General features: G+C 71.9%; 84 protein-coding genes, 1 pseudogene and 2 riboswitches (1 of these 87 running past the window's edge). Of the genes and pseudogenes, 26 read left to right on the top strand and 59 right to left on the bottom strand.

Annotated features, from left to right (window positions below; genetic code table 11):
* A protein-coding gene (locus tag ACIBMZ_RS22575) for an amino acid adenylation domain-containing protein (protein ID WP_396696816.1) crosses the window boundary here: on the top strand, positions 1 to 7,637 show its 3' portion. The gene continues 4,432 nt to the left of window position 1, outside the view; the window shows 7,637 of its 12,069 coding nt (coding positions 4,433-12,069); the start codon falls outside the window, past its left edge; it ends in the stop codon at positions 7,635 to 7,637.
* Here the strand turns inward: ACIBMZ_RS22575 and ACIBMZ_RS22570 are convergent.
* From ACIBMZ_RS22570 to ACIBMZ_RS22465, 22 genes are all read right to left on the bottom strand, one after another.
* Positions 7,583 to 8,566, bottom strand: coding sequence for a DMT family transporter (locus ACIBMZ_RS22570; RefSeq protein WP_396696814.1), 984 nt, complete (start codon positions 8,564 to 8,566; stop codon positions 7,583 to 7,585). The two genes, ACIBMZ_RS22575 and ACIBMZ_RS22570, sit on opposite strands and share 55 nt — an antisense overlap.
* A 69-nt stretch (positions 8,567 to 8,635) precedes the next feature.
* Positions 8,636 to 9,334: a 2-phospho-L-lactate guanylyltransferase gene (gene cofC / locus ACIBMZ_RS22565; protein ID WP_396696812.1), complete on the bottom strand. Its 699-nt coding sequence runs from the start codon at positions 9,332 to 9,334 to the stop codon at positions 8,636 to 8,638.
* On the bottom strand, positions 9,331 to 10,161 hold the full coding sequence (locus ACIBMZ_RS22560) for a carbon-nitrogen hydrolase family protein (protein WP_396696810.1): 831 nt from the start codon (positions 10,159 to 10,161) through the stop codon (positions 9,331 to 9,333). Before ACIBMZ_RS22560 ends, cofC begins: the two co-directional genes overlap by 4 nt.
* Positions 10,158 to 10,853, bottom strand: coding sequence for an NADPH-dependent F420 reductase (gene npdG / locus ACIBMZ_RS22555; RefSeq protein WP_396696808.1), 696 nt, complete (start codon positions 10,851 to 10,853; stop codon positions 10,158 to 10,160). Before npdG ends, ACIBMZ_RS22560 begins: the two co-directional genes overlap by 4 nt.
* A gap of 4 nt (positions 10,854 to 10,857) precedes the next feature.
* Positions 10,858 to 11,865 (bottom strand): LLM class flavin-dependent oxidoreductase, encoded by a 1,008-nt coding sequence (locus tag ACIBMZ_RS22550; protein WP_396696806.1) that lies wholly within the window; start codon positions 11,863 to 11,865, stop codon positions 10,858 to 10,860.
* 42 nt (positions 11,866 to 11,907) lie between these two features.
* Positions 11,908 to 13,323 carry a dihydropyrimidinase gene (gene hydA, locus ACIBMZ_RS22545; RefSeq protein ID WP_396696804.1) on the bottom strand — a complete coding sequence of 472 codons (1,416 nt, stop codon included), beginning with the start codon at positions 13,321 to 13,323 and terminating at the stop codon, positions 11,908 to 11,910.
* Positions 13,324 to 13,370: 47 nt separating this feature from the next.
* Complete coding sequence (locus ACIBMZ_RS22540; protein ID WP_396696802.1) at positions 13,371 to 14,732, bottom strand: aminotransferase class III-fold pyridoxal phosphate-dependent enzyme; 1,362 nt, start codon at positions 14,730 to 14,732, stop codon at positions 13,371 to 13,373.
* 30 nt (positions 14,733 to 14,762) lie between these two features.
* Positions 14,763 to 15,326 (bottom strand): amino acid synthesis family protein, encoded by a 564-nt coding sequence (locus ACIBMZ_RS22535; protein WP_199489138.1) that lies wholly within the window; start codon positions 15,324 to 15,326, stop codon positions 14,763 to 14,765.
* A gap of 106 nt (positions 15,327 to 15,432) precedes the next feature.
* Positions 15,433 to 16,314 (bottom strand): nitrilase family protein, encoded by an 882-nt coding sequence (locus ACIBMZ_RS22530; RefSeq protein ID WP_396696800.1) that lies wholly within the window; start codon positions 16,312 to 16,314, stop codon positions 15,433 to 15,435.
* Positions 16,308 to 17,792 carry an NAD-dependent succinate-semialdehyde dehydrogenase gene (locus ACIBMZ_RS22525; protein ID WP_396696798.1) on the bottom strand — a complete coding sequence of 495 codons (1,485 nt, stop codon included), beginning with the start codon at positions 17,790 to 17,792 and terminating at the stop codon, positions 16,308 to 16,310. The genes ACIBMZ_RS22530 and ACIBMZ_RS22525 overlap by 7 nt, the downstream gene beginning before the upstream one ends.
* A gap of 51 nt (positions 17,793 to 17,843) precedes the next feature.
* Positions 17,844 to 18,635, bottom strand: a complete 792-nt coding sequence (locus ACIBMZ_RS22520) for an IclR family transcriptional regulator (protein ID WP_161594958.1) — start codon at positions 18,633 to 18,635, stop codon at positions 17,844 to 17,846.
* 112 nt (positions 18,636 to 18,747) lie between these two features.
* Entirely contained in the window at positions 18,748 to 19,926 is a 1,179-nt protein-coding gene (locus tag ACIBMZ_RS22515; protein WP_396696795.1) for an ABC transporter substrate-binding protein, read from the bottom strand.
* A gap of 21 nt (positions 19,927 to 19,947) precedes the next feature.
* Positions 19,948 to 20,769, bottom strand: coding sequence for an ABC transporter permease (locus tag ACIBMZ_RS22510; protein WP_396696793.1), 822 nt, complete (start codon positions 20,767 to 20,769; stop codon positions 19,948 to 19,950).
* A complete protein-coding gene (locus ACIBMZ_RS22505) occupies positions 20,766 to 21,557 on the bottom strand; it encodes an ABC transporter ATP-binding protein (RefSeq protein WP_396696791.1) in 792 nt (263 codons plus the stop codon). The genes ACIBMZ_RS22510 and ACIBMZ_RS22505 overlap by 4 nt, the downstream gene beginning before the upstream one ends.
* A 38-nt stretch (positions 21,558 to 21,595) precedes the next feature.
* Positions 21,596 to 22,552, bottom strand: a complete 957-nt coding sequence (locus ACIBMZ_RS22500) for an ABC transporter permease (protein WP_396696789.1) — start codon at positions 22,550 to 22,552, stop codon at positions 21,596 to 21,598.
* 376 nt (positions 22,553 to 22,928) lie between these two features.
* Complete coding sequence (locus ACIBMZ_RS22495; RefSeq protein ID WP_396696787.1) at positions 22,929 to 23,840, bottom strand: ECF transporter S component; 912 nt, start codon at positions 23,838 to 23,840, stop codon at positions 22,929 to 22,931.
* Entirely contained in the window at positions 23,840 to 25,468 is a 1,629-nt protein-coding gene (locus ACIBMZ_RS22490; RefSeq protein WP_396696785.1) for an ABC transporter ATP-binding protein, read from the bottom strand. Before ACIBMZ_RS22490 ends, ACIBMZ_RS22495 begins: the two co-directional genes overlap by 1 nt.
* Complete coding sequence (locus tag ACIBMZ_RS22485) at positions 25,465 to 26,709, bottom strand: CbiQ family ECF transporter T component (RefSeq protein WP_396696783.1); 1,245 nt, start codon at positions 26,707 to 26,709, stop codon at positions 25,465 to 25,467. The genes ACIBMZ_RS22490 and ACIBMZ_RS22485 overlap by 4 nt, the downstream gene beginning before the upstream one ends.
* Complete coding sequence (locus ACIBMZ_RS22480; RefSeq protein WP_396696781.1) at positions 26,702 to 27,646, bottom strand: hypothetical protein; 945 nt, start codon at positions 27,644 to 27,646, stop codon at positions 26,702 to 26,704. The genes ACIBMZ_RS22485 and ACIBMZ_RS22480 overlap by 8 nt, the downstream gene beginning before the upstream one ends.
* The gene (locus ACIBMZ_RS22475; protein WP_396696779.1) at positions 27,643 to 29,103 is read right to left on the bottom strand and encodes a cell wall anchor protein; all 1,461 of its coding nucleotides are present in this window, start codon (positions 29,101 to 29,103) and stop codon (positions 27,643 to 27,645) included. The genes ACIBMZ_RS22480 and ACIBMZ_RS22475 overlap by 4 nt, the downstream gene beginning before the upstream one ends.
* A gap of 149 nt (positions 29,104 to 29,252) precedes the next feature.
* Positions 29,253 to 29,322: riboswitch (cobalamin riboswitch) on the bottom strand.
* A gap of 127 nt (positions 29,323 to 29,449) precedes the next feature.
* A complete protein-coding gene (locus ACIBMZ_RS22470) occupies positions 29,450 to 29,938 on the bottom strand; it encodes a hypothetical protein (protein WP_396696777.1) in 489 nt (162 codons plus the stop codon).
* Between the two features lie 41 nt (positions 29,939 to 29,979).
* The gene (locus ACIBMZ_RS22465) at positions 29,980 to 31,035 is read right to left on the bottom strand and encodes a peptidase (protein ID WP_396696775.1); all 1,056 of its coding nucleotides are present in this window, start codon (positions 31,033 to 31,035) and stop codon (positions 29,980 to 29,982) included.
* Between the two features lie 98 nt (positions 31,036 to 31,133).
* Positions 31,134 to 31,263, bottom strand: a riboswitch (cobalamin riboswitch).
* Positions 31,264 to 31,366: 103 nt separating this feature from the next.
* On the opposite strand from ACIBMZ_RS22465, the gene ACIBMZ_RS22460 reads away from it, so the two are divergent.
* Both ACIBMZ_RS22460 and ACIBMZ_RS22455 read left to right on the top strand, forming a co-directional pair.
* Positions 31,367 to 31,906 carry a DUF4240 domain-containing protein gene (locus ACIBMZ_RS22460; RefSeq protein WP_396696773.1) on the top strand — a complete coding sequence of 180 codons (540 nt, stop codon included), beginning with the start codon at positions 31,367 to 31,369 and terminating at the stop codon, positions 31,904 to 31,906.
* 375 nt (positions 31,907 to 32,281) lie between these two features.
* Positions 32,282 to 33,574, top strand: coding sequence for a hypothetical protein (locus ACIBMZ_RS22455; protein ID WP_396696771.1), 1,293 nt, complete (start codon positions 32,282 to 32,284; stop codon positions 33,572 to 33,574).
* Between the two features lie 96 nt (positions 33,575 to 33,670).
* Here ACIBMZ_RS22455 and ACIBMZ_RS22450 read toward each other — a convergent pair whose 3' ends face one another.
* Both ACIBMZ_RS22450 and ACIBMZ_RS22445 read right to left on the bottom strand, forming a co-directional pair.
* Entirely contained in the window at positions 33,671 to 34,339 is a 669-nt protein-coding gene (locus tag ACIBMZ_RS22450; RefSeq protein ID WP_396696769.1) for a Crp/Fnr family transcriptional regulator, read from the bottom strand.
* Between the two features lie 481 nt (positions 34,340 to 34,820).
* Entirely contained in the window at positions 34,821 to 35,744 is a 924-nt protein-coding gene (locus tag ACIBMZ_RS22445) for a CDP-diacylglycerol diphosphatase (RefSeq protein ID WP_396696767.1), read from the bottom strand.
* Between the two features lie 246 nt (positions 35,745 to 35,990).
* On the opposite strand from ACIBMZ_RS22445, the gene sodN reads away from it, so the two are divergent.
* Complete coding sequence (gene sodN, locus ACIBMZ_RS22440) at positions 35,991 to 36,395, top strand: superoxide dismutase, Ni (protein ID WP_396696765.1); 405 nt, start codon at positions 35,991 to 35,993, stop codon at positions 36,393 to 36,395.
* A gap of 91 nt (positions 36,396 to 36,486) precedes the next feature.
* Here sodN and ACIBMZ_RS22435 read toward each other — a convergent pair whose 3' ends face one another.
* The 6 genes from ACIBMZ_RS22435 to ACIBMZ_RS22410 form a co-directional block, all read right to left on the bottom strand.
* The gene (locus ACIBMZ_RS22435) at positions 36,487 to 38,880 is read right to left on the bottom strand and encodes an RICIN domain-containing protein (RefSeq protein WP_396696763.1); all 2,394 of its coding nucleotides are present in this window, start codon (positions 38,878 to 38,880) and stop codon (positions 36,487 to 36,489) included.
* Between the two features lie 70 nt (positions 38,881 to 38,950).
* On the bottom strand, positions 38,951 to 39,802 hold the full coding sequence (locus ACIBMZ_RS22430) for a sugar phosphate isomerase/epimerase family protein (RefSeq protein ID WP_396696761.1): 852 nt from the start codon (positions 39,800 to 39,802) through the stop codon (positions 38,951 to 38,953).
* Positions 39,803 to 39,808: 6 nt separating this feature from the next.
* On the bottom strand, positions 39,809 to 40,993 hold the full coding sequence (locus ACIBMZ_RS22425; RefSeq protein ID WP_396696759.1) for a substrate-binding domain-containing protein: 1,185 nt from the start codon (positions 40,991 to 40,993) through the stop codon (positions 39,809 to 39,811).
* A 10-nt stretch (positions 40,994 to 41,003) separates the two neighbouring features.
* Positions 41,004 to 41,987, bottom strand: a complete 984-nt coding sequence (locus ACIBMZ_RS22420; protein WP_396696757.1) for an ABC transporter permease — start codon at positions 41,985 to 41,987, stop codon at positions 41,004 to 41,006.
* Positions 41,984 to 42,958, bottom strand: coding sequence for an ABC transporter permease (locus tag ACIBMZ_RS22415; protein ID WP_396696755.1), 975 nt, complete (start codon positions 42,956 to 42,958; stop codon positions 41,984 to 41,986). The genes ACIBMZ_RS22420 and ACIBMZ_RS22415 overlap by 4 nt, the downstream gene beginning before the upstream one ends.
* A complete protein-coding gene (locus tag ACIBMZ_RS22410) occupies positions 42,955 to 44,466 on the bottom strand; it encodes a sugar ABC transporter ATP-binding protein (RefSeq protein WP_396696753.1) in 1,512 nt (503 codons plus the stop codon). The genes ACIBMZ_RS22415 and ACIBMZ_RS22410 overlap by 4 nt, the downstream gene beginning before the upstream one ends.
* Positions 44,467 to 44,903: 437 nt before the next feature.
* Between ACIBMZ_RS22410 and ACIBMZ_RS22405 the strand changes: the two genes are divergently transcribed.
* The gene (locus ACIBMZ_RS22405) at positions 44,904 to 48,449 is read left to right on the top strand and encodes a ThuA domain-containing protein (RefSeq protein WP_396696751.1); all 3,546 of its coding nucleotides are present in this window, start codon (positions 44,904 to 44,906) and stop codon (positions 48,447 to 48,449) included.
* 189 nt (positions 48,450 to 48,638) lie between these two features.
* Here ACIBMZ_RS22405 and ACIBMZ_RS22400 read toward each other — a convergent pair whose 3' ends face one another.
* Genes ACIBMZ_RS22400 through ACIBMZ_RS22385 form a run of 4 tightly spaced genes read right to left on the bottom strand, consistent with a single transcriptional unit; the run spans position 48,639 to position 52,959 of the window.
* Positions 48,639 to 49,895: a mandelate racemase/muconate lactonizing enzyme family protein gene (locus ACIBMZ_RS22400; protein WP_396696749.1), complete on the bottom strand. Its 1,257-nt coding sequence runs from the start codon at positions 49,893 to 49,895 to the stop codon at positions 48,639 to 48,641.
* 1 nt (position 49,896) lies between these two features.
* Positions 49,897 to 50,724: a carbohydrate ABC transporter permease gene (locus ACIBMZ_RS22395; protein WP_396696747.1), complete on the bottom strand. Its 828-nt coding sequence runs from the start codon at positions 50,722 to 50,724 to the stop codon at positions 49,897 to 49,899.
* On the bottom strand, positions 50,724 to 51,689 hold the full coding sequence (locus ACIBMZ_RS22390) for a carbohydrate ABC transporter permease (RefSeq protein ID WP_396696745.1): 966 nt from the start codon (positions 51,687 to 51,689) through the stop codon (positions 50,724 to 50,726). Before ACIBMZ_RS22390 ends, ACIBMZ_RS22395 begins: the two co-directional genes overlap by 1 nt.
* A gap of 4 nt (positions 51,690 to 51,693) precedes the next feature.
* On the bottom strand, positions 51,694 to 52,959 hold the full coding sequence (locus ACIBMZ_RS22385; protein WP_396696743.1) for an ABC transporter substrate-binding protein: 1,266 nt from the start codon (positions 52,957 to 52,959) through the stop codon (positions 51,694 to 51,696).
* A gap of 147 nt (positions 52,960 to 53,106) precedes the next feature.
* On the opposite strand from ACIBMZ_RS22385, the gene ACIBMZ_RS22380 reads away from it, so the two are divergent.
* Entirely contained in the window at positions 53,107 to 53,877 is a 771-nt protein-coding gene (locus ACIBMZ_RS22380; RefSeq protein WP_396696741.1) for a FadR/GntR family transcriptional regulator, read from the top strand.
* Positions 53,878 to 53,962: 85 nt separating this feature from the next.
* Here the strand turns inward: ACIBMZ_RS22380 and ACIBMZ_RS22375 are convergent, their stop codons facing one another.
* Positions 53,963 to 55,348, bottom strand: a complete 1,386-nt coding sequence (locus ACIBMZ_RS22375; RefSeq protein WP_396696739.1) for an RICIN domain-containing protein — start codon at positions 55,346 to 55,348, stop codon at positions 53,963 to 53,965.
* A 309-nt stretch (positions 55,349 to 55,657) separates the two neighbouring features.
* On the opposite strand from ACIBMZ_RS22375, the gene ACIBMZ_RS22370 reads away from it, so the two are divergent.
* Positions 55,658 to 56,119: a GNAT family N-acetyltransferase gene (locus tag ACIBMZ_RS22370; RefSeq protein ID WP_396696737.1), complete on the top strand. Its 462-nt coding sequence runs from the start codon at positions 55,658 to 55,660 to the stop codon at positions 56,117 to 56,119.
* Positions 56,120 to 56,200: 81 nt separating this feature from the next.
* Here the strand turns inward: ACIBMZ_RS22370 and ACIBMZ_RS22365 are convergent, their stop codons facing one another.
* From ACIBMZ_RS22365 to ACIBMZ_RS22340, 6 genes are all read right to left on the bottom strand, one after another.
* Positions 56,201 to 57,391, bottom strand: coding sequence for a helix-turn-helix domain-containing protein (locus ACIBMZ_RS22365; protein ID WP_396696735.1), 1,191 nt, complete (start codon positions 57,389 to 57,391; stop codon positions 56,201 to 56,203).
* The gene (locus ACIBMZ_RS22360; protein WP_254876825.1) at positions 57,381 to 57,539 is read right to left on the bottom strand and encodes a hypothetical protein; all 159 of its coding nucleotides are present in this window, start codon (positions 57,537 to 57,539) and stop codon (positions 57,381 to 57,383) included. Before ACIBMZ_RS22360 ends, ACIBMZ_RS22365 begins: the two co-directional genes overlap by 11 nt.
* A 187-nt stretch (positions 57,540 to 57,726) precedes the next feature.
* A complete protein-coding gene (locus ACIBMZ_RS22355; protein WP_396696930.1) occupies positions 57,727 to 58,872 on the bottom strand; it encodes a helix-turn-helix domain-containing protein in 1,146 nt (381 codons plus the stop codon).
* 738 nt (positions 58,873 to 59,610) lie between these two features.
* The gene (locus tag ACIBMZ_RS22350; protein ID WP_396696733.1) at positions 59,611 to 59,826 is read right to left on the bottom strand and encodes a hypothetical protein; all 216 of its coding nucleotides are present in this window, start codon (positions 59,824 to 59,826) and stop codon (positions 59,611 to 59,613) included.
* Between the two features lie 200 nt (positions 59,827 to 60,026).
* On the bottom strand, positions 60,027 to 66,566 hold the full coding sequence (locus ACIBMZ_RS22345; protein WP_396696731.1) for an RHS repeat-associated core domain-containing protein: 6,540 nt from the start codon (positions 66,564 to 66,566) through the stop codon (positions 60,027 to 60,029).
* 280 nt (positions 66,567 to 66,846) lie between these two features.
* Positions 66,847 to 70,416 carry a LamG domain-containing protein gene (locus ACIBMZ_RS22340; RefSeq protein ID WP_396696729.1) on the bottom strand — a complete coding sequence of 1,190 codons (3,570 nt, stop codon included), beginning with the start codon at positions 70,414 to 70,416 and terminating at the stop codon, positions 66,847 to 66,849.
* 606 nt (positions 70,417 to 71,022) lie between these two features.
* Between ACIBMZ_RS22340 and ACIBMZ_RS22335 the strand changes: the two genes are divergently transcribed.
* Genes ACIBMZ_RS22335 through ACIBMZ_RS22285 form a run of 11 tightly spaced genes read left to right on the top strand, consistent with a single transcriptional unit; the run spans position 71,023 to position 82,751 of the window.
* Entirely contained in the window at positions 71,023 to 72,321 is a 1,299-nt protein-coding gene (locus tag ACIBMZ_RS22335) for an ATP-grasp domain-containing protein (RefSeq protein ID WP_396696728.1), read from the top strand.
* Positions 72,318 to 73,145: a Rossmann-like domain-containing protein gene (locus tag ACIBMZ_RS22330; RefSeq protein WP_396696726.1), complete on the top strand. Its 828-nt coding sequence runs from the start codon at positions 72,318 to 72,320 to the stop codon at positions 73,143 to 73,145. Before ACIBMZ_RS22335 ends, ACIBMZ_RS22330 begins: the two co-directional genes overlap by 4 nt.
* A complete protein-coding gene (locus tag ACIBMZ_RS22325; RefSeq protein WP_396696724.1) occupies positions 73,142 to 74,197 on the top strand; it encodes a PLP-dependent cysteine synthase family protein in 1,056 nt (351 codons plus the stop codon). The genes ACIBMZ_RS22330 and ACIBMZ_RS22325 overlap by 4 nt, the downstream gene beginning before the upstream one ends.
* Entirely contained in the window at positions 74,194 to 75,222 is a 1,029-nt protein-coding gene (locus ACIBMZ_RS22320) for a dipeptide epimerase (RefSeq protein ID WP_396696722.1), read from the top strand. Before ACIBMZ_RS22325 ends, ACIBMZ_RS22320 begins: the two co-directional genes overlap by 4 nt.
* A complete protein-coding gene (locus ACIBMZ_RS22315) occupies positions 75,219 to 76,511 on the top strand; it encodes an MFS transporter (RefSeq protein WP_396696720.1) in 1,293 nt (430 codons plus the stop codon). Before ACIBMZ_RS22320 ends, ACIBMZ_RS22315 begins: the two co-directional genes overlap by 4 nt.
* A 29-nt stretch (positions 76,512 to 76,540) precedes the next feature.
* Positions 76,541 to 78,088, top strand: coding sequence for an ABC transporter substrate-binding protein (locus tag ACIBMZ_RS22310; protein ID WP_396696718.1), 1,548 nt, complete (start codon positions 76,541 to 76,543; stop codon positions 78,086 to 78,088).
* Positions 78,085 to 79,029: an ABC transporter permease gene (locus tag ACIBMZ_RS22305; RefSeq protein ID WP_396696716.1), complete on the top strand. Its 945-nt coding sequence runs from the start codon at positions 78,085 to 78,087 to the stop codon at positions 79,027 to 79,029. Before ACIBMZ_RS22310 ends, ACIBMZ_RS22305 begins: the two co-directional genes overlap by 4 nt.
* Entirely contained in the window at positions 79,026 to 79,859 is an 834-nt protein-coding gene (locus ACIBMZ_RS22300; protein ID WP_396696714.1) for an ABC transporter permease subunit, read from the top strand. Before ACIBMZ_RS22305 ends, ACIBMZ_RS22300 begins: the two co-directional genes overlap by 4 nt.
* Positions 79,856 to 81,436, top strand: a complete 1,581-nt coding sequence (locus ACIBMZ_RS22295) for an ABC transporter ATP-binding protein (RefSeq protein WP_396696712.1) — start codon at positions 79,856 to 79,858, stop codon at positions 81,434 to 81,436. The genes ACIBMZ_RS22300 and ACIBMZ_RS22295 overlap by 4 nt, the downstream gene beginning before the upstream one ends.
* Positions 81,433 to 82,056 carry a GNAT family N-acetyltransferase gene (locus ACIBMZ_RS22290; RefSeq protein ID WP_396696710.1) on the top strand — a complete coding sequence of 208 codons (624 nt, stop codon included), beginning with the start codon at positions 81,433 to 81,435 and terminating at the stop codon, positions 82,054 to 82,056. The genes ACIBMZ_RS22295 and ACIBMZ_RS22290 overlap by 4 nt, the downstream gene beginning before the upstream one ends.
* Positions 82,057 to 82,106: 50 nt before the next feature.
* Positions 82,107 to 82,751 carry a helix-turn-helix domain-containing protein gene (locus ACIBMZ_RS22285; protein WP_396696708.1) on the top strand — a complete coding sequence of 215 codons (645 nt, stop codon included), beginning with the start codon at positions 82,107 to 82,109 and terminating at the stop codon, positions 82,749 to 82,751.
* A 54-nt stretch (positions 82,752 to 82,805) separates the two neighbouring features.
* On the opposite strand, the gene ACIBMZ_RS22280 is transcribed toward ACIBMZ_RS22285, so the two are convergent.
* Genes ACIBMZ_RS22280 through ACIBMZ_RS22220 form a run of 13 tightly spaced genes read right to left on the bottom strand, consistent with a single transcriptional unit; the run spans position 82,806 to position 98,906 of the window.
* Positions 82,806 to 83,900 (bottom strand): alpha/beta hydrolase family protein, encoded by a 1,095-nt coding sequence (locus ACIBMZ_RS22280; protein WP_396696706.1) that lies wholly within the window; start codon positions 83,898 to 83,900, stop codon positions 82,806 to 82,808.
* A gap of 11 nt (positions 83,901 to 83,911) precedes the next feature.
* A complete protein-coding gene (locus tag ACIBMZ_RS22275; protein WP_396696704.1) occupies positions 83,912 to 84,910 on the bottom strand; it encodes an LLM class flavin-dependent oxidoreductase in 999 nt (332 codons plus the stop codon).
* Positions 84,910 to 85,239 (bottom strand): TIGR04076 family protein, encoded by a 330-nt coding sequence (locus tag ACIBMZ_RS22270; RefSeq protein ID WP_396696702.1) that lies wholly within the window; start codon positions 85,237 to 85,239, stop codon positions 84,910 to 84,912. Before ACIBMZ_RS22270 ends, ACIBMZ_RS22275 begins: the two co-directional genes overlap by 1 nt.
* Entirely contained in the window at positions 85,236 to 86,240 is a 1,005-nt protein-coding gene (locus ACIBMZ_RS22265) for a zinc-binding dehydrogenase (protein ID WP_396696928.1), read from the bottom strand. Before ACIBMZ_RS22265 ends, ACIBMZ_RS22270 begins: the two co-directional genes overlap by 4 nt.
* Complete coding sequence (locus ACIBMZ_RS22260; RefSeq protein ID WP_396696700.1) at positions 86,240 to 86,650, bottom strand: nuclear transport factor 2 family protein; 411 nt, start codon at positions 86,648 to 86,650, stop codon at positions 86,240 to 86,242. The genes ACIBMZ_RS22265 and ACIBMZ_RS22260 overlap by 1 nt, the downstream gene beginning before the upstream one ends.
* A complete protein-coding gene (locus tag ACIBMZ_RS22255; protein WP_396696698.1) occupies positions 86,647 to 87,894 on the bottom strand; it encodes an amidohydrolase family protein in 1,248 nt (415 codons plus the stop codon). The genes ACIBMZ_RS22260 and ACIBMZ_RS22255 overlap by 4 nt, the downstream gene beginning before the upstream one ends.
* Positions 87,891 to 89,576: a hydantoinase B/oxoprolinase family protein gene (locus ACIBMZ_RS22250; protein WP_396696696.1), complete on the bottom strand. Its 1,686-nt coding sequence runs from the start codon at positions 89,574 to 89,576 to the stop codon at positions 87,891 to 87,893. The genes ACIBMZ_RS22255 and ACIBMZ_RS22250 overlap by 4 nt, the downstream gene beginning before the upstream one ends.
* Positions 89,569 to 91,257, bottom strand: coding sequence for a hydantoinase B/oxoprolinase family protein (locus ACIBMZ_RS22245; RefSeq protein ID WP_396696694.1), 1,689 nt, complete (start codon positions 91,255 to 91,257; stop codon positions 89,569 to 89,571). The genes ACIBMZ_RS22250 and ACIBMZ_RS22245 overlap by 8 nt, the downstream gene beginning before the upstream one ends.
* The gene (locus tag ACIBMZ_RS22240; RefSeq protein ID WP_396696692.1) at positions 91,254 to 93,305 is read right to left on the bottom strand and encodes a hydantoinase/oxoprolinase family protein; all 2,052 of its coding nucleotides are present in this window, start codon (positions 93,303 to 93,305) and stop codon (positions 91,254 to 91,256) included. Before ACIBMZ_RS22240 ends, ACIBMZ_RS22245 begins: the two co-directional genes overlap by 4 nt.
* The gene (locus tag ACIBMZ_RS22235) at positions 93,302 to 95,335 is read right to left on the bottom strand and encodes a dipeptide ABC transporter ATP-binding protein (RefSeq protein ID WP_396696690.1); all 2,034 of its coding nucleotides are present in this window, start codon (positions 95,333 to 95,335) and stop codon (positions 93,302 to 93,304) included. Before ACIBMZ_RS22235 ends, ACIBMZ_RS22240 begins: the two co-directional genes overlap by 4 nt.
* Before the next feature lie 2 nt (positions 95,336 to 95,337).
* Positions 95,338 to 96,222 (bottom strand): ABC transporter permease, encoded by an 885-nt coding sequence (locus tag ACIBMZ_RS22230; protein ID WP_396696688.1) that lies wholly within the window; start codon positions 96,220 to 96,222, stop codon positions 95,338 to 95,340.
* Positions 96,222 to 97,232, bottom strand: a complete 1,011-nt coding sequence (locus ACIBMZ_RS22225; protein WP_396696686.1) for an ABC transporter permease — start codon at positions 97,230 to 97,232, stop codon at positions 96,222 to 96,224. The genes ACIBMZ_RS22230 and ACIBMZ_RS22225 overlap by 1 nt, the downstream gene beginning before the upstream one ends.
* 18 nt (positions 97,233 to 97,250) lie before the next feature.
* A complete protein-coding gene (locus ACIBMZ_RS22220) occupies positions 97,251 to 98,906 on the bottom strand; it encodes an ABC transporter substrate-binding protein (protein WP_396696684.1) in 1,656 nt (551 codons plus the stop codon).
* A gap of 312 nt (positions 98,907 to 99,218) precedes the next feature.
* On the opposite strand from ACIBMZ_RS22220, the gene ACIBMZ_RS22215 reads away from it, so the two are divergent.
* The gene (locus tag ACIBMZ_RS22215) at positions 99,219 to 100,334 is read left to right on the top strand and encodes an alkene reductase (protein WP_396696682.1); all 1,116 of its coding nucleotides are present in this window, start codon (positions 99,219 to 99,221) and stop codon (positions 100,332 to 100,334) included.
* Positions 100,304 to 100,609 (top strand): antibiotic biosynthesis monooxygenase, encoded by a 306-nt coding sequence (locus ACIBMZ_RS22210; RefSeq protein WP_131054866.1) that lies wholly within the window; start codon positions 100,304 to 100,306, stop codon positions 100,607 to 100,609. The genes ACIBMZ_RS22215 and ACIBMZ_RS22210 overlap by 31 nt, the downstream gene beginning before the upstream one ends.
* Positions 100,610 to 100,662: 53 nt before the next feature.
* On the opposite strand, the pseudogene ACIBMZ_RS22205 reads toward ACIBMZ_RS22210, so the two are convergent.
* Together ACIBMZ_RS22205 and ACIBMZ_RS22200 are read right to left on the bottom strand one after the other, a co-directional pair.
* Positions 100,663 to 101,448: pseudogene (locus ACIBMZ_RS22205) on the bottom strand (SDR family NAD(P)-dependent oxidoreductase); the annotation flags it as partial.
* A 26-nt stretch (positions 101,449 to 101,474) separates the two neighbouring features.
* Positions 101,475 to 102,395: a zinc-binding dehydrogenase gene (locus ACIBMZ_RS22200; RefSeq protein ID WP_396696679.1), complete on the bottom strand. Its 921-nt coding sequence runs from the start codon at positions 102,393 to 102,395 to the stop codon at positions 101,475 to 101,477.
* A gap of 198 nt (positions 102,396 to 102,593) precedes the next feature.
* Here ACIBMZ_RS22200 and ACIBMZ_RS22195 point away from each other — a divergent pair, with 198 nt between their 5' ends.
* Complete coding sequence (locus tag ACIBMZ_RS22195; protein ID WP_396696677.1) at positions 102,594 to 103,976, top strand: BTAD domain-containing putative transcriptional regulator; 1,383 nt, start codon at positions 102,594 to 102,596, stop codon at positions 103,974 to 103,976.
* Here the strand turns inward: ACIBMZ_RS22195 and ACIBMZ_RS22190 are convergent.
* The 3 genes from ACIBMZ_RS22190 to ACIBMZ_RS22180 all read right to left on the bottom strand — a co-directional run bounded on the left by ACIBMZ_RS22190 (position 103,953) and on the right by ACIBMZ_RS22180 (position 108,125).
* The gene (locus ACIBMZ_RS22190) at positions 103,953 to 105,566 is read right to left on the bottom strand and encodes an FAD-dependent oxidoreductase (RefSeq protein WP_396696675.1); all 1,614 of its coding nucleotides are present in this window, start codon (positions 105,564 to 105,566) and stop codon (positions 103,953 to 103,955) included. The two genes, ACIBMZ_RS22195 and ACIBMZ_RS22190, sit on opposite strands and share 24 nt — an antisense overlap.
* The gene (locus ACIBMZ_RS22185) at positions 105,563 to 106,540 is read right to left on the bottom strand and encodes a zinc-binding alcohol dehydrogenase family protein (protein ID WP_396696673.1); all 978 of its coding nucleotides are present in this window, start codon (positions 106,538 to 106,540) and stop codon (positions 105,563 to 105,565) included. The genes ACIBMZ_RS22190 and ACIBMZ_RS22185 overlap by 4 nt, the downstream gene beginning before the upstream one ends.
* Before the next feature lie 94 nt (positions 106,541 to 106,634).
* Positions 106,635 to 108,125, bottom strand: a complete 1,491-nt coding sequence (locus ACIBMZ_RS22180; protein ID WP_396696671.1) for a DHA2 family efflux MFS transporter permease subunit — start codon at positions 108,123 to 108,125, stop codon at positions 106,635 to 106,637.
* Between the two features lie 198 nt (positions 108,126 to 108,323).
* Between ACIBMZ_RS22180 and ACIBMZ_RS22175 the strand changes: the two genes are divergently transcribed.
* From ACIBMZ_RS22175 to ACIBMZ_RS22155, 5 genes are all read left to right on the top strand, one after another.
* On the top strand, positions 108,324 to 108,782 hold the full coding sequence (locus ACIBMZ_RS22175) for a MarR family winged helix-turn-helix transcriptional regulator (protein WP_396696669.1): 459 nt from the start codon (positions 108,324 to 108,326) through the stop codon (positions 108,780 to 108,782).
* 16 nt (positions 108,783 to 108,798) lie between these two features.
* Positions 108,799 to 109,830, top strand: coding sequence for an LLM class flavin-dependent oxidoreductase (locus ACIBMZ_RS22170; RefSeq protein WP_396696667.1), 1,032 nt, complete (start codon positions 108,799 to 108,801; stop codon positions 109,828 to 109,830).
* Between the two features lie 77 nt (positions 109,831 to 109,907).
* Positions 109,908 to 112,997: an AfsR/SARP family transcriptional regulator gene (locus ACIBMZ_RS22165; protein WP_396696665.1), complete on the top strand. Its 3,090-nt coding sequence runs from the start codon at positions 109,908 to 109,910 to the stop codon at positions 112,995 to 112,997.
* A gap of 41 nt (positions 112,998 to 113,038) precedes the next feature.
* Positions 113,039 to 114,202, top strand: a complete 1,164-nt coding sequence (locus ACIBMZ_RS22160) for an amidohydrolase family protein (RefSeq protein WP_396696663.1) — start codon at positions 113,039 to 113,041, stop codon at positions 114,200 to 114,202.
* Between the two features lie 84 nt (positions 114,203 to 114,286).
* Complete coding sequence (locus ACIBMZ_RS22155; RefSeq protein ID WP_396696661.1) at positions 114,287 to 115,237, top strand: aromatase/cyclase; 951 nt, start codon at positions 114,287 to 114,289, stop codon at positions 115,235 to 115,237.
* Positions 115,238 to 115,343: the final 106 nt, after the last annotated feature.

Raw genomic sequence — 115,343 nt, 5'->3', positions numbered from 1 at the left:
GCGGACCGGCCCGGCGGGTACGGCTGCGCGGCCCGGGGGTGGGCGGCCCGTTCGCCGACGACCTGGCCGCCGCGTTCACCGCCGACGGGATCGAGGTCCACGTCGACCCGTACCGGGTCGACGCGGCTCCGGACGACGACACTCCTGGGATCACCGTGCTGCTCGCCGGGGCGGCGGTGGACACGCCGGACGTGGCCGCGCTCGACGCCGCCGTCACCGGGCAGGTACGCGCCGTCCGCGCCCTGATCGACGAGGGGGCCGACCGGCCGGGCCGACTGCTGGTGGTCACCGAGGACGTGCACGTCACCGGCGCGGCGGCGGAACGGGGACGCCCGGTGCAGGCAGTGCTCGCCGGGCTGGTCACCGCGCTCGCCGACGAGCGTCCCGGCCTGCTCGTGCACACCGTGGACCTGTCCTCCTCGGACGGTACGGCAGCGCGCGTCGACGCCGTCCGTCACGAGTTGTCCGCCCTCGCCACGGACCCGCCCGCCACCGGTACGCCGACCGACCCGAGCATGCCGCCGGGCCCGCGCACGCCGAACGGGGTGGCCTGGCGCGGCGGACGCCGACTAGGCCGGTTCCTCGACCCGGCGGGCGGAGAGGCCGTGCTCGACCCGGTGTCGACCGCCGACCGGGCCGACGGACCGGCCGGGCCCGTCGCGGCGGGTGCCGTGCACGTGATCGTCGGTGGGGCCGGTGGGGTGGGTGCGGCGCTGGCCCGGTCCCTGGCCCGCCGGGAGCAGCCGACGTTACTGCTGGCGGGTCGGTCGGACCACGCACCGGCCGCCCTGCTAGCCGAACTGTCCGCGCTCGGCGCGACGGCGACGTACCACCGGTGTGACGTGACCGTGCCCGCCGACGTGGACGCCCTGCTCTCGGCGCTGCCCCGGGTGGACACGGTGTTCCACGCCGCCGGCATCGTCCGGGTCGGCACCCTGCGCGCCAAGTCCGTCCAGGACACCCTCGCCGTGCTGGGCCCGAAGGTGCGCGGCACCTACCTGCTCGCCGAGGCGCTGCGGCGACACGGTCACGACCGGTCGGCGCTGGTCGGGTTCTCGTCGGTCAGCGCGGTGCTGCCCGGCCTGGCCGGCGCGATCAGCGACTACGCCGCCGCCAACCGGTTCCTCGACGCGTTCGCCGCCGCGCACCGGGCCACCGGCCGCCCCGTCCAGGCGGTCGGCTTCGCCGCGATCAGCGATACCGGCATGGCCGCCCGCAGCGGCGGTGTCGGCACTGCCGCCGGGGCGATGCCGGTCGACGAGGCGCTGCGTGCCCTGGCGCTCGCCCGTCGTGTCGACGCCGCACACGTCGTCGTCGCATCCTCGCAGGAGCGTTCGGTCACCGCGCCGACGGTCAGCGTCCCGGCGGTCAGCGTCCCGGCCGGGGTCGCCGTCGCCACCGTCGCTGTCGAGACCGCCACTGTCGTCGGCCCGCCGCACGGACCGGACGGTGTGGACGGTGGGCCGGGTCGGGACGAGGTGGCCCGGGTGCTGCGGCGGCTGCTCGCCGAGCCGCTGCACCGGCAGCCCGACGAGATCGCCGACGACACCTCGTTCCTCGCCCTCGGCCTGGACTCGCTGGCCGCGGTGGACCTGGTCAAGCGGCTGGAGGAAGAGATCGGCCGGGAACTGCCGGTCACGTTGTTCTTCGAGTACACCACCGTCGCCGACCTGGCCGCCCACCTCACCGGGGTACGTGGCACCGAGGCGGTTCCGCCGGTGACGCGTACCGCGCCGACCGGGGAGCGGACGCCGGTCGAGGGTGGGCCGTTCCCGCTGACCGCCGTGCAGCGGGCGTTCCACGTCAACGAACGGCTCCACCCGACCGTGGCCAGCTTCGCCTTCGTCCAGCAGACCGTCACCGGTCCCCTGGACGCCGCGCTGCTCGGGCAGGCGCTGGCTAGGCTGGAGGCGCGGCACCCGATGCTGCGGGTGCGGTTCACGGCCGGTCCGGGGACGCCCCGCCAGGTCGTGCCGCCCGTATCGGTTCCGGCGGCTCCGTACCCGGACTGGTACACGGTGCGGTCGCTCACCGAGCCGCTGGCCGAGGTACGGGCGCGGCTGTGCAACACCCCGGTCGACCTGACCCGGCAGCCGCCGCTGCGGGCGGTCCTGGTCCGGGAGGCACCGGACCGGGCCCACCTGCTGCTGGTGCTGCACCACGCCGCCGGGGACGGGTTCAGCCTGAACCTGCTCAGCGAGGAACTGTGGGCCGACTACACCGCCCTGGCCCACGGCCGTACGCCGGTGCACCGACCGTCGGCGCCCGGGTTCGACGCGTACGCGCACGAGGTGGCCGTGCCGACGTCGGCGGACCTGGCGTACTGGCGGGACCTGCTGGCCGACGGCACGACGCTGCGGCTGCCGTTCGACGGCGACCCGGACGCGCCGCCCGGCCCACCGCTGCTGACGGTGCCGGGTGAGCTGGAGCCGGCGCTCGTGGCGGCGTTGCGGGACCAGGCCGCCGAGGCCGGCGTGTCGCTGTTCCACCTGCTGCTGGCCGGGTACGTGCGGTGCCTGGCCCGGTGGGGAGGGCAGCGACGCGTGCCGGTGACGGTGGCGCGGGCCGGTCGGGACGCGCGACTGGCCGGCATCGACCGGATCGTCGGGCCGTTCGCCGACACCCTGCCCCTGGTCCTCGACGTGGATCCCGGCGAGCCGGTCGGACAGCTCGCCGACCGGCTCCGGGTGGCCTGGTCGGCGGCGCAGCGGCACGGCTCGGTGAGCAGCCTCGACCTGGCCCGGCTGCTCGACCGGCCCGGCGCGGGGCCGCGTACCGCCAGCCCCGCCGGGTTCAGCTTCGCCCGGTTCCCGGTCACCCTCGACCCGGACTGTCCGGTCGCCGTGACGCCGACGGCGGCCGGTTCCGGCTCCGCCGCCACCCGGCTGAGCCTGCTCTGCTGGGAGTCCGGTGACGGACTCGGACTGTCCTGGAACTTCCCGCGTCGACTGTTCACCCCGGTGACCGTGGCCCGGCTCGCCGCCGAGCACCGGGACGAACTCGTCGCGATCGCCACCGGCAGACCGCGGCCGTCCACTGTGGGGACGGCGACCGCGTCGGACGTGACCGCCCGGATCCGGGCGGTCTGTCGGCGTGCCCCGGACGCGGTGGCGGTGACGACCGGCGCGCGGGCCATGACCTACCGGACGCTGGACCGAGACGCCGACCGGGTGGCCGCGCTGCTCGCCCGGCACGGGGTACGCCCCGGCGACCGGGTCGGCCTGCTCACCGCGCCCGGCCCGCAGACGGTGGTCGGAGTGGTCGGCATCCTGCGGGCCGGTGCCGCCTGGGTGCCGTTGGACGCGACCCACCCACCGACCCGCCTCGCCGACCACCTGGTCCGGGCCGGAGCCGGAGTGCTGCTGCACGACCACGACTCGGCCGCCACCGCGACCCGCCTCGACGGTGCCGCACGACCGGTCCCCTTCGACCCGGGCACCACCGACGCCACGCTCGACGTCCCGTCGGTGCCCGAGGCGACGGCGGACCAGACCGCGTACGTGATCTTCACGTCGGGGTCGACCGGGCGACCCAAGGGCGTACCGGTCAGCCACCGGTCGATGCGTACCTATCTCGACTGGGCCGTGGCCGCCTTCGACTACCGGCCCGGTGACCGGCTCGCCCAGACGGCGTCGAGCTGCTTCGACGCCTCCGTCCGGCAGATCCTGGCCCCGTTGCTGGTCGGGGCCACCGTGGTCACCTTCACCCGCGCCCAGCTCCGCGATCCGCAGGCGTTGCTGTCCCGGATCGCGGCAGACCGGATCACGGTGTGGAGTTCGGTCCCCACCCTGTGGGAGCGGATCCTGCGCGCCGCCGAGGAACACGTCCGTCGGCACGGCGAGGCACCCGACCTGGCCGCGTTGCGGTGGGTGCACGTGGGCGGCGAGGAGTTGTCGCCGGTGGCGGTCCGGCGCTGGTTCGACCTGTTCGGCGACGCCCGGATCACCAACCTGTACGGACCGACCGAGGCCACCATCAACGCCACCTGGCACCTGATCGACGCCCGTCCCGACGACACGGTCCGTCGGCTGCCGATCGGTCGCCCGGTCGGCGGGGCGGTGGTCCGCGTCGTCGACCCGGACGGCCGGGTCTGCCCGCCCGGCGTGGCCGGTGAGCTGTATCTCGGCGGTACCGGCCTCACCACCGGCTACCTCGGCGAGCCGGAGCTGACCGAGGCGGCGTTCGTGGTCCACGACGGCGAGCGGTTCTATCGCAGTGGCGACCGGGGTCGGCTCGCCCCGGACGGTGCCCTGGAGTTCCTGGGTCGCCTCGACGACCAGATCAAGATCCACGGTCACCGGGTGGAGCCGGGCGAGATCGAGGCGGTGCTGCGCACCCACCCGGAGGTCGCCTCCGCGACCGTGCTGCACCGAGCCGACCCGCATCCCCGGCTGCACGCGTTCGTGCTGCCCGCGCCGCAGACCAACCCCACCACGGCCGCGTTGCGCGCCCACCTGGCCGCCCACCTCCCGGCGCACATGGTGCCCGCGCGTCTGCACCTGCTGGACGGCCTGCCGATGACCGCCACCGGCAAGGTCGACCGCGAATCCCTGGCGGCACTGGCCGCCGCCAGCCACACACCCGCTCCGGCCGCCGACTTCCCCGCACCCGCTCCGGCGGACGTCGACAGCCTCACCGCGCCGGATGCCGACGCAACGGGGCCTGCCCGGGTCACCGCCCCGCCGGAACGCCGCGCACCAGCAACCGGCATCACCGGTCCGGCAGGCACCGAGGCGGAGCTGGCCCGGATCTGGGCCGGGCTGCTGGACGTGCCGGTGGTCGGCCCGGACGACGATTTCTTCGCCCTCGGCGGCGACTCCATCCTGGCCCTGGAGGTCTTCGCCCGACTCCAGGAGCGCAGCGCGGTCACGGCAAGCCCGACGCTCATCTACGAGCACCGGACCCCGGCCGCCCTGGCCGCCGCGCTCGACGCCGGTACGGATCCGCACACCGGTGCTCGGGTCACGATGGACGTCGACGTCACGTCGGAACCGACGATCGACAGTGGATCGTCGATCGGCACCGCACCGCAGGCGGACGCCACCGCGCCGTTTCCGGTGACCGCCGCGCAGCGCGGCTTCCTGCTCGCCGACGCCGTCACGCCCGGCGCCGGCACCGCCTGGCTGGCCCGGCTGCGGTTGCGCGGTCCGCTGCGCCGGGACGCCTTCCAGCGCGCGGTGGACGTGCTGGTCGCCCGGCACCCGATGCTGCGGACCGTCTTCCCGGCCGGGGCCCGGCCACCGGTGCAGCAGGAACTGCCCGTCGCGATGCGGCTGCCGGTGGCGTACGAGCACCCGACCGGCCCGGCCGACCTGGCCGACCGGGTGGCCGAGGAACGTCGCCGACGGTTCGAGCCGTGGGCCTGGCCCCTGCTGCGGCTGCGCCTGCTGCGGGTCGCGCCGGACGACCACGTGCTGCTGGTGCACGCCCACCACCTGATCGGTGACGGCTACAGCGCCGCGCTGCTGGGCCACGAACTGCTGGCCGCCTATCACGCCGACGGGACGGCCGATCCGCTGCCGCCGCTGCGGGCCGGTTTCCGCGACTACGTGCGGCTGCTGTCGGCGCGGGCCGCCGCCGCACCGGACCCGGACGCGTACGCCTGGTGGTCGCAACGGTTCGGGTCCGCGTACCGGCCGCCGGTGCTGCGGGCGGACACCGATCGGCCGCAGGACGGCACCGGCGACCCGACGCCCCCGGTCCGCGCGTTCACGCTCGACGCCACGGTGGTGGCCGGGCTGCGCCGACTCGCCGCCGATGCGTCGACCACCCTGTACGCGCCGGTGCTGACCGCGTACCACCGGGTGCTGGCCCGGCTCACCGGTCAGGACGACCTGGTCCTCGGGCTGGCCGTGACCGGACGTGACCATCCGCTGCCGGACCTGCACCGGATCTTCGGTCCGTGTGCGGCGATGCTGCCGCTGCGCCTGACCGGCACCGACGCCTTCCCGGTCCACCTGGCCCGGGTCGCGGCCGAGGTCACCGCCGCCCGGCAGCACGCCGACCCACCGTCGATCGCGGCGGCCGTGCCCGCCGGTCGGCCCGACGGCGCACCGACCGGTGCCCAGTTCTTCTTCAGCTTCCTGGACTTCGACGCGCTCCGGCCCGCCGCCCCGCCGACGGGGACGTTTTTGTCGGAGCGGCCCGCCGCCCTGCCGCCGGAGACACTCGGTCCGGACCGGCTCGACCTCTGCTGGGACGAGGACACCGAACTCGCCCCGCCGCCGCTCGGCACCGACCTGTTCCTGACCGCCCGGCCGGTGGCCGACGGCCTGCGGGTCACCCTGCGCGGCTCCCCCACGGCGATGAGCGCCACCGACCTGGACCACCTCGCCGACCGGCTCCGCGCCGACCTGGGCACGGCCGCCACCGGACCGACCGCGGAGCCGACCAAGCGCACCGAGCCGACCGGGCCAGCCGAGCCGACGACGGACGCGGCGGCGTCGACCCGGCCGCAGCCTGGCGCGGCGGCGATCGACCCGCCAACGACGGAGGCGGGACGGTCGGCCGCGTTGAGCGCCGCCATCGTCGGGTATCTGCCCTCCCCCGCGCAGCTCGCCGTGATCGCCGGGCTGCCCGCCGACAGCCTGCCCCGGGAACAGCTTCGTGAGCTGCTCTTTCCCGGTGGTGGGCCCCGACTGTTGGAGGAGTTGTCCACCCCGCTGGGCACCTCCGGCTTCGTCTGCCTGCCGCGTTTCGCCGACGAGCTGACCTCCGCCGGGGACCGGCTCGCCACCGAGGCCGCCGTCGCGGTCGACCTCGCCGCCGGCCTCGGGGCGACCTGTGTCTCCCTCGCCGGCCTGATCCCCGCCCACACCGGGTACGGCGTCGGGGTGCTGCGGCACACGAGGACCGCCACGGCGGTCACCACGGGTCACGCGGCCACGGTCGTCTCGGTGGTCCTCACCGTCGAGGCGGCGTTGGCGGCGACCGGACGGAGCCTGGCCGGACGGACCGTCGCCGTGGTCGGTCTCGGTTCGATCGGGTTCTCCTCACTGCGGCTGCTGCTGGCCCGCGCGCCCCGTCCACCGGCCCGACTGCTCCTCTGCGACCTGCCGGCGACCGCGCCCCGGCTGGCCGACCAGGTGGAGCGGCTGCGCGCCGACGGGCTCACCGCCGCCGTCGAGATCTGCCCCACCACCCCGGCGGTGCCCGACCCCGCGTACGCCGCCGACCTGATCATCGGGGCCACCAGCGCGGCCACCGAACCACTCGACGTCGACCGGTTGCGCCCCGGCACGATCGTGGTGGACGACTCCTTCCCGCACGCGCTGGATCCCGGCCGGGCGCTGGCCCGGATGCGACGCGACCGCGACGTGCTGGTGGTCGGCGGCGGACTGCTGCACGTGGGGCGGACCACCCATACGGTGCCGGTGGACCTGCCGTCGGCGGCGATCGCCGGTCACGCGGCGGCGCTCGGGTTGCCCGGCACGATCGCCTCCTGCCAGGTGGAGTCGCTGTTACGCGCCGGTACGCCCACCCTGCCGTTGGTGCACGGCCTGGTGGACGAGTCGACGGCGACGACGTACGCGGCGGCACTGGCCGGGGCGGGGGTCACCGCCGGGCCACTGCACCTGCTGCGTCACCGGGTCGAGCCGGACCTCCCGGCGGCGCTGCCGGAGGTCCCCGCGACCTGAGGCATCCGCTGCTGCGGGTGCCGCACGGCCGGTCGGGAGCTGCGGTTCTCGTGCAACGCGAGCAGCACCACCGAGGCCAGCACCAACGTCAGGCCGACCCACTGGCTGGTGCCGAGTCGACCGTCGAGCAGGGTGAGCCCGACCAGGGCGGCGGTCAGCGGGAAGGCCAGTTCGGCGAGGGTCGCGTTGGACGCGGGCGTCCGGCGCAGGGCGTGGTAGTACAGCGTCAGCGCGAGCAGGCCGGGAATGGCGGCGAGCAGCACCAGCCGGGGCACCAACTCGATCGGCACGCCGACCGGGGTGCCGGTGGCCGCCGCGAAGGCGGCCAACGCGATCAGTCCGACGCTGAACCGCAGCGTGGTGACGTGCAGGAAGGACAGTTCGGCGCTGACCAGCCGGCCGAGGACGGTCCCGGCCGCCCAGAGCGCCGCCGCGCCGAGGGCGAGTCCGGCTGCGGCCAGGCCGCGCGGCTGCGCCGCCAGCGGATCGGGGAAGGCCAGCAGCCAGGCGCCGACCAGCGCGGGCACCGCGAAGAGCGGGAACCGGGGGCCGACCCGCTCGCCCAACAGCACGGCGGCCAGGACCAGGGCGAGCACCGGCTGGAGCTTCTGCAACACCTGCGGGGTGATCGGGTCGCCCAGCCGGAACGCGGCGGTGAACAGCGTCGTGGCCAGCGCCGAGGAGCCGGCCCCGATCACCAGTACGGCCAGCTTCGTGCGCACCGAGGATCGGGCCAGGGCGCGTACGGCCGGGATCAGCCAGGGTGACACCAGCAGCACCAGCACGACGTGTTCGGCCAGCACCACGCTCAGCGCGGGAAGCTCGCGGGCCAGCGGTTCGCGGAGCAGGCTGGAGAAGCCCCAGAGACTGGCGGCCACGGCGACCAGCCAGGTGCGATCGCCGGTGGCCCGGCTGGTGAGCGGGCTCATCGTGTCCTTCCGGTGGGTGCCGACCTCATGATCAGTGAATCATTCTCGACCGTCCGGGCCGAGGTGGCCTCAGGCCGGGTGCCGGACGGCGTGCGGGTGGGCCGGGCGAACGGGCCGGGTGACGCGAGGCGGACCGCCGGACGGCGGTGTCGCGGCCCACGCGCGGGTGGTGGGCCCGAGGTGACCGGCCCGCAGGTCCAGCAGGTGGGCCACGGTGTCCACGTCCCGGCGCAGCCCTGGGGCGAGCACCGGCAGGTCGTGATAGCCGTCGGCGAGGAAGCGGCGGCGCGAGCCGGGCCCGAGGTAGGGACGGAAGTCGGCGGCCTCGGTCAGCGCCAGCAGGGTGGTGCCGGTGCCGTCGGCGTCCGGGACGACGGCCCGTGGGTACGGTCCGGCGGCTCCCAGGGCCGCGTCGAACTCCGCCGGGCGGGCCGCGGCGAGATCGGCCATCACCACGGCCAGACGGGCGTCGCCGTACGCCTCGCCGGCGAGCCGCAGCGCCGCGTCGACCTCCCGGTTCAACTCGGGCGGGCCGATCCGGCCGGCGACCACGGCGCCGCAGGCCAACGCCGTGGCGGTGACCTGCGCGTCGGTGGTGGCGACGACCACGGCGCGGACCCGCCGGGCCCGGGTCAGCCCACCGAGCACGTCGGTCAGCATCGCCCGGGCCAGCGCGGCACGGTCGGCGGCGGCCAGCCCCACGCATCTGGTCTTGGCCGCCGCGAAGGACTTGGCGGGTACGACCACCACCCACGGACCCGGGGTCACGTCTCCGGCTCCATCCGGGTCAACCGGCCGTACAGCTCGGGCCGGCGGTCGCGCAGGAACGGGCGACGGCGACGGGACAGGTCCACCAGGTCCAGGTCGACCTCGGCCACCGCGAGGTCGTCCCGGTCGTCGGCGGCCTGGGCGAGCACGTCGCCGTTGGGGCCGTAGACCGCGCTGAGCCCGAAGTACTCCTTGGTGCCCTCGGTGCCGACCCGGTTCGAGCAGATCACGAAGAGCCCGTTGAACACGGCGTGCGCGCGCAGCTCCAACTGGAACACCTCGCGCATCGGCGCGCTCGCCGAGGCGACGGGTACGCAGAGCACCGACCCGCCACGCAGGGCCACCACGCGGCTCAGTTCGGGGAAGTGCCGCTCGTAGCAGATGATGGTGCCGACGCCGGTCTCCCCGGTCTGCACCACGTCGGGTTCGGTACCGCCCGGCTGGAAGTAGAACTTCTCCGGGAAGCCGTTGGAGAACGGCAGGTGCGACTTGCGGTACACCGACTTGAGTTCACCGTCGACGTAGGTGCAGGCGGTGTTGTGGTAGACCCCGGGGACCTGGCCCGCCTCGAAGATCGACGAGACCACCGTCATCCGGTGCCGCTTCGACCGCTCGGCCGCCATCCGGTTCGACGGACCGTCGAGGCCCTCGGCGTACCGGAAGTAGTCCAGGTCGGGTTCGGGCTGGACGAACGGCACCGCGAACAGTTCCGGCAGCAGCAGGATGCGGGTGCCCTGGTCGGCGGCGGCGTCGATCAGGTCGGCGGCACGGCCGATCGTCTCGGTCCGGTCGTCGGTGGCGCGGAGTTGCAGGGCGGCGAGTTTCACGCGGGGACCTTTCCGACCGCCGGGGCGAGGCCGGTCAGAGCCAGCCCCGAACGGGTCTTGTACCGCTTGTTGACGCTGATCAGGACTGCGGTCAGGGGTTCCAGTTGGCGGGCCAGTCGCAACCGGCCGGCATCGACGGCACGGCCGCCGGTCACGTCGACGGCGAGGGCCATCACCCGCTCCTTGGCGGCGACGTCGTCCCCGCAGACCAGGACGTCCTCGTGGCTCAGGTCGGCGTCCGGGTCGAGCAGGAGGGGGGCGGCCAGATGGTGGAACGCGCCGACCACGGTGGCCGAGGGCACCAGCGCGGCGGCCTCCTCGGCGGCGCTGCCGGCCAGCACGGCGACGCCGTACGGGCCGTGGCGGTCGAAGCCGAGCGGGTTGACGCAGCTCACCACCAGCTTGTCGGCCAGCGCCGGGGCCAGTCCGGTGACCAGGTCGGCGTGCCCGTCGTACGGCACGGCGAGCAGGACGACGTCGGCGTCGGTCGCCGCCGCCAGGTTCGTCGCGCCGGTGACGCGTGCGGCGCCGACCTCACGGGACAGCTCCTCGGCGGCGGCCTCGGCGCGTCCGGCGTCGCGGGAGCCGAGGACGACCCGGTGTCCGGCGCGGGCCAGGCGGTAGCCCAGCCCACGGCCCTGCGGGCCGGTGCCGCCGACCACGGCGACGCGGCAGGAGGGATGGGTGCTCACCGGGTCACGCCTTCGCGGCCTGGGCGAGCCGGGTGAGGGTCTGCTCCTTGTCCCCGAGCGTGGAGATGATCGGGCAGCGCACGCCCGCCTCCTGGTACGCCTGGAGCTTCTGGAAGGCGTCGTCGGTGGTGCCGCAGGCGGTGACGTTCTGCACCAGGCTGTTGGGGACCAGGTGCATCGCCCGCTTGATGTCCTCCGGGGTGGCGGGCCAGCCGGCGATCTCCTGCAACCGGTCGACGAGTTCCCGCTCCACGCCGCAGTGCTCCGCGATGTGCGGCTGCTGGCACAGATAGAGGGTGAGGAACGCCTTGCAGGCGTCGATGGCCTCCTGCGGGTCGTCGTCGTTGACGCTGCACGAGACGATCTGGGTCAGGTCGATGGCGTCGCGGCCGTCGGTCCGCTTGGCCAGGCCACGGTCGATCGCCTCCCGGGCACCCACCATGTACGACGGCGGCAGCAGGAAGTCCATGTGCACGCCGTCGCTGATCTCACCGGCGAGTTCGAGCATCCGGGGACCGACCGCGCCGATGTAGATCGGGATGTCGACCGGCTTGTTCTCCCGGTACATGCTGTCGAAACGCACGTCCTGCATCTGGACGAACTCGCCGTCGAAGTTGACGACCTCGTTGCGGAAGAACGCCTGGAGCACGCCGATGTACTCGCGCATCGACTTGAGCGGCTTGGACAGCGGCTGGCCGACCTTGGTCGCCAGCGGCTCCCACCAGGCACCGATGCCCAGGATGGCCCGGCCCGGCGCGACCTCGTCCAGCGTCTTGAAGGTCACCGCCATCAGGGCCGCGTTGCGGCTCTTGTTGTTGACCACACCGGTGCCGATCTTCACGTTCCGCGTCCGGCTCGCGATGATCGCCGCCGGGACGATGCCGTCGCGGGCGAGTCGTCCCTCGGCGACCCAGACGGACTCGAACCCGTTCTGGTCGGCGAACTCGGCCTGCCAGTAGGTCTGTTCCAGGCTGAGTCGCTCACCGACGTGGATACCCAGGGGAAGTGTCATCTGTCCAGCTCCGCTCGTACGTGGTGCAGGGGATTCGGTGGGTCAGAGGAGACGCGGGGCGTCGCGGGTCAGGAAGGCGCCCCGGCCCGGGGTGTCGGTCCGCAGACCGTCCGGGCCGACCAGGTGCTCGCCCCGGGAGAAGACGTGCACGGGTCGACCGGTCACGCGCATGCCCTCGTAGATGTTGTAGTCGGTGCGCGTGTGCGAGCCCGCAGCCGTGATCACGTGGTCGGCGGCCGGGTCCCAGACCACCAGGTCGGCGTCCGCACCGACCGCCACGACGCCCTTGCGGGGGAACAGGCCGAACAGCTTGGCCGGTCGGGCCGCGACCAGGTCCACGAAGCGGCACGGGTCGATCACCCCGCTCACCACGCCGGACTGCCAGAGGACCATCAGCCGGTCCTCGACGCCGGGGACCCCGTTGGGCACCTTCGGGAAGTAACCGGGGCTGCGCAGCTTCTGCGGCGGCAGGTCCTCGGGCTGGTGCAGGCAGAAGCCGGCGTGGTCGGTGGCGACGGTGGACAGGGCGCCGGTGGCGAGCATCCGCCACAGGCCGTCCTGGTTGCTGCGTTCCCGGATCGGCGGGGAGCAGACGTACGCGGCGGCCCGCTCCCCCAGGTCGGCGTAGTCCTCGTAGGCCACGACGAGGTACTGCGGGCAGGTCTCGCCGTAGACCCGTGACCCGGCGGCCCGGGCCCGGCTGATCTCGTCGGCCGCCTCCGCGCTGGAGACGTGCACCACGTACAGCGGTGTGCCGATGCTGTCGGCGAGCACGACGGCGCGGTGCACCGCCTCGGCCTCGGAGTCGTGCCCGTGGGCCCGCATGTGGAAGTTCTCGGCGGTCCGGCCGCTGTCCACCAGACGCCGCACCTCGCGGGCCACCATGTGTCCGTTCTCGGCGTGCACCATCGGCAGCACGTCGAGGTCGCGGGCCAGTTCGAAGCCGTCGAGCAGCTCGTCGTCGTCGACCATCTGGCCCGGGTAGGCCATGAAGAACTTCCAGCTCGTCGCGCCCTCGCCGACCAGCCGGCGCAGGTCGTCGAGGACGTCCGGCTGGGCGGCGCGGGGCGGGACGATGGCGTGCAGGCCGACGTCCACCACGGCCTTGGCCGCCGCCGTGTCCCGCCGCCGCAGGTACGTGTCGTACAGCGTCCGGTCGGGTTCCTTCTTGACGAAGTCGATGACCGTGGTGGTGCCGCCGCACGCCGCCGCGACCGTGCCGCTGTGGAAGTCGTCGGCGGTGTGCGTGCTGAAGCCGTCGACCGGATACTCCAGGTGGGTGTGTGCGTCGATGCCACCCGGCATGACCAGCTTGCCGGTCGCGTCCACCACCTGGTCGGCGGTCCAGTCCGTGCCGGTGCCGAGGGCGACGATCCGGCCGTCGCGTACCAGCACGTCGGCGCGGACCGCGGCGTCGGCGTTGACGACCGTGCCGTTGGTGATCAGCGTCGTCGGCATCGTGCCTCTCCTCTCCCCGGCGGGTCCGTCACCCGCCGGGCCGTCGCTCAGTTCTGGTAGTGCTCGTCGGCGAGGTCGAGCACCTCGTCCAGGACACCGAGGGCGAGGTCGATCTCCTCGGCGTTGATGACCAGGGGCGGGGTCAGCCGCAGCACGTTGAAGTTGGCGGTCAGGTAGACGCCCCGCTGCATCGCGGCCTTGAGCAGTCGGCCGACCGGCGCGGCGGCCGGTCCCTTGGCGTTGAACGGCACGAGCGGTTCGCGGGTGTCGCGGTCGCGGACCAGCTCCACGCCGTAGAACAGCCCCCGGCCCCGGATCTCGCCGATGCTCGGGTGGCGCTGGGCCAGCGTGGCCAGACCGGCACCGAGCCGCTCCCCCATCGCCCGCGCGTTGCCCACCACGCCCTCGTCCTGCATGATCCGCAGGGACGCCACGCCGGAGGCGCAGGCGAGCGGGTGTCCGGCGTACGTCAGGCCGCCCCAGAACATGTTGTCCCGCAGCCACTCGGAGATCCGGGTGGAGACCGTCATCGCGCCGAGCGGCACGTACCCGGAGTTCAACCCCTTCGCGGTGGTGAGGATGTCCGGCACCACGTCCCAGTGGTCGCAGGCGAACCACTCGCCGGTACGCCCGAATCCGGCCATCACCTCGTCGAAGATGAGCAGGATGCCGTACCGGTCGCAGACCTCGCGCAGCGAGCGCAGGTAGCCGTCCGGCGGGTAGAGCAGGCCGTTCGTGCCGGTGACCGGCTCGACGATGACGGCGGCGACGGTCTCCGGGTTCTCGTATCGGAGGATCTCCTCCAGGTGCGGGCCGCCGGAGCAGACCGGGCACGGGTCGGGGTGCCCGGCCGGGCAGCGGTAGGTGTACGGGTCGAGCATCCGCACCACACCGCTCATCCCCGGCTCGGCCGCCCACCGACGCGGGTCACCGGTCAGTGACATCGCCCCCGCGGTCGCGCCGTGGTACGACCGGTACCGCGCGATGATCTTCTGGCGGCCGGTGACGTGCCGGGCCAGCCGCACGGCGTTCTCGTTGGCCGCCGCGCCGCCGGTGGTGAAGAAGCTCATCTTGAGGTCACCGGGGGTGATGCCGGCCATCATCTCGGCCAGTTCTGCCCGGGACCGCTCGGCGAAGCCGGGTCCGATGTAGCAGAGCTGTTCGGCCTGGGCGCGGATCGCCTCGACCAGTCGGGGGTGCTGGTGGCCCAGGTTCAGGTTGACCAGTTGGGACTGGAAGTCGAGGTACCGGCGGCCGTCGTAGTCCCAGAACCACGAACCGGATCCGCCGGCCACGGGGATGGGGTCGAGCTTGCCCTGCACCGACCAGGAGTGGATCACGTACTCCTTGTCGGCCTCCTTGAGCCGCTCGCTGGTCCAGGTGGTGGTGTCGGTGTCGGTGATGGTCATCGGCTGGCTCCGTCCCGTCGCGCGCTCAGGTCAGTTGCTCTTGAGCTCGGCGCCGAAGGCGGCGAGGCGGGCCAGCGGACGTCCGGTGTTCGACGCGGCGCAGACCACGAGGATCTCCCGGGGCCGGGGCACGTCGGCCACCTGGAGGGTCACCGTCTGGTGGTGCGAGCGGGTCTTGGAGTCCAGCTTGTGCTTGAGCGGGATGTCGATCGGGCTGCCGGGCACGCCGACCTTCTCGGCGGCGGGCAGCAGTTCGGTGCCGCCGGCCGCGGTGCGGAACACGTTGCCGAAGCGCAGGTTGTGGATCAACGCCGAGCCGTGCTCGACCTCGCCGTCGATGCCGACGAGCGCGGCCTTGCCGAACGCCTCGACCTCGGCGCCGAGCAGTTCCACGCAGGCGGGGCCGACCAGCTCGCCGATCTCCTGGCCGATCTCGTCGGCGAGGGTGACCAGGTCCTGCACGTACTCGCTGGGGTAGGGATTCTCGATGACCACGCCGGCGAAGGCGACCCGGTGCACCGGCTGCACCGCTCTGCCGTTCTCCAGCCGCGTCTCTTCGAGGTGACGGATCAGCTTGCGAACCCGGATGCTCACGATCACTCCTTAGTGGTTCATTGGATGAACCATTGGTTCATATCCTGGCGTTGCAGAGGGTGCGAGTCAATAGCCCTCAGGGACGTATCCGGCTATCCGGCGAGGTTCACCTGTCGCCGTCCACGCAGGTCACAGCGGTGACGGCACGGTCGACGTCGCCGGCCACATAGAGATCGGTCCGCCGGTCGGCCAACGGTTGGTTGAACGGGTTGTGCCACCGTTGCGCCCGCGTACCGATCAGGTCCACCTCGGCCAGCACGAGTTCCTCGCGGTCGCCGCTGGCCGGGCCGGCGATCGGCCAGCCGTCCGGTCCGACCAGGACGGACCGGCCGACGAAGGGTTGACCGTTCTCCACCCCGATCCGGCTGATCCCGGCCACGTAGCACTGGTTGGAGTGCGCCCCGGTCATGCACATCAGGTTCGCCATCGCGGGCGCGGTCGTCGGCTGTCCCGGCACCGGCACCCAGTTCGACGGCAGCACCACCAGGTCGGCGCCCTGCAACGCGGCGCTGCGGAACGTCTCGGGGAACCAGGCGTCGTAACAGATCCCGATGCCGATGCGGCCCAGCGGCGTGTCGTAGACCGGGAAGCCGTCCGCGTTGCGGTCGTAGATCTCCTTCTCGTCGTTCCACAGGTGGGCCTTGCGGAACGTGCCGAGGTGCCCGGTCGGACCGAGCAGCACCGCCGAGTTGAAGACCGCGTCGCCGTCGCGCTCGGTCACCCCGCCGACGATCCACACGTCCAGCTCGGCGGCGAGCCGCGCCCACGCGGTGACCGTCGGCCCCTCCGGCACCGGCTGGGCGTACCGGGCGGCCTCCGCCCGGTCGGCGAAGACGTACCCCGCCGAGGCCGCCTCGGGCAGCACCACGAGCCGGGCACCCTGGTCGGCCGCCGCCCGGATCCAGGCGGAGGTGCCGGCGATGTTCGCCGCGACGTCCCCGAAGACCGGCGCCATCTGCACCCCGGCGAGCAGGAAGCGGGTCACCATTGCGCCCGGACCGCCGCGTACTTGACGAACAGGTACTCGTCGATGCCGACCGCCCCGCCCTCGCGGCCCGTCCCGGACTGCTTGACCCCGCCGAAGGGGGCCGCCGGGTTGGAGATGACGCCCTGGTTGAGCCCCACCATCCCGCTCTCCAGCCGCTCGGTCACCCGCAGCCCACGGCCCAGGTTCTCGGTGAAGACGTACGCGGCCAGGCCGTACTCGGAGTCGTTGGCCAGGCCGACCGCCTCGTCCTCGTCGTCGAAGACCACCACCGGGGCGACCGGGCCGAAGATCTCCTCGCGGACGCACCGGGCACCGTCCGGCACCCCGGAGAGCACGGTCGGCGCGAAGAAGTGTCCCGCCCCGGCGACCGGCCCGCCACCGGTGACGACCGCCGCACCCGCCTGCGTGGCGTCGTCGACCAACTCGGCGACCGAGGTCACCGCGCCGCCGTCGATGAGCGGCCCGACGTCGGTCGACGGGTCCAGGCCGTGCCCGACGCGCAGCCCGCCGAGCCGTTCGGCGAGCGCCTCGACGAAGCGCGGCGCCACCGAACGGTGCACGTAGAAGCGGTTCGCGGCGGTGCACGCCTCGCCGACGTTGCGCATCTTGGCCTGGACCGCCCCCTCGACGGCCAGGTCGAGGTCGGCGTCGCCGAAGACCAGGAACGGCGCGTTCCCGCCCAGCTCCATCGAGGTGCGCAGCACCCGCTCGGCGGACTGGGCCAGCAGGGTCCGGCCGACCGGGGTCGACCCGGTGAACGACAGCTTGCGCAGTCGCTCGTCGGTGAGCAGGGCCGAGGTGACCCGGCCCGACTGCGAGGTGGTGATCACGTTGACCACGCCCCGGGGCAGGCCCGCCTCCTCCAGGATCTGCACCAGCGCCAACATGGACAGCGGCGTCTGCTTGGCCGGCTTGACCACGACGGTGCACCCGGCCGCCAGGGCGGGACCGATCTTGCGGGTGCCCATCGCCATCGGGAAGTTCCACGGGGTCACCAGCAGGCAGGGGCCGACCGGTTGGCGCATCACCACGACCCGCGAGTTGCCGCCCGGCGCCGGCAGGTAGCCGCCGTCGATGCGGACCGCCTCCTCGGCGAACCAGCGCAGGAACTCGGCGGCGTAAGCCACCTCGGCCTGGGACTCGGCGAACGCCTTGCCCATCTCCAGGGTCATCATCCGGGCCAGGTCGTCGCGGCGCTCGGTGATCAGGTCGAACGCCCGACGCAACACCTCGCCCCGCTCCCGGGGCGCGGTCGCGGCCCACCCGGCCTGGGCCCGGGCGGCGGCGGCCAACGCGTCCCGCCCGTCCTCGACCGAGGCGTCCGCCACCTCGGCGATGGTCGTGCCGGTCGCCGGATCCTCCACGGGCAGGACGGCACCGTCCCGGCCCGCGCGCCACTCGCCGTCGACGTACAGCCCCTTGGGGGTCTTGTCGACCACCGTCAGTGCCGCCGCCAACACCTCGGCTGGTACGGCCATTGTCTCCTCCTTCACCGCACGCGTGGACGAGCCGTGCGGTCGGCGGGTGCCCTAGCGTCTGGCGAAGGCACTCGGAATGTCGATGTCTGCGTTACTGAGCAGGTCGGTGAGCTGCCGGGCGGCCTTGATCACCGACTCCGCCATGGTGTCGATGCGCTCGCGGGTGATCCGGTAGGTGGGCCCGCCGATCCAGACCGCGTACGGCGTGTTGCCGCGCAGCCGCACCGGCGCGGCGACCGACGCCGCCCCGACCTCCAGCTCGTCGTACGCGAAGGCGAACCCGCGTTCCCGGACCGCGTCCAGCGAGGCCACGAAGGACTCCAGGTCGCCCACCTCCGGCGGGGCGTGCTCGGCGAACTCCTCGGTGAAGTCCTCCCACACCGACTCCGCGCTCAGCGCCGCCAGCAGCACCTTGCCGGTGGAGGTGGCCCAGACCGGCTGGGTACGGGGCACCGGCTTGAGCGTCTGCCCGATCAGCGACGGACCCGGCACCTGCGCCACGACCATCACCTGCGGCGGCAGCAGCACGTCGAAGCCGGCCGTCTCCCGGGTCTCCTCGGCGAGGTTGCGCAGCACCTCGCGCATGTGGCCGTAGGCGCCACCGCCGTCGAGGAGTCCGCCCACGATGGAGAGCAGACCGAGGGACACCCGGTAGCGACGGGTGATCGGATCCAGGGTGAGCCAGCTCTCCCGCTCCAGCACGGTGAGCACCCGGTAGCAGGTGGCCTTCGGGATACCCGCCTCGCGGGCGACCTCGCTGAGCCCGACACCTTCCGGGTGCGCCGCCACCGCCCGCAGGAGCCAGATCGTGCGTCGCACCAGGCCCGCCTCACTGGGCGCCATCGCTACCTCCATCAATCGCCGTCAGCCGTGAGATACGGCCCACATCTTGGCAGAAGCCATCGGCTGCGGTCGGGTGCCGAACGGCGGGAACCGCCGGCACCCGACCGCCCCCCTACCTACCGCCTTCCGTGATCGTCACGGTCTCCGGTGTGTAGGAGTTGCCGTTGGCGTCGAAGCCGTCGGCCGAGAGTTCGTCGTTGGCGCGCTTGGACAGGTCGGTGCGGAACGCGTCGGAGTCCGGCACGCCCTTGAGCACACCGCCGCCCATCGCGATCTTGATGGTCTGGTCCCAGGCCGCCTGGTCCATCATCCCGACGCCGTTGGCGGCCGGCCAGATCAGCTTGTTGATCTCGTTGAGCATCCAGGTCTGGTGTCCCTTGCCCAGCGCGCTGCCGGCGTTGAGCACGATGTCCACACAGTCGTCCAGCTCGTCGCGACAGAAGCCCCAGCCCCGGTAGGACGCCTTGAGGAACTTCACCGCCGTGTCCTGGTTGGCCTGCTCGTTGAGCCAGTCACCCCGGGCGTAGACGCCGTCCTCGAGGCTGGTGTAGCCGGCGTCCTGGAGGTTGATCACGGAGAAGTCCGACGGCTGGTACAGCTCGCCGGTGTCCGGGTTCTTGGTCTCCAGCAACTGGGCGTACTCGTTGTAGGTCTTGGCCTGGGCGGCGTCGACCTCCTTGCGCAGCAGCAGCGACATGTCGAACGGCTGCTGGATGATCTCGGCGTCCTTGGTCGGGTCGACACCGGCGTCCTTCATCGCGGCGAACAGCACGAGTTCGTTGCCGTAACCCCAGCTCCCGACCTTCTTGCCCTTGAGGTCGGTCAGCTCCTTGATGCCGGAGTCGGCCCAGGCGACCTGGAGGTACGCGCCGCGCTGGAACACCTGGCCGATGTTGACCAGGTCCGCGCCCTGTTCCCGGGTGACCATCGTCTTGGTGACGTGGCTGACCGCGAACTCGGCGTTGCCGGCGGAGAGCACCTGCTGGGGGACGATGTTGACGCCACCCTCCTGGATGGTGACGTCGAGGCACTCCTCGGCGTAGTACCCCTTCTCCTTCGCCGCGTAGTAGCCGGCGAACTGGGCCTGGGCGACCCACTGGAGCACCACCCGGACCTTGGTGGTCGACTCGCAGTTCTTGGCGGCCTCGGCCGCGGACTCGCTCGGGCCGTCGGACATGCCGCCGCAGGCCGAGGCGGCGAGCAGGACGGCGGTGAGCGTGGCGGCGATCGTGATCGGGCGGTTCCTCCGCGAGGTCCGCCGTAGGTGCAGGGCCATATCTGACTCCAACATTTCGTGGGGGATCCGGGCTCTTTAGGAGTCGCTGTCGTGCAGGGACTCGTGCCAGGGCATCAGGAGGCGTTCCAAGAGGGACGTGGCACCGAACAGCAGCAGACCGAGGGCACTGGCCACCGCGATCCCCGCCCAGGCGTACTCGAAGCGGGGCAGGGCCGCCTGGTAGGCGATGTACACCCCGAGCGCGTTGCTCGGTCCACCGAAGTACTCGGTCACGATCACGCCGATCACGGCGAGCGTGCTGCCGAGTTTGAGCGCGTTGAACAGGTACGGCAACGCGTTGGGCAGCCGCAGCATGAGCGCCACCTGTCGAGGCTGTGCCGCGAGCGACTGCATGATCTCCAGGTGCAGGGGTGAGACCTGGAGGAGTCCCCTGGTGGTGTTGACCAGGACCGGGAAGAAGACCATCACCGCGGCCACACCCGCCTTGGACATCGGGTTGGTGACCCCGAACCAGTTGTTGAAGATGGGTGCGAGAGCCACGATCGGGGCGCAGTTGATGATGACGGCGGCGGTCAGCACCGGGCCGGACACGCCCGGGAAGCGGCTGAGCGCCAGCGCCACCGAGACCCCGGCGACCGCGCCGAGGAGCAGGCCGAGGAGCACCGCCCGCACGGTGATCACCGAGGCCGACATGATCGTGCCGAACTCGGAGCGGAACGCGGACGAGATCTCCACCGGCGCCGGCACGATGAACGACGGGACGTCGAAGATCGTGACGACCAGTTGCCACGAGCCGAGGATCACCACCGCGGTGAGCACGACCGGCAGGAACCGGCCGACGGCCGTCCGCAGCGCGGCGGCGGACGGGGCGCTCCGGGTCAGCGGCGTGGTGCTCATCGGGCCGCCTGCTCGGCCGGGGCGCCGTGCAGCGCCGCGCGCACCTCGGTGACCTTGGCGAAGAACGCGTCGGTGGTCCGGGTCGCCGCGGTCCGCGGGTACGGCAGGTCGACGTCGATGCTGGCGGCGATGCGGCCGGGCCGGGCGGACATCACGACGATCCGCGAGGACAGGAAGACCGCCTCGGAGATGCTGTGCGTGACGAAGACGACGGTGGTGCGGGTGTCCGACCAGATCCGGAGCAACTCGCCCTGCAGTCGCTCGCGGTTCATCTCGTCGAGTGCGCCCAGCGGCTCGTCCATGAACAGGATCTCCGGGTCCGCCGACAGCGCGCGGGCGATCGCCACCCGCTGCTGCATGCCGCCGGAGAGCTGCCAGGGGAAGTGGCGGGAGAAGTCGGAGAGCCGGACCAGGTCCAGCATCTCGTGCGCCTTGGCCCGCCGCGTCGCCTTGTCCACGCCCGCCACCTGCAACGGCAGCTCGACGTTGCGCTGCACGGTCCGCCACTCGAAGAGGCCGGCCTGTTGGAAGACCATGCCGTAGTCACGGTCCGACCGGGACGCCGCCGGCGTCTTGCCGTTGAGTGACACCGTGCCGTCGGTCGGCTCGGTGAGATCGGCCAGGATCCGCAGCAGGGTGCTCTTGCCGCAGCCGCTGGGCCCCAGCAGGGACACGAACTCGCCCCGCTCGATCGACAGGTCGATGTCCTCAAGCGCCGTCACCGTGCGGTCTCCGCCGGTGAACTGCTTGGTGACTCCTCGCACGGAAATGATCGCGGCCTCAGACATCAGCTTCTCTCCAGGAGTTGTGGAGGCGGAAGGGGTGGTCACCGGGTCTGCCGGTTCCGGAGCGCCACGCGCTCGATGAGTGCCAGGGACTGCACGAAGACGATGCCGGCCGCCGCCGCGACCAGGACGGCCGCGTACAACTTCTCCGGGCCGTTGGAGTAGTAGTAGGCGAAGGTGAGGATGGCCCGGCCGATGCCGCGGCCGGTGCCGGCGGAAAGCTCGCCGACGATCGCGCCCACCACGCTCGCGGTCGCCGCGAGGCGCAGCCCGGCGAAGACGAAGGGCAGCGCCGCGGGCATCCGCAGCCACCCGAGTACCTGCCAGCGGCCGGCACCGACGCTGCGCATGAACTCCAACTGGACCTTCGGCGGCGACTTGAGTCCCCGCAGGGTGTTGATGGTGACCGGGAAGAAGGCGAGGTAGGCGGCGATGCCGGTGACCGCCACCCAGGGCGGTGCGCCGGCCTTGCCGCCCCAGATCACGATCATCGGGGCGATGGCCACCAGCGGAACCGTCTGCGACGCCACGAGCCAGGGCATCAGCCCTTTGCTCAGTGGCACCACGTTCAGGAAGAGGACGGCGAGCAGCAGGCCGAGCGACGAGCCGGCCAGCAGGCCGTAGAACGCCTCGCGCAACGTCACGCTGGTCTCGCCGAGCAGGTAGACGCCGAGCGTGGTCGGGTCGCCGCGCCGGGCCGGTTCGACGAGTGCGCCGAGGATCGTCCACACGTGCGGCATCGACAGGTCGTCGGTGGCGACGGGGAAGGCGATCCGCGTGCCGGGCACGACATCGCCGACGGCCCGGCCCAACGCCTTGTAGCCCTCCCAGAGGCCGGCGAGCGCCGCCACCACCAGGACGGCTCCGGCCGCGTTGCGACCGCTCCTGCTCGCGGCGGCAAGTCGGGCGTTTCGGCGGCGTGGTGTCGGCGGGTCCACCTGACCGGCGGGTCCGCCCTGGGCGGCCACCGCGGCGGTGGTCGTTCTTGTCACGGTCATGCAGGCACTCTCCGAATCCCTCGGAAGCGTCGTCTGGCGTGGGATCCGCCGGGCTTCCCCCGGCCCGGATCGGATCACTGAGTGAACTGGTGGTTCACCATAGGAGCGTGAGCGAGGCCACGTCAACGGTTCTGAGCCGTCCTCAGATCACGATTTACGACCTTGTAACCGGCCCCCACCTGCGGATACCGCAATACGGGCAGCCGTCCACCCACCTCCGCTACGCCACGCGATGCGTCAGGCACTCCCCGTGCCGGGACTCGGCCTCGACGCCGTACGCGGAGCGCGGCAGTGGGGTGTCAGAACGGTCCGGACGCCCCGGCGTCGGCCGCCGACCACGTCCGGGCACACCTGCACGCCGTCCGGATGTGCCCGCTCACCGTTCGGGTGGCGGACCGTCCCCGGTTCGTGTCGGGACGGTCGGCACCGCGTCGGGCCCGGCGACCCGCGTGCCGGTGGGTGCACCCGACCCCGGCCCCACCGGCGGCGCGGCGGGCGCGGCGAAGGTCACCGGGGCGTCGAACGCGGCCCGGCGGGCGGCCCGGCGCAGGGCAGCCAGGACCGCCGGTCCGACCAGGACGATGGCGACGGCGGTGGTGACCGCCCGGCCGGTGTCCCAACCGAAGGTGGAGGTGACGGCCGTGAACACCGCGAAGCGGTGCAGGTTCTCCAGCACCGGCGCACCGGCGACGTACGAGAGCTGGGTGTCCGCGCCGACGCTGAACGGCCAGAACCAGAGGTTCATCAGCAGCCCGTACGCGTAGGCGGCGACCGCGCCGTACCCGGCCAGCACGGCGATCTCGGCCCGGCCCCGCAACCGGGACGGCAGCAGCCCCGCGCCGAGCCCCAGCCAGGCGGCGGCCAGCATCTGGAACGGCAGCCAGGGTCCGACCCCGGCGGTGAGCAGCGCGGAGGCGAACAGCGAGATGGCCCCCAGCAGGAAGCCGAAACCGGGCCCGAACACCCGACCGGCCAGCACCAGCAGGAAGAACACCGTCTCGATCCCGGCGGTGCCGGCACCCAGCGGGCGTAACGCGGCGTTGACGGCGGCGAGCACGCCGAGCATCGCCAGTGCCTTGCTGTCGATGCCACCCGAGCTGAGCTCGGCCAGGACGAGGGCGAGCAGGACCGGCAGGACGACGACGAAGACCAGCGGTGCCTCGGTGGTCCGCGCCGTCGCCTCCGGCTGGGCGGGCACGAAGAACGGCCAGGTGAAGGTGGCGAACGCGGCGACCGAGGCGAGGGCCAGGATGACAGCCGTACGCGGGGCGACCCGCAACACGCTCATCACGCCACCTCGGCACGGGCCAGTGCCGAGGTGACCTGGTCCACCGTCAGCCAGGACTGCGGGGCCAGGACCTTGGCGACCTGGGGCGCGAACGCCGGTGAGGCGAGCATGACCTCGGCGGCGGTGCCGTCGGCGACGATCTCGCCCTGCGCCATCACCACCACCCGGTCGGCGAGGCTGGCGACGAGTTCGACGTCGTGGGTGGCGACCACGACCGCCCGGCCCTGCGCGGCCAGCCGACGGACCACGGTGGCGAACTGCCGCTTGGCCCGGTAGTCCAGTCCCCGGGTGGGCTCGTCGAGCAGGACCACCGGCGGGGCGGCGGTGAGCTGGACCGCGAGCGCGAGGGCCAGCCGCTGCCCCTCCGACAGGTCCCGAGGGTGCCGGTCGTCCGGCAGCCCGGGGGTGAGGTGGTCCAGCAACTCCCGGCAGGTCCCGGCGGGCACCTCGGACTCCCGGTCGGCCTGGGCGCACTCGGCGGCCACCGTCTCCAGATAGAGCAGGTCGCCGGGGGTCTGCGGGACCAGACCGACCCGGCGGCGGGCCCGCGCGGCGGACAGCGCCTTCGGGTCCGGGTCACCGTCCGGGCCGGGCACGGTCACCGTGCCGCCCTGGCGTGGGCCGCTGCCCTGCACCGCCCAGAGCAGGCTCGACTTCCCGGAGCCGTTGCGGCCCATCAGCGCGACGACCTGGCCCGGGTGCAGGTCGAGGTCGACGCCGCGCACCGCCACCGTGCCCGGGTACCGCACCACGACGCCCCGCGCGGTCAGCGCCGGTACGCCCTCCGGCACCGGCGCGGCCGGTGGTGGCGACGCGTCGGCGAGCCGCTGCCGGAGGTCGCCCGCACGACGCCGCGCGTCGCGGACGGAGAGCGGCAGGGGTGTCCAGCCGGCGACGCGGCCCAACTCGATCAGCGGCGGGGCCAGCTCGATGCCGGCGAGTACGGCCTCCGGTGGCCCGTCGACGACGGTGCCGTCGCCGGGCAGATAGAGCAGCCGGTCGGCGTACTGCACGACGCGTTCCAACCGGTGCTCGGCCACCACCACGGTGACACCGAGGTCGTGGACCAGGCGGGTGACGGCGGCCAGCACGTCCTCGGCGGCGGTCGGGTCCAGCGCCGAGGTCGGTTCGTCGAGCACCAGCACCTGCGGATGGCTGGTGAGGACCGCGCCGATGGCGACCCGCTGCTGCTGCCCGCCGGAGAGTGTCCGCAGCGGCCGGTCCCGCAGCTCGGCGATGCCGAGCAGGTCGAGGGTCTCCTCGACGCGCTTGCGCATGACCGGCGCGGGCAGCGCGAGTTGTTCCATGCCGTAGGCGAGTTCCTCTTCGACGGTGTCGGTGACGAAGCCGGCGAGCGGGTCCTGACCGACCACGCCGACGACGTCGGCGAGATCGCGCGGCGGATGGCCCCGGGTGTCCCGGCCGTGCACGGTGACGGTGCCGTGCAGGGTGCCGCCGGTGAAGTGCGGCACCAGGCCGTTGATCGCCCGCAGCAGCGTCGACTTGCCGGCCCCGGTACGCCCGGCGACCAGACACAGCTCGCCCTCCGGGATGTGCAGGCGGACGTCGCGCAGCATCGGCTCGCGGCTCTCGGCGTACCGGACGGTGACCCGGTCGAAGTCGATCATCGGTGCGCCTCCGGCCGCGCCGTGTCGCGGCGCGACGTGTGGTCGGTGCCGCCGGTCGCCGATGGTGGGACGGGCAGCGGTCGCGGGGTCGGGTTCGTCGTCGGTGCCGGCGGGGCAAGCCAGGCCGGTGCCACCGCCACCAGCACCGCGAGCACCACCAGGGGCGTCAACTCCGGCCAGGTGAGCGGGCTGACCGGCGGGTAGAGCCGCTCCGGGTCCACCGTGCCGGCCATCGTCATCACCACGGCGGTGGCCAGGCCGCACCCGGCGACGGCCAGTTCAGCCGCCCGCCACCGGTCGGGGCGGTAGCGACTGCGCCGCACCTGCCGCCCGGCCAGCAGCATTCCGGCCACCGCCGTGGCCAGGCCGCCGAGCAGCATCGGCAGACCGAGGTAGCCCGGCACGGTCGCGTCGAGCAGGCCGTACGTGCCGACGCAGACACCGACCAGCCCGGCGAGCACCAGGGCACCGGTGAAGGCACGCTGACCGGCCGGTACGGCGGCGGTGCGCCCGTATCCCCGCGAGTCCATCGCCGCCGCCAGGGCGAGGGACCGGTCCAGGGCGTCGGCCAGCACCGGCAGGGCGATGCCGCGCAGCGCGCGCAGACCGTGCCCGGGCGCACCGCGCAGTCGACGGGCACGGCGTACCCGCAGCACGCTCTCGACCAGTTGCGGGGCGACCGACAGGGCGACCACCACCGCCGTGCTGACCGCGTACAGGGCGCCGGGTACGGCCTTGAGCAGCCGCTTCGGGTTGGCCAGGGCGTTGGCGGCACCGAGACAGACCAGCATCGTGGCCAGCCGCAGCCCGTCGTAGAAGCCGCCGAGGAGCTGTTCGGCGGCGACCGGCCCGAACAGCCGGATACCGGCCGCCCAGGCGGGCAGCGGGATCTCCGGCAGGTGGAGCAGGACGTGGTCGCCCTGACCACCGCCGAAGACGAGGCGGAACAGCACCCGCATCGCCACGATCACCGCACCGAGCACCAGGTACATCCGGAACGCCAGTGCCCACGGGGCGTCGCCGCGGCGACGGACCACCACCAGCGCCGCCGCGGCGACGATCATCGCCAGCGGCAGCGGATTGGTGGTGTGGCTGGCCGCGGTCGCCAGCCCGAGCGCCCAGCACCACCAGGCGCCCGGGTGCAGGCCGCGCGGCAGCCGACCGGTCCCGGCGTACCCGGCCCCGGACCGCACCGACACCCGCGCGGACGGGCCGCTGTCGACGACGGTCCGGTCACTCATCCGGTTCGGCGGTACGCCGACGACGGGCCGCGAGGACACCACCGCCGACCAGCGCGACCAGCAGGAACAGCCCGGCCAGGGTGCCCAGCGGCAGACCGTCGCCGTCCCGGGCGCCGGTGACCTCGACCGGCGGCAGCGAGCCCGTCGGGTCGGTCGGCGGCGCGGGCGCGGCGCCCAGGGGCGGCACGGTGCCCGCCGTCGGCGGCACCTCCGGCGGCGGGCCGGACGCATCGCCGGTCGGCGCGACCGGGGCCGAGGCGGCGGGCGGGCCGACCGCACCGGTCGGGGTGCCGACGCCCGGCGCCACGGGTGCGCCCGCGGCCGGCGGCGGGGCGACGGGCGGCGGGGCACCCGGCGGTGGCGGGGCGGGTACGGGTGGTGGCGGGGCCGGTGCCGAGGTGCGGGGCGGCGGCGGTGCCGGTGGGGTGGTGCGCGGCGGCGGTGCCGGTCGGTTCGGTGCCACCGCGGGTCGGGGCGCGTTGTCGGCGCTGCGGTTCAGCGAGAACGACCAGCCTTCGAAGCTGCCCGCCGGTGGCTTGCGGTTGAGCACGCCCCGGTCGCTGTACGTCCAGGAACCGCCGTCCGGCGCGTGCCAGTACGACCAGTAGGCGCTGGCCGGTGGGGTGTCCACGCACTTCTCCGTGGCAGCGGCGGGTTTGCCCTCGATCCGGCAGATGAAGCCCTCACCCCAGCGCAGGGTGCCGGCGATCTGGAACCCGGCGTTCTTCAACGCGGACAGACCGGTGGCCTGGTCGCCCGGGGCACAGCGGACCACCACCCCACCGCCGAGTTCCTTGAAGTCGACCACCACGGTCACCCCGTCGGCGTCCGGACAGTGGCCGGCGCGACCGGCGGCCTGTGCCGGAGCCGCGCCGAGCGCCGTACTCGCGGCGGTCACCGCGAGCACCAGCGCCGTGCGGACCGTCCGGCCGCTCATGTGGCCCGCCGACGGCCCAGCAGCAGGAGGACCGCTCCCCCGCCGACGAGCAGCAGCGCGGTGAGCACGTACCCGCCGATGGCCACGCCGGTGGTCGGCAGGCGTCCCGGCCCGCCCGCGACCGGGCTGGTGCTCACGGTCGGCGTGGCGACCGGCGTGGACGGCGTCTCACTCGGGGACGCACTCGGGGACGCACTCGGCGTCGGGTCGACGGTGGGCGGATCGGTCGGCGTCGGTGAGGTGCTCGGCGTCGGTGACGCGGTCGGCGTGGGTGAGCCGGTGGGCGTCGGCGACGCGCTGGACGACGGGGTGGGGCCGCCGGTCGGCGGCGGGTCGAGACCGATCCGCCCGAGCGGCACCTGGGCCAGGCCGAGCAGCGCCTGGGCGGTGGCGCGACGCCACTGGTCCCGGAGGTTGTCGGTGATGCCCGCGCCGACCGCCTCGGTCAGCGCGTCGGTGTTGTACGCGATGGCACCGGCGTCGGTCGCGGCGGCACCGCCGTTGCCCGTCGTGAGTTGGAGCGCTGCCAACGCCTCGGCGGCCCGGGTGGCCTCGGTGTCCCGGCCCGCCGCGGCCAGAGCCTGTCCGGCGAGGCCGGTGCTGTTGGAGTTGGCGCCACTGGTCGGCCCCGACCCGCCGAACGACCCGTCGGCGCGTTGCTGTGCCGCCAGCCACTGGGCTCCACGCTGGGCGGCGGCGTCCGCGCCGTCGGCACCGCTGGCCAGCAGCGCCTGGACGGCCATCGCGGTGGAGTCGACGTCGAGCGTGGCGTTGCCCTGCGCGTCGCAGCTCGGCGACGGAGTGCCGTCCGCGTCGGGATAGAGCCGGAAGCCGCCGGCCGCGCACTGCTGGCGGACCAGGAAGTCGGCCGTCTCCTGCGGTGCGCCACCGCTGCGGGCCAGCCCGAGGACGGCGAAGCTCTGGTCGAAGGTGTTGGACGGGTCTTGACCGGACGCCTCGGTGGTGCGGCTGGTGATCCGGCCGTGCTGATGGCCGGTGTCCGCACCGGAGACCAGCGACAGGGTCTCGGCGCGCAGGTCCCAGCCGCCGAAGTCGGTCGGGTCGCCACCGGCGGCGGAGGCGGCGTAGAGCAGTTTGGCGGTGGCCCCGCCGTCGGTGAATCCCTCGATGCCCCAGTCGTCGTAGCTGTTGTAGGAGCGCACGTTGGCGGCGATCTGTGCGGTCGCCGACTGTCGGGTCGACGGGTCGACGCCGGTGGCGGCGAGGGCGAGCACGCCGTCGATGGTGAGGCCCCAGTCGGCACCGCCGAACGGACCGGGCAGGATGCCGTCGGCGTACTCACCGGCGAGCCAGCGCGCGGCGTCTCCGGCGGCGGCGGTGTGGGTCGCGGTCGGTGCGGCCACCCCGCCCAGTGGTGTGGCGACGACGACGGCGAGCGCGGTGGCGGTGGCCGCGCCGAGTCCGGCGCCGACGCGCCGGAGCGAGCAGGAGAGCATGAGGGGTGCCTTTCGCAGAGCGGTCGGTGAAAGCTCCGGAAGGCACGGGCGGCGGCATCCCGTACGCGCGGTCGCGACGAGGTGCCGAAAGTCGGCTGCCCGGACTCCACCCTGTAGACCTCGACAGTGGAAGCCGCTCGTCCGGTTCGGGGCATTCCGGCTCGCGAGACAGGGCTCGCTCACGGTTGCGGGTCAGCGCCGGCTTCGACCGGCTTCCCCCCGAACGGGACGCATTCAGTTGTGGCCCGGCACGCCGGGTGTCGACACCGTACCGCCCGGTCACCCTGCGGCGCCAGACGGCGTCGACACCCGGCGGGCGTCTGCGGCCCGTCAGGCTATCCGCAGGTCAGGGGGCGGTGATGCTGGGTGCCGTGCCGGTGCCGAAGGACCATCCCTCGACCGTGCCCGGTGCCGGGTCGTAGCTGGTCGCGCCCAGCGTGCTGTAGGTCCAGGCAGCGCCGCTGCCGGAGGCGTGCCAGTAGGACCAGTAGGCGCTGGCGGGCGGGGTGTTCACGCAGGGCTCGGTGGCGGCGGTCGGCTGGCCGTTGATCCGGCAGATGAACGCCAGGCCCCACCGCTGGGTACCGGTCACCGCGAAGCCGGCGCCCTGGAGGGCGGCCAGTCCGGTGGCCGGGTCGCCGAGCGCGCACGCCACCTGGACGCCGCCACCGAGCGGACCGTAGTCGACCACGACGGTGACCCCCGTCGTGCCGGTGCAGGCGGCGGCGTGGGCGGCGCGCGGCGACGGTTCGACGGCGATCAGGCCGAGCGCGACGACGGCCGCTGCCAACAGGCCGGCGAACCACCGGCGGGCGGGACTCTGGACATGGGACATGGGCGCTCCTTCGTCTGGGGGAACGGGGATCGGTTTGTGGTTCAGGGGCAGGGCAGGGTGGGTGCGCCGGTGGCGGCACCGGCAGACGAGAGCCGTGCGTACCCGGTGCCGGTGAGACCGAGGACGGCCTGGGCGGTGGCGCGGGTGGCGGTGCCCGGGTCGAAGGTGCCGCCGTCGAAGTCGACGGCCCCCCGGTCGGCTGTCGGCGCGCCGCAGCCGACCTGCAACCCGGCCAGGAAGATCCGGGCCCGCAGCCAGGACAGCGGTCGGCCACCGTCGCGTAGCGCCTGCGCCGCCAGCCCGGTGCTGTTGGCGTTGGCGATCCCGTCGGCGTTGGCGAAGCCGCCGTCGACCCGCTGCACCGACACCAGCCAGTGCAGTGCCGCGGCGGCGGCGGAGTGCCGTCCGGCGGCCCGCAACGCCTGCGCCACGAGGGCGGTGGCGTCCACGTCAGAGCTACAGACCGGCTGCGCCGGCAGCACCGGGTAACCACCGTCCGGGCACCGGGTGCCGACCAGCCACCCGGCGGCCGAGGGGGGCGTACCCGCTGCGGTCCGACGCAACGCGAGGATCGCGAAGGACTGGCTGAACGTGTTGCTGTAGTCGCCCCACGCCGACCGGTCGGTGAACCGGCCGTCGGGCGCCTGCAACCCGCGCAGCCGGGCGATCAGGTCCACCCCGCCGACGTCGGTCGGGTCGCCGCCGCGTACCGCGACGGCGAGGGCGAGCTTGGCGGTCGCGCCCGCGTACGCCTCGGTGGTGCCGTCGCCGACGTAGCCGTCGCGGACGTCCGGGCGGGTGACCCAGTCCAGCGCGGACGCACCGAAGTCGTCGGCGACACCGGCGGCGGCGAAGGCGAGGACCGCGTCGAGGGTCAACCCCTGGTCCGGGTACGCGACGCCGTCGAAGACGGTCTCGAATCGTTCCCCGTCGACCAGTTGGCGGGCCAGCCAACCGGCGGCGGCGTCGGACCGGACGCTACCCACCTGGACGGGGGCGGCGGTCGCCGGACCGGTGAGAGTCAGGGTGAGGGTGAGGGCGGCGAACACGCCGCAGAGGAGGGTGAGCAGGCGGTACCGGCTCAGGCGGACGACCATCGGGCGCGCCTTTCCGGCCCGGCGGTCGTCAGGAACCCGGCCCGCCCGTCAGGACGTGGCTGGCCGGCCTCCGACCCGTGGGCCACGACGGGTGAGGAGCAGGGACTCGCGGACACGTCGGGTATTCGGGCTCGCCACCGGGGTAACCCCCGGCGGCCCACCGTTGCGGGCCAGCGCCGGACTTCGACCGGACTTCCCCCACACGTGACCGCGGCTGTGGAATTGTCGGGCCAGTCTGGTCGGCTCCCGCCGCCGCTGTCAATGTGCGACCGGTCGCACGCGGTGCGTCACGTCGGCTCCCACTGTCGGTGCTCGCGGTTATCGTCCGACCATGACGAACAGTGATCTTGAGGTCTCCCCGACGCTGCCGACGGCCGAGGAGGAGGACCGCTTCTGGGCGCTGGTGGAGCAGGCGTGGGCCGGACTGGGTCCGGAGCAGGCGGTGCTGCGTCGCGCCCTGGTCGACCGCGATCCCGCGCACGACGACGGGTACGCCATGGACCGGTGGCTCGACCCCTTCGTCGCCGAACTACGTCGGCTCTCCACCGAGCTGCCCCGCGCCGAGCTGGTCGCCCTCGACCGGGTGGTCGAGCGCAAGCTGTACGACATCGACCGCGCCGACATCCACGAGATCACCGACGGCTCCGACGACGGTTTCCTGTACGCGCGCGGCCACATCGTGGCGCTGGGCCGGGAGTTCTACGAGGCGGTCAAGGCGAATCCGGTGACGGCGGTGCCCGACGCCGGCTGCGAGGGCTTCTGCTACCTCTTCTCCCACCTGCACCACGAGCGGTTCGGCGACTGGCCGGACACCGGCTCGGGGATCAGCCGGGAGTCGTGCACGAATCCGGCCGGCTGGGCCGACGCGTAGCGCACGGGTCGGCACGACCAGGACACCACCGGACCGACGTCGCTTGTGAGGTATGTTCGGTTCGATTCGCTCAATGCCACACACACGCTATCGGCGTATGCACATAAGTGAGCAGACGATCTCCCTCGCGACCGGCACCGTAGTGCTGCCCGATGTCGCGAGGGAGGTGATTCTCATGAAGAAGCTCACGGTTCGCCGGCTGGAGTCGGTGAAGACCAGCGCTGTCGCCGCTGCGTGTGTCGTCTCCTGACGGTGACACACCTGAAGGCCGGCACCCGGACGGCAACTCCGGGTGCCGGCCTTCAACGACCCGGATGAGATGAGCGAAAAGGACGACTGACCATGGCCGGCTACCCACCAGACACACTTGTCCGCGTGCGCCCGTTCGACCACCGAGCGGAGGGCGACACCGTCATCATCGGCGACGTCGAGCGGCAGGTGTTCCTGTCGATCCCCGCCGAAGGGCTGGATCTGCTCCACTCGCTGGCCGCCGGCAACTCGGTGGGCGAGGCGGTCCGCCAGTACGAACAGAAGTACGCCGAGACGCCCGACATCACCGACTTCCTGGACGCGCTGGGCGACGAGGGTTTCGTCGAGGTCGACGGCGGGGCCGCCGCACCCGCCCCGGCCCCGGCCCCCGCTCCGGCCGCGACGTCCCGCCCCCGGCGCAGTTGGAGCCTGAACTGGCTCAGCCCGACGGTGGCCCGCCGCATGGTCAGCCTGCCCGTGCTGCTGCTCTGCGTCCTGGTCATCGCGGGTGGTGTGTACCTCGCCGCCGACGATCCCGACCTGCTGCCCACGCCCGGCGAGACGCTGCTGTTCCCCATCCACTTCGCGGCGCTGACCTGGGCGACGTTCATCCTCACCCTGGTCGGGGTCGCGATCCACGAGGCCGCGCACATGGTCGCGGCGCGGGCGGCGGGCGTACCGTCGCGGCTCGTCATCGGCAACCAGATGTACATCCTGGTGGTCCAGACCGACATGAGCACGATCTGGATGGCGCCGAAGCGGCAACGCTTCGTCGCGTTCATCGCCGGGACCCTGGTGGACGGCGTGCTCGCCTCGGCCTTCGTCTTCGCCCTCTGGGCGGGCCGGCAGGGCTACCTGCAACTGCCGGAGTGGGGCGCGCTGCTGCTCACGGCGCTGCTGTTCACGTACCTGGTCCGGATCATCTGGCAGACGTTCCTGTTCCTGCGGACCGACGGCTACTACATCGTCGCCACCGCGCTCGGGTGTCGGAACCTGATGTCCGACACCGAGGACTACCTGCGCAACCTGGTCGCGCGGGTGGTGCGGCGCACGCCCCGGGTGGACCAGTCCGGGCTGCCCCGGCGGGAGATGCGGGTGGTGCGCTGGTACGCCCTGGCCTGGATCGGCGGGCGCCTGATGGCCCTGCTCACCCTGATCTTCGTCGGCATCCCGCTGCTGTGGGGCTTCATCTACCAGTTCCTGCTCTTCGTCTCCGGCCAGGACTCCATGATGGGGTCCCTGGACTTCGTCACCATCGCGGTGATCAGCTTCCTGCTCGACGGCGGCGGGCTGCTGCTCTGGGGCCGCAGCCTCTACCAGAACGCGCGGGAGCGGCGTCGCCGGCACGCCGTCCGCTCGGCCCGGGCGCAGGCCCGCGCCGCCACCCCGACGGTCGTGGAGCCGAGCGGCCGGCAGTGACCCCTTCCGCCCTCCGACTCCCCCTCACGGCCGATCGTGGTCGCGGGTGGGAGTCGGAGGCGTACGGGGTGCCGGCGGCGGATCGGTGTGCGGTGCTCACGCGACGGCGTCGGGGCGGCGCAGCGGGCCCAGGCCCATCCGCTCCATCAGGTAGCCGACGATCGCACTCGGGTCGGCGTGGATGGCTCCGCAGGGCGACCGCCGGATCATCCCGCGGTCGGTGAAGCGTTGCAGGAACAGCCCGACCCGGGAGCGGGTCGTGCCGATCATCGCGGCGTAGTCCTCGTGGCGCAGCTTGAGGCCGATCCGGATACTCCGGCCGGACGCGGTGCCGAACCCCTGCGCCAGGTCGAGCAGTCGCATCGCCAGGCGCGCCTCGCAGTCGGATGTGGTGTGTTGCAGCAGTAGTGAGCGGTGTCGGCGCGCCTTCAGCATCTGGCTCTGCAACCACACGTCGCAGATGCTCGCCTCGTCGAGCAGGTCCCGCAGGACGACGCTTTCGAGCACGATCAGATTCGTGTCGACCACGGCGGCGGGAATGTACTGGTTCGGCATTCCGGGAAGCGAGTCCTCGCCGAAGTACTCGTTCTTCGACAACACGTCGATAATTGTCCGGCGACCGTTCGGAGAATAGTGCTCCAGGCAGATCGCGCCGCTGTCGATGAAGTAGACGCGAGCGTCCGCGCCGTCCGTCTGCAACAGCTCGCCGGCCGCGAGCGCGACCCGTCGGGCCGCCACGGTGTGCGAGTAGAGGGTTGTTCGCACGCCCTTCATGAGACGGTTCGTCAGCTCGGATCCGCGCGGCACGAGCATGTCGTCCAGGACACTCGTGGCGGTCCGCGTGCCGGCCAGGTTCATCTCCGTCCACCGTCCCGATCTCTCGTCAGCGCGGTGCGCGGCGGGTCCACTCGGTGTCGGTCACACCGCACCAGGGATCGCACCGGACCATCAATGATCTTGACGTCCGTTCCTGATACGCTAGCGAGTCGCTCCGCCGGGCGTCAGTCGCGCGTTTTACCGGCACCGGCACACCGAACGGTTCCTCAGGTATGGCCACCCGGCCAGGATGGGTCCGATTCGGCGGCGACGTCAACCCGTGAAATGACCGCTCGCACCGCTTGTCGCCCACCGTGCGAGGGCGTGCCGCACCGCGCGGCACGCCACCCCGACTGGTGTAGCATGTCGGTTCCGGCCACTCGCGGACCGAACACGACACACTGCGTACGCGGCTGTCCGGCCGGCTGTCTCAGGCGTACGCGAGGAGGAAGTCGACGGTGCCGGTGCCACCGGGCTGGCCCGGCGGGACGGTCAGCCCCGGCTCGCTGTTCAGGACGTAGAAGCCCCCGTTGCCGATCAGGCGTGGAGTCACCGCCATCGCCTGGGCCGCCATGTTCGATCCGGTCGGTCGTACCACGCTGTCGAGCAGGAGCCGGAAGAGATTGTCGTTGAGGTTGGCGACGTGCAGGACCCGGTAGGAGCGCGGTGCGGGGGCTCCGGTGCTGGTCAGTCCCCAGATCGGCACGATCTGGTCGCGCCACCGGGCCGGGTTGTTGGTGATCGACGCGTCGTGGTTCTGTAGTTGGGTCTGGATGCCCGAGTGGATCCCGGCCAGGTGGATGTGGAGTTGGTCCTGCTGCCGGATCATCGGGTCGGCCGAGTTGACGCCGAGCCCGACGTGCGGGTAGACCACGTGTCCGGGCTGGCCGGGTTGGGCGTTGAGCCACGCGTCGAGCCAGTAGTTCGGTGCGGCGGCGGTGGTGATGAACGGGCACTCGATGCCGCTGACACGGCAGGTCGGGACGAGCAGGTAGTCGTGGTTGGACCCGGACCCGCCGTTGAGGAGCACGTACGTCGCGGTGGTGCGCAGGCACTGCGGGAACGGCGGTCCGGGCTTTGCTCCGGTGCAGACCTGCACCCGGTCCCACAGGTCGTACCGGCCACCGGTGTCGCTCGGGTAACCGCAGAGGGCGGACGGCGTGGGACAGGCGGCGGTGCCCGGCGCGCCCGGCGCATCCGGGGGCGTCGGAGCATGTCCCCCGTCGGGGGAGCCGCCGTCGGCCCGTGCCCGCCCGGCGGCGACCAGCCCCAGCAGGCCGGTGGCACCGACCGTTCCCGAGAGCCTGACGAACTGGCGTCTGCCCAGTTCCGTGCCGGTCCTGTCGTCGCCCACCATCAGCCTCCAGGGTTCCCGATCCGTGTGGATGCGCCGGTGTCCGTCCCGGACCAGCACGCCAGGAAGGACGATTCGGACGCCATGTCGACATTAAGGCGAAGGACCCGAAACCTCCTCGGTGCCGGGAGCCGGTCCCCTGATCGTGTCCGTCGGCTTGGTGATCACCGTCTCCGACCGCCGCGTTGACCTGAAGTGGGGTTGAGGACTTAGCGTTCGGACCGAGGACACGGAGAAGGGCAAGCCATGCGACTGTCACGTCTGTTCACGCCACGCACGGTGGCGAGCGCCCACTGCGACCTGCCGTGCGGGGTCTACGACCCGGCCCAGGCCCGCATCGAGGCAGAGTCGATCAAGGCGATCTGTGAGAAGTACCAGGCGAGCGACGACCCGGAGTTCCGGACCCGTTCGCTGGTCATCAAGGAGCAGCGGGCCGAGCTGGTCAAGCATCACCTGTGGGTGCTGTGGACCGACTACTTCAAGGCTCCGCACTTCGAGGCGTACCCGCAGTTGCACCGGCTCTTCAACGAGGCGACCAAGCTGGCCGGGGCCGGCGGCGCGAAGGGATCCGCGGACCCGGCCGTGGCCGACCGACTCCTGGCCCGGATCGAGGAGATCTCGACCATCTTCTGGGAGACCAAGAGGCAGTGACCGTGAGCCGGGCGGCACGTGCCGCCCGGCCTGGGCCGGGGGTGGGGGGGGGGGGGGGGGGGGGGCCCCCCCCCCCCCCCCCCCCACGTCTTCAGCTACGCAGGTTCCACTGCTGGTTCGTGCCGCCGTGGCAGGCCCAGAGGTGCACCTTCGTGCCGTTCGCGGTGCCGTTCCCGCTGGCGTCGAGACAGAGCCCGGACTGGGCACCGGTGATCGTGCCGTTCGGGTTGACCGTCCACTGCTGGTTGGGCTGGCCGTTGCAGTCCCAGATGATCGCCAGGGTGCCGTTCGCGGTGCCCTGGCCGGACGCGTCGAGGCACTTGGTGCCGTACACCACGAGCTGCCGGGCGGCGGTGTACGTGAAGCGCTGGTTGGTGCCGCCGTGACAGTCCCAGAGCTGGGCCTGCGTGCCGTTGGTGGTGCTCGATCCGCCGATCTCCAGGCAGCGGCCGGACTGCCCGCCGACGAGCTGGACGTTCTGCTGACCGCCGCCGCCCTGCGGTCCGGCCGCCGCCATCACCGCCTGCGCCCCGGCGGGCCAGTTGTTGTTGCTCACCGTGACGTTGCCGTTGACCACGTTGCCGCGATCGCCGTTGGTGACGTTGCTGCTGCCGTTGGTCGACCAGTTGGTGGTGACGGTGAAGTTGCCCATGTTCTCGGCGTACCAGTAGTTGGCGGTGGCCCAGGTGCCGGTCGAGGCGAAGACGTTGGTGCGGGCGGTGAAGTAGCGGGAGCCCTCGTCGAAATAGAGCCCGAAGTGGCCGTTGGTCCGCAGGCAGTAGTTGTCGGCGATCAGTCCGCCCGGATTCGCCGACAGCGTGTAGATGCAGCCGCCGTCGTTCATCTGCTGCATGACGTCGTGCACGTAGTTGCCGACGAGCCGGTTGTTGGACGCGGTGGTGGCGGTGCTGTAGCGCGGCTGGTAGTTGTACAGCCCCCGGTCGGCGTAGTGGTTGCTGCCCCCGGCGTCGTTGGAGCCCCAGCCGTACCCGATGGACATGCCGGTGTACGGCATGTTGTAGACCTCGTTGTACGAGACGGTGGAGTTGGTGACGTACGTGGTCAGCACCGAGACGATGCCCCGGTACTCGATGCCCAGGTCGTGCAGCCGGTTGTTGCTGATGGTGATGTCCCGGTTCACCATGCGCTGGTCGCTCGGGTGGTGGGCGTCGGCGCGTACGCCACCGACGACGATGCCACCGGCCACGTTGCGGGCGATCTCGGACCGGGTGATGGTGATGTTGCTGGCCCCGAGGCCGACGCCGCTGCCGTGGGCGTTGGCGTCGTTGCCGATGCCGATGGCGGTCTGACCGAGGTTGACGAACGAGGAGTCGCTGAAGGTGACGTTGTCGGCGGCCGAGATCTGCACGGCGGCCGGCATCTGCTGCCAGTTGGGGCGGGTGGCCTCGAACTGCGGGCAGCCGTTGTGGCAGGAGGTGAAGGCGGGCCAGCTCCAGTTCCCGGCGATGTACGCGCCGGTCTGCTGGTCCACGTACCCCTGGTTGCCGCTGGCGCCGAGCCAGCTCGTGCCGGTGACGGTGACCCCGCTGAACGTGATGTGGTGGGCCGGGGCCGCGTACGTGCCGCCGATCTGGATCAGGGACTGCACCGTCGGCAGCTCCACCCGGGCGGTGCTCATGTTCTGCCCCGCCAGCGGGATGTAGGACAGGGCACCGGTGCCCGGGTCCAGGTACCACTCCCCCGGCGCGTCCAGGAACTCGTAGGCGTTGCTCAGGTACAGCGGCCCGGCCCGGTGCGGGCTGGTGAAGGTGTCGTACCCGAAGTTGTTGTTGCTCCAGCCGGGTTGCTGCATCCGGATCTGGTTGCCGCTGATGCTCTGCACCGACACGTACCGGTCGGTGAACGAGTTGACGCTCTCCATCTGGACGCGGCTCTGGTTGGCCAGGTTGTTCAGGTAGCCCAACGCGCTGCTGGTGAAGCGCATCCCGGTGCTGTCGGCGGTGAAGTCGGCCCGGTTGACCTGGGTACGCGCCCGGGTGGCCACGGCACCGTCGACGTAGAGCTGTCGACTGTCCAGCCCGGCGCCGACGTTGGCCCGCCAGATGTTGCGCCCGGCGTCCACGAGCGACCAGCCGGTCACCGCGCGGGCGCCGCTGATCACCGGCCGGGCCGACGGGGCGGCCTGCCACAGCACGCGGTATCCGTTGGTGCCGGAGTCGGCGGCGGTGAAGCGCAGCGGCGCGGACAGCCGGTACACCCCGTCGGCCAGTTGCACCACGATGTCGCCGGACATCGCGCTGTTCAGGGCGCGGACGGCGGTCTGCGCGCCGGTCAGCGAGCACGGCGCGGTGGCGCTGCACGTGCTGCCGCTGCCGGTCGGCGAGGCGTACAGGGTGGTGGTGGCCGCGAGGGCCGGGGCGGCGGAGGTGGCCACGACGGTGGCGGTGAGCACGCTGGTCAGCGCCACCGTGGTCACTGCGGCCAGCACCCGTCGGGGTGTGGTGGGACGAGGCGGTCCGGTCACGGGAGGTCTCCTTCGGCTGGGACGGGTGGTGGTGGTCGTGCGGATGGTGGTCGTGCGGGTAGCGGCCGACTCAGCCCAGGAGCCCGCGCAGGTAGGCCAGCCCGTCGAGGGCGAGCCGGTCCGGCGACGGGGCGAGGGGCCGCCAGATGGACGCGGCGGTGGCGATCGTCTCGTTCTCGGCGGTGAACGACTCGATGCAGACCGCACCCCGGTAGCCGGTGCCGGCCAGCACCGCGAACAGGCGCGGCCAGTCCAGGTGGTCGCTGCCGGGAGCGCCCCGGTTGGTGCCGCTGACCTGGACGTGCTTGATGTACGGCCCGGCGACGGCGAGCGCGCCGTACGGGTCGGCCTCCTCGATGTTCATGTGATACGTGTCGATCATCAGGCCGACGTTCGACGGCAGACCGTCGATCAGGTCCACCGCCTGGTCGATCGTGTTGACCACACTGGTCTCGTACCGGTTGAGCGCCTCCACCCCGATGGAGACGCCCCGCGTACCGGCGTACTCGGCGACCGGGGCCAGGGCCCGGCGGAAGTCCGCGTAGCAGGCGGCGCGCTCGGCCGCCGACATCCGCCAGGTCCGGCCCACCGAGGCGTAGACCGGACCGCCGACGCTCGGCGCGCCGACGGCCGCCGCGCTGTCCACGCAGCCCTTGAGGTACGCCACGGTGGCCGCCACCACCGCCGGTGCGGCGTCGACCAGGTCCCGGCCGGGCGGGGTGACCGCGCAGACACCGGCCGCGCTCAGCCCGTGCGCCGCGAGCAGGTCCCGGGTCCGGACCGGATCCCAGTCCCCGGGCTGCTCGATCGGCAGCTCGACCGTGTCGAAGCCGAAGCCGGCGATCCGGGGCACCAGCGCGGTCAGGGCCGCGTCGTCGACCGGTGAGGTCCACACCCAGGGGTTGACGCCGATCTCGTACACCGGGGCCTACTTCCAGCGCTGGGGGTACCCGGGCAGGTCGGTGCAGCCACACATCGCGTAGTGCAGCGGCGGCATGTCCGGGTCGAGGTAGCGGTCCAGGTTCTCCTGGGTGATGGTCGGCTGCGGCAGCTTCCACGGGTCGGCCACCTGCTCGCCGTCGAGGATCCGCAGGGCGGCGATGATCGGCGTACGCCACTGGTAGGTCGGGTAGGTCGGCGCGATGGCGGTCAGCCCGGCCTCCTTCCACACCTTGAGGAAGTCGAGCTGGTCCTCGCCGTTGATCGGCGGCACCGGCTTGCCGGCGTCCTGGAACGCCTCCACCGCCGCGACCGCGACCGCCCCGGCGTCCATCCAGACGCCGTCGATGGTGCCGTACCGCTGGAGGTAGTCGTCGACGATCTTCTTGGTCTTGGCCGGGTCGCCGTCGGTGAACTCGACGCCGACGACGTCGACGCCCGCCTTGTCGAACGCGACCTTCGCCGCCGACCAGCGCGTCTCCAGCACGTCGACGCCGGGCAGGATGCGCAGCGCGAGCAGCTTGCCGCCGGGCTTCATCCGCTGGCTGACGAACTCCGCGCCCACGTGACCGAAGCCGTATCCGCCGATGGGGTTGATGAAGGTCACCGGGCAGTCCGTGTCGACACCGCGGTCGAAGACGATCACCGGCAGGCCGGTGCGACAGGCGGCCTCCACCGCCGGGGTGAGGGTGGCGGTCGTGTTCGGCGAGACGATCAGGGCGTCGCAGTCGCGGCCGAGCAGGTCGTTGATGTCGGCGATCTGCTTCTGGTCCTTGCCCTCGGCCTCCACGTGCACGAACTCGGCGATCCGGTCCCCCTGTGCGGCCACCTCGGCCTGCATGGTCTTGTAGCCGACCTGACGCCACGGGTTGTTCAGCGCCGCGTTGGAGAAGCAGATCCGGTGCGGCCCGGCCTTCTGGTAGGAGGCGGTGTCCACCATCACCGGGTCGAGCGCCTGCTCCCACGGCTTGTCCGCCGGGCCGGTCGGCGTGGCCTGCAACAGGGCCAACTCGGCGTCGTAGGCGGCCTGCGCGAAGAAGGAGGACTGCTCGCCGGTGCCCGCCCCGGCGGGCGCGGACGAGGCACCGGACGGGTTCGCCACCGGTTGGTCGGTGGCGCAGCCGGCGAGGGCCAGCAGTGTCACCGCGCCGAGCGCGGCCAGGAAGCGTTTCATCGGATCCCCTTCATCTGGACGTGGACCGTCGGGCCGCGACCGCGACGGCGGCCAGGATGATGGCGCCCTGGACCGCCGGTCGGAGCGCGCCCGAGATGCCGTAGAAGTTCATGAGCGCGAAGAGCAGTTCGAGGGTGGTGGCGCCGAGCATCGCGCCGACGACCGAGCCCCGGCCGCCGCCCAGCGCCACACCGCCGAGGACCACGGCGGTGATGGCACCGAACTCCAGACCGGCACCGGCCTGGAAGGAGACCCCGCTGTAGCCGCCGATCAGGATCGCCGCGACCGCCGCGGCGAGGCCGCTGAGGACGAAGGCGGCGGTGCGGGTACGCCACACGCGCACCCCGCTGAGCCGGGCGGTGCGCGGGTTGTCGCCGACGGCGACCAGGATCCGCCCGAAGTCGGCGCGGGTCAGCAGCACCGCCACGGTGGCGACGACCGCCAGGATCACCAGCGCGTACGGGATGCGGCCGAGCAGCGGCACGTCCTCGACGGCGCGCCGGCCGTACTGCCGGAACTCCTCGGTGAGCCCGCCCTTCGGCGCGCCGTCGGACCAGAGGTAGACCGCGCCGACGAGGATCAGGAACATGCCGAGGGTGGTGACGAACGAGGGCACCCCGAGCCGCGTGGTGACCAGGCCGTTGACCAGTCCGACGAGCGCGCCGCCGACGAGCAGCACCAGCACCACCGGCCAGGTCCGCGTCGGGTCGCTGTCGATCAGCCGGGCGGCCACCACCACCTGCGCGGTGACCAGGGCGCCGACGGAGAGGTCGAACTCGCCGCAGACGATCACGAAGTACTGACCGGCGGCGAGCAGGATGATCGGTGCCGAGCGGCCGAGGAACGACATCAGCGACGGCGGGCTGAGGAAGTCGGGCTGGCGGACGGTGATCAGGACCAGCAGCACCACCAGGATCGCCAGGATCGGTGCCAGGCCACCGGGCCGGGTCCACTGCGCCGGTCGGAGCCGACGCCGAAGGGTCTGCGTGCTCACCCGGCCGCCTTCCGCATGCTCCGACGGGCGTAGACGGCCACCGCCGCGATGATGACCACGCCCCGGACCACCTGCTTGGCGAACGCGTCGACGGCGAGCTGGTTGAAGACGGCGTCGATGGTGGCGAGCAGCAGCACGCCGCCGACCGTGCCGACCACGCCGCCCCGGCCGCCGGCCAGTGCGGTGCCGCCGATCACCACGGCGGCGATCGACTCCAGGTCGTAGAGGCCCTCCGAGCCGACGCGGGGCGCACCCGAGCCGAGCCGACTGGCGAGGTAGATGCCGGCGATCCCGGCGCAGAGCGAGCAGAGCACGTGCGCGGTGACCCGCACCCGGTCGGTGCGTACGCCGGAGAGCCGGGCGACCTCCTCGTCACCGCCGACGGCGAGCAGGTGGTGACCGAACCTGGTCCGGGCCAGCGCGAACCAGCCCGCCCCGGCCACCAGGAGCAGCAGCAGGAAGGCCAGCGGCACCGGACCGACGCGCTGGTAGCCGAGGGTCTGCACGAGGGTCGGTGAGGTGGTCCCGGCCGGGCCGGCGTACCCGTTGTCGAGGTATCCCTTGAGCAGCAGCCCGACGCCGAGCGTCGCGATGAACGCGTTGATCCGCCCGGCGGTGACGAGCAGGCCGTTGAGCAGCCCGATCCCGGCGCAGACCAGCAGCGTCAGGCCGATCGCGGGCAGCAGCGCGCTGTCCCGCCCGGCCATCGTCTCGGCGGCGACCAGCGTGCTCAGGCTGACCACGTACGCGACCGAGAGGTCCAGCGAGCCGCCGAGGATGACCAGGGTCTGCCCGACGGCGACGAAGCCCAGTCCGGCGGCGACGTGCAGCAGGCTCACCGTCGTCGACTGGTTGACGAGTTGACCGCCGTCGAGCAGGACGACCAGCCAGCCGATGGTGAGGGTGAGCGCGAGGGCCACGAACACCCCGGGCACCGGGCGGCGGGCGGGCAGCAGCGCGCGGGTGGTCACGCGGCGGTCTCCCATACCGTGCCGAGGGCGAGCCCGACCACGTCCTCCTCGCGGCTGCCGGCGGGCAGTTCACCCACGATCCGGCCGTCACGCATGACCACGATCCGGTCGCTCATGCCGAGCAGCTCGGGCAGGTCGGACGAGATCATCAGCACGGCGGCGCCCTCTGCGGCGAGGCGGCGGACCAGGTCGTGGATCGCCGACTTCGCGCCCACATCGATGCCGCGGGTGGGTTCGTCGAAGAGCAGGACCCGGGGGTGCAGGGCGAGCCACCGGGCCAGCACGACCTTCTGCTGGTTGCCGCCGGAGAGGAAGCGGATCTCCTGGTGGTCACCGGCGGCGCGGACCTCGACGGCGGCGAGCAGTTCCCGCACCCGGGCGGTGCGCGCGGCCCGGCCGGAGCGGATCGGGAAGGCGGCCCGACCGGCCAGCAACGCGTTGTCGAGCACCGACTGACGGCCGATCGTGCCCTCGCCCTTGCGGTCCTCGGTGACGTAGGCGATCCCGGCCCGCATCGCCGCACGCGGGGAGCGCAACCGGACCGGCCTGCCGTCGAGGCTGACCTCGCCGGTGGTGAACGGGGCGGCCCCGAACAGGGCTCGGGCCAGCGCGGAGCGGCCGGAGCCCTGGAGCCCGCCGACGCCGAGCACCTCGCCCGCGCGCAGGTCCAGCTCGACGTCGCGCAGTCTGCGGTTCCCGCCGCGCCGGACGGTGAGCCGGACCGCGCCGACGTCGGCCGGGGCGGCGCGCGGCGGGTAGTAGTGCGACAGTTCGCGGCCGACCATGTGCCGGACGAGGTCGTCGGCGCTGGTGTCGGCGGTGTCCGTGGTGGTCACCCGGCGGCCGTCCTTGAGGACGGTGATCCGGTCGGACAGGTCGAAGACCTCGGCGAGCCGGTGCGAGACGTAGAGGATGCCGATGCCCTGTTCCTGGAGGCGGCGCACCAGGGCGTAGAGCAGGGTCACCTCGTGGTCGGCCAGGGCGGCGGTCGGCTCGTCCATGATGATCAGCCGGGCGTCCAGGGCGAGCGCCTTGGCGATCTCCACGACCTGCTGCTGCGCGACGCTGAGCCGCCCCACCGGCGCGTCGGCCGGCAGGGCCGTCTCCCCGACCGAGGCGAGGAGTCGCCGGGTGCGTTCGCGCATCCGGCGACGGTCGACCAGGCCACGGTGGGTGGGTTCGTGGCCCAGGAACACGTTCTCCGCGACGGTGCGTTCCGGCAGCAGGTTGAACTCCTGGTGGATGATGCCGATGCCGGCCCGCTGGGCGTCGCGCGGGCCGCCGAAGACGCGCGGCTCGCCGTCGAGGGCGACGGTGCCCGTGTCGGGGGCGTACCCGCCGGAGACGATCTTCATCAGGGTGGACTTGCCCGCGCCGTTCTCGCCGACGACGGCGTGCACCTCACCGGCGGCGACGTCGAGATCCACCCCGTCGAGCACGCGGACGCCGAGGAAGGACTTGCTGATTCCCCGCAGCGCGAGCAGGGGCGCCGGACGCCGGTCTGACATCGTCGAAGATCCTCACGGATAGTAGCCATGATCGGATGCCGTCCGCCGCCGGAGATCCTCCAGCGTGGACGGTCGATACTGTTTCCTCATCGAAGTGCGGCACTTCGTGTTGTCGTGCTCAAACTTTCGCTTGACACAACCGAAACATCACACGTATGAAGATAGATGTTCGGGTATGAGTTCGCAATCCCCCTCCCGCCAGGGACTTTCGGGCACCGTCCCATCGGCGCGGACCGGGAGAGTCACACCTGCGCGAGAGCCAGCACCGACACGGAGACACCGTTCATGGCGTCGTTAACATCCGACGACATCGATGCAGGATGCGCTCCGGCTCCCCACCCCCACGGAACGGCACCTCGGTCCGACATGACGGTGAGTCACCACCGCAAGCGTCGGCGCGCCACCCGTATCCCCTGCCCGTCCAACGAGGAGACGCCATGCGTCGCACGACAACCATCATCGGAGTGATCGCGGGTCTGTTACTGACCTTCGCGGTCGTGAACCCGGCGGCGGCGGCTCCCGCCTTCCGGGCCCTGGTGTTCACCAAGACCGCCGGTTACCGGCACGACTCCATCCCGGCCGGCGTCGCGATGTTCCAACAGCAGGCGGCGGCCAACAACTTCGAGGTGGTGCACAGCGAGGACTCGTCCGTGTTCACCCCGGCCAACCTCGCCACCTTCGACGTCCTCGTGATGTTCCAGACCTCCGGCATGGTCTGGACCTCGGCCGCCCAGCGTCAGGCGGTGGAGGGTTTCCTCGCCTCCGGCAAGGGGATCGTCGCCGTCCACAACGCCACCGACATGGGCATCGAGGGTGAATACACGTGGTGGGACCAGACCGTCAACGGCGGCGCGCACATGCCGGAACACTCCCCCGGCGTCCTGCCCGGCACCGCCATCGTGGCCGACAAGAAGCACCCCTCCACGGCCACCCTGCCGGACCGCTGGAACCGCAGCGAGGAGTGGTACAACTTCGACAAGAACCCGCGCGGTGACGTACACGTGCTGGTCACGGCGGACGAGCGGACGTACAACCCCGGCTCCCGGGCGATGGGTCCGGACCACCCGATCTCCTGGTGCCGCAGCGTCGGCGGCGGTCGGGTCTGGGCCACCGCCATGGGCCACGCCATCGAGTCCTACAGCGAGACCCACTTCCGCAACCACGTGCTCGGCGGGGTGAAGTGGGCCGCCGGCAACGAACCCGGCGACTGCGGCGGCACGGTCTGGGGCAACTTCGAGAAGCGCTCGCTGGACACCAACACCGTCGACCCGATGGCCCTGGCGGTGACCCCCGACGGCCGGGTGATCTACGTCCAGCGCGGCGGCCAGATCAAGATCTTCAAGCCGAGTACGAACAGCACCGTCACCGCGGGCACGCTCAGCGTCTACACCGGTGGCGAGGACGGCCTCACCGGGCTGGCCCTGGACCCGAACTTCGCCACCAACGGGTACGTCTACCTGTACCACTCCCCCGCCAGCAGCTCCACCGACATCAACCGGGTCTCCCGCTACACGCTGAGCGGTGACACGTTGACCATGTCCAGCGGGGTCACCGTCATCGACATCCCGGCGTACCGCGACCGGACGTACCCGGAGCCCGGCCACACCGGCGGGTACATGGAGTTCGGGCCGGACGGCAACCTCTACATCGGCACCGGTGACGACGTCGCGCCGAACCTCGACCCCAACTGGCAGGGTTACGCGCCGCTGGACTGGCGCTCGGGCAAGCACATGCTCGACGCCGCCCGCACCGCCGGCAACACCAACGACCTACGGGGCAAGCTGCTGCGCATCCGGCCCTCGGCGAGCGGCGGTTACACCATCCCCTCCGGCAACCTCTATCCGCAGGGGACGGCGCAGACCCGGCCCGAGGTCTACGCGATGGGCTTCCGCAACCCGTTCCGCTTCTCCATCGACCCGGCCAACGGCTGGGTCTACCTGGCCGACTACGGGCCGGACCGGAACCCGCCGACCACCAACCGTGGCCCGGAGGGTCTCGTCGAGCTGAACGTGATCAAGGCACCGGGCAACTACGGCTGGCCGTTCTGCCACGGCGACAACCAGCCGTACGCGCCGTACAACCCGGACACCGGTGCGGTCGGGGCCAAGTTCAACTGCGCCGCCCCGGTCAACAACTCCCCCAACAACACCGGCCTGACCAGCCTGCGCCCGGTGGTCGCGCCGAACATGTGGTACGGCTACGGCACCTCGACCACCTTCCCGGAGCTGGGCTCCGGCGGCTCGGGGCCGATGGGCGGCCCGGTCTACCGCTACAACGCGGCGAACCCGTCGCAGACGAAGTTCCCGCCGTACTACGACGGGGTGCACTTCTTCTACGAGTGGTCGCGCAGCTACCTCAAGGAGGTGCACTTCGACTCGGCGACGGCGGTCACCCGGACCAACGCGTTCCTGCCCACCACCCGGTTCAACAAGCCGATGGACATGGAGTTCGGCCCGGACGGATCGCTCTACCTGCTGGAGTGGGGCACCAACTTCGGCGGCGGCAACAGCGACTCGGGTCTCTACCGGATCGACTACGTCCAGGGTGGGCGGTCCCCGATCGCGAAGGCCGCCGGCACGCCCACCAGCGGCAACGCCCCGTTGACGGTGCAGTTCTCCAGCGCCGGGTCGGCGGACCCCGACCCCGGTGACACGCTCAGCTACCAGTGGACCTTCGGTGACGGCACCACGTCGACGGCGGCCAACCCGTCGCACGTCTACACCGCCAACGGCAACTACACCGCCCAGCTCAAGGTCACCGACAGCACCGGCAAGACCGGCTTCGCCAACGTGGCGATCACGGTCGGCAACACCGCCCCGGTGGTCACCATCACCACACCGGCGCACGGCGGCATGCTCACCTTCGGCGACCGGGTCTCCTACCAGATCAGCGTCTCCGACCCGGGTGGGGCGGCGATCGACTGCGCCAAGGTGATCCTCAACCCGGCGCTCGGGCACGACGACCACGCGCACGAGACCACCGACCTGCCCGGCTGCTCCGGCACCATCTCCACCGACCTGCTCGGCGGGCATCCGGATGGCGCGAACCTGTTCTACGTGCTCAACGCGCGGTACACCGACAACGGCGGGGCGGGCGGGGCCGCACCGCTGACCGGGCACGCACAGGTGATCCTCCAGCCCAAGCACAAGCAGGCCGAGTACTACAGCAGCCAGTCCGGCACCCGGGTGGTCGACCAGGCCGGCGCGGAGAGCGGCAAGCGGATCGGTGACATCTCCAACAACGACTGGGTGGCCTTCACCCCGATGAGCCTCTCCGGCATCAGCACGGTCAGCTACCGGCTGTCGTCACCCTCCGGCGGCGGCACGATCGAGCTGCGGGCCGGTTCCCCCACCGGCACGCTGCTGGCCACCACGCCGGTCCCGGCCACCGGCGGCTGGGACAACTACCAGTCGACGCCACCGGTGAACGTCACCGCCCTGGCCGGTACGCACACCCTGTACCTGGTCTTCAAGGGCAGCGGCAACAACTGGTTCGACCTCGACTCGCACACGTTCGGCGGTGCGGGGGTCGGTGTCGGCGGCACCGGCGGGGTGGCCGGGCGGACCTGGACCCTCACCGCGCAGCACAGCGGCAAGGTGATGGACGTCAACGGGGTCTCCACCGCCGACGGCGCCCAGATCCACCAGTGGGCCGCCAGCGGCGGGAACAACCAGAAGTGGCAGGCGGTCGACGCCGGCAACGGTGCCGTCACCCTCCGGGCGGTGCACAGCGGCAAGTGCGCGGAGATCGTCGGTTCGTCCACCAGCGCGGGTGCCTTCCTCCAGCAGGCCACCTGCGGCACCGGCAACCAGCAGAGGTTCACCGTCACGGCGACCGGCACCAGCGGCGTCTACACGGTCCGCAGCGTGCTGAGCGGCCTCTGCCTGGACGTCAACGGCGCGGCCACCACCGACGGCGCGCGGTTGGTGCAGTGGACCTGCCACGGCGGCACGAACCAGCAGTGGCGGTTCGGCGCGGCCTGACGACCGCGACGCTGATCCGCCGATGACAGCAGTCGGGACCGGCCTCCACATACGGGAGCCGGTCCCGACCGCCGTGCGCGGACCCGGTCAGCGTGCGCGGACCCGGGCGGGTTGTGCGGACCCGGGGCGACGTGCGCGAACCCGGGGCGGCCTGTGCGGCCCCGGACGGCGTGCGCAGACCCGGTCGGGTCAGTGGCCGTCGGACTCGGCCAGCGGTGCGCCGGCACGCCCGCCGTGGCCGTTCACGCCGCCGACCGTCGCGCCGGTCGGCAGGTACGCCGTCCGGGTCGGTGCCGGACCGCCGTACTCCGGCAGCAGCCGTCGTCCCGCCGACCCGGGCCGGACGTCGGGCCCCTCGGTGCTGCGGGCCGCCGGAGGGCGGACGGCGGCGCGGATCGTCCGCTCGTCGACGCGGACGCCGAGGCCCGGCGCGTCGCCGAGGACGAAGGCACCGTCCTCCACGTGCAGGTCGAGCGTGACGCCGACCGGCGGACGCAGGTCCTGCAACTCGCTGGTCAGGTGGTTGGGCACCGACGTCGCCGCGTGCAGCAGCCCGACCGGACTGTTGCCGATCGGGCTGACCGGCAGGTCGTGGGCGTGCGCCAGGGCCGACGTACGCAGGAAGTGGGTGACTCCCCAGACGGCGGCGGCCTGGACGATGTCGACCGCCCCGGCGGCGATCAGCGGGCGGTACTGCTCCAGCCCGGTCAGGTTCTCGCCGGTGGCGACGGAGGCACGCACCCCCCGGCCGACGGTGGCCAGGCCCTCGGCGTCCCAGCGGCGGACGGGCTCCTCGATCCAGATGAGATCGAGGGTGCGTTCGAGTTCGCCGACGTGGCGGACGGCCTGCTTGCGGGTCCACGCCTCGTTGACGTCGAGCATCAGACCGGGGCGGCGTCCGTGCCCGGCCTCGGTCAGCACCTGTTCGACCAGGCCGAGGCGATGCCGGTCGCGGGCGATGTCCAGACCGCCCTTGAGCTTGGCGGCGCGCAGGCCGTGCGCGGCGTACGCGCGGTAGGTGTCGACCAGCTCGTCGTCGGTCAGGCCGATGTCCAGGCCGGAGGCGTACGCGGGCACCCGCCGGTCGCGTCCGCCCAGCAGTCGCCAGAGTGGCTGGCCGGCGGCCTGCGCCTTGATGTCCCAGAGGGCGGTGTCGAGCGCGCCGATGGTGCCGAAGACCGCGCCCGCGTGTCCGGCCTTGAAGCTGTGGCGCAGCATCCGGTCGTAGAGCGTCGGGACGGCGCGCGGGTCCTCGCCGTCGAGGGCCGCGAAGACGCGTTCGATCTCCACGTGCGGGCCGAGGCCGACTCCGGAGATCCCCTCGTCGGTGTCGACGACGACGATCGACACCGGGACCACCCCGTCGGCGAGGACGCCGTTGGCGTCACCGACGGGGCGGCCCCATTCCTGCACCGTGGTGAGCGTCCGATATCCGGTGATCCGCATGTCAGCCCTTCGTGGAGCCGGCGGCGACGCCGTCGGCGATCTGGCGCTGGAGGAAGAGGTAGACCAGCAGGACGGGGAGCGCGGCGATCAGCACCCCGGAGGCGAAGGTCGGGATGTCGTCGGAGTACTGCCCGCGCAGAGAGGTCACGCCCACCATCAGGGTGCGCTGGTCGGCCGAGGGCATCATGACCAGCGACATCAGGACGTCGTTCCAGCAGAACAGGGCGTTGAGGATGCCGACGGAGAGCAGCGCCGGGGTGCCCAGCGGCAGCATGATCCGGCGGTACACGCCGTAGAGGCTGTTGCCGTCGATCCGGGCCGCGTCGATGATCTCCGGCGGGATCGACCGGTAGTAGCTGGTCATCAGGAAGACGGTGAAGGGCAGGAACTGGGCGACGTAGACCAGGATCAACCCGGGGTACGTGTCGATGAGCGCGGTGTCGGCCATGATCCGGGCCAGCGGCACCATGATCACCTGGAACGGCACGAAGAGACCCGCGAGGCAGCCGAGGAAGAGCGCCCGCGACCCACGGAAGCGCACCTGGCTGAGGGCGAAGCCGGCCATCGAGCCGAGCAGCAACAGCAGGAGCACCGACGACGACACCACGATCACCGAGTTGACGAAGTATCGGCTCATGCCGACGCTGCTCCACGCCGTCTCGATGTTGTCCCAGCGCAGCCTGTCGGTCAGGGCGAAGCGGTCGAGGATGTAGTCGCGCCGGGTCTTCATCGCGACGTTCGCGGTGAACAGCAGGGGGTAGATCGTCGCCAGGGCGAGCACCAGCATCGGGACGGCGATCAGCCACCGCCCCGGCCGCAGTCGGGACATCAGTTCTCCCTTCCGGCCCGGCTGAGCAGCTTGATCTGCACCAGCCCCACCACGAGCATGATCACGAAGAGGACCGTCGAGGCGGCCGACGCGAGGGCGGGCCGGTTCATCTGGCCCTGCTGGATCCAGATGTAGTACTCCGGCAGGTAGGTGGACCCCTCCGGGCCGCCGCTGGTCATCACGAACAGCAGCCCGAACATCGAGGTCAACATGCCGATCATCGTGGTCACGAAGACGAACTGGATGGTCCGGGACAGCCCCGGGACGATCACGTGCCGGATGACCTGGGGCAGCGAGGCCCCGTCCACCCGGGCGGCGTCCAGCAGGGCGGCGTCGAGGGTCGCGAGCCCGGCGAGGAAGACCACCAGGGACATCCCGAAGGTGGCCCAGACGTGCACGCCGACCACCACGAACATCGCGATGTCCGGGTCGCCGAGCCAGTCGATCGGCCCGACACCGGCCGGGCCGAGGAGGGAGTTGAGCGGGCCGTCCACCGCGAGCAGCAGGTTGAAGATCGCGCCGACGATGACCGGGGAGAGCACGGCCGGGAAGAAGTAGACGCTGCGGTAGAGCCGGTGCCCGGGGACCCGCAGGTAGATGAAGGTCGCCAGCAGGCCGGGGATCGCCACCGCCACCGGCAGCAACAGCACCAGCCACCCGACGTTGCCCAGCGCGGTCCGGAACAGCGGGTCGGCCAACAGCTCCCGGTAGTTGTCGACGCCCACCGCCGTGCCGTCGCGGGCCCCGTCCCCGGTGAACGAGAAGTTGACGCCGAGCAGCAGCGGATACAGCCGCAGCACCACGATGATCAGTACGGCCGGGGCGACCAGGACGTACGGTGCGAGGCGCTCGGAGCGCAGGCGGCCGGCGGCCCGCGCCGCACCGGTCCGGCGACGGTCGGCCGCCGCGTCGGTCCGTCCGGCCGGAGCCGGACGGACCGACGACTGCGCGTTCCCGATCGGCACGAACTCAGCCCGCCTGGTCGGAGGCGGCCAGTTGCCGCACCACCTCGTCGACGCCGGCCGAGCCGCTGAGCAGTTGCTGGGACAGTCTGCCCATCAGGTCCAGGGTCTTGGAGGAGAGCGCCACGTGCAGGGCCGGCTTGCCGTCCGCGGTCTCGGCCACGATGCCCGCCACCGCCGGGCCGCCCTGCGACACGTCGATCGTGGTGTCGGCGGCGATCGCGCCCGCGTCGGCGTAGAAGGTCTTGAGCGCCTCGGTCGAGGTGAGCGAGCGGACCAGGTCGGCGGCGACCTTCGGGTCCTTGGTCCACTTGGCCACGCCGTAGCCGATCCCGCCGTCGAAGGGCAGGCTCGGGGTGGTGCCCTCGGTGACCACCGGGGCGTTCATCACGCCGAGCTTCTCCGGCGTCAGGAACTCGTTGAAGTCCTTCCAGTGCCCGACGTCCGACATCAGCCCGATGACGTGGGCGGCCTTGCCGGACTGGAAGAGGGCGAACCCGTCGTTGAACATCGCGGTCGAGTTCGCGCCGTCGGTGTTCAGCCCGGCGTCGCCGGCCTCCTGCCAGAGCTGGAAGACCCGCTTGACGTGCGGTGAGTTCCAGTCGCGCTTGCCGGCGACCCAGTCGTCGTACTCCTGCGCGGTGAGCGTGGCGGAGCCCAGTGCGGAGAGCCAGAACTGGATGCCCGCGCCCTCCTTGTTGCCGAGTGCGAAGCACTTGGCACCGGCTCTGGCGATGGCGGCGCAGTCGCTGAGGAACTCGGTCCAGGTCGTCGCCGGGGCGGCGGGGTCGAGCCCGGCCTTCTCGTACAGCGCCTTGTTGTAGTAGATCGGGTGGCCCTGCAACGTCACCGGACCGGCGTAGGTGCGGCCCTCCTCGGTGAAGGCGTCCCAGCCGGCCAGGCGCTCCCGGTCTTCGGCGAGATACTCGTCCAGCGGCACCAGCGTGTCGACCCGGTCCCGGATCTGGCCGCCGCCGTTGAACAGCATGACGTCCGGGCCCTTACCGGCCTGGATCGCCGCGCCCAGCAGGGTGTAGTACTGGTCGAACGGCTGCGCGACGAACTCGACCGTCACGTCCGGGTGCTTCGTGGCGAAGTCCGCCTTGGCCTTGTCGAGATACGCGGCGGCGGACGCCTCACCGGACTTCCAGTCCCACACCACCAGCTTGCCGTCCGCGCCACCGCCGGACCCGCCCGATCCGGTGGCGCTTCCACAGCCGGCCGTCGCTACCAGTCCCACAACGAGGACGGCGGACCAGAGTGCGCGTTTCATCGTTGTTCACCTCTGAACGGGAATGGCCGACGGCTCCACCGCAGGCCAACAATGTGCGAAAACGTAACTCGTATGACGTCTGACGTCAACGGTCAGACGTACACTGACCACCGGACGTCGTGCCACGGCAAGCAAATCGGAGGGGACATGACGCCATCGCAGGAGACGACCGTGGACGCCACGGCCGCCCCGGCCTGGACCCGCCGGCCGCAGAACCTGGCGCGCGCCGTCACCGCCGAGTTGGTGCAGCGGATCGTGCGCGGGATGCATCCGTCCGGTTCTCCCCTGCCCCCCGAGCCCGTGCTCTGCGAGACCTTCTCGGTGAGCCGGACCGTGGTCCGGGAGGCGGTGAAGGTCCTCCAGGAGAAGGGCCTGGTGCAGGTACGCCAGGGCGCCGGCACCACGGTCACCGAGCCCTCGAACTGGGACATGCTCGACGAACTCGTCCTCGCCGCCACCATCGCCGAGGACGACAGCCTCGCCATCCTGGACGACCTGGTGGTCACCCGCCGGCTGCTCGAATCGGACATGGCGCACGTCGCCGCCCGGCAGGCCGACGGCGAGACCATCGAGCGCCTGCGGGCGCTGGTCGACCGGATGGACGAACTCGTCGACGACACTGTCGCCTACCACGAGCACGACCGGGCCTTCCACGACACGGTGATGCAGGCGTCCGGCAACCGGATCGCCCGTGGGGTGGTCCGCTCGCTGGAGAGCCAGGTCGCCAACACCGCGCGGTACATGGGTCGCACCCAGCGCTCGCTCTGCGTGGCGTCCAACCGGGGACACCGTCGCATCTACGAACGGATCGCCGCCCGCGACCCGGCCGGTGCCGCCGAGGCGATGTTCACCCACATCACCGAGGCGTGGCTGGTCCGCCGCAAGGGCTCCGGCAAGCCGACCCGACTGCAACGCTGACACCGCCCCTCCATTCGCCGTCGGCAGCCGTCACCGGTCGTCGACCGGTGACGGCTGCCGTGGTGATCCCGCTGTCCTGCCGAGGTCAGGAGAACTGCGCGAAGAACCGCCAGATCTCGCCCTTGGTCCAGGTCGTGATGCCGCTCTCGCCGTACGTCCCGTCCACCGGGCCGGGCATGTGTCCGTTGTCGAAGGCCGCCCACTGCACCGGGTAACCCGACCGGCAGCCGGAGTACACGGTGGTGATGTGGGTGCGGCTGCCGCCACCGGGCTCGGGCGGGTTCTGCGCCGCGCACCCGTTGTTACGGACGAACGTGTCGCGCAGCGCGCGCCCCTGACCGATGTTGAGCACGTTGTCCGAGATGCCGTGCAGCCCGAAGTACGCGATCGGCTGGGTGCCGCCGGAGCAGCCGCTGATCTGGGCACCGGCGATCACCGCGACGGCCCGGAACACGTCGGCCCGCGCACAGGCCAGGGCGTAGCTCATGCCGCCGCCCCAACTGAAGCCGGTGGCGAAGCGCTGCCTCGGGTTGACGCAGAGGTCGCTCTCGATCCGCCGGATCATGTCGTCCACGAACGTGACGTCCTCGCCACCGGCGTTGCCCCAGCCGTTGCCGAGCCCCTGCGGCGCGACCAGGATCGCGCTGTTGTTGGACTGCTCCTGCTGGCCGTAGTACGACCAGGCGGTCCCGCTGGTGCCGCCGTTGGAGATCTCCTGCATGGTGCCGCCACGCCAGTGGAAGGCGAAGATCAGCCGGTACGGGTTGTTCGGCTGGTAGTTGGCGGGTACGCGCAGGATGAACGACCGGCTCTTGCCGCCGCTCTGGATCGTGTGCGTACCGCTGGTCAGGGTGGGCGTACGGCCGCATCCGGTGCCGCCCGGCGGGTTGGGGTTGCTCCCGTCGACGCGGACGAGCTGCCACTGCTGGTTGCCGCCGTTCCAGTCCGCGTACTGGACGATGTTCGCCCCGTCGGCGGTCGACGCGCCTTGGACCTCCACGACCTTGCCGCTGTGCCGGCTGACCAGCCGGACGTGGCCGCCGTCCGAGTCGGCCAACCGGAACTGCTGGTTGGCCCCGTTGTTGTCCGACCAGGCGACGATCGGGGCACCGTCGGCGGTGGACAGGTTCTGCACGTCGAGGACCTTGCCGGAGTGCCGGGACTTGAGCCGATAGAAGCCGCCGCCGGAGTCGACGAACTGCCACTGCTGGTTCGCGCCGTTGTTCCGCGTCCACTGGGTGATCCGCGCGCCGTCGTTGGTGGCCGAGGCGTACAGGTCCAGCGCCTTGCCGCTGGTCCGGTTCACCAACACGTACCACGCGGTGGTGTCGACCGTCGCGGCGGACGCGGGCGTGGCGCTCACCGCCACGACCGTGCCGGCCGTCATGACCACGGCGAGCGCGGCGGCCAGTACGGATCGTCGACCGCGTCTCGGCGGGGAGGCGGGACGGGCCTCGCCGATGACTGTCATGGTCCACTCCTTCGGTCGGGGTCGCCTGCGGGCGGGACCGCCCGCGCGCGCCCGGCTGGGGGTGCCGGCGTCGGGTGGTGGCGTCAGCACGTCGGTGTGTCGTGGGGATGCCCGGACGGCGGCGCCCGATCCGGCGACACGAGCCCACGAGGGAGCGGTCCACCAGGTCGGGGCGTGGTGTCGACGCCGGACGACCGGACCGCTCGCTCATCGAAATCTAACGATGCAAACGTCATACGTCAAACGACAGATGTAGGGCTGTCCCGGAAAGTGGCTGCACTGCGCCTCGCCGGGGACCAGAATGGCGCGGTGCGGATCACCGAGATCGACCCCGGCGGCGACGAGACACTGGCCCGGACGCTGCTTTCGATCCAGCACGCGGCGTACGCGGTGGAGGCGTCCCTCATCGGCGACGACCGGATCCCGCCCCTGCACGAGACGCTCGACGCGCTGCGCACCGCGCCGCTGCGCTGGCTCGGCGCCCACCACGACGGACGGCTGGTCGGAGCGGTGGCCTGGTCGGAGGACCCCACCGAGCGGGACATCGACCGGCTCATGGTGGACCCGACGGCCCACCGTCGCGGCACCGGCACCGCCCTGGTGCGGACGCTCCTCGCCTCGGCCGGCGACCGGCGGACCGTGGTCGCCACGGGCGCGGCGAACCTCCCGGCCCGCCGGCTCTACGAGCGTCTCGACTTCCGCCTGATCGGCGAGCGCGAGGTCATCCCCGGCCTCCGGATCGCCGAGTACGCCCACGAACCGGCGACCTGAACCACCCTCCCGTCGTCACCTGCCTCGCCCCGGTCCAGGGAGACGGGTGGCGTGTCGGGCTCCGGGACAGAAACGGCGTGGTCAGACCAGCCCGAGGCCGATGGCGAGTTGGGTGATCGTCGTCGACGCGTCCTGGTCACGGGCCACGTGGGCGACCATCTCTCGCACCGCCGGTCGGTGCCGGATCTCGGCGGGCGCGGTGGCGTCGGCCTGGATCAGCACTCGGGCCGCGTTGGTGGCGTCGTCGGTGTCCAGGTAGGCGCGAGCGGCGTCGACGAGGTGCGCGGCGCGATGCTCGACGGGCAGCCACCGCCACTCGTCCCGGCCGATCGCCTGCTCGTGCCGCGCGACGGCGTCCGAGGTGTCGCCGAGTTCGATGGCGGCGGTGACCCGGGCCAGTTCGACGGAGGTCGGGCCGAAGGCGGTGCGATGGTGGTCGTGTCCCTCGCCGACCCGGGCGGCCATTTCGGCGGCTTCGTCCAGCAGGTCAGCGGCGGCGCGGTCGTTGCCGCAGGTCGCGGCGATGAGGGCGGCCTGCACGAGCAGGCTGCCGCAGAGCGACACCTCCGGCGGTTCGCCGGTGTCGGGGTCGGCTGGGGCGATCTGGTAGGCGGCGGCCAGCATCACCGAGCGCGCCCGCGCCGACGTCCGGAGCACCTGACCGAGCTGCACCGACGCGCACGCCAGCAACAGGCGGTCGCCGGTAGCGGCGGACATGGCACGGTCGGCGGCCAACCAGGCAAGCTGATGCTCGTCCAGCTTGACCAACAACGCCGTGGTGACCCGGTACGCCTCCACCACCAACGCCCGACCCACCTCCGGATCCTGGGCGTACGCCCGGTGCACGGTGGTCAACAGCCCCGGCAGCAGGTCGATCAGGTGCGGGTATCGGGCGTGCTGGTAGGTGGTCCACGCGTGCGCGACCTCCCGCGCCACCCGCTCCGGCGGCATCACCTCGCCGCGCGCCGACGGGCGGCCGAGGGCCATCTCGTACGTCGACATCGCCGCCCTGATCCGGGCGACACCCTCATGACGCTCAACCGCATCGGCGGGCTCGACGTCCCGGCCGAGCAGAGTCGCGGCGTCCACCCGCAGCACGGTGGCGATGTCGCGGATGACCGACAGGCGCTCCAGCGACCGCACGCCACGTTCGACCTTGTCGACCCAACTCTTCGACTTGCCCAGGCGGTCGGCGAACGTCTGCTGCGACAGATTCCGCCGCGCTCGCAGGTAGGCGACCCGCCGCCCGATCGGAACCGGGTCACCGGGCACGACGCCACCGCCGATCCGGCACCGCCCGGGTCGTCTCCTCGACCGGTATCCGCTCCGCCTCAGCCTGCGCCAGGATGCGTTGCTTCGCGGCCTCCCGCTCCGCCGCCTCTGCCTGCTCGCCACGGCTGTGCCCTCGCTCGTGTTCCACGCCGCCCACGTACGACCCCTCATCAGACAGGGCACGGCGGTGTGGGTACTCGGGAAGATGTGGCCACCGCCGCGCCGGTGCAGAGGCGCGACCGCAGCACATCGAAGAAGGACGAACATGCGGACCGCGCTGTAGTCGGGACGCTACGGAACGCACACGTGCTAGCTGGAACGCTTACGCACCACCACTACGCGGCCAGGCTCATCCGCTCGCACAGCCCCCGCAACTCCGGCGACGTCGCGCCCTTACGCAGCAACGACCGTGCCGTCTCCCGCGCCGACACCGACGAACGGGCGTGTTGCGACCCGACCCGCTCCGCAGCGAGCAGCATCCGCACCGCATCCCGATCCCGGCCGACCGCCTCAGCGGCACGGCCCATGTCGAGCCAGAAATACACCTGCCGCACCGCTGGCAGGCCCGCCAGCTCCACGCCCGATGCCGTCTGCAACGCCGCCTCCGGACGACCCGTGTCGAGCAGGAACGCCATCAGCCACAGCGCCACGTTCCGTGGCCCCCAGGCGAGATCCCAACTGTCGGTCTCCCCGGTGTGCGCCGCGATCTGCCCCGCTTCGGCAAGGTGCTCCTCCGCACCCGCCTGATCCCGCAGCCCGGCGAGGTGATGCGCCCGTGCCAGATGCAGAAACCCCAACACGTCCAACGCCCCATCAGCGCCGCTGCCCGAAAGATCGCCAGCCGCGACGTCGCACAGCGCCCGCGCCGGACCGTACGCCCCCGAATAGGCCGACACCCGCGCCCGGTTCGCCGCCGCAACCCCGGCCGCCACCGGGTCATCAAGCAACCCGGCCGCCTCGGCACACCGCTCTGCCGCCAGCCACGCATGCGCCGGGTAGCTGACGTTCAGCAACGACCCCATCGCCACGCCGTACACCGGCACCATCTCCGCCAACGCCACTCGCCGATCGGTGAGGCCGTGCATCGCCGGCACCAGATCGACAAGCCGCCGCAACGCGCCCGCGTAGTCACACCGCCCATACAGGCCACGCACGAGCGCCGCCTCTCGGCACACCTGATCGACAGTCGCCACCGCATCGGAACGCTTGGACATCGGCGTGTCCATCATGATCCGCCAGACTCGCTCCGCGTCGATGCGCGCCGCGTCGAGCTGCCGATCAGCCGGTGTGTACCCCTGCCCGGTCAGGTCCACTACCGAGCATTCAAGAGCCGCCGCCAGATCCACCACCATGTACCGGTCGGTGCGCTGCTGACCACGCTCGATCCGCGACCACGAGGTGTGGGAGATGCCTGCGCGACTGGCCGCGTAGCGCACACTCCAACCACGCAACTCCCGACGAGCACGAATACGATCACCAATCGAGGGATCAACAGGTATCGGCCGACGAGCCATCAGCGGCACTCCCAGTTCACACGAGAACCCCTGCCGATCATCCCCGGCAGGCTGCCACTCCGGACGGTACACCGACGAGCACCGACAGCACTCGCATGTGCTTGATCGTCAAACAAAGCTGTCAGAAGTTGCGACGGACCTTCGAGCATCCGCCACCAGCGGGAACGCTACTCAATCTCCTGCTCGCACGACGCCCAAGGCTCATTGCTGGTCGACGTCGACTGTGTCCTGTACCCCTGTTCCCGGATACCCGAAAGCGCCTACGGTCTGCGCCTCGTGCGCCGCAGGCGGCGGCGTCAGAAGCTGATACGAGGCACGCAACTGGCCGGCCTCACACCCGCTGACAGTCAGCAAATCGTTCAGCATCCGGCGACGACGTCACAGCACACCTAAATCCAGCAACTTGCGGTGGGCTGGGTGCCCGTGCCATCCCGTCCACCGTACGATCCACCCGAGGCAGAAGGAGTGACAGCCGTCACATGGCTACTTCTGCCGAGTCATGAGTCTCCGTCCGGGGTCGAACGGGGGTCAGATGATCAAGGGCCCGCTCGCTACGATCAGCGAACAAGCCCTTGAACTGCTACTTAAGGGTGGAGCCGAGGGGACTCAAACCCTGACCCCCACACTGCCAGTGTGGGAGGACACGCCAACCAACACAGGTTCGGACCAACCGCCGTCAGTGTGATTCGCGGCAGGACGGTTGATTCACGGCCAGCTTTCGTCGCTTTCAAGAAGCTCGGTCAGCTTCTCGTAGATAGCGAAGTACTCTTGCCGGTCGAACTCCGGAGGGCGCCAATCCTTGGCCTCGAAATGGTGAAGCGCTTCATCGGGGACGGGAATTCCGTACTCCTTGATGTACTCCACCGCGTCCAGACGCCAGTAGTAGACGCCATCCGAGGCAATGGCCGAGCCGCCGCTCACGCCGAAGCGATCTCCGATCTCATCTCGCGTATACCCCATCCACGCCAAGAAGATCGGACACTGGCTCAGGTAATTCGTGACCCGAGCCCGGAGGACAGCCGGCATTTCAGAGGATCGGTCAAGCTGTCCACCGGACCATGACACTCCCCCCGGTCTTGGAGCAAGAGAACCCAAGGGCCGCAATTCCAACCTAGTGGACATTAGAATTTCCCCTGTAGGAGTTCGCCGGTTTTCGGATGGAGCTGCGCCTGACGGGTTGTCGCGTAGACATCAACACGAAGGATATGCGCAAGGTCACGAGCCGCTTCGCGACCGCCATGACACATCACCAGCGTGATCGCGCATCCGGTGTAAGCGGGGTTCTCGCGGATCGCGGCCGCAATCTGCTGGATATGGGTAACGTTGCCGTTGACAATAGGCCTTCCCCCCGACGTTCCATGAACGATCACATCATGCCGGCCGCCAGCTCCGACTGACCGACCGAAGTTCGTCAGCGTCGCCGCGTCATCGCCAATCGCTGTTGCCGTCGAGCTGTACCGGACCGTCGCCCCGCTCGCCAGGAACGAGTCCACACTAGTGCCCCCACGGGCTGCTGATCGGGCCCCGGCACCTGCCATTCCCATGGATGTGCGTAAGCCTGCCCCACCAGTGAGGCCGACAGCCCCTGCGCCGAGGGCGGGCAGGAGAACTGCGCCGCCTGCGCCAAGCACGCCGCCTATGGCTCCGCCGAGTAGGGCTTCGCCGGCGAGTTGCCAGCCAGTTTCGTCGTCGGCGTCGAGGCCGTTGGTGACCAGCGAGGCAACGGCGCCGCCGACGAACCCGCCGATTGCTGCGCAGCCGACGGCACCGACACCGAAGCTTCCGGCCGTGCAGGCTGCGCCGATGGCTACGCCGGCGACGACGCCAGCGACCGCACCCACTGCCCCAGCGTTGCGGCACCAGAAGCTGGCTTGGCATTCGCGTTTTTTGCGTTCTGCTTCGGCGCGTTCGTTGCTTGCTTTACGGAACGCTTCGCGCTGCTGCTGGCAGCTGGATCCGCAGGCCGGGGGGACGTACTTCTTGACGATCCTGGTTGTGGTCTCCCCGGAGGGAGTGGTGTCGACGTAGGCGCGGTCGCCGGTGTCCTCGTTGTTCTCCGTGAAGTACATGCCGGTTGGGTCGGCGTTGTCGATGGGGTTGTTTCCGCCGTACTGGTATGCGTTGTACTGGGCTGGATCGTCGGCGACGAGGACCGGGTCCACGGAGATGAACCGGCCCAGCGTCGGGTCGTACTGCCGGGCGCCGACGTTGGTCAGCCCGGTGGGGTCGATGTCTCCACCGACGAATCCCTTGTTGTTGACCCAGACCGGGTTCGCGCCGCGGGGCGCCCCGTATGGGGTTTGGCGGCGGATGGAGACGGTCTGGGTTCCGGCGTTGACGGCGGTCTGTTGCGTGCCCTGGTGGTCGTTGAAGAGCCAGGTCAGGTCGGTGGTCGCCGAGCCTGCCTTGCGGGATGCGCAGATGGTGCCGGCGAAGCTGTAGTAGCGAGTACCGGTGTTGACGCTGCCTTCGCGGCGGATCTCCTGCCCGGGAAGGTAGAGGGTGGTGCCGTTGCTGTCGCGGCGGATGATCCTGGTGCCGTCGGCGTCGTAGATGTTGGTTTCGATGGTCTGGCCGCCGGCCGCGACCGTGGCGAGCTTGCCTTCGGCGTCCCAGCCGAGGGTCTGGCTGTTGGTGCCGGTGCCGCAGTTGTTCGCGGCGGTGCCGGTCGGCCGGCAGAGGGTGTTGCCGGCGCCGTCGTAGGTGTAGCTGTTGACGACGCTGCTCTGGCCTGGCGCCTGGGTCGTCATGGCGGTGACGGCGTGTGGGCGCACGACGTTCTGGCCGCCGGTCGGCACCGTGTAGGTGCGGGTGGTGTCGCCGCTGGCGGTGTGGCTGGTCTCGGTCAACCGGGAGCCGGTGGTGTTGAAGGTCCAGTCGTGCCAGTACGGTGCCGGGCCGCCCAGGTTCGCCACCGTCGGGTCTGTCTGGCAGTCCACCCCGGCCTTCGGCGTCCAGGCGGTGGTGAGTCGGCCCAGCGGATCTTGCCGGAAGCACTGGGTGTCGGCATGGCCGATCTGCGGCCTCTCCTCGATCGAGGTGATGTTGCCGCTGTGGTCGTAGCTGTAGTTACGGTCGGAGACCGTACCGACGATGGTTTCCCGTTCCACCATCGTGCGGTCGATGCGGCGGGTGGACTCGTCGCGGAACACGGTGTCCTGAGTCCAAACGCCGCCCGGCATCTTGTAGATCGAACCGCTGCGTTCGCCGTAGGCGGTGTAGCTGGCGGTGGCCATCGTGCCAACCGAGCCGGTGAGGCTGGTGTCCAGCCGGACGGGCATCCCGGTGGTGGCGTGGTAGTCGGTGGTTACTTCCTCTGTGACCAGCCCACCACCAGCCGGGTAGGAGATGGAGGTCGGCGCGCCGGTCGCGGCCGAATAGTTGTAGGCGTAGATGTAAGTGCCGCTCAGGCCGGTCTCGTTGCCGGGGACGACATAGTTGGCACCCTTGGGCTGGTAGCGGTCATCGAAGCTGCGCACCTGCCACCGGTAGGCGTTGCTGCTGCCGGCCGGCTCATAGCGGACCGCCTGGGTAAGTTGACCCCTGAAGCCGCTCTGCCCGGTGTAGAGGGTGTCGTACCTCCATTCGGCGCGCAGCGCTCCGTTGGCGGAGTCGTCGCGCAATTCCTTCTTCCGGCCCAGCGCGTCGTAGACGTACCAGAGCACTTCACCGCGAGCGTCGGTGGTCTTGGTCAGTTCGTTTATGTCGTTGAAGGTGCTGGTCGTCGTGCCCTTGTCGGGATCGGTCGTACGCCACAGGCGGCCCTTGGCGTCGTACTCGTTTTCCCACCTGTTCCCTGCCGGGTCGACGGTCCTGACCAACTGGCCCTTGCGGTTGTAGACGTACTCCGTTTCCTGGTACGCACCGCCGACACCGGCAGTGGTGGTGTGCTGACGCAGCTTGGCTACGCGGCCCTCGATATCAGTCACGGTCGTGGTCGGGGTACCGCCCTGTGGTGGAGTCACCCTGGTCAGGTCACCCTCGTGGACGGTGATCGTGCGCCACTTCTCGACCAGGTTCGATACTCCATCACCGGCCAGGAATATCGTGTTCGTGGGGCGCGACCCACGGTCGAACACGGTCTTGGAAACGGCGGGGACAGACCATTCCGGCTCCCACCACAACGTGCCGGAGGGGGCCCCGGGTTCAGCGTGTGCCCCGTAGGAGGTCGCGGCGCGGCCGAGACTGTCGTAGATCGTGTCCGAGACCACTCGGTTTCCGGTGTCGTCTACCGCCAGGCTCTGCGTCTGCCGGGAGCGCAGCAACCCGTCGAGGATCTCGTACGAGGTGACGTAGTTGCCGTCCGCGTTCAGAACCTGTGCCCTGACGAACGGATAGGCATTCCTGCCAGCGGCGAACGTGTAGGTGTACTGCGCGGATGGGGTGGTCGGGTTGGCCGCCTTGGTCCAGCCCAGTCCCCACACCTTGCTGACACGTCCGAGCGCGTCGTACTCGACGTCAGAGACAGTTCTGTTGTTGGGATCGATGGCCTTGACGGTGGCGCCCCAGTAGGGATTGGTGTCCACGGACGAGGTCCAGTTGAACGGCTCGGGGCCCGTCGTCGTCACCTTCGTGACAGGGCCGCCCACGGCCGGCGTGTACGCGGTCGTGGTGACGTTGCCCTTGATGTCGGTCGCGCTCACCGGGCGGCCGGTGGTGTCGTAGCTGCCCTGTGACACGACCTGCCAGACCGTGCCCGTTCCCGCTGCCCAGTCCTTGAGCTGTTCGGTCCTCGTCACCAATCCGAAGGTCGGTGCATCGTCGACACTGCTGGCCCCGTCGTAATAGGTCCGCCCGTCGGAGATCACGTCGTCGATGGTCGACGGGTTCGTGCCGCAGGCCAGCGCGGTGGTGGTCGTCTGCTTCACCATGGTGGTGAGGTTCTTGCTGGTGTTGCGGTTGTAGCGGTAGGTGATGCACTTCTCGTCACCGGTGACGGCGACGTCGCCGTCGTCCTGCGACCAGTTGACCGTGCCGTACGTGTGATCCAGATTCTTGGTGCCCCGCGAGGTACGCCAGCCGCGGCTGCCGTCGACACCGAGAGCGGTCGCCGTGTAGGTGGTCTGCGTGTCGACGAACCTGGCCTCGACGGTGTCACCGTTGATGGTCCGGCTCGCCGTGGGGTTAGATCGCCACGGCACGTTCACCGTCTTCGACACCGGCCTGGTCTCGACCCCGTTGTAGACGACCTGCTCCCGCATCTGGCCGGCGAACTGGTCCTCGTCGTAGACGGTCTCGGTGCCCAGTGAGGCCGGAACCGTCACGCTGCGAGTGCCACCACTCGGGCTGGCCTTGTCGCCATGCATGCCCCGCATGAAGGTCGTCACCGCGAGCGTCTGGGTCGCCGAATCGTCACCGACACGGGTCTTGACCTGCGCGTAGCCACGCCATTGCGACCACGTCTTGCGTTCCGGCCTGGTCAGACCGTCGTCGTCGGCGTAGTGCCACGCCGGCGCTCCCACGTACTCGTACCAGGTGTGCTTCGAGGGCGCCTGGTGGCCGTTGGCCAGCTGTACGTCGTCCTCGGCCACGTGCTCGACCCGGTGCTTGTGCCACCATTCGGTGATCAACCGCTGCCCGGTCGGGTCGGCCGGGTCCGGCACTCGCACCGGGTAGCACCGCTTGGTGTTCGTGTGCGGGTCCAACCCCGCCACCATCGCCTCGGTGCACTCGGGCTCCGCGTAGTCCACCTTGATCCGGGCACCGGTCTCCGTCACGATGCTGGAGATGCGCAGCCAGTTGTCGGTCGTGCCGTTCGCGGTCAACACCCGGTTCGGCAACGACACCGCCTCGAACGTCACCGGCGGTAGGTTGACGGTGCCGCCAACGTGCCCCGCGTGATCGATCCTGTTGAGCCACAGCCCGGTGTGCGTCGAGTCCGCCGTCGCCGCGAACGTGTGCGAGAGGGTCCAAGACTCCACGTCCTGCCACGCCGGGGTGGTCTTCGTGGTGTCCCACACTCTCGCGGTGATCTTCTTCAGCCGCTTCGTGGTCCAGAACGTCGGCGAGTACTGCTGCGGACACGACGTCGCCGACGCCTTGCACTCCTGGTCCCAGGGGGTGTCTTTCCACGATGCTTTCACCGGGTTCGACTCGGTGCCGCAGTTCGAGAAGCACCGCATGTCCGTCTCGAACAGCACCTGCCCGTACGGGGTGACGCTGCGCTCGGTCACCCCGTGGATGGCTGATATGCGGTCGTACGTGCCGTAGTCGATTCGGTTCAGATAGCCGTCCCGGTCGTAGGGCGCGTCATCGGAGTCGGTGTCGTTGCGGGCATACTTGTTGGTGTTCTTGCCGTACCACAGCGACATCGTGTTGCCGCGCACGTCAACGATGTAGTCCAGGTTCCACCGCCACGCCTGCTGGCAGTGTGAGTTGGCGAAAGCAGTCTGGTAACACGGTTCACCTGAGTGGTTGCCGAACACCGGCACCGACAACGTCGATTCGGTCTTCGCCGTGTGGCCGGGCAACGAGTGCAGGCCGAAGAAGTACTGCGTGCCGTCGGTGGTGGTGACCTTCCAGTGCTCACCGTTGTTGTCGCCGTTGCCCGTCGCACCGATCAACTTCTCGATCTTTGAGCCGTCTTCTGAACGGGCGTGCCAGCCCTTGCCGGTCTCGAACACCAGCTCCGTGCTGCGGCCGTTCAGGTTCATCGTCGCGTTCTCTGAGCGCCAGCACAGGTCGCCGGTGTCGTTCGTGTTGTTCGCGCCGCTCTTCTTCCGGTCTTCCGCGCACGGCACATACCGCCGCTCGATGAACCCGGGCGAGTAGTCGAAGCCTTCACCGATCCACGACGGCTGGTTGTTCGTCACCTCCGACCGACCGTCAACGGAGGCTGAGGAGTACGCGAAGCTGACCGACGGTTCCGGGCCTGTCGCCGGAGGCGTACGCAGGGGGTAGCTCCACGAGAAGTCACCGGAAGACCCACCTGCGGACCACGTCGACGAAGGCGCGAGACTGGTAGCGGTGAAGTCCCCGTCCGCGCCCGACCCCGCTGCCGCCAGGGCGAGGAAGGGACCATTCGCCTGGGGCGTCAACTCCCCCGACAGCCGCGCCAGTTCCCTCGGTACCGCCGAGGTGGGACCAGCGACCACCTCGGCGGTCGCCACTCCGGTAGCGAGGTCGTTTGTCGTCGGCAACAGCACCGATCGGCAACCTGGCGCATCGGGTGTGGAGAGGGCACAGGCCGGAACCTGCCACAGCCGCAGCCGCGACGCCCAGGACCCGCCCACCGCATGCCGGAACGAGTTGTAATCCACCGACACCTTTGCCGTGCCGGCGCCAGCCCCGGCCGGCGTCGTCACCTTCAATACCAGACCGTCACGCCAGGTGTCCGGCAGTGATTCCCGGTCCACCACCTGAACGTCCACACTGCTGACGCGCGCACCGGCCGCACCAACACCGCGGGCGACCCATACCGGCAGCGCACCCGCCCTCATGCCCCGACCAGCCACGCTCTGCGAATCGAGCGTCACCCGAGCGGTACTGGCTGCGGGCCATACCGGTTTCGGAACCGTTGTCTCCTGCACTTGCTTTTGCGTCCACGCACGCCCCGACACCGGGCCACCGTGGGAATCGAGCTTCTCCACCGGCGGCCGTGCTGGTTCTGCCCTCGGAGCAGCGGCCTCAGCCGGCAGACTCACCAGCAGCGACGCCGCCACGGGAACCACCGTCAGGCCTGCGATCCATCGGCGAAGGCGGCCCGCTCGATGAGTACTCCGTCGAAGCTGCTGCAAATCGTGAACAGGGCGTGCAGACGACATGCTTTCTCCCCGGTAAGGACAGCCGCACGAAGCAAGGCGTAGGTAGGTCTTATCGGCGGTGCAGTATCTGGACGTCGGATCCATCCGATCGCCCCGAACCGACACAGGGCGTGAGCGACACCTCAGCCGAGTCAGCGGTGGCGGAGCTCTGAGCGCACTGCTAACCGGGTTGGCCGGGTTACGAGTCGTACAGCAGATACACCGCCGTGTCCGTCAGCGCACCCTGGAACACAGCGACCTCATCGATGCCGCCGATCCACGGATCGACCAACTGGCCTTGCCACAGGGTTCGGCCCACCAGCAGCGGGCCGGTCGATGCCATCGGGGTGAACGTGATGTTCTGCGTGACCGCTTCGAGCTCACCGTTGACGTAGAGGCGAATCTGCTTCCGCCCGGCGTCGTACACGCCGACAAGGTGCGTCCACACGCCTTCCTCCGCAGCCGATGTCGAGGTGGTACTCGCCGTGGGGGTGGTGGTGAGGTCCTCGTCGCTGATGGCGAACTGCCACTTACCCAGCGTGGAGTTGAACTTGAGCCAGCCGCCGCTTGAATACTGCCCTCGCTGGGACAGCGCTGTGCGCATGCCGTCGAGCCGATCGAGCATGACCCAGGCCGACATCGTGAACGACTGGTCGGTACGCACGACCGGTCGATCCTGCCACTGGGTGAATTCGAGACCATCGGTGTTCGGCGGTGTAATGCCCGTCTTCACCGCACTGCGCGCATACTCGGCGGTGCTCTCGGTAAAACCCTCCTCTGGGAAGTACTCGTTGTCGAGCCACAGCCCGGAGCCGTCGGTGGAATAGCCTGCGCCGACTGCGGAACCTCTAGTCAAGGCAAGCCAACGCCCCCAGGCGGTAACCGTGTCCGGCGCCTCGCAGGTGTCCCTCAGGTCGGCCAGGTAGCAGGGGGTTGCGGCCTCGAAGTTCCAGTTGCCCACCTGCACCGGCGTCAGGATCCCTGGCTCATTAAACCCACTGGATGTCGGGTCCTGCGCCAGCTGGCCGGTGAAGTCATGCGGCACGAGCACCCGCTCGTACACCTGCATGTCGGCGACGTTGCCGTGGAACCAGTTGCTCGCTGCGCCGGAGCTCCACCCCCGACCCACCGCAAACGCTCCTGGGGCGTTCCATGGCGTGGCACTTCGATCGACCTCGGAAGCCAGTTCGCCGTCGACGTAGAGCCGCGCTTTCCCAGTAGCCTTGTCATAGACGCCTGCGATGTGCGTCCAGCGGCCAACGTCCACGGAAGTCAAGGCAGTGCTGCTATTCGCTGCACGGGTGGTACTCGACTGGTCGTCGCTGTCCTTCATCAGGAATGACCACCGTGGCGTCGACGGAGAACCGACCAACCGGGTACCCAGATGGAACCCGGCGGCGTTGATCCCGGCCTGGGATGCGATGACGGTGTCGTGGGTAGTGGGTAGTGAGCTGAGTCGGACCCAAGTGGCGACGCTGAAGGAGTTGGCCGTGTTGACGACACTGCCCGGCGTGGTCAGCACGGAGGAGGTGCCGTTGAGGCCTGCGGTTTTGCCGCCGTTCAGGCGGGCGTCGTCGGCCCAGCTCAGGTTGGACGTGGTGAGGTCGGTCTGACCTCCCAGAGCCGGCTGCTGGTCGGCGAGCGCGGCGTTCTGGTCAACACCGGGGTATTGCTCCAGGCCCCACTTGGCGACGGCCGGTGAGGGTCGGGGCGTAGGAAAGGTGACGGAGCCAATATTGCCGAGGTTGCCAGTAGCGTCGATCCCGCGAACCCAGAAGGTGTTCCGACCGAAGCTGGGCACCGTAACGGTGACCGAGGCAGTCTTCAGAAAAGAGGTGCTGCTGGCGGCGACCTCGGTGGTAGGTGGATTGGACCAGCCATAGCGAAACTTGGTCACGTCCGAGGCAGGGGTCGAAAACGTGAAGTTCATCGGCTCACCCGGGCGGCGAGGAACCAAGAACTGATTGATCATGGGCGCCGGCGGGACGTCGGTGTCCACGGCGAATCGGCACCACGACGACCAGGGACCGGTAATCGAGTACGGAGCCTTATCCGTGCCCTTCGCCCGGAACGCGTATGTAGGTCCCTTCGCGACCGTCACCGCGGCACTCTCGGCCCTGCTATTCGGGGTCAACCCTGTCCTTGCAGGCGGCGGGCTCTTACGAGTCGGGAACGTGTTGGTCACCGTTCCCATCCCGCCGGCTGGCACCTCGATCCATTCGAAGGTGCCAGTCAGCGAGTCACTCGGGTCGGCGTCGGGGAACACGGCAGCCAACTTCGGTGTCAGCGTGCCGATCGTCAACACCCCGGAGCTGCATTCGACACCAGCGACCTGCAGGTTATGTGGAGCACCGGGTTTGCTGTCGTAGTCGACGATCAGCTTGGCGTCGTTGGGGAAGAACTTTTTCCATCGATCCTGCGTCGACTCCCCCGACCCATCGGCGGCTCGCGCAGTGAACCCGAAGGTGATCGAGTTCCAGCTGCCGTTCGCGGCAGCCAGCACCTGGCTGGTGGTGTTCGCCCCCTGGAAGTTCATAATCATGTCAGGTTGGATCGATGAGCAACCACCCGCCTCGTTGGCATTCCCGGTTGCCGAATTCAGGAACGACTTCAGCTTCATCGTCGACCAACTCGCCTTCGGCGTCGCGTTGATCGACGGGGTGTGGTACATCGATGTCACCGTGGGCCCACACGACCACGAGTGGTCCAACTTCATCTGCACGTAGGCCGACTCGATGTGCTTGTTCTTGAGTGATACGCCGTTAGCCTTCGTCGGGAACTCGAAGTACGACCGGTACAGGGCACCGGTGTCCGGGTTCAGCCCCACTCGCGCGCGACTGGTGTCCGAGTTCGACGACCCGTTGTTGGTCCCATAGGCCCACTTGTTCTTGAACACCGACCACGCCGGGTCCACGAACAGGGGGTACACGGCATCCGGGTTATCCAGCATTGCCGCGTCCGGCCGCAGTACCAACTCACCCTGGGACACCTCGACGCCGACGTTGCCGGTCCGCGCGGCGTCTCCGGCCGCCGTCGCCGTCGACTGCGGGCTTTCACCCGACGATGTACGGGCCGAGACGCCGTCCGCCGCATTTGTCCGGGAGTCCCACATCACGGCCGGCTCCGCCGAGGCCACGACAGCCGCGCCTGCCATCGCCCGCAGGCCACCGTCCGGACCCGACACGATGTCGGCGTCCCCGCCGATGCGAAATCGCGGTTCACGCACTCCAGGCTGAGTCGCCGCCGCCCGTGTCTTGACTACCAGAACATGCGTGAAGCCCGTGCGCGTCGCCCGTACCACCAGATCAACATCGGATAGGACGTTCGGGTAGGTCAACGAGTCACCCGAAACCACCGGTGGTGGCAGCGTCCCAGGCCACGACAGCGTGACCGTTTGCCCACCGCGCGTCAGGGTCACCATCGAGCCGTCCCCACCGTCTGAGAACGCCACGTCCGCGACCGACACCCCGGGTCGCCACAATCCGTCCCCACCCCGAGTCAGTTCGAGGTCGATCTCTTCCCATCTGCCTGCCTTACGTGCGCGCTGCGGCACTGCCGCCGACGCAAACTGCAGACGCCCGTCCGGCAACGCGGTCACCTCGGCGAACTCCGTCCGCGACTCGTCCACCACCACCGGCTGCCCACACGAGGTTGCCAGCATGCTCGCCTCAGCCTCGGAGCCAGCGATGTCCTCGCACTCAAGCCCGGCCGCAGCCGCCCGCTCGTGCGCTGGAACACCGATCACTCCGACAACCACCAAGGCCGCCACCCCAGCAGACAACCCACGTCGCCACTGAACGCCCACCACACACACCCCCGACGAGAGCAAGCAGTGGCAGCGACAGTAGGTCCTTGATCGTCGCCTGACTGCCCCGCGGCGGCGCGACCAGGTCGCCTTTGATCACCATACATTGATAGATGATGATTGGCTGATGAGTGCGACATCGCCTGATCACTCAGCGTGGCAAGAATCGATTCGAAGGTTGTCTATGTGTGACGTGGGACACATGCCGCTTCCTGCCTGACCAACCCCTATACTGCCGCCCCCTTGGTCCACCGACTTTCCGGATAGCGGCGGCTCAGGCCGCCCTTGCGGCGACCGTTGCCCACCTTCACTGCGCCCACCTGGGTGGTCACGCCCGGCAAGAGGGTGCGCGATCACCGGGCGGGACGACGACGCACGGCTCGGCGCCTGGTCGACTGGCGCACCGACGAAGACGCGCCGCTTGCCAACACCACCGTCCGGCACCGACGGGAATGGGCACACCCCCACGGGCCGGCAACGCCTTCCCACACGCCACGACGCCCCCTCCTTCCTCCCGCAAATGAAAACCGTTACCATTGCCATCGCCTGTTGCCGAGTGGGGAGGCGCCGATGGCGCACGTGTTGTTGGTGGAGAGCTGGGTCGGGGCGATGAGCCACCTCCTGCCGCGAGCGGTGTTGGAGGCCGGGCACCGGTTCTCGTTCCTGACCCGGGACCTGCACCACTACCTGCGCGGCGCGCCGCCCGGCGGCACACATCCGCTGCTGGCCGCGCAGAACGTGCTGACCGTCGACACCAACGACGTACCCACGCTGTTGCAGCAGGCCGTGCGGCTGCACGCGGCATTGCGCTTCGACGGCGTACTCACCTCGTGTGATTACTACCTGGACACGGTCGCCCAGGTGGCCGCGCACCTCGGGCTGCCCGGTGCGGACCCGGCGGCGGTGCGGCGGGCGTACCGCAAGGATCTGGCCCGCACGGCGATGGCCCGCGCCGGGGTGCCGCAACCCAGGTTCGCGCTCGCCGACGGCTGGGCGGCCACCGCGCAGGCCGCGCGCGAGCTGGGGTATCCGCTGGTGCTGAAGCCGGTGGACCTCTGCGCCGGCATGTACGTGCGGCAGGTGGCGGACCCGACCGAATTGCGTGCCGCGTTCGACGCCCTCGCCGCGTTCCCGGTGAACGCCCGGCGGCAGCCGAGGGTGCCGGTGGTGCTGCTGGAGGAGCTGCTGACCGGCCCGGAGGTGAGCGTGGAGACGGTCACCGTCGACGGTGTGACCACGGTCGTCGGGATCACCGACAAGAGTCTCGGCGGTGCCACCGGGTTCGTCGAGACCGGCCACATGTTCCCGGCGGTGCTGGACCCGGCGACCCGTGAGCGGGTCGGCGAGGTGGCGGTGGCCGCCCTGGAGGCGGTCGGGTTGGACCGCGCGGTCGGGCACACCGAGCTGCGGCTGACACCCACCGGGCCGCGCGTGGTGGAGGTCAACCCCCGGCCCGCCGGCAACCAGATCACCGAGCTGGTGCGCCGGGTCACCGGCGTGGACCTACCGATGGTGTACGCGCAACTCGCGCTCGGCGAACACCCGGACCTCACCCCGGCCGACACCGGCGTACGCAGTGCCGCGATCGCATTCGTGCTGCCGCCGCGACCCGGTGTCGTGGCGCGGATCGACGGCACCGGGGCCTGGTCGACCGATCCTCGGGTGGTCGACTGGTCGGTGAAGCCGGACGGCCACCGGGCCGGGGACGCCAGCAGCAACAACGACTACCTGGGTCACGTGATGGTGGTCGACACCGCCGGTGCCGGTGCGCGGACGGTCGCCGACCGGCTGGCCGGGCAGGCCCGGGTCTCGTACCTCGACGAGAGCGTTCCGGCCGGTGCCGACGCCCGGGTCGGGGTCGGGGCGTGACGGCCACCTCGCCGGCCCGACCGGCGTACCGGTCGATGTCGGCGCTGGTGGAGGCGGTGCGCGCGGGACGGCTCGGGGCCGACCCGGCGCGGGCCACGGTCAGCGTCGGGTTCGTCACCCGGCAGGGCGTGCGGCACGCCTCGCGGGCGCACGGCTACCGCAACCACGTGCTGAGTCTGCGGGTCGACGCGGCGGTCGGGTCCTGCGCCATCGAGCCGGGCGAGCTGCCCGACGAGACCGCGTACGACTGCGTCGGCGCGTCCGTGGCGGACCTGCTCACCCACCCGCTGCTGCCGGTGCGGGTGGCCGCGCTGGACGCGTACCTGATGGCGGTGCGCCCGCACGCCGAGGCGGCGGACGCGACGGTCACCGTGCCGGGTGGCGGGTCGCTGGCCAAGTCGCGGGCGCGCGCCGAGGTGGTGGTGGACCTGCTGCCCGCGAGCAGCCGCACGGTGCTGGTCGTCGGGGTGGTCAACTCGCTGTTGGCGCGGCTGCGGGCGACCGGTCGCCGGTATCTGCCGTGCGACCTGGCCGGAGGCCGCACCGAGTGGGGCGAGCCGCACCTGCCCGACGCGACGGCGGTGCTGGACCGCTGCGACGCGATCCTGGCCTCCGGCATGACCCTCGGCAACGACACGTTCGCGCCGCTGCTGGCGCACGCCGCCGCCGAGCGGAAACCCTTCGTGGCGTTCGCGCAGACCGGTAGCGCGGTGCTGCCGTGGTTCCTGGGCGCCGGGCTGACCGCCGTGTCGGCCGAGCCGTACCCGTTCTTCTGGCTCGACGGTGGGCCGACGACCCTCTACCGCTACGGGGTGTCCGGATGAGCGCGCCGCAACTGTTGAATCTGGTCGGACACACCCCGCTGGTGTACGTCGACGCGCCGCTGCCGCATCCGCACGGTGGCTTCTGGGCGAAGGTCGAGTGTGCCGCGCCGGGTGGCATGAAGGCCCGCGCGGCGGTCACCATGCTGGCCGGGGCGCGGCGTCGGGGCGAGTTGCGCGACGGCGCGCCGGTGGTGGAGTCGACGAGCGGCACGCTGGGGATCGGGCTGGCGTTCGCCGGGCACGCCTTCGGGCACCCGGTGGTGCTGGTGGTGGACCGGGAGCTGGAGCCGTCGATGCGGTCGCTGCTGCGCGCGTACGGGGCCCGGCTGGAGGTGGTCGACCGGCCGCACCCGACCGGCGGGTGGCAGCAGGCCCGCCGGGACCGGTTGACCGAGCTGCTCACGGCGCTGCCGGGGGCGTACTGGCCGGACCAATACCACAACCCGGACAACGTGGCCGGGTACGCGAGCCTCGGTGACGAGATCGCCGCCCAGGTCGACGCGGTGGACGTGCTGGTGTGCAGTGTGGGCACCGGCGGGCACAGCGCCGGGCTGGCGCGGGCGTTGCGGCGGTCCTGGCCCCACCTGCGGCTGATCGGCGTGGACACGGTCGGGTCGACGATCTTCGGTCAGCCGGCCCGTCCCCGGCTGATGCGCGGCCTGGGCAGCAGCATCCATCCGGACAACGTGGACTATCCGGCCTTCGACGAGGTGCACTGGGTCGGTCCGGCGGAGGCGGTGGACACCTGCCGGCGGTTGGCGCGTACCGGCTTCGTCACCGGCGGGTGGAGCACCGGGGCGGTGGCCCGGGTCGCCGCCTGGGCCGCCCGGACCCGGCCGGACGCCCGGGTGGTGACGGTCTTCCCGGACGGCCCGCACCGCTATCTCGACAGCATCTTCGACGACGGCTGGTGCGCCCGGCACGGACTGCTCGGCTCCGGCCACGGGTATCCGGTGGAGATCCCGCACCCCGGCGCGGTGGAGGTCACCCGGTGGAGCCGGTGCCGGACGGTGACCGATCCGGTTGCCGACCGGGGGCGGGTGCCGGCATGAGGCTGACCTGGCAGGCATACCCGCTGGTGCTGCGGGAGCCGCTGCGCATCTCCCGGTCGGTGATGGCCCGTCGGGAGGCGGTACGGCTGACCGTCACGCACGACGGTGTCACCGGGCACGGCGAGGTCGTCACCAGTAACTACCTCGGACTCGACCGGGCGGCGATCGAGGCGTGTTGCGCCGGGTGGGCGGAGCGGGTGGCAAGCTGCCCGGCCCCGGAGACGCTCCGGGGCGAGCTGGGCGCGTATCCGGGGCCGCCGGGGGTGCGCGCGGCGCTCGACGCGGCCGTGCACGACCTGCTCGGGCACGCCCGGGGCGTACCGGTGCACCGGCTGGTGGGGGCGCCGCAGCCGACGCCGGTGGCCACCGCGTACACCATCGGGCTGGTGCCGGTGCCGGAGGCGGCGGCGACCGCCCGACGGCTGGTCGCCGCCGGGTTCTCGGTGCTCAAGGTGAAGGCCGGCGACGCGGACGACCTGGCCCGGGTGGCGGCGGTCCGGGCCGCCGCGCCGCACGCCCGGCTGCTGCTCGACCCCAACGGCGGCTGGTCCGCCGAGCAGGCCGTGCGTCAGCTCGACGCGCTCGCGCCGCACAAGCTGGACGCGGTGGAACAGCCCATCCCGCCGGGCCGCCCCGACCTGCTGGCCTGGGTGGGTGCCCGCAGCGGCACGCCCGTGATCGCCGACGAGGACGCCGCCGGTCCGGCCGACCTGGACCGGTTGGCGGGCGCGGTCGCCGGGGTGAACGTGAAGCTGGCGCGGTGCGGCGGCATCACCGCCGCCGGGGACATGATCGAGGCGGCCCGGCAACGGGACCTGGACGTGATGCTCGGCTGCCTGGTCGCCAGCTCGCTCGGCATCGCCCCGGCGGTGCACCTGGCCGGTCTGGCCCGCTGGGTGGACCTGGACGGCCATCTGCTGCTCGCCGACGACCCGTGGACCGGGATCGGCGGTCGGGACGGTGTGCTGCGCCTGTCCGGGGCGGCCGGGCTCGGCGTGGCACCCGCAGCGGAGGAACGCCGGTGAGGGCCACCTGGGCGTCGTGGCGCGGCTTCCCGGTGCCGATCCGGCTGCTGGTGGTCAACCAGCTCGGCGTCAACGTCGGCTTCTACATGCTGCTGCCGTTCCTGGCCGGCTATCTCACCGACCAGATCGGGCTCTCGGCCGCCCTGGTCGGCCTGGTCCTCGGGGTCCGCAACCTGAGCCAACAGGGACTGTTCCTGCTCGGCGGCTCGGCGGCGGACCGGCTCGGCGCGCGCGGGGTGATCATCGCCGGGTGCGGGCTGCGGGCCGTCGGCTTCGCGGTGTTCGCGGTCGGCGGGTCGCTGTCGGCGCTGCTGGTCGCCTCGGTGCTGACCGGGCTGGCCGGTGCCCTGTTCAACCCGGCCGTGCGCGCCTATCTGGCCCAGGCCGCCCCGGACCGGCGGGCCGAGGCGTTCGCCCTGTTCAACGTGTTCGCCAGCGCGGGGGCGCTGATCGGGCCGCTGGTCGGCAGCGCGCTGCTGCTGGTGGACTTCCGGGCGGCGGCGACCGGGGCCGCGCTGGTGTTCGCCGCGTTGACCGTGGCGCAGGCGCTGGTGCTGCCGGCCCAGCCGGTGACGGCCAGCGGGCAGAGCGTCGGCCGGGACTGGCGGGAGTCGCTGACCGACGGCCGGTTCCTGGCGTTCACGGTGGCGTTGAGCGCGCTCTTCGCGTTGCAGACCCAGCTCTATCTGGTGCTGCCGGTGCAGGCGGAGGCGGTCACCGGCACGCCGCTGGCGGTCGCCGCACTCTTCGTCGTCTCCACCGTGGTCACCGTGGCGGGGCAGGTCCGCATCACCGCGCGGCTGCGTCGCCGCGTCGACCGGGGCACCGCGATCGCCGCCGGGATGGCGGTGACCGGCGTCGGGTTCCTGGTGCCGCTGGTGCCGCTCGGCGGTCCCCCGGCGGTACGCGTGCTGCCGGTGCTCGTCACCACGCTGGCGCTGGCGGTCGGGGTGATGGTGGCACAGCCGTTCGTGCTGGAGCTGCTGCCCGGGTTCGCCCGCACCGGGCTGACCGGCACCTACTTCGGCGTCTTCTATCTCGCCTCGGGTGTGGTGGCGGCGCTCGCCACCACCGCCGTCGGCGGGCTCATGCAGACCGGATCGGGCGGCACGGCCGAGCGGGTCCCGGCCGGGGCGTGGCTGCTCTGTGCCGCCCTCGGGCTGGCCTCGGCCGCGGCGGTGCGGGTGCTGCACCGCCGGAACCTGCTCGGCCCCCGACCGGCCGCCGACACCGCACCGGGCGACGCGCGGCTGCCCGCCGTCACCCCTCGCCGCCCCGGCGCGGCCTGAACACCGCAACACCTTCGAGAGGAAACCCCATGTCGATCCACCTGTCCCGCCGCACGCTGCTCGGCGGCGGCGCCGCCCTGGCCACCGCCCTGCTCACCGGCTGCGGCGGCGACTCCACCAGCGGCCCCGGTGCCGGTGACACCCCGAGGCGGGGCGGCCGGTTGCGGGTCGCGTTCGCCGGTGGCGGTGCCACCGAGACGCTCGACCCGCACCTGGCGAACCTGTTCAACGAGGCGTCCCGGGCCAAGGCCGTCTTCGACAAACTGGCCGACTACGGCCCCGACGTGTCGATCCAGCCCCGGCTGGCGCTGAGCTGGGAACCGAACGCGGACCTGACCCGCTGGCGGGTGGCGCTGCGCGAGGCCACCTTCCACGACGGTCGGCCGGTCCGCGCCGCCGACGTGCTGGCCAGCTACGCCCGCATCGTCGACCCGGACCGGGCGTTCCGGGCCCGCGCCAGCCTCTCTTTGATCGACCTGCGGGCCAGCCGGGCGGTGGACGACCGCACCGTCGAGTTCGCCCTGCACCGGCCGTTCGCCGAGTTCGGCAACGTCCTCGCCACGTTCGGGGCGTACATCGTGCCGGAAGGCGCCGAGTCGTTCGACCGGCCGATCGGCTCCGGCCCGTTCACCGTCAGCAGCTTCACCCCCGGCCGCTCGCTGCTGCTGGCCCGCTACCCGGACTACTGGGAGGGTGCCGCGCACCTCGACGAGCTGGAATACGTGATCGCCAACGAGGAGTCGGCCCGGATCAACGCCCTGCTCGGCGGGCAGGTCGACTACGCGCACGACGTCAGCCCGACCACCGCGCGGACGCACACCGGCAACGACCGGGTCGCCATCACCCGGATGCCGAACAGCAACCTGCTCGGCTTCACGATGAAGGTGGACCGTCCCCCGTTCGACAACCGGGACCTGCGCGAGGCGATGTTCCTACTCACCGACCGGGAGCAGCTCGTCGAGACGGTGCTCTCCGGCACCGGGCAGGTCGGCAACGACCTGTTCGGCAAGGGCTTCCAGTACTACGCCGACGACATCCCGCAGCGCACCCGCGACCTCGACCGGGCCCGCGCGCTGGTGGACCGGGCCGGTGCGCGCGGACTGCGCATCCCGTTGGACACCGCACCGGTCGCCGCCGGTTTCGTCGAGGCCGCCAGCGTCTTCGCCGACCAGGCCCGTCAGGTCGGGCTCACCGTCGAGCCGGTGCAACGCAACAAGGACACCTACTGGCGGGACGTGCTCGACGGCGGCGTGCTGGCCACCTTCCGCAGCGGCGCCATGCCGATCGAGACGCACATCTCGCAGCGGCTGCTGACCACCTCCACCACGAACGCCACCCGCTGGACGCGGCCCGAGTTCGACGCGCTCTACGGCACCGCCGTCTCCACCCCCGACGAGGCGGGTCGCCGTCGCGCGTACGGGGACATGCAGCGGATGCTGCACGCCGAGGGCGGGCTGCTGGTGTGGGGGTTCGCCGACTTCCTGGTGGCCACCGCCCCGACGGTGCGCGGAGTCTCCGCCGAGGCGCCCGCGAACACCCTGGACTGGGCCCGCTTCGACAAGGTGTGGCTGGCTTGAGTCTGACCCGCTACACCGTGCAGCGGCTGCTGCTCGGCGTCGGGCAGGTCGCCGGCATCACCACCGTCGTGTTCGTCCTCACCGAGGCGCTGCCCGGGGACGCGGCCGTGGTGATCGCCGGTGACCACCCCGACCCGGAGCGGATCGCGCTGATCCGGGCGCAGCTCGACCTCGACCGACCGGCCTGGTGGCGTTTCCTGGACTGGTTGGTCGGGCTGCTGCACGGCGACCTCGGTGCCTCGCTGATCTCGCAGCGGCCGGTGCTGGACCTGATCGTCGGCGGGGCCGCCGCGACGCTGCTGCTCGCGGTCGCCACGCTGGTGCTGCTGGTGCCGCTCGCCGTCGGGCTCGGCATGCTCGCCGCCCGCCGCGAGGGGGGCCGACTCGACCGGACACTCACCACCCTCGCGGTCGGACTGTACGCGGTGCCCGAGTTCGCCCTGGCCATCCTGCTGGTGGCGGTCTTCGGCGTCCGGCTGGGCTGGTTCCCGCCCACCGCTGTCGGCGCCGACCTGCTCGCCCAGCCGGGGGTGCTGGTGCTGCCGCTGCTGGTGCTGCTGGCCCGGCCGATCTGCTCGATCAGTCGGCTGACCCGCGCCGGCATGGTGGACGCCCTGCGCGCGGAGTACGTCCAGCACGCCCGCCGTCTCGGTCTCTCCACCCGGCGGCGGTGGCTGGCGCACGCGCTGCCGACCGCCGCCGCGCCGGTCGTGCAGCAGGTCGCCCGCACCACCGACTGGCTGCTCGGCGGCGTCATCGTGGTGGAGGCGGTCTTCGTCATCCCCGGGCTGGGCACCGCCCTGGTCGACGCGGTCGCCGCCCGGGACGTACCCACCATCCAGGGGCTCTGCGTGGTCGTGGCGGTCACCACCGTGCTGGTCAACCTGGTCGCGGACCTGGTGGCGTTCCGGCTCGCCCCGCGTACGGTCGGTGTCCGGTGACGGCCCGACGGCGGAGACCCCGGGCGGTCGTCGGGATCGTGCTGCTCGCCGTGCCGCTGCTGCTCGCGGTCGCCGGTCCGCTACTGGTCACCGAGTCCGACGCGCGGACCCGACCGTTCGACGGCGCGGGGCTGCTCGGCACCGACTTCGTCGGCCGGGACGTCGTCGGGCAGGTGCTGCTCGGCGGGTGGTCCGTCGTCGCGGTCGCAGTCGCCGCCACCGCGCTGGCCTATCTGCTGGGCGTGCCGCTCGGCCTGGTCGCCGCGCTCACCCGGCACCGGCGGCTCGACGAGGCGCTGATGCGCCCGCTGGACCTGCTGCTCGCCATCCCGTCGCTGCTGCTGCTCATCCTGCTGGCCGCCACCGCACCACGCGGGCCGCTGACCCTGGTGGTGATCGTCGCGGTCGTCACCCTGCCGGAGGTCGCCCGGATCACCCGCGCCGCCGCGTTGCCGCTGGCCCACGGCACCGTGATGGAGGCGATGCGGCTCTACCGGGAGACCTGGTGGCGGCGGGCGATGGGCTACGTCGTGCGGGGCATCCGCCGGGTCCTGCTCGCCGACGCCGGGGTGCGGTTCATCGGCGCGGTCTATCTCGTCGCGACGGCCAGCTTCCTCGGCATCGGGGTCGCCCCGGACGCCGCCGACTGGGCGGTCATGGTCGACCGCAACCGGGGCGGGATCTTCCTGCAACCGTGGGCGGTCGTCGTCCCGGCCGCGCTGCTCGTCGCGCTCGCCGTCGGCGTCAACCTGGTCACCGACGCGCTGGTGACCGGCCGGGAGCCGATGGCGGAGCCGGACGGCGCGCGTACCCGGGAGGAGGTCCGATGATCCGGGTCGACGGGCTGGACGCCGTCGCCGACGGACACCGGCTGCTGCGGGACGTGTCGTTCACGGTGCCGTCCGGTGGGGTGCTCGCCGTCGTCGGTCCGTCCGGCAGCGGCAAGTCCACCCTCGGGCGGGCGCTGCTCGGCGAGGTCGGTCCCGGCGTACGCCTCACCGGCCGGGTCGAGATCGACGGTCGGGTGGTCGGTCCCGGAATCCCGGCGCCCGGTGGGCTCGTCGGGTACGTCCCGCAGCAGCCCTCGGCCGCGCTCACCCCGGTACGCCGCATCGGTCCCGTGCTACACGAGATCGCCCGCCGACACCGTCCGGTCCCCGGTCGGCGTGCCCGCCGCGCCGCCGTCCGGGAGGCGGTCCGGGCGGTGCTGACCCGGGTGGGGCTGCCCGCCGACGCCGAAGCGCTGCGACGCTACCCGCACCAGTTCTCCGGTGGGCAGCAGCAACGGCTGGTCGTCGCACACGCCCTGCTGGCCGGGGCCCGGGTCCTGGTCGCCGACGAGCCGACCACCGGGCAGGACGGCCTGCACCGCCGCGACGTGGCCGCCGAGCTGCGCCGCCTGGCCGCCACCGGGGTCACCGTCGTCCTGCTCAGCCACGACCTGCATCTGGTCCGCGCGATCGCCGACGACGCGATCGTCCTGGACCGGGGCGTGGTGGTCGCCGCCGGTCCGGCGCACACGGTCGTCGGGGAGCCCACCCGGTCCGCTCCGGCGGCCCGTCCCGACGCCGGGTCCCCGCCGGTCGAGGCGCTGCTGCGGGCCGAGGCACTGACCGCAGCCGCGCTGCTGCGGGCCGAGGGGCTGACCGCCGCGCACCGGGGCGGCACCGTCCTGCACGGCGTCGACGTGACGCTGGGCGACGCGCAGTGCCTCGCGCTGATCGGTCGCTCCGGCAGCGGGAAGACCACCCTCGCCCGCTGCCTGGCCGGGCTGCACCGGCCGGACACCGGCACCGTCACCCTCGACGGCCGTCGGCTGGCCGCCTCCCTCGATCGACGGGACCCGGCCGACCTCGCCGCCGTGCAGTACGTCTTCCAGGACCCCCGGGCCAGCTTCCACCCGTACGCGCCGGTGCTGGCGCAGGTGGCCCGGCCCGCCGTCCGGCTGCGGCGGCAGGGACCCGCCGACGTGCTACCGGCGGCGCGTGCCCTGCTGGAGCAGGTCGGCCTCGACCGGGACCTGGTCACCCGTCGGCCGGACCGGCTCTCCGGGGGCGAACTGCAACGTGCCGCCCTGGTCCGGGCCCTGCTGACCCGGCCGCGCCTGCTCGTCTGCGACGAGATCACCTCCGGGCTGGACGGCGTCAACCGGGACCGGATCCTCACCCTGCTGGACGAGCTGCGGCAGGCGCACCGCCTGGCGTTGCTGGTCATCACGCACGACCCGGAGGTCGTCGCCCGGCTCGCCGACCGCGTCGTCGTGCTCGACCACGGTCGGGTCATCGAGCACGGTCGGGCCGCCGACCTGCCCACCCGTGCCCGGTCCCCGCTGACCCGCGCGCTGCTGGACCCGACGATCGCGCTACCCGCGACCACACCCGACACCGAGGAGATGAGCAGGACATGACCGACGAGACGACCGGACCGTACGACATCCGCACCGCCGGGCCGCAGCACCTCGACGGTGCCCGCAGCGTCATGCTGGACACCTTCTACCAGGTCTTCGGCTACGGCTACCAGCCTCGTTGGCACGCCGACGTCATCGACCTGGCCGGCACCTACCTGCGCCCGGCGCGGCACGCCCTGTTCGTCGCCACCAAGGGTGACGAGGTGGTCGCCACCACCGCCGTACGCGCCGCCGCGCCGAACAGCCCGCCGCACCCGCGCTGGCTGGCGGAGCGCTACCCGGCGGCGAGCACGGCGCAACTCTTCCGGGTCTACGTCCGTCCCGAGCACCGGCGCAACGGGCTCGCCCGGGCCCTCGTGCGGCGTGCCGTCACGTTCGCCGCCGGGCAACCCGACTACCGGGTGGTCTATCTGCACACCGACACCCGGGTGCCCGGCGCGGAGGCGTTCTGGCGCGGCGTGGCCGAGCTGGTGCACGACCCGCGCGACGGTGATCCCCACGCCTCCCCCACCGTCCACTTCGAGATCCCGCTCCCCGGCCGCAGACCGGCACACGGGGACCAGATCGCCGCCGATTCGGCACGGTCGGGGGCTTCCCCAAGGGCCACCTCCGTTCGATAGCATCGAACACGGGTCCGGACGGGTTCCGGCCAGCGCGACAGGAGGTCCCCATGCGGTCCACGGGCAGTCATCCGGTCCCGGAGCAGGCCCGCCCCGACGACGGGAGCAACGGTCACACCCCGGCCGACCTGGTCGGTGCCCGGATCCGCCAGTACCGCAAGGAACGCGGGCTGACCCTGCGCGGCCTCGCGTCCCGCTCCGGGCTGTCCATCGGCTTCCTGTCCCAGGTCGAGCGCGGCATCTCGTCCATCGGGCTGACCGCGCTCGGCAGCGTGGCCAAGGCACTGGACCGGACGGTGGGCGACTTCTTCGACGCCAGCACCGCGCCGGTCGGGGGCACCGTCACCACGCTGCCCCACCACTTCTCGCTGACCAGGGCGGAGACCACCGCCACGCAGTACGTCTCGGGTCAGCAGACCTATCGGATGCTCTCCGAACGTGGGCCGGGCCTGCTGCTCGAACCGATGCTGGTGCACATCGCCCCCGGCGGTCGGCGGGAGAACGCGTACGGCCACGCGGGCGAGGAGTTCGCCTACGTCATCTCCGGCGAGCTGCTCTACGAGGTCAACGGCGTCGAGCACCGGCTGCATCCGGGCGACAGCGTGCACCTGCGCTCCACGGTGCCGCACACGATGTACAACGACACCGACGCGGTGACCACCGTGGTCTCGGTCGTCACACCCCGACTGTTCTGACGGCGGCCCCGGCTTGTTCACTGTGATGAAACAAGCCGGCAACTCCGGGCGGGCTCACCGCCCGAGGCTGCGCCCCACCTGCTCCATGGTGGCCTGCCAGATCGCCGAGCCGGGACCGATCACGTCGAAATGGTCGCCGGGCAGTTCGAGGTGGGTCAGCTCGTCACCGGCCGCCCGCGCCGCCACCGCGTACCGGCGGTTGATGTCGACCAGGTCCGGGCTGTCGCCCACCCCCTGCACCAGCAGCGTGGGCACCCCGATCGGCAGCCGCGCCATCGGGTCACCGGCCGCATACCGCTCGGGGACCGTCGTCGGGGTGCCACCGAGAGCGGCGCTGACCGCACCGTCACCGAGCTGACGGCCGTCGGCCTCGGCCAGGTCCAGCACACCGGCCAGCGACACCGCCAGGGCGACCCGTGGCCCCGGGGCGAGGTCAGCCGCCAGGTCCGCCGCCGCCCGCAGGGCCAGTTGCCCACCGGCCGAGTGGCCGAACACGGCGATCCGGTCCAGGTCCAGCACACCGGCGTCGGTCACGACGGGCAGCACCGCCAGCGCCGCCGCCACGTCGGCGGTGGTGGCGTCCCAGCCGTGCCGGTCCGGCCGCCGGTACTCCACGTTCCACGCCGCGTAGCCGCACGCGGCCAGGTCCACGGCGAGCGCGTCCATCAGGTCGGCTCCCCAGTGCGACCGCCAGAAGCCGCCGTGCAGCAGCACCGCGACCGGCACCGGACGCGCCGGGTCCGTGGTGGGCAGTCGCAGCTCGCCCCACTGGTCGGCATGCGCGCCGTAGGGGACGCGCACCGCCGGGGACCGGTGCTGGTGCACCGCGTGGCGGATCGCCCAGGCCAACCCCCACACGCCCCGGCCGGAGAGGTGGCGGGCACCGGCGACGGCCGTGGCCACGGTGAGGTCGTACCAGACGACGTGCGGGGCGGCCCCGCTCATCAGGGCCCACGCGGACGCCGTCGGGCCGGGCAGCACCACCACCGGCGCGGCGGTGGCCGCCAGCGCCGATTCCAGCGCGTCGGCCGAGTCGGCGGCCACCAGGCGACCGGTGCCGCCGAGGTCGGCGGCGGTGGCGGTGGTGAGCGACTCCAGCAGGGCGAGGTCGGCGACGAGGTCCGGGCCGACCAGCACGGTGACGTCCATCCGGTTCTCCTTCAGCGACGCAGCAGGGGCAGGACGGCGGTGCCGAGCAGGTCGACGCCCCGGTCGTCGGTCAGCCCGTGCGGGGTGCCGAACTCCACCCGCCGGACCCCGGCGTCGATGAGCTGCTGCGCCTGGGCGGCGACCTGCTCCGGGGTGCCGGAGAAGGCGAAACGGTCGAGCACCTCGTCCGGGATCAGCCGCCCGGCGGCGTCGTGCGCGCCCGCGTCGACCAGTTCCCCGACGCGCGCCACCAGGCCGTCCGGCAGGGTGACCGTCGGGTCCAGGTCGGCGACCACGGCGAGGTACATGGCGACCTCGGTACGGGCCTTGGCCCGCGCCGCCTCGCCGTCGGTGTCGACCACCGTCACCGCGCCGAGGACGATGCCGACCTCGTCCACGTCGCGTCCGGCGGCGAGGGCCCCGGCCCGGAGCCGGTCCCGGACCACCGGCACCATGTCTGGGTTCGCGCTGCCGCCCACCTTGATCTCGTCGGCGATCCGACCGGCCAGGGCCGCGCCCTTCGGTCCCCACGCCCCGATCAGCAGCGGCGGATCGGGGCGCTGCACGGCGTAGCGCAGCGCGGTCTCCGGGGCCAGCGTGAAGACCTGCCCCCGGTAGCCGTCGCGGTCACCGCGCAGCAGGCGGTAGACGACCGCCGCCGCCTCCTCGATGGTGGCCAGCGGCTTCGGCTGGGGCAGCCCGACCGCGCCGAGCCAGGTGCCGCGCGCCAACCCCAGGTAGGCCCGTCCGGCCGAGGCCAGGTCGAGCGCGGCGAGCTGACCGGCGATCTCGTACGGCGCCAGGCTGTACGGATTCAGGCAGGCCGGGCCGAGGCGTACCCGGCTGGTGGCCTGGGCCATCTCCAGCAGCGGGAAGATCGGCGGCTGGTACATCAGGTCACCGAAGACGGTCAGCACGTCGAATCCGTGCGACTCGGCGGCACGGGCCAGCCGGGCGTACGCGCCGGACGGCTTGTCGCTCTGTAGACCGAGTCCGATCTCGACCGTCATCAGGTGAGGTCCGCCGAGTTCATCCGGCGTCGGCAGGTCCGCTCCACCTTCATGATCAGCCGCTCCTCCGGGTCCGGGCAGGCGAAGTGCGAGTCCTGGTCGAGCCAGTCCCCGGCGGCCAGGTCCCGCTGCTTGGCGGCGAGGAAGGGCAGCACGGCGGCGAGGGCGTACACGCAGAAGTGCTTGCCCTCGGGCAGCTTCAGGTGGGCACTGTTGACCAGGTCGAACGAGTCGCCGACGGCCATGCCGCAGACCGAGCGCCCCTCGATGCGGTCCACGGTCACCTTCAGGTCGTAGATCTCCATGTCGCCGTCCGGGCTGTCGCTCATCCTCGCTCCTCCTCGTCGAGCCGTACGATGATCTTGCCGGTGGTCCGTCGGGCGGCCAGGTCGTCCAGGGCCGCCGGGGTCTGCGCCAGCGACACCACCCGGCTGACCGGGGGCCGGACCGCGCCGGAGTCGCAGAGGTCGAACAGCGCCCGGTAGGCGGCGGCGACCGCCTCCGGGCGACGCCACGGGTACTGCGAGCCCCAGGAGAGTCCGATCAGGTCGGCGTTCGCCGCGATCAGCCGGGCCGGGTCGACCGGCGGTGGCGGACCACCGGCCGCGCCCACGCTGACCAGCCGGCCCTCGAAGGCCAGGCAGTCCAGCGACCGGGCGAGCAGGTCGCCGCCGACCGGGTCGACGACCACGTCCACGCCCTGCCCGTCGGTGGCCGCCCGGACCGCCGCCACGAAGTCCTCGCCGGTGTAGTCGATCGCCACGGCCGCACCCTGGGCCCGGCAGACCTCGGTCTTCGCCGGGCCACCGGCGGTCGCGACGACCCGCGCGCCCCGGGCGACGGCGAGTTGGGTCACGGCGATGCCGACCCCACCGGCACCGGCGTGCACCAGCACCGTCTTCCCGGCGGTGACCCCGGCGCGTTCCAGCGCGAACCAGGCGGTCTGGTAGGTGACCGGCAGTGCCGCCGCGATCGTCGGGTCCACGGTGGACGGACGGGGCACCACCACGGTCGCGTCGACCGTGACGGTGTCGCCGAGGGCACCGCGCGGCAGCGCCGGGCAGGCGATGACCTCCTGGCCCAGCAGGTGCTCGGCACCGGCACCGGCCGCCACCACCCGACCGGCCGCCTCGACACCCGGCGTCATCGGCGGCTCCGGCCGCACCGGGTACTCGCCCCGACAGAGCGAGACGTCGAGATAGTTCAGCCCCACGGCGCGGACCGCGAGCTGGACCTCGCCGGGGCCGGGCGCGGGGTCGTCGGGCCGCTCGGCCACCGACAGCACCCGACCGGGCTCACCCGTGTCGTAGGCGACCAGCCGCCGGATCATCACGCCGCCACCGGCTCGCGGAGCGACTCGGCGTGGTGGTGCACGATCTGCCACCGGCCGTCGACGCGGCGCAGCACGTCGGTGACGCGGGCGGACGACGGCGGGTCATCGGCCTCGGCCCGCGCGATCAGCAGATAGCGGGCCAGGCCCGCGTCGCCCCACACGTCGATGTGCTTGTCCTGCGCCGCGAGCACCGCCAACTGCGGGCGCTGTCCGGCGGCGTCGCGCTGGTCGCGGTAGGCGTCCAGCTCCGCCCGGGTCCGCAACGGCCCGGGCAGGTGGGTCTCCCAGGTGGTCACGTCGGCGTGCAGGTGCCCGTCGAAGCGCTGGCGGTCCCCGGCGAGGAAGGCCGCGTACAGGTCGTCGATGAGCGCGGCGATGAGTGCCGCGTCGGCTGCCACGATCGTCATGCCGTCTCCGTCCGGTCGTCCCGGGCGATCCGCCCGCCCTTCATCACCCAGCGCACACCCCGGAACGCCGAGGTGGCGGTGAGCGGGTCCTCGTCCATCGCGATCAGGTCGGCCAGCTTGCCGACCTCGACCGTGCCCCGGTCCTCCTCGACACCCAGCCAGCGCACCGGCCCCCGGGTGCCGGCGTGCAACGCCCGCGCCGGGCCGATCCGCTCGGCCATGTACTCCAGCTCCCGGACCGTGGCGTTGGTGCCCTCGAAGTGCCAGAACGGCGGCATGTCGCTGCCGAGCAGCACCTCCACCCCGGCCTCGACGGCCATCGCGAAACTCTCCAGGTGCCGAGGTCCGGCCCCGAGCGACCGGCACTGCATCCACTCCGGTACGCCGAGTTCGTCGAAGAACTCCTTGCACCGGGTCACCAGCAGCGTCGGCACCAGGGCGGCGCCCTGCTCCGCCATCCGCGCCACCACCTGCGGGGTGAGCTGGTAGCCGTGCTCCACACAGTCCAGTCCCAGCTCCACCGCCGCGCCGATCACCTCGGCCGGTCCGGCGTGCGCGGTGACCTTGCGGCCCCAGGCGTGTGCCGTCTCCAGCACCGCGGCCAGCTCGTCGGTGAACAACTGTGGGGTGTTGATGCGCTCGTGTTCCCCGGCGATGCCGCCGGAGATCATCACCTTGATCAGGTCCGCGCCGGCCTTGATCTGGCTGCGCACGCCGTGGCGGAACCCGACCGGTCCGTCGCACTCCAGGGTGTCGCTGCTCTCGTGGCCGTGCCCGCCGGTGCAGACCAGCGCCCGCCCGGCGGTGTGGATGCGGGGGCCCTGGGCCCGACCGGCGGCGATGGCGCGACGCAACGCGAAGTCGGCGTGGTCCTTCTCGGCGACGCAGCGCACCGTGGTCACGCCACAGTGCAGCGTGCGCCGGGCCCCGTCGGCCATGTAGTACGCCAGGTCGTGCGGACCCATCATCTTGACGTCGTCGCCGCCGGTGCCGGGCAGCGACAGCGAGAAATGGGTGTGCATGTTGGCCAGCCCGGGCGTCAGGTACGCCCCGTCCAGGTCCACCTCGCGGACCGCACCGGCGGCCTGCGCCTGCGCCGCCACCTCGGCGTACGGACCGACGGCGGCGATCCGGTCGCCGCGTACCCAGACGGCGGCGTCCGGGATCGGGTCCACCCCGTCCACCACCCGCGCGTCCAGCACGGTGCAGTGGGCCAGCAGCAGGTTCGGCTCGACGTCGCTCATGCGATCACCCCATAGGTCTCACGGGCGGCCTCGGCGGAGACGTACCCCTCCGCCACGTCACGACGTACCGCCTCCGGATCCCGCAACGAGGGATCACCATGACCACCACCACCAGCGGTCAACAACGACACCCGATCACCGGACACCACCGCAGTCCGACGCGTACTCACCCGCGCCTCACGATCCGTACCCGGAAACACCACCACCTGATTCGGCTCCGGCGACAACCCACCCGCCAACGCCCACGGCGCACTCCGCGTCTTCTTGATCACCGAAAGAAACTCCCCCGACGACACGAAACGAATATCCCGCCGCAACCCACACCCACCCCGGAACCGCCCCGCACCACCCGAATCCGTCCGGATCTCCACCCGCTCGAAGAACATCCCGGTCTTGGCTTCCAGGACTTCGACGGGGGTGTTGCGGGCCTGGGTCTGGCACAGGTGGTTCGCCGGGCCGATCCCGTCGTGGTCGACGGTGCCGCCCCAGCCCACCGGGTCGTTGTTGCTCACGGCGAAGATCTGACCGGTCTCCGGGTGCGCGCCGACCATCATGAACCCGGGCACGTCACCACCGCTGGACGCGGGCAACCGCTCCGGCATCCCCTGCGCCAACGCCTTGTAGATCAGTTCCAGGGCGACCGTCCCGGTCCACTGGGTGAAGGTCGCCGCCGGGTAGACCGCGTGGAACAGCGTGCCGGGCTCGGCGCGTACCCGCAGCGGGGCGAAGTGCCCGGCGTTGCTCTGCTCGGTGGGGGTGGTGATCGCCTTGAAGGCGACCCGGCAGGTCGCGATGGTGGCGCCCAGCGGCAGGTTGACCGGGCCGGGGACCGCCGGTGAGGAACCGGCGAAGTCCACCGTGAACGTGCCGTCGGCGACGGTCACCGTGGCCCGCATCAGGATCGGCTGGTCGGTGACGCCGTCGTCGTCGAGCCAGTCCTCGGCCGTCCAGGTGCCCTGCGGCAGCGCGGCGACCGCCTCGGCGGCGGATTCGGCGGCCGTGGCGATGAGCCGCTCGACCACGGCGTCCACGGTGGCCGTGCCGTGCCGGCGGTACACCTCGGTGAGGCGGCGCTCGCCGGTGCGCAGCGCGGCGATCTGCGCGTGCAGGTCACCCAGCACCGCGTCCGGCATCCGCGAGTTGAACCGGATCAGCTCGTGGATCTCCCGCACCGGCTCTCCCCGGGACACCACCTTCGTCCCCGGGAAGATCAACCCTTCCTGGTGCATGTCCGTCGAGTCCAACACGTACCCCGGGTCCTTCGCCCCGAGGTCCATCCAGTGCGCGCGGATGCAGAGGAAGCCGATCAGCTCCTCCCCGTCGGCGCCTTGCGGGTCGGGCAGGAAGACCGGGGCGAACAGCGTGGCGTCGTAGCTGTGCGCGGCGTTCCAGTACGGGTAGTTGAGCAACACCACGTCGCCCGGGTGCAGGTTCTCCCGACCCACGTACTCCACGCCCCTGGCCAGCGAGTAGTCGTTCGCGCCGAGGAACCGGGACAGCCCGGTCGACTCCGCGACCAGCCGCAGGTGACGGTCGTAGACGGAGATGCCGAAGTCGTGCACCTCGTAGATGACCGGGTTGAAGGCGGTGCGCACCAGCGTCACCCGCATCTCCTCGGCGGCGGAGGTGAGGTAGCTGCCGATCACCTCGACGGTCGCGCCGTCGACCGGGGGCTCACCCATCGACGTCCACCCCGTAGACCTCACGGGCGGCCTCGGCGGAGACGTACCCCTCCGCCACGTCACGACGTACCGCCTCCGGATCCCGCAACGAGGGATCACCATGACCACCACCACCAGCGGTCAACAACGACACCCGATCACCGGACACCACCGAAGTCCGACGCGTACTCACCCGCGCCTCACGATCCGTACCCGGAAACACCACCACCTGATTCGGCTCCGGCGACAACCCACCCGCCAACGCCCACGGCGCACTCCGCGTCTTCTTGATCACCGAAAGAAACTCCCCCGACGACACGAAACGAATATCCCGCCGCAACCCACACCCACCCCGAAACCGCCCCGCACCACCCGAATCCGTCCGAATCTCCACCCGCTCGAAGAACATCCCGGTGCGGGCCTCCATCACCTCGATCGGGGTGCCCCGCCCGGTGCTGCCGGAGACGTGGGTGGCGGCCTCCATGCCGTCGTGCTCGGGGGTGCCGCCCCAGCCGACCAGGTCGTTGTTGCTCACCGCGAAGATCTGACCGGTCTCCGGGTGCGCGCCGACCATCATGAACCCCGGCACGTCACCACCACTGGACGCCGGCAACCGCTCCGGCATCCCCTGCGCCAACGCCTTGAGGATCAGCTCGACGGCGACGATGCCGGTCCAGAGCGTGAAGGTCGGCTGCGGGTAGACCGCGTGGAACAGGGTGCCCGGCTCGGCGCGTACCTCCAGCGGGGCGACGGTCCCGGCGTTCGACGGCTCGTCCGGCGAGGTCAACGACTTGAGGACGACCTTGCAGATCGCCTCGGTCGCGCCGAACGGCATGTTGATCGGCCCCCGGGTGGCCGGTGCCGAGCCGGCGAAGTCCACCACGAAACGTTCGTCGCTGACGGTGACCGTGACCCGCATCTTGACCGGGTCCTCGGTGATGCCGTCGTCGTCGACCCAGTCCTCGGCCGTCCAGGTGCCCTGCGGCAGGGTGGCCAGCGCGGCCCGGGTGCGGGCCTCGCCGTCGGCGATGATGTGGTCGACGGCGGCGGAGACGGTGTCCCGGCCGAACTTCTCGATGATCTCCAGCAGTCGGCGCTCGCCGGTACGCAGCGCGGCGATCTGCGCGTGCAGATCACCCAACACCGCGTCCGGCATCCGCGAGTTGAACCGGATCAACTCGTGGATCTCCCGCACCGGCACACCCCGGGACACCACCTTCGTCCCCGGAAAGATCAACCCCTCCTGGTGCATGTCCGTCGAGTCCAACACGTACCCCGGGTCCTTCGCCCCCAGATCCATCCAGTGCGCCCGGACACAGAGGAAGCCCACCAGGTCGCCGTCGGCGTCGGCGTCCGCCGGGTCGGGCCGGAACACCGGCGCGAACAGCGTCGCGTCGTACGCGTGCGCGGCATTCCAGTACGGGTAGTTCAGCAGCACCACGTCACCCCGGTGCAGGTTCTCCCGACCCACGTACTCCACGCCCTTGGCCAGCGAGAAGTCGTTCGCGCCGAGGAAGAAGGTCAGCCCGGTGGCCTCGGCGACCAGGCGCAGGTCGGCGTCGTAGATCGACAGGCCGAAGTCGTGCACCTCGTAGATGACCGGGTTGAACGAGGTCCGGATCAGGGTGGCCCGCATCTCCTCGGCCGCCGACAGCAGATAGCTGCGGACGACCTCGACCTGTGCGCCGTCCAGTGTGGTCATGCCGACTCCTCCAGGGTGACCAGCAGGTAGCGGTGCTCGTCCACGGTGACGCGCTGGCCACTGGGCACGACCGTGGTGGAGGTGCCCTCGTCGACCAGCGCCGGACCGCTGAACGTGTCGCCCGGCTCCAGCACGGCCCGGTCGTACACCGCGAACGGGACCACGGCACGCGAGCCGAAGTCGTACGCGTCGCGGTGGGTGAGCAGCGCCCGGGACGGGTCACCGTTGCCGCGCGGGTGGGTGCCCAGCTCCGGGCGGGTGGTCCGGCCGATGCCCCGGACCCGCAGGTTGAGCAGTTGCAGCGGGTTGTCCATGGTGTGGCCGTACCGGGCCCGGTGCACCTCGTCGAAGGCGCCGCGCACCGCGTCGCGGTCCAGCGTCGACCCGACGGTCACCATCAGGCTGTGCTCCTGGCCCAGGTAGCGCACCTCGAACTGGCGCTCCAGCACGGCCTGGTCGGCCGGTACGCCCTGGTCCACCAGCGAGGCGACCGCCTCCGCCCCGACGGCCTTGAACAGCTCCTCCAGCTCGTCCAGTCCCACCTCGTCGAGGCCGGCCATCACGGTACGGCTGAAGTCGTTCACGATGTCCGCCGACAGCATTCCCCAGGCGGAGAAGCCGGACGGCGCGAACGGCACGACGACCTCGCCGATGCCCATCTCGCGGGCGAGCAGCGGAGCCAGCAGCGGCCCGGCACCGCCGAAGGCGAGCAGCGAGAAGTGCCGGGGGTCGTGCCCCCGTTCCACGGTGATCTGGCGGACCGCGCCGACCGTGCGGGCCAGCAGCACGTCGAAGACACCGGCGGCGGCGGACGTGGCGTCCAGCCCGAGCGGCTGCGCCAGTTGCTCGTCGATCGCCGCCCGCGCCGCCTGGTCGTGCAGGCCCATGGTGCCGGCGAGGAAACGCTCCGGGTCCATGTAGCCGAGCACCACCGCCGCGTCGGTGACGGTCGGACGGGTGCCGCCCCGGCCGTAGCAGACCGGCCCCGGGTCGGCCCCGGCGCTCTGCGGGCCCACCTTGAGCAGCCCCCGGTCCAGCCAGGCGATCGAGCCGCCACCGGCACCGATGGTCCGGATGTCGTACGTCGGGATCAGCAGCGGGAAGTGCTCCAACTGCGCCTCGTACGCGGCCACCGCGGTGCCGTTCTCGATCACGCAGGCGTCCAGCGAGGTGCCGCCGATGTCGAACGTCAGCAGCCGCTCCCGGCCCAGCTCCGAGGCGAGGTACGCGGCACCGACGATGCCGCCGGCCGGGCCGGACAGCACGGTGTGCGTCGGTGACGTCTTCGCCACCGCGCTGGTCATCGAGCCACCGCCGGAGCGCATGATCAGGAACTGTCCGGTGAAGCCCCGCTCGGCGAGGCCGGACTCCAACTCGTCGACGTACCGTTCGAAGATCGGCCGGATGTACGCCTCCAGCACGGTGGTGCTGGTCCGCTCGTACTCGCGGTACTCGCGCACGATGTCGGTGGAGAGCGAGAGGCTGACCTCGGGGAACTCCTCGCGGATCAGCCGGGCCGCCTCGCGCTCGTGGGTGGGGTCCAGGAACGAGTGCAGGAAGCAGATCGCGATCGAGGTCACCTGGTGGTCCACCACCAGCGTGCGGGCGGCGGCGCGGACGCTGGCCGGGTCCAGGTCCTCCACCACCCGGCCCCGGTGGTCGAGTCGACCGCGTACCCCGGCGGTGAAACGGCGCTGCACCAGGCTCGGCGGGCGCTGGTACTGGAAGTCGTACATGTGGTCGGCGGGCACGTTGCCCCGGCCGATCAGGAAGATGTCGCGGAAGCCCTCGTTGGTGATGACCCCGGTCCGGCCGCCGCGCCGCTCCAGCACCGCGTTGAGTCCCAGCGTGGTGCCGTGCGTGAACAGCTCCACCTCGGACAGGTCGGTGCCGAGCGCCTCGATGGCGGCGAGCACCCCGTCGGCGGGCCGGGCCGGGGTGGTCGACGCCTTGCGGAAACGCACCCGGTTGGTGCGGGTGTCCAGTTCCATCGCGTCGACGAACGTGCCGCCGATGTCGACGGCCAGCCGGATGGGACGACGGGTCATGGCGTGTCGGCCTGCTTTCCGATCAGGGCGGGAAGTTCCGGGACGCGCCAGCAGGCGGCCCGGCTCGCGCCGTACGACTGAAGGTTCTGCGGCTGGGAGCGACAGGTGTCGGTGACGAAGGGGCACCGGGCGGCGAGCGCACATCCGGTGGCCGCGTCGGTCTCCTCCAGGTCCTTGACCAGCTCCACCCCCGCGACGGACGCGGGCGGCGCGCCGAGTCGCGGTGCGCTGGCCAGCAGTGCCCGGGTGTAGGGGTGGCGGGGGGTGTCGAACACGACGTCGACGGGCCCCTCCTCCACCACGCGACCGAGGTAGAGCACCGCCACCCGGTCGGCGAAGCCCCGGACGGTGGCCAGGTCGTGCGAGATGAAGACCGAGGCCCGGTCGGTGTCGGCGGTGACGTCGGCGATCACGTCGAGGATCTGGGCCTGCACGGTGACGTCGAGGGCGGAGGTGGGCTCGTCGAAGACGATCAGGTCGGGCTCGCCGACCAGGGCGCGGGCGATGCCGATGCGCTGGGCTTGGCCGCCGGAGAGCTCGTGCGGGTAGCGCCGCAGGATGGACCGGTCGAGTTCCATCCGGTCCAGCACGGCGGCGACCCGGGCCTCCCGCTGGGCGGCGGGCAGGCCGGCGGCGCGCAGCGGCTCGGCGATGGAGTCGCCGACGGTACGCCTCGGGCTCAGCGACCCGATCGGGTCCTGGAAGACGAGCTGGGCGCGGGTCCGCAGCCGGCGCAGCTCCCGACCCCGGGGCGCCCGGCGGCCCGGCTGGCGGACCAGGTGTTGCCCGGCGACCGCGACGGAGCCGGAACTGGGCGCGACCAGCCCCATGATGAGTTTGGCGAGGGTGCTCTTGCCGCAGCCGCTCTCGCCGACCACCCCGAGCGTCTCGCCGGGTCCCAGGCGCAGGCTCACCCCGCGCAACGCGTGGTGTCCGCCGGAGCCGAAGCGGCTGCGGTAGACCACGTGCGCGTCCTCGATCTCCAGGACGGCGGACCCGGACTCCGTCGCGTCGACGGCGACGGCGGGCGTGGGTGCCGCCTCGTCGGTGGTGATCGGGCCGGTCTGCGGGTGGTAGCAGGCCAGCGACCAGTCGGCGGCGGATGCGTCGTCGGCAGGCGCGTCCATCCGGGTGGTGGGCGGACGGCTGGTGGTGCAGGTGTCGTCGGCGTGCGGGCAGCGGGCCGCGAACGGGCACTGGTGCGGTGCCTCGCGCAGCAGCGGCATGGCGCCGGGGGTGGCCACCACCGGTCGGCCGCCGACGTCGGGCACCGAGCGCAGCAGCGCCCGGGTGTAGGGGTGCGCCGGTTCCCGGAAGACCTGGTCGGCCGGTCCGCTCTCGACCACGGTGCCGGCGTAGAGCACCACCACCCGGTCGCAGACCTCGGCGATCGAGGCGAGGTCGTGCGAGATCAGCAGGACGCTGCGGCCGTCCACGTCGGCGGCGTGCCGGAACTGGCGCAGGATCTCCCGGGTGAGCGTCACGTCCAGGCCGGTGGTCGGCTCGTCGGCGATCAGCAGGCCGGGGGCGCAACCGGTGGCCAGCGAGATCATCACCCGCTGGGCCATGCCGCCGGACAGCTCGTGCGGGTACGCCTCCAGGCGGCGTTGCGGGTTGCGGATGCCGACCGCCTCGAACAGCTCCCGCGCGGCCTCGCGGGCGCGTCCGGCGGACATCTCCTGGTGGGTGACGAGCCGGTCGGTGAGCTGGCGTCCCACGGTGCGGGTGGGGCTGAGCGCCCCGCGCGGGTTCTGGAAGCAGATCGCCGCTCCCCGTCCCCGGTGGGCGGCGAGGGCCGTCTCGTCCATCCGCAGCACGTCCGCGTCGTCGAAGCGGACCCGCCCGCTGGCGTGTGCGCCGGTGGGCAGCAGGCCGACCACCGCCCGGGCCACCATGCTCTTGCCGCCGCCGCTCTCGCCGACCAGTCCGACCACCTCGCCGGGCCGGACGGTGAGGCTGACGTCGCTGAGGGCGGCCACCTGCCGACCGGCCCGGTGGATGACCACGGAGAGGTTCTCGATGGAGAGCATGGTTACCGCCGCTTCGCGTTCGCGCGTTCCTGCAGGCCCTCGCCGAGCAGGCTGAACCCCAGCACGGAGACGAACAGGGCCAGGCCGGGCGGCACGCTGGTCCACCATCGACCGCCGACCACGTCCGGGGCACCGAGGCTGATCATCGCGCCCCACTCGGCCTCCGGGATGCTGACGCCCAGCCCGAGGAAGGAGAGCCCGGCCAGGGTGAGCATCGCCCAGCCGCAGTTCAGCGGCGCGATCGTCCGGACCGGGGTGAGGCTGTTGGGCAGCAGGTGCCGCCAGAGGATGCCCGTCGTCGAGGCCCCGGAGGTCACCGCGGCGTCGACGAACGGCAGCTCGCGCTGGGTGCGTACCTCGGCGCGGACCAGTCGGGCGTACGCGGGGGCGTTCACCGCCGCGATGGTGATGATGAGGTTGACCGTGCCGTTGCCGAGCAGGGCCGCCACCGCCAGGGCCAGGATGAAGGTGGGGAACGCCTGGAAGATGTCGACGACCCGCATGAGCACGTCGTCGATCCAGCCGCCCCGGTAGCCGGCCACCAGGCCGAGCAGCGTGCCGACCACCACCGCCAGGGCCACCGCGGCGACCGCGATGCCCAGGTCCAGCCGGGCCGCGTGCAGCACCCGGCTCCAGACGTCCATGCCGTTGGTGTCGGTGCCGAGCAGGTGTGCGCCGCCGGGGGCGGCCAGGGTGGCGTTCGGGTCGACCTCGGTCGCGCCCCAGGAGGAGAGCAGCGGCGCGGCGAGTGCGGCCAGCGCCACCACGGCCAGGATGGTCGCGCCGGTGATGATCAGGATGCGGGAGAAGCGGTCGTCCCGACTGCCGGTGACGATCACCGCGTCGGCGCCGGCGTCCCCGGGGCCGACACCGCGCAGGTCTGCCATCAGATCCTCACTCTCGGGTCGAGGATCGCGTGGACCACGTCGGCGATGAGGAACACCAGCACGTAGCAGAGCGCGATCACCACAACGGACGCCTGCACCACCGGGTAGTCCCGGTACAGCAGGCCGCGCAGCGCCCACTGGCCGAAGCCCTGCCAGGAGAAGACGTACTCGACCAGCACGGTCGAGCCGATGGCGGTGCCGAAGACCAACGCGGCCAGGGCCGGCAGCCGCAGCAGCGTGGAGCGCAGCAGGTAGCCGTAGAGCAGGGTCCGTTGCGGCAGCCCGTGCGCCGCCGCCGCGGTGTACGCCTCGGAGTTGAGCACCTCCAGCGCCGACGCCCGGACGCTGCGCAGCAGCGGTGCCATCACGCCGACGACCAGGGTGAGCACCGGCAGCGCCAGGTACGCGGCAGCGCTGGCCAGCGCCGGTCCGTTCCCGGTCAGGGCCGCGTCGACGAGGCCGGCGCCGGTCAACGGGGTCAGGTTCGTGTCCGGGTCGACCCGTCCGCTGGGTGCCGGGAACCAGCCCAGCATGCTGTAGCCGACCAGCACGAGCACCAGGCCCAGCCAGAACTCCGGGATGGAGTTGCCGACCAGGGCGAAGATCCGCACGCCGTGGTCGCCGACGCTGTTGGCCCGCCGGGCCGACCAGACGCCCAGCACGGTGGCCACCACCAGCGCGATGGAGACCGCGATGACCACCAGCTCCAGGGTGGGCCCGATCCGCAGCGCCATCTCCGCGCCGACCGAGCCGCCGCTCTGGATGGAGGTGCCGAAGTCACCGGTGACCAGCCCGCCGAGGTAGTCGAGGAACTGCCGCCACAGCGGCTGGTCCAACCCGAACCGGGCGCGGGCCGCCTCGGCGTCGGCCTCGCTGGCGTTCTGGCCGAGGATGCTGCGGACCGGGTCGCCGGGCAGCACCCGGACGATGAGGAAGGTCAGGACGACCACCCCGAGCAACACCGGGATGAGCTGGAGCAGCCGCCTGACGACGAAACGGAGGATTCGCATGAAGGGAGCCGGCCGCGCCTAGGCCGACCTGGTCAGGTAGCGCAGCCGGGCGAGGCCGTCCATCGGCTGCACCCAGCCGGCCACCGCCTCACGGACCGGGAGGTTGAAGTTGGGCTGACAGATCACCACCCACGGCACGTCCTCGGCGAGGATCTGCTGGACCCGCCGCCACAGCGCGTTGCGGTCGGCCTCGTCGACGGTGGTGTGCGACCGCTCGTAGATCTGCTCGATCTCGGCGTTGGTGTAGTTCGAGTAGTTGAGGTTCGCGCCCTTGACGAAGCTCGTGGCGAGCATGTATTCGACGTCGTTGACCCAGAGCTGGCCGGAGGTGAGCTGGAGCGGGATGTTCTTGCGGGTCCGCCGCTCGCCGAGGGTGGCCGGGTCCAGCGGGGTCAGCTTGAGGTTGATGCCGGCCTTCGCCGCCTCGCTCTGCACCTGCACCGCGATGCGCTGCTGCTCCTCGTTGTCGGCCTCGAAGACCAGCTCCGACTCGACCGAGGCACGGCCTGCGGCGTTCAGCGCGGCACGGGCCCGGTCCACGTCGTGGGTGAACGGGTAGCCGCTCTCGTCGTACCCGGGCATGTCCAGCGGTACCGGGCTCTTGGCGGCACGGGCGTCGCCGCCGTAGACGTTGTTGATGATCTGCTCGTACGGCACCGCGTAGGCCAACGCCTTGCGGACGTCGACGTTGTCGAACGGCGCCGAGGTGACCGACATCTGGATCGCGACCTGGCGGTTGCTGGCCGCCGAGATCACCTTGACCCCGTCGATGCTGCGAAGGTCCTCGATGTCGCGCTGGCTGACGCCGAGGGCGATGTCGATGTCACCGGCCTGGAGTTGCAGCCGCTGGTTCGAGGCGGCGGGCACCACGGAGATCCGGATGGTCGGCGTCTTGGGGGCGTCCGGGCCCGGGTAGCCGGTGTTCGCCGCCAGCTCGATCTCCTGCCCCTGGGTGGCCTTGGCGACGTTGTAGTAGCCGCCGGTGGGGGCGTTCTTGGCGAACCACTCCTTGGCCCACGGGTCGTCGGCGGTGGCGTGCTTCTTGGCCTCCTCCGAGTCGAAGACGTACAGCGAGATCGCCTGGATCTGCCGGGTCAGCGCGCTGGGGAACGCCTGGTGGAACTCGACGGTGTAGTCGTCGACGACCTTGACCTGGTCGGCTTCGGTCAGACCGATGGTGCGGTAGATGCCGGCCACGTTCGCCTGGGCGGCGAAGGCGCGGTCCTTGGACCACTTCACGTCGGCCGCGGTCATCTCGTTGCCGCTGGCGAACGTGACGCCCCGGCGCAGCTTCAACGTCCACACCTTCTGCTCGGCGTCCGGCTCGAAGGACTCGGCGAAGGTCGGGGTGATGTTCTGGGTGTCGAGGATCTGGCTGTCACCCGCGGTGGTGACGCCGTAGTCGATCATGTAGGGGAAGACGTTCTTGAACATCATCAGCGCGGTCAGGTCGAAGCCGACGAAGTCCTGATCCCAGCTCGACAGGTAGCTCGACACCGCGATCCGCAGCGTGCTGGCGGTCGGGCCGCCGGACGTCGAGTCGTCCGAGTTCGAGCCGCTGTTCGCGGCGCAGGCGCCCGTGGTGAGCAGGAGCGCGAAACTGCCGCCCAGTTGCAGCACCCCGCGTCGGGAGATGGCGGGCGAGGAGGGGCCCACACCAGGTGTACGTGCCATGAAGTAGTCCTCCTAGAACTACGAGGCGGACGGGCCGCGCAGCGGACCCACTCGTGTTCTATCGGATTAGGTGGAGGTGAACAAGACCCCAACCCTTGTTCACAGCGGAACTCCCGAAATTGGCACCCAGACCCGGCCGAACGGCTGATGAAGTGCGGCGCAAGTGTTCACACAAGTTCACACAACTGATACGTACGGCTGTTCACCAGGCCCTCGCCCGCCGGAGGTCGGGCCTGATCTGTAGCCAGGCTCCACGGGCCCTTGAGAATTCCGGGCGAGCATCAGGCACCACCCAGCGAGGAGGTTGCCCCGATGCCGACGCTCTTCGATCCGGTCCGACTGGGTCGCCTGCGGCTGCCCAGTCGGATCGTGATGGCCCCGATGGGCCGCGGCCGCGCCACCCGGGACGGGACTCCCCTGCCGTACGTGGCCGACTACTACGCCCAGCGGGCCGACGCCGGGCTCATCGTCAGCGAGGCGACCAACCCGGCACCCCGGGCGGTGGGCCACGCGTACAGCGTGCAGTGGCACACCCCCGCGCAGACCCAGGCGTGGACGGCGGTGGCCCGCGCCGTCCACGACGCCGGTGGCCGCATCGTGCTCCAGATCATGCACGCCGGACGGATCGGTCATCCGGCCCTGTACGGTCACCGGCCGCTGGCGCCGTCGCCGGTGCCGGCCGCCGGACTGGCCCGCACGTTCGACGGGCCGAAGGAGCACCCCGAGCCGCGAGAGATGACGCCGACCGACATCACCGACGCGATCGAGGACGTCGTGCGGTGTGCCGAGACGGCCGTCGCCGCCGGATTCGACGGCGTGGAACTGCACGGCGCCAACGGCTACCTGGTCCACCAGTTCCTGTCGGCGGCCACCAACCGCCGCACCGACGAGTACGGCGGCGCACCGCACCGGCGGGTGCGCTTCGCCGTCGAGTTGGCGGAGGCGGTCGGCGCGGCGGTCGGCGCGGACCGGGTCGGGCTGCGGCTGTCGCCCGGGTTCGGCCTCAACGACATGACCGAGCCGGACGCCGCCGAGGTGTACCCCGCCCTGCTCCAGGCGCTGCGCCCGCTCGACCTGGCGTACCTGCACCTGGTGCACGGCTCCGACCCCGAGCTGACCCGGGTCGTCCGGGCCCGTTGGGACGGGGCGGTGGTGCTCAACCCGGGCACCGGCAACCTCGGTCCGGAGGCCACCCGGGCCGCGGTGGCGGACGCGCTGGCCGTCGGCTTCGACGCGCTCGCCTTCGGCAAGCAGTTCCTCGCCAACCCCGACCTGCCCCGCCGCCTGGCCGACGGCGGCCCGTTCAACCCGCCGGACCCGACGACCTTCTATCAGGGCGGTCGCCGGGGCTATCTCGACTACCCCCGCATCGACGACACGGAAGGGAACACCGCCTCATGGTCGTATTCGTCAACAAGCTCACGCTGATCGGCGCCGCCGAGGACCTCGAACGCCACTACGCCAGCGTGGCCGAGTACATGCAGACCCGACCGGGGCTGATCCGGTACGTGCTGAGCCGGTCGCAGAAGGATCCGTCGACGTACTACAACATCGCCGAATGGACCGACGAGGAGTCCTTCCGCACCGCGCTGCACGAGCCGGAGTTCCGGACCCGGCTGGACCGGTTGACCGGCATCATCAAGGGCGAACCGCACCTGACCGAGCCGGTCTTCCAGTACGAGGCCGACCGCGTCACCGGTTGATCCACCGAGTCCACGGCCGCCGGAGCGCGCGCCGGCGGCCGGGGGCCGGGGGAGTAGTTCCCCAGACCGCCGCAGACGTTGAGCGCCTGCCCGGTCAGCGAGGCGGCGGTGTCGGTCACCAGGTAACCGACCAGCCCGGCGACCTCCTCCGGCGTCGAGTACCGGCCCAGCGGGATCTTCGCCTCGAACCGCTGCCGCACCGCGTCCTCGGTGGTCTGCCAGTGTGCCGCGTACCCCTGGCGTACCCGGACCGCCATCGGCGTCTCCACGTACCCGGGGCACACCGCGTTGACGGTGACGCCGGTGCCGGCCAGCTCGAACCCGACCGCCTTGGTGAAGCCGACCACCCCGTGCTTGGAGGCGGTGTACGGCGCCGCGAGCGCGACGCCCTGCTTGCCGGCGGTCGAGGCGATGTTGACGATGCGGCCCCACCCGGCCTCCCGGATGCCACCGGCGCGCAGCACCTCGCGGGTCACCCGGAACACCGAGGTGAGGTTGGTGGCGAGCACGTCCTCCCAGAGCGCGTCGTCCAGCTCGGCGGTGACCCCGCCACCGGAGCGGCCGGCGTTGTTCACCAGCACCGTCACCGGCCCGAACCGCTGCACCGCGGCGGCGACCAGCCGGACCACGTCGTCCGGGGACCGCACGTCGGCCGCCACGCCGTCGACCTCCAGGCCGCGCCCGCGCAGCTTGTCGACGACCGTGGCCACCTGTGCCGCGTCGCGGGCACAGAAGTAGACCGGGAAGCCCTGCTCGGCCAGCGTCTCCACCACGGCCAGCCCGATCCCGCTCGTACCGCCGGTCACCAACGCCGCGCCGGTACGTCTCGGTGTCGTCATCTCCGTTGTCCTCCTCGATCGGTCGATCACAGGGTGAGTACGACGCGGCCGGTGACCCGGCGCTCCAGCAGGGCCCGCACCGCCGTGGCGGCATCGGTCCAGTCCGCGTGCAGCCCGACGTGTGGACGCAGCCGCCCGTCCACCACGAGCCCGAACAGCGTCGCCAGGTCCTCGTCGGCCCGGTGGCGTTCCAGCTCGTCGAGCAGGAACAGGTGCTCCAGGCGTACCCCGGCGCGGGCGTGGCCCCAGTCCGGTGGCAGGACCAGGTCGGCGCGCACGGTGTTGCCGAACACCACCGCCACCCCGCCCCGGCGCAACCGCACGAACGCCTCCCGGAACACCGTTCCGCCGACGCTGTCCACGACGACGTCCACCGGCTCCTGCGGCGGTGCCGCGTAGCCGGCGTGCACCCGGTGGCCCCGCTCGGTCAGGTGGTGGCCCCGTTCCGGGGTGCCCACCCAGCCGAGGACGGCGGCGCCGCCGGCCGCCGCGAGGTCCGTCACGAAGCCGCCGACGCCACCGCTGGCACCGGTCACCAGCACCGAGCGACCCAGCAGCCACCCGGCACGCCGCAGCGCGTACAGGGCGGTCAGACCGGCTACCGGCACCGCCGCCGCGACGGCCGGTTCCACCCCGGCCGGTATCGCCGCGAGCCGATCGGTCCGCACGGCCGCGAGCTGCGCCCATCCGGTCGACGCCGCCACGCCCGCGACCGGTGTGCCGATCGGTGGCCCGGTGCCGTCCTCGGCAGCGCGGACCACCGTGCCGGCGACGTCCAGCCCGAGCCGGGCGCCGGGCGGTTGCCGGGCGGCGAGCAGGAGGTCCGCGCGGTTCACCGCGACGGCGTGCACCTCGACGAGCGCCTCGCCAGGCGCAGGACGCGGCTCGGGTACCGACTCCAGTCGGAGTCCGTCGGGCTCGTCCACGGACGTGACCAGTGCTTTCACATCGACCTCCACCGGTACGACGGGTTCCCGCCCTTCGTACCGGCGGGTGCTGGAGTCCTGGTGGAGGGTCGCCGGTGAGATGGGCGTCACTGGGATTCGCGTTGCCGGTGCCGCCCGACCCGAGCACGATGTCCGAGGCGGGCGACGGTAGTCGCCCTGACACTGTGCGTGCATTCCGCCGCTCGACGGGGGACATCGGTGACCGACTTTCGCATTCTCGGGCCGCTACAGGTCACGATCGACGGGCGACCGGTGCGGATCGGCGCCCCGAAGCAACAGGCCCTCCTGCTGACCCTGCTGATGCGGGTCAACGAGGAGGTGCCACTGGACGAGCTCTACCCGCGATTGTGGGGCGACCGCCCACCGGCCCGACCCGCCGCCGCGCTGCACGTGCACGTGGCCCGGCTGCGCGCGGTGCTCGGTGACCGCCCCGGCGCACCGGTGACCTCGCCCCGCCCCCGGGTCCGGTCCCTCGGTGGGGGCTACGCGTTGCGCACCCCACCGGAGACCGTGGACCTGCACCGGTTCCGCGCGTCCGCCCGCCGGGCGGAGCAGGCCCGACGCGGCGACGATCCGGCCGGGGAACTCGCCCACGTCCGGGCGGCGTTGGCCCAGTGGCACGCGGATCCGGCGCGACCGGCCACAGTGGCCTCCCTCGCGGTGGTTCCCTCGCTCGCCGAGGAGGTCACCCCGGTGCTGGTCGAGGAGCGGTTACGGCTGCTCGAACGACGCTACGAACTGGAGCTGGCCACCCGACCGCCCGGCGAACTCGTGACGGAGCTGCGGGCCCTGGTCGTCGCGTACCCGGTGTGCGAGCGACTGTGGTGTCTGCTGGTCACCGCGCTGCAACGCGCCGGTGACCGGGCGGCGGCCCTGGCCACCTACGAGCGGGCCCGCGCGACGCTGCGGACCCGACTGGGTCTGACACCCGGGCCGGAACTGGAGGCGGTTTACCGACGCATCGCCGGGGACGGCTGGCACACCCACACCGACCTGCCGCCGGTCGACGCCGACCGGCAGCCTCGCGGATCCGGCTGGCCGGCCGTCGCCGCCGCGCTGGCCGGCCGGGACGCCGGCACCGCGCTGCCCCTGGTGTGTCTCGCCGGTCCGCCCGGACCGGACCGCACCGCAGACGTGGCGGCGCTGGCCCGACGGTTACGCGCGGCGTTCCCGGACGGGCAGTGGTACGTACGACTGACCGACCCCGCCGGCCGGCCCCGTGACCCGGCCGAGGTGCTCGCCGGGCTGCTGAGCCGCTCCGGCGTGGCCGCCGACGCGGTGCCCCTGCGCCGCCGGGAACTGGTCACCGCGTACCGGGCCCGGCTCGCCGACCGGCGCGTGCTGCTGGTGCTGGACGACGTCCGCGACGCCGAGCAGGTGTACGACCTGCTGCCGGGCACCTCCCGGTGCGCGGTGCTGACCGTCGGCGACACGATCGTGCCGGAGCTGGTGGCGCTGCGCGGTGCCCGACCGTTCGCGCCGCAGGCGTGGGGCGGCGACCCGCACGCCTCCCGACACCACGGGACCGGGGAGCCGCCGGCCGCCACCGCACGCGTCTCATCGACGCAACAGGGTCCGTAGCACCTGCTCCAGCCGTGTCTCGGGATCGGGCAGCGGACCGACCGACCGCCAGGCCACGAACCGGTCCGGCCGCACCAGCGTGGCGCCGTCGGGCTCGATGCCGTAGCGGGCGCCGAATTGGCCGTCCCGGTCGGCGTACTCCCCCATCGGACCGATCGGGTGCACGACCAGGGGCACGCCGAGCCGCTCGGCGACCCGCCTGGCCGGTTCCGCCCAGGCCGCCCCCGCCGACCCGGTCAGCAGCACGAACCCCGTGCCGAACAACGCCGTCGTGGAGGTGTCGGTGCCGTCGGGGCCGGTGAGCGGCAGGAAGGGCGCCCGCGATCCGGGTCGGCCGGTGGCCGTGGTCGGGTCCTCCACGAGCGCGCCGTCGTCGCCGGGTTCGAGCAGGACCGCACCGGCCGGGTACCGGTAGCCGAAGGTGAGCACGGCCGGTGGCAGCGGGGCGGGCACCTCGTCGTCGCGCAGCTCCGGTGCGATCCGTTCGACCAGGTTGGCGAACTGCTGCTCGACGAGCAGCCGGGCGTACGGCCCCCGCTCGGCCTGGTACGTCGACAACAGGTCGGGCCCCGCCCAGCCCTGGATCACCGCGGCGAGCCGCCAGCCCAGGTACCACCCGTCCATGATCGCCGTGTTGCCGCCCAGCCCACCGGTCGGCGGCATCACGTGGGCGGCGTCGCCGGCCAGCAGCACCCGGTCCACCTGGAACCGCTCGGCGACCGCGCAGGCGATCGAGGTCTCGCCGTACTCGGTGATGTCCATCGGGAGGTCCGGGTCGAGTCCCAGGTCGACGGTGATCTGTCGGGCGATCGCCTCCCGGGACCGGTGCCAGCCCTCCGGCAGCTCCGGGGTGAGGTTGCGGAAGTAGCCGTACAGGCCGGGGATCTCGGTGTTGAACAGCACCGCCCGGTCGACGTGGAAGGCCGCGAACCGGGAGCCGTCGGCGGCACCGGGCGTGTGCGCCAGCGGCTCGCTGAGGTCGGCCTTGAACAGCACCCGCAGGACCTGCCCCACCACGCCCCGCCCCCGCAGGGGTACGCCGAGCGACTCCCGCACCGGACTGCGCCACCCGTCGGCCGCGACCAGGTACGACGCCCGCACCCGGTGGCGCGTACCGGTCTCGGTGTCCTCCAGGAACGCGGTGACACCGTCCTCGTCCTGCGCGAACCCGAGCAGCCGGGTGCCGAAGCGCACCTCGGCGCCGAGCCCTCGGGCCCGCTCGGCGAGGGCCGCCTCCGCACCGGACTGGCTGGCCGTCCCCCAGTCCTCGGGCGACATGTGTCGCATGGTCAGCTCTCGGCCGCTGACCAGCGTCCGGGTGACCGGCCCGCCCAGCCGGGGCGCGAGCACCATGGAGAACTCGGTGCGGTCCGGACGGCTCAGGTCGCGGATCCGGTCCACCAGACCGGCCACCCGCAACGCCTCCATGGTGTGCGGATACTGGCCGGTGGCCTTGACCCCGGTCGACGTACCGGCCCGGCGCTCCACGACCAGCGGGCGCACCCCGTGCAGGCCGGCGAAGATGGCGGTGCTCAGGCCCGCCGGGCCGGCACCGACCACCAGCAGCGGCCGGTGTTCGGCGGCGGTCACGGGACCAGCACCACGCGGCCGAGCTGGCGGCGGTCCTCGATGAGCCGGTGGGCCTGCGCCGCCTCCTCCAGGGGCAGGACGGCGTGCACCGCCACCCGCAGCCGACCGTCGCGGACCAGTTCGGTCAGTTCCCGCTGATTGCGTCGCGCCTCCTCGGGCGCGGCGGCGAGCCAGGCGTCGAACGCGGTGCCCACGATGCTCTTGAGACCGAGCAGGTCGGTCAGGGCGACCCGCGCCACGTCGCCGTCGGCACCCGCGAATCCGTAGTAGACCAGGCGGCCGAGCGGCTTCAGCAGCGCGAGGCTGGGCGCGAAGACCGGCCCTTCGACGCTGTCCAGGACCACGTCCACCCCGGCGCCGCCGGTCGCCGCCCGCACCTGTTCGGACCAGTCGGGTGCGGTGTAGTCGACCACGACGTCGGCACCGTGCTCGCGGACGAACGCCGCCTTCTCCGGCGAGCCGACGGTGCCGATCACGGTCCCGGCGCCGCGCAGCTTCGCCAACTGGGTCACCAGATGTCCGATCGCCCCGGCGGCGGCGTGCACGAGCACCGACTCACCGGGGGCGAGCCGGCCGACGCTGAGCACGTTCGCGGCGACCTGGGCGGTCGAGGCGAGCGCGGTGGCGACCGGTGCCGACACGTCGTCGGGTACGGCGACGGCCTGCCCGTCGGTGACGAGGACCCGGTCGGCGTACGCGTCGGCCACGCCCCAGGCGGCCAGCCGGTCACCGACCGCGAAGCGGTGCTCGCCCGATCCGACCGCCTCCACCCGGCCCACCACGTCCCCGCGCGGGGCACTGGGCACCGGGGACGGGAACGGCGCGGTGCCGGAGCGTAGCTGGGTCTCGATGAAGTTGACGCCCACGGCCTCGACCTGGACGCGCAACTGACCCTCGCCGGGCTCCGGCACCGGCACCTTGTCGACGGTCAGCACCTCGGGACCGCCGTGCTCGGAGTAACGGATGACGCGCATGCGGGGGCTCCCCTTCCGTCGACCGGCGGCGCGGTGCCGCCACCGCCGGTTCTAGCCGCGGGCACTCGCGGCCGGGTCGAGGACGCCCCCAGCGTCACGCGGGTTGTCGTGGCGCGCGCAGCGGTCCGGGCACGAACGCGGCGGCCAGTCCGGCCACGAGCGCGAACCCGACCACGAACCAGTACGTCCGGCCGTACGCGTCGGGTGCGAAGGTGCCGGCGGCGGCGAGACGGTCCTGGAGGGCCACCGCCACCACGGCGATGCCCAGCGACCCGCCGATCTGGTTGAGGATAAACAGCGCGCTGGTGGCCCGGGGCGCGTCGGCGGCACCGACGGCGAGGTACATGAACGCCATCACGCCCGGCACCGTGAACCCGATGCCGAACCCGCCGACACCGAACGCGATTGCGGTCACCGTCTGCGAGGTGTCGGGGCCGACTCCGGAGAGCACCACGGCGGCGAGTGCGGCGAGCAGCATGCCGATCGGTGCGGTGGCCCGCGCGGTGAGGCGGGCACCGGCCTTGCCGACGGCGATGGCGCCGGCCGCACCGAGGATGCCGGAGGGGACCATCAGCAGGCCGGCGTGCAGTGCCCCGAACCCGCGTGCCTGCTGGTAGTAGAGCGGCGTGAGGAAGAGCAGCGCGTTGGCGACCGCGCCGACGAGCAGCATGGTGACCACCGACATGGTGAACCCGCGCTTCTGGAACAGCCGTACGTCGATCAGCGGCGCGGCGGTGCGCAGGGAGTGCAGCACGTACGCCACGAGCAGGGCCGCGCCGACCACGAAGGCGGTGACCGCCCGCCCGTCGCCGAAGTCACCACGGTGCGCGGCGGTGACGAGGCCGTAGATCAGCGCGGCGAACCCGGGCGAGAGCAGGGCCAGGCCGAGCAGGTCGAGCTTCGGTGCGGCGGCGTCCCCGGTGGGACCGTCTGCGGGCAGTACGCGCAGCGCGAGCACCAGCGCGACCACGCCGACCGGCAGGTTGATGAAGAACATCCACCGCCAACTGATGTCGTCGACGAAGAAGCCGCCGAGGATCGGGCCGAGCACCGGGCCGACGGTGAGCGGGATCGAGATGAGGCCCATCGCCTTGGTGACCCGGGCGGGGCCGGCGGCCCGGGCGATCAGCGCCTGCACGACCGGGAAGATCATGCCGCCGCCGAGGCCCTGGACCACGCGGAACGCGATCAGGCTCTCGGCGGACCAGGCCAGGCCGGACAGCAGCGAGCCGAGGGTGAACAGCACGACGGCGAAGATCCACACCCGTCGGCCGCCGAACCGGTCCACCCCCCATCCGGCGACCGGGGTGGCCATCGCGACGGCGAGCAGGTAGACCGCGGTGACCCACTGGATGGTCGACAGGGGCGCGTCGAAGACGGCGGTCAGGCGGGGCACCGCGACGTTGACGATCGTCTCGTCGAGCAGCGCCATGAGCAGGGCCAGCAGCAGGACGCCGGCCATCTTGAGGAACGCCGGATCGAGGCGGTCGTCGACGGCCGGGCCGGTGGGATCTGGTGCGTCGTCGGGTGCCCGCCGCGATGCGGCCCCGTCGGTTGCCGCCAGGGACGGCGTGTCGCTGGACATGATGTGGACCTCCGAGCCGGGTGATCGGGGATTGACGCTGGGATACTACATGCATGTGCACACATATTCTGGCGCACCACGTCGTCCCGCACGCCTGTTTCCCTGTTCGAACTTGCCGGAAGGCACGAATAAAAGATGCTGTTACATTGAATGAGCAGCGACATGTAGGGTAGGGCGTCAGCAGACGAAGGGGGCGCGATGGCGGAGCGACGCGACGGACAGCCCGACCTGCTCGCCCTGTGGCGGCAACTGACCGTCCTCACCGGCCGACTCGGGCAGACGCTGGACCGGCGACTCACCCGCGACTTCGACCTGACCCTCACCGAGCTGCTCGTGCTCGACGAACTGACCCGGGGCAACCCCCGGGGCATGCGCATCCAGGACCTCAGCGACGCGGTCGCCCTCGACCAGTCCTCGATGAGCCGCCTGGTCACCCGCCTCACCGCCAAGCAGCTCGCGGCCCGGGTGAGCTGCGCACACGACCGCCGTGGGGTCTACTGCCAGATCACCGAGTCCGGCCTGGAACGGCACGACCAGGCCGCACAGGCGTGCCGGTCGGAGCTGGCCACCGCACTGGACGCCGCCGCCTTCGACGAGCGCCTGGCCTCCGTCGTCGCGCGGCTCACCCGCCCCGTCGGCCTACCCGCCGACGCCTGACCCGCAGGGAGCACCCGTGCATCTGTCGATCCTCGACCAGTCGATGATCCCGGAGGGGTCCACCCCGACCCAGGCCCTGCACCACACTCTCGACCTGGCCCGCGCGGCCGACGCACTCGGCTATCACCGCTACTGGCTCGCCGAGCACCACGCCACGCCGTCGTTCGCGAGCCCCGCGCCCGAGGTCATGGTGGCTCGGCTCAGCGGCGAGACGAGCGGGATCCGCATCGGCAGCGGCGGGGTGCTGCTGCCGTACTACAGCCCGTTCAAGGTCGCCGAGACCTTCCGGGTGCTCCAGGCTCTCGCGCCGGGCCGGGTCGACCTCGGCATCGGGCGGGGCGCCGGAGCAAGTTCCCGTGACGCCCGGCTGCTCAACCCGCACCTCTACACCTCCTCCGACGACGCCTTCGGCGAGCAGGTCGACGCGGTGCGGGCCTTCCTGGGCGCCGCCGGCGACCAGGGCGGCATCATGCCGTCGGTGGACGACACGCCCCAGGTGTGGCTGCTCGGCGCCAGTCCACCGAGCGCGGCCCTGGCCGGTCGACTCGGGCTGCCGTACTCGTTCGCGCACTTCGGCCGCCCGGAGCTGGTCACCGAGGCGGTGCAGACCTACCGGCGGCATTTCGACCCGCGAACCGGTGGCACCCCTCGGGTCATGGTCGGCATCGGTGTCTACTGTGCGCCGACGCGCGCGGAGGCGGAGCACGTCTTCGCCAGCCAGCGCCTGTTCCGGCACCGGATGTCCCGTGGCGACCTGCGTCCGGTGCCGCCCGCCGAGGTGGCGCTCGCCCAGTTGCCCGGTCTCGGCGAGGATCTGCTGACCGAGCGCACCGAGTGGCCGCGCTACCTAATCGACTCCCCCGACGAGGTGGCGCGACAGCTCACCGCGATGAGCGAGGCGGTGGGTGTGGACGAGTTCGTCGTCCTGTCCACGATCCACGATCACCGGGCGCGGGTGCGCTCGTACGCGCTGTTGGCCCAGGCGTGCGGTCTGCGTCCACGCGATGTGCCCCGACGGTCGGCGCTCGCCACCCTGCAACCCACATGACAGATGTGACCGGCACGCATTTCCCGTCCGGAAACACCGAGCCGCGACGATAAGAGGCCCACCGTCCAGGAGGCCGCGTGAGCGCGACAGCCGGCATCGGGCATACCGACGACGACTACCGGGTCCTGGGACCTCTGGTCGCGACGCTCTCCGGCCGCCCGGTGCCGGTGACCGCCCCGAAGCAACGGGTCCTCCTCGCGACCCTGCTGCTGCGGGCGAACACCTGGGTCGGCGCGCCGCAACTGGTCGGCGCGGCCTGGCACGACCGGCCGCCGGAGAATCCCCGCGCCGCTCTCCACGTGCACCTCTCCCGGCTGCGGTCGCTGTTCGCCGAGATCCGCCCCGACGTCCCCGCGCCGATCGAGGCCCGACCTGGGGCCTACCGCATCGTCGTGCCGCCGGGGTCCCTGGACCTGCACCGCTACCGCGAGGCGGCGATCCGAGCCCGGGAGGCCCGACGCGTCGGACGTCCGGACGTCGAGGTGCACTGGGTACGGCAGGCACTGGCGGAGTGGCGCGGGGAACCGCTGGCGCTGGTGCCGTCGGTGCGGATCCGGCAGGAGGTGGTCACCGGCCTGGTGGCGGACCTCCTGCACCTGACGGAACGGCGCTTCGAGCTCGAACTGGCCCTCGGCAGGCACGCCGAGGTCGTCGGGGAACTACGTACCGCCGTGGTCGCCCATCCACAGCGGGAGCGCCTGTGGGCGCAGCTCATGGAGGCGCTCGCGGGCAGCGGTGACCGGGCCGCCGCGCTCGCCGCGTACCACCGGGCTCGGGGCCGGCTGCGCGAGGAGTTCGGCGCGACGCCCGGCCTGGAGCTGCGGCAGCGCTACCGCCGACTGCTCGCCGAGACCGGCGACACCGCGCGAACCCGGACGCCGCGCGCCTTGGCGGACCCGCCCGTGGGGGCCGCCCGCACCGGCTGGCGGGCACAGTGCCAACTGCCGCCGGACGTCGCCGACTTCGCCGGTCGGGCCGACCTCCTGGCGGATCTGCACGCGGCGTTGCGGTCGACTGCGGACGGGCCACCGGTGGTCTGCCTGACCGGAGCGCCCGGCGTCGGCAAGTCGGCGCTGGCGGTCCGGACCGCACACCGGCTGCGGGACCGGTTCCCCGACGGCCAGTGGTACGTGCACGCCAGCGAGGCCGACGGCGCCGGCCGTGACTGGTCGCAGCTCCTCGCCGAGTTGCTGACCGCCGCCGGGGAGGACCGTCCACCGACCGCCCCCGCCGCCGCTGCCCGCGCGTTGCAGCGCCGCCTCGCCGGCCGCCGTGTCCTCATCGTCATCGACGACCTGCACGACGCCTCGGCGCTGCGCGGCCTGTTCCCGCTCGCCGCCGACTGCGCGGTCCTCGTCACGCACCGCGGCCGGCCGGAGGCGCTCGTCGCATGTCCCGGCGTCCGGGTCGTCGCCCTCGACGTGCTCTCCCCCGCCGAGGCGACGGCACTGTTGACCGTCATGATCGGTGCGGACCGGGTGACGCGGGAACGCGCCGCGCTGGACGCGCTCGTCGTCCACTGCGACCGGCTGCCGTTGGCGCTACGGATCGCCGGGGCCCACCTCGCCACCCATCCGACCCAGGGCATCGGCGAGTTCGTCGAGCTGCTCGGGGCCAATCCGCTCGACGCGCTGAGTCTGCCCGGCAGCCGGCGCGCGGCGGTACGGACCGCGTTCCACCTCGCGTACACCGCGCTGCCGGCGCGTACCCGGCGGATCTTCCGGCTGCTGGCGCTCGTGCCGGGAGTGTCGCACCGCGCCGAGACCGTCGCGGAGCTGGCCGGTCTGCCGGTCGCCACCGCGGCGCAGGGGTTGGACGAACTGGTCCGCGCCCAACTCGTCGAGCAGGGCCGCGACGGGGCGGTCCGGCTGCACAGCCTGATGGCGCGCTACGCCGCCGAGCGGGGACGCGCCGAGGACGCACCCGCCTACCGTCGGGCGGCGCTGCGCCGGTTGGGCGAGTGGTATCTGCGCACGGCCGACGAGGCGGTGCGGCTGTGCCACCCGGACGTGGTGCGGCTGCCCACCACCCATCGGACGTCGACGTTCGACGGGCGCCGGGCGGCCCGTGGTTGGCTGGCCCGGGAACGGCGCAACCTGGTCGCGGTCGCGGTGCACGCCGCGTCGACGGGTCTGGTGCCGCTGGCGGTCCGGCTGACCGACGCGCTGCGCGGTCCGTGCGGAGCCGACCGGCACCACGCCGACTGGCGGCTGGCCGCCGAGGCCGCTGTCGACGCGACCGATCCGGTCCGCGAGCCGGTGCACGCCGCGATCGCCCGGCTCAACCTCGGCCTGGCGTTGCAGGGCCTGCACGACCTGGCCGCCGCCGAGCCGCACCTGCGGTACGCCCGCGACCGGTTGCACCGACACGGGCCGGCCCCGCTGGAGATCGTCGCGGTCACCGCGCTGGCCATGCATCGGCTCCAGCGCCCCCGGAAACGGTTCGACGAGGCCATCCGTCTGCTGCACCGTGGCCTGCGGCTGTGTCGGCGACTCGGCCTGCGCCAGGCGCAGGCGCGCTGCCTGCTGTATCTCGGGATGGCCCACCACGGGCGCGGTGACCTGCGGATGGCCCGCCGACACCTGATGACGGCGGCGCGCATCGGCGAGCGCATCGGCTCCTGCTCGGCCCAGCCGGAGATCCTGGCCCGGCTCGGCACGGTCTGCGGTGACCTGGGCGCGCACCGGGAGGCGGTCCGGTGGCTGCGGGAGGCGTTGCGGCTCGGGCGGTGCGCCCGGTCGGCGCACTCCGTGGCGCTCGCCTCCTACGGCCTGGCCCGGGTCGGTCGGGCCACCGGGCACCGGGACCGGGCGCACCGGCACGTCGGCCGGGCGATGGCCTTCGCCGAGGAGGGCGGGTACGTGGCGCTGCTGGTCAACACCCGTAACCTGCGCGCCGCGTTGCACCAGGACGAGGGCCGGGCGGATCTGGCGGAGCCGGAGTACCGGAGAGCGTTGCGCGAGGCCGAGCGCGTCGGCCACCCGCAGGCCCGATGCGAGGCGCTGATCGGGCTGGCCGTGCTGGCCCAGCGACGCGGCCACCACCGGGAGGCACGCGAGAACGTCCGGCAGGCGGCCGGCGCGGCCCGCGCCGCCGCCTCGGTGCGTCTACAGGCGCACGTCCGGCAGGTCAGCGCCGGGCTCCGGCGAACCTCTAGCGCGAGCTGACACGCTGCCCCGGCAACGACGGCGGCACCCGGAGGGGGCACATGCTCGCGCTACGGACACGGCGACTGTTCGACGGGGTCCACCCGGTGCCGATGGCGCGGCCCACCGTGGTGCTCTCCGGCGGCGTGATCGAAGCGGTCCTGGACGGCCCACCGCCATCCGGTGTCGAGCTGGTCGACCTGGGTGACACGACCCTGCTGCCCGGTCTCGTCGACGCCCACGTCCACCTGGCCTTCGACGCGTCGCCGGACACCATGGGCAGTCTCGCCGTCGCCGACGACGACACGCTGCTGACCCGGATGCGGAGCGCCGCCACGGCGACGCTCGACGCCGGTGTCACCACCGCGCGCGACCTCGGCGACCGGGGTTACCTGGGGCTCCGGGTCCGGGCCGAGACCGCCGACACGCCGCACCGGGGGCCCCGGCTGCTCGTCGCCGGACCACCGATCACGTCGTACGGCGGGCACTGCTGGTTCCTCGGTGGGGAGGTCGACGGCGTCGACGCGATCCGGGCCGCGGTGCGCCAGCGGGCCGAACGCGGGGTCGACGTGGTGAAGGTCGTGGTGACCGGCGGCCAGCTCACCCCCGGTTCGCTGCCGCACGAGATGCAGTTCGGGCCGGTGGAGTTGGCCGCGATCGTGCGGGAGGCGCACCGGTACGGGCTGCCGGTCACCGGACACTGTCATGCCGCCGACGGCATCGCCGCCGCGGTCACGGCCGGATTCGACGGCATCGAGCACTGCACCTTCGTCACCGCCGACGGCGTGCGCGCGGAGCCGCCGCTGCTGGCCCGGATGGCGGCGGCCGGGACCCGGATCACGCTCACCCTCGGCACCGCCGGACCCGGTGGCGGCGGTGGCGGCGGTGACCCGCGCCGGGCGGCGGTGCACGCGGCCCTGCGCCGGGTGGCCGGTTGTGGCGTACCCGTCGCCTGCGCCAGCGACGCCGGTTGCGGTCCGGGCAAGCCGCACGGTTCGCTGGCGTACGGGGTCGAGGCGATGGTGGGTCTCGGCGTCCCGCCCACGGCCGCGCTGCGGGCGGTGACCTCCGGGGCCGCGCAGGTCTGCGGACTCGCCGACCGGATCGGCCGGATCGCACCGGGTTACGACGCCGACCTGCTCGCGGTGCACGGGGACCCGACCGTCGAGCCCGGTGCGCTGCGGCGCGTCGCCGCCGTCCTGCGCGCCGGACGGCGGGTGCGGTAGCTCCTCCAACGGTGCTGGACCGGACGTCGATCGGCGCGCGGGAGGCTCGGCGGGTATCCCGACCGAGCCGGCAGGAGGTCCCCCGTGCCCGATCCCACCGTCCACACCACACGCCACACCGTCGACGTGAGCGCACCCGTCGACGCGGTGTACCCGATCATCGCCGACGTCACCCGCTGGCCGTACACGTTCGCTCCCACGGTCCACGTGGACCTGATCGAGCGGGCGACCGACGGGCCGCAGCACCGCGAACGCCTCCGGCTGTGGGCCACCGCCAACGGCGTGGTCCGCTCCTGGGTCTCCCGCCGTACGCTGACACCGGCGCAGGGCCGGATCGCCTTCCGGCAGGAGGTGTCGGCAGCGCCGGTGGCCTCGATGGGTGGCGAATGGCGACTCGAACCGATCGACGGCGGCACCCGGGTCGTCCTGCTGCACGACTACTCCGTGGTGGACGACGACCCCGAGGCCGCCGAGTGGGTGGCGCGGGCCGTCGAGCACAACAGCACCGCCGAGCTGGCGGCGCTACGCGCGGCGGCGGAGTCCGCCGAGGACGGCACGCTGCTCTCCTTCGCCGACGAGGTGTTCGTGGCCGCTCCGGCCCAGGACGTGTACGACTTCCTGTACCACGCCGACCGGTGGCGGGAACGGCTGCCGCACGTGGCCCGGGTGGAGCTGACCGAGGACGAGCCCGGCGTGCAGATCCTGGAGATGGACACGGTCGCGCCGGACGACAGCGTGCACACCACCAGGTCGGTGCGGGTCTGCTTCCCCGCCGACCGGATCGTCTACAAGCAGACGGTGCTGCCGCCGCTGCTCGCGGCGCACACCGGCACCTGGACGCTGCGCCCCGAGCGGGACGGCGTGGTCGCCACGTCGCAGCACACGGTGGTGCTGCGCCCGGACCGGGTCGGCGCGTTGCTCGGCGAATCGGCGACCCTCGCCGATGCCCGGGACCTGGTCCGCCGCTCGCTGGGCACCAACAGTCGTCGCACGCTGGAGCAGGCGCGTCGGCACCTGCAACCGGTCGCCGACTGAGCAGCGTGACGGGCGCGGCGACACGTCGGAGCGAGACCCGATAAACCAACTGACGAACGACACCAACCACGGCTCGCAATCCAGGTTCCAATTGGACACCGACCGC

Source organism: Micromonospora sp. NPDC049900 (genome assembly GCF_044461025.1).
Lineage (GTDB): Bacteria > Actinomycetota > Actinomycetes > Mycobacteriales > Micromonosporaceae > Micromonospora.
Note: the sequence above shows the minus strand (reverse complement) of the source record. Positions and strands in the feature narration are given on the sequence as shown.

What these genes read in the sequence shown, in the direction of transcription:
- ACIBMZ_RS22280 (WP_396696706.1), bottom strand. Translation starts at nt 83,900, where the DNA reads ATGGACGTCACCGTGCTGGTCGGCCCGGACCTCGTCGCCGACCTCGCC.
- ACIBMZ_RS22480 (WP_396696781.1), bottom strand. Translation starts at nt 27,646, where the DNA reads ATGAGCGGCCGGACGGTCCGCACGGCGCTGGTGCTCGCGGTGACCGCC.
- ACIBMZ_RS22400 (WP_396696749.1), bottom strand. Translation starts at nt 49,895, where the DNA reads ATGCGGATCACCGGATATCGGACGCTCACCACGGTGCAGGAATGGGGC.
- ACIBMZ_RS22185 (WP_396696673.1), bottom strand. Translation starts at nt 106,540, where the DNA reads ATGCGCGTCATCCGTTACTCCGAGCACGGCGGTCCCGAGGTGCTGACC.
- ACIBMZ_RS22520 (WP_161594958.1), bottom strand. Translation starts at nt 18,635, where the DNA reads ATGGCGCCCAGTGAGGCGGGCCTGGTGCGACGCACGATCTGGCTCCTG.
- ACIBMZ_RS22335 (WP_396696728.1), top strand. Translation starts at nt 71,023, where the DNA reads ATGGCGCACGTGTTGTTGGTGGAGAGCTGGGTCGGGGCGATGAGCCAC.
- ACIBMZ_RS22470 (WP_396696777.1), bottom strand. Translation starts at nt 29,938, where the DNA reads ATGTCCCATGTCCAGAGTCCCGCCCGCCGGTGGTTCGCCGGCCTGTTG.
- ACIBMZ_RS22220 (WP_396696684.1), bottom strand. Translation starts at nt 98,906, where the DNA reads ATGGCACGTACACCTGGTGTGGGCCCCTCCTCGCCCGCCATCTCCCGA.
- ACIBMZ_RS22310 (WP_396696718.1), top strand. Translation starts at nt 76,541, where the DNA reads ATGTCGATCCACCTGTCCCGCCGCACGCTGCTCGGCGGCGGCGCCGCC.
- ACIBMZ_RS22540 (WP_396696802.1), bottom strand. Translation starts at nt 14,732, where the DNA reads ATGACCATCACCGACACCGACACCACCACCTGGACCAGCGAGCGGCTC.
- ACIBMZ_RS22550 (WP_396696806.1), bottom strand. Translation starts at nt 11,865, where the DNA reads ATGACACTTCCCCTGGGTATCCACGTCGGTGAGCGACTCAGCCTGGAA.
- ACIBMZ_RS22270 (WP_396696702.1), bottom strand. Translation starts at nt 85,239, where the DNA reads ATGAGCGACAGCCCGGACGGCGACATGGAGATCTACGACCTGAAGGTG.
- ACIBMZ_RS22380 (WP_396696741.1), top strand. Translation starts at nt 53,107, where the DNA reads ATGACGCCATCGCAGGAGACGACCGTGGACGCCACGGCCGCCCCGGCC.
- ACIBMZ_RS22570 (WP_396696814.1), bottom strand. Translation starts at nt 8,566, where the DNA reads ATGAGCCCGCTCACCAGCCGGGCCACCGGCGATCGCACCTGGCTGGTC.
- ACIBMZ_RS22490 (WP_396696785.1), bottom strand. Translation starts at nt 25,468, where the DNA reads ATGATCGACTTCGACCGGGTCACCGTCCGGTACGCCGAGAGCCGCGAG.
- ACIBMZ_RS22245 (WP_396696694.1), bottom strand. Translation starts at nt 91,257, where the DNA reads ATGACCACACTGGACGGCGCACAGGTCGAGGTCGTCCGCAGCTATCTG.
- ACIBMZ_RS22265 (WP_396696928.1), bottom strand. Translation starts at nt 86,240, where the DNA reads ATGATCCGGCGGCTGGTCGCCTACGACACGGGTGAGCCCGGTCGGGTG.
- ACIBMZ_RS22215 (WP_396696682.1), top strand. Translation starts at nt 99,219, where the DNA reads ATGCCGACGCTCTTCGATCCGGTCCGACTGGGTCGCCTGCGGCTGCCC.
- ACIBMZ_RS22460 (WP_396696773.1), top strand. Translation starts at nt 31,367, where the DNA reads ATGACGAACAGTGATCTTGAGGTCTCCCCGACGCTGCCGACGGCCGAG.
- ACIBMZ_RS22210 (WP_131054866.1), top strand. Translation starts at nt 100,304, where the DNA reads ATGGTCGTATTCGTCAACAAGCTCACGCTGATCGGCGCCGCCGAGGAC.
- ACIBMZ_RS22495 (WP_396696787.1), bottom strand. Translation starts at nt 23,840, where the DNA reads ATGAGCGTGTTGCGGGTCGCCCCGCGTACGGCTGTCATCCTGGCCCTC.
- ACIBMZ_RS22180 (WP_396696671.1), bottom strand. Translation starts at nt 108,125, where the DNA reads ATGTCCAGCGACACGCCGTCCCTGGCGGCAACCGACGGGGCCGCATCG.
- ACIBMZ_RS22475 (WP_396696779.1), bottom strand. Translation starts at nt 29,103, where the DNA reads ATGCTCTCCTGCTCGCTCCGGCGCGTCGGCGCCGGACTCGGCGCGGCC.
- ACIBMZ_RS22530 (WP_396696800.1), bottom strand. Translation starts at nt 16,314, where the DNA reads ATGGTGACCCGCTTCCTGCTCGCCGGGGTGCAGATGGCGCCGGTCTTC.
- ACIBMZ_RS22295 (WP_396696712.1), top strand. Translation starts at nt 79,856, where the DNA reads ATGATCCGGGTCGACGGGCTGGACGCCGTCGCCGACGGACACCGGCTG.
- ACIBMZ_RS22500 (WP_396696789.1), bottom strand. Translation starts at nt 22,552, where the DNA reads ATGACCGTGACAAGAACGACCACCGCCGCGGTGGCCGCCCAGGGCGGA.
- ACIBMZ_RS22255 (WP_396696698.1), bottom strand. Translation starts at nt 87,894, where the DNA reads ATGAGCGACGTCGAGCCGAACCTGCTGCTGGCCCACTGCACCGTGCTG.
- hydA (WP_396696804.1), bottom strand. Translation starts at nt 13,323, where the DNA reads ATGCCGACGACGCTGATCACCAACGGCACGGTCGTCAACGCCGACGCC.
- ACIBMZ_RS22405 (WP_396696751.1), top strand. Translation starts at nt 44,904, where the DNA reads ATGCGTCGCACGACAACCATCATCGGAGTGATCGCGGGTCTGTTACTG.
- ACIBMZ_RS22505 (WP_396696791.1), bottom strand. Translation starts at nt 21,557, where the DNA reads ATGTCTGAGGCCGCGATCATTTCCGTGCGAGGAGTCACCAAGCAGTTC.
- ACIBMZ_RS22160 (WP_396696663.1), top strand. Translation starts at nt 113,039, where the DNA reads ATGCTCGCGCTACGGACACGGCGACTGTTCGACGGGGTCCACCCGGTG.
- ACIBMZ_RS22395 (WP_396696747.1), bottom strand. Translation starts at nt 50,724, where the DNA reads ATGTCCCGACTGCGGCCGGGGCGGTGGCTGATCGCCGTCCCGATGCTG.
- ACIBMZ_RS22250 (WP_396696696.1), bottom strand. Translation starts at nt 89,576, where the DNA reads ATGGGTGAGCCCCCGGTCGACGGCGCGACCGTCGAGGTGATCGGCAGC.
- ACIBMZ_RS22320 (WP_396696722.1), top strand. Translation starts at nt 74,194, where the DNA reads ATGAGGCTGACCTGGCAGGCATACCCGCTGGTGCTGCGGGAGCCGCTG.
- ACIBMZ_RS22285 (WP_396696708.1), top strand. Translation starts at nt 82,107, where the DNA reads ATGCGGTCCACGGGCAGTCATCCGGTCCCGGAGCAGGCCCGCCCCGAC.
- ACIBMZ_RS22290 (WP_396696710.1), top strand. Translation starts at nt 81,433, where the DNA reads ATGACCGACGAGACGACCGGACCGTACGACATCCGCACCGCCGGGCCG.
- ACIBMZ_RS22375 (WP_396696739.1), bottom strand. Translation starts at nt 55,348, where the DNA reads ATGACAGTCATCGGCGAGGCCCGTCCCGCCTCCCCGCCGAGACGCGGT.
- ACIBMZ_RS22525 (WP_396696798.1), bottom strand. Translation starts at nt 17,792, where the DNA reads ATGGCCGTACCAGCCGAGGTGTTGGCGGCGGCACTGACGGTGGTCGAC.
- ACIBMZ_RS22230 (WP_396696688.1), bottom strand. Translation starts at nt 96,222, where the DNA reads ATGGCAGACCTGCGCGGTGTCGGCCCCGGGGACGCCGGCGCCGACGCG.
- ACIBMZ_RS22275 (WP_396696704.1), bottom strand. Translation starts at nt 84,910, where the DNA reads ATGACGGTCGAGATCGGACTCGGTCTACAGAGCGACAAGCCGTCCGGC.
- ACIBMZ_RS22260 (WP_396696700.1), bottom strand. Translation starts at nt 86,650, where the DNA reads ATGACGATCGTGGCAGCCGACGCGGCACTCATCGCCGCGCTCATCGAC.
- ACIBMZ_RS22175 (WP_396696669.1), top strand. Translation starts at nt 108,324, where the DNA reads ATGGCGGAGCGACGCGACGGACAGCCCGACCTGCTCGCCCTGTGGCGG.
- ACIBMZ_RS22410 (WP_396696753.1), bottom strand. Translation starts at nt 44,466, where the DNA reads ATGTCAGACCGGCGTCCGGCGCCCCTGCTCGCGCTGCGGGGAATCAGC.
- ACIBMZ_RS22485 (WP_396696783.1), bottom strand. Translation starts at nt 26,709, where the DNA reads ATGAGTGACCGGACCGTCGTCGACAGCGGCCCGTCCGCGCGGGTGTCG.
- ACIBMZ_RS22510 (WP_396696793.1), bottom strand. Translation starts at nt 20,769, where the DNA reads ATGAGCACCACGCCGCTGACCCGGAGCGCCCCGTCCGCCGCCGCGCTG.
- ACIBMZ_RS22385 (WP_396696743.1), bottom strand. Translation starts at nt 52,959, where the DNA reads ATGAAACGCGCACTCTGGTCCGCCGTCCTCGTTGTGGGACTGGTAGCG.
- ACIBMZ_RS22240 (WP_396696692.1), bottom strand. Translation starts at nt 93,305, where the DNA reads ATGACCCGTCGTCCCATCCGGCTGGCCGTCGACATCGGCGGCACGTTC.
- ACIBMZ_RS22465 (WP_396696775.1), bottom strand. Translation starts at nt 31,035, where the DNA reads ATGGTCGTCCGCCTGAGCCGGTACCGCCTGCTCACCCTCCTCTGCGGC.
- ACIBMZ_RS22325 (WP_396696724.1), top strand. Translation starts at nt 73,142, where the DNA reads ATGAGCGCGCCGCAACTGTTGAATCTGGTCGGACACACCCCGCTGGTG.
- ACIBMZ_RS22515 (WP_396696795.1), bottom strand. Translation starts at nt 19,926, where the DNA reads ATGTTGGAGTCAGATATGGCCCTGCACCTACGGCGGACCTCGCGGAGG.
- sodN (WP_396696765.1), top strand. Translation starts at nt 35,991, where the DNA reads ATGCGACTGTCACGTCTGTTCACGCCACGCACGGTGGCGAGCGCCCAC.
- ACIBMZ_RS22235 (WP_396696690.1), bottom strand. Translation starts at nt 95,335, where the DNA reads ATGCTCTCCATCGAGAACCTCTCCGTGGTCATCCACCGGGCCGGTCGG.
- ACIBMZ_RS22425 (WP_396696759.1), bottom strand. Translation starts at nt 40,993, where the DNA reads ATGAAACGCTTCCTGGCCGCGCTCGGCGCGGTGACACTGCTGGCCCTC.
- ACIBMZ_RS22225 (WP_396696686.1), bottom strand. Translation starts at nt 97,232, where the DNA reads ATGCGAATCCTCCGTTTCGTCGTCAGGCGGCTGCTCCAGCTCATCCCG.